Origin of the sequence: Stenotrophomonas sp. 2694, assembly GCF_040548715.1 — a bacterium.
Taxonomy (GTDB): domain Bacteria; phylum Pseudomonadota; class Gammaproteobacteria; order Xanthomonadales; family Xanthomonadaceae; genus Stenotrophomonas; species Stenotrophomonas indicatrix.
Genome location: NZ_JBEPSG010000009.1, coordinates 57,672 through 139,708 on the forward strand (window position 1 = coordinate 57,672; position 82,037 = coordinate 139,708).

The following is an 82,037-nucleotide window of genomic DNA, read 5'->3' on the forward strand; positions in this document are numbered from 1 at the left end:
CCCCGGCGCGGACCACCACATGCCGTGCTCGTAATCGCCGGCCACCAGCGCATCCACCGAAAGGATGCCCTGCTTCACTGCCTCCAGGGCAGGCACCGGCACGAACACCACCACGCGATACAGCGGCACGCGTTGCATCACGGTGCCTTACGGGTACAACAAGCGCTTGCTCCAGCGACCTTCGGCACCGGCTTCATAGCACCAGCGCTCGTGCAGGCGGAACTGCGCGCCGTACCAGAACTCGATGCGGTCAGGCACCACCCGCAGACCACTCCAACCGTCCGGACGCGGCACGTCCTTGCCCTCGAAGCGCGCCTCGACCTCGGCCACGCGCGCGTCGAACTCCTCGCGCGAGTTCAACGTCTTCGACTGCAGCGACGCCCACGCGCCGATCTGGCTCATGCGCGGACGGCTGGCGAAATAGGCATCGGCCTCGGCATCGGCCACCTGCTCAACGCGGCCCTCGATGCGCACCTGGATGCCGGCCTCGCGCAGGCTGCGCCACAGGAACAGCAGCGCCGCCTGCGGATTGGCCTGCAGCTCGTTACCCTTGTGGCTGTCCAGGTGGGTGTAGAACACGAAGCCGCGCTCATCGAACGCCTTCAACAGCACGGTGCGCGCCGATGGCCGGCCCTGCACATCGGCGGTCGCCACGGTCATCGCATTGGGCTCGACTTCGCGGCTCTGTTTCGCTTCTTCGAAAAGGGCAGCAAAGGTCGACAGGGCTTCGGCGTACAGGTCGCTCATGACAGCATTCTTCTCACACGGTTTGGGCTATTGTGGCGGCATGGTCGCCGCTGCGTACATGCCCCAGGTGAAAGGATTCCCCGAAACAGTGGTCGAGCAGGCGCTGGATGACGCGCTGGGCAGCAGCACAGCCGTTCCAGTATTGGCGATCAGCGGCCTGCAGGGGAGCGGCAAATCGACGCTGGCCGCGCAGGTGGTTGCCCGTGCCCAGGCGCGTGGCCTGAACGCCGCAACGCTGTCCATCGACGATGTCTACCTGACCCGCGCACAACGCCAGCGCCTGGCCCGGCAGGTGCATCCGTTGTTGATCACCCGTGGCCCACCTGGCACCCACGACCTGCCGCTGGCACATGCGGTACTGGACGCAGTGGCCGCACGACAGCCCCTGGCCCTGCCCCGCTTCGACAAGCTGGCCGACGAGCGCCTGCCCGAAGCGCAGTGGCCGCAGCTGCAAACGCCGCTGGACCTGCTGGTATTCGAGGGCTGGTTCCTGGGCACCCCGGCGCAGGACGATGCCGAACTGGATGTCCCGCTCAACGCCCTGGAGCGCGAGGCCGATGCCGATGGCCGTTGGCGGCGCTGGTGCAACCAGGCGCTGGCCCGCGACTATCCGGCGCTGTGGCAGCGTTGCGACCGCTTGTGGTTCCTGCAACCTCCTGATTTTTCGGTGGTGCCGCGTTGGCGCTGGCAGCAGGAGCAGAACCTGCAGGCGGCCCAGCCGGGGCGGCACGGCATGAACCGACCCCAGCTGGAGCGCTTCGTGCAGTACTACGAGCGGGTCAGCCGGCAGGCGTTGCGTGCGCTGCCGGCCATTGCCGACCGGGTAGTGGCGCTGGATGCCCAGCGCCAGGTGCAAGGGCTGCGCTGAGCAGCCTCACTCCACCAGGAAGGTGACCCGCAGGTTCACCCGCCATTCGGTGATCTCACCGTTGCCGTCGGTGACCACCTTGGTCTCGTTGATCCAGGCGCCCTGGATGCCCTTGACCGTCCCGGACACCTTCTTCAAACCGCTGCGCACTGCGTCCTCCACGCTCTTGGGCGAGGACGCATTGATTTCGATGACCTTGGCAACCGACATGGCAGGCACTCCATCAGGCGCGGGATACCCCGCAGGAACCTCCACCCTGACGTGAAGAACGTAAAGGCCAAGGCACGGAGGTGTTAGCATCAGAGGGCATGAATCCCGCTCCGAACCTGATCCTGATCGGCCCGATGGGTGCCGGTAAAACCTGCATCGGCCGCCGCCTCGCCGAGCGCTTCACGCTGGACTTCGTCGACGTCGACCAGGCCATCGTCGATGCGACCGGGGCCAGCATCCCCACGATCTTCGAGCATTCCGGCGAAGCCGGTTTCCGCGCCCATGAGCGCCAGGCGCTGGCGCAGGTGCTGGCCGGCCGTGGCCAGCTGGTGTCCACCGGCGGCGGTGCCGTGCTTGACCCGGACAATCGCGCCCTGATCGCCAAGCGAGGCTTTGTCGTCTACCTGCGGGTCAGCGTCGCAGCCCAGCTGGAGCGTCTGTCACGCGACAAGGCCCGGCCACTGCTGCAGCGGCCGGACCGCGAACAGGTGCTGCATGATCTGGCCGCGCATCGCGACCCGCTGTATCGCGACCTCGCCGATGTCACTCTTGATACCGACCCGTTTACCGCCGCCGATGCCACTGCCCAGCTTGTCGTCAAGCTGGCCACGCACTGGCAGCGACAGGACCCCACTGCATGACCTCCCCTGCCCTGCTGCAGGTCGCCGTTGGCGGCGACCGTCCCTATTCCATCACCATCGGTGCCGGCGCCCAGGCCGACGGCGCCGCATTGGCCAGCCATGTGCGTGGCCGCCATGTCTTGCTGGTCAGCGACAGCGAGGTTGCGCCACGCTATCTGGATGCCACCAAGCAGACCCTGCTGGCCGCACGCCCGGACCTGATCCTGGCTGAGCATGTGCTGGCCGCCGGCGAAGCCTCCAAGACCCTGGCCGAGTTCGGCTCGGTCATCGAAGCGCTGGCCGCGCTCGGCGCGACCCGCGATGCCTGCGTGTTCGCCCTCGGTGGTGGTGTGGTCGGCGATCTCGCCGGCTTTGCCGCGGCCTGCTGGATGCGCGGCATCGACTGCGTGCAGCTGCCGACCACGCTGCTGGCGATGGTCGACTCCTCGGTGGGCGGCAAGACCGCCGTGGATATCCCGGCCGGCAAGAACCTGGTCGGTGCGTTCCACCCGCCCCGTGCGGTGATCGCCGATACCCGCGTGCTGGCCACCCTGCCGCCGCGTGAACTGCGCGCAGGCCTGGCCGAAGTGGTCAAGTACGGCGCGCTGGGCGATGCGGTGTTCTTCGAGTGGCTGCAGCAGCATGCCGACGCACTGGTGGCCGGCGAAGATGCGGTCATCGCCGAGGCCATCGCCCGCAGCTGCCGGCACAAGGCCGCCATCGTCGAGCGCGATCCCTTCGAGAAGGGCGAGCGCGCCCTGCTCAACCTGGGACACACCTTCGGCCACGCGATCGAAACCGAACAGGGCTACTCCGCACCGGGGCGCGATGCGCTGAACCACGGTGAGGCCGTAGCGGTGGGCATGGTGCTGGCGGCCCGCCTCTCCACCCACCTGGGCCTGGCCGACGACGCCGACCGGGTGCGCCTGCAGGCGCTGCTTGAACAGCTTGGCCTGCCGGTGGCAATCCCCGCCGGGCTGGACCCGCAGGCCCTGCTCGGCCGCATGCGCCTGGACAAGAAGAACGTGGCCGGCCGCCTGCGCCTGGTGCTGTGGCGTGGCATGGGCCGCGCCGAAGTCGTACCGGACGTGGATGAAGCGGCGGTACTGAAGGTGCTGGGCGCAGGCTGACCGCTTCCGCGTTCGCCGGGCATGGCCCGGCGCTACCTGGGAGGTTTCATGAGGTTGCCGGCCAGCGGCCGGCATTACCGGATCAGCGTTGCGGCAGGGCTCACCTCGCCCCCGCTACAATCGGTGCCATGCACGTCCACCTGCAACAACCCGCCGACGGTGCCCAGGCACCGCGCTTCCTGCGCCTGACCCTGGTCCCGGACCTGTTCGGCGGCTGGGAACTGCTGCGTGAATCCGGCCGCGTCGGCGCCCGCTCGCAGCTGCGGCGCGAGCTGTACCTGACGGCCGACGAAGCCCGCCACGCCTACGACAAAGCCCGCGATGCCGAACTGCATCGGGGCTTCCAGATTCTTTCGCACGGCGACTGACTGCGCCGCTGCTCTTTTCGCCCAAGGAATGCCCACTGTGACCAGCCCTCTCCGCAACGATCGCCTGCTGCGCGCCCTGCGCCGCGAACCGGTGGACTGCACCCCTGTCTGGCTGATGCGCCAGGCCGGCCGCTACCTGCCGGAATATCGCGCCACCCGGGCCAAGGCCGGCAGCTTCCTGGCCATGGCCAAGAACCCGGAGATCGCCTGCGAAGTCACCCTGCAGCCGCTGCGCCGCTTCCCGCTGGACGCGGCCATCCTGTTCTCGGACATCCTCACCATTCCCGATGCCATGGGCCTGGAGCTGTACTTCGTCGAAGGCGAAGGCCCGAAGTTCCGCCACCCGGTACGCGATGAAGCGGCCATCGCCAGGCTGGCGGTGCCGGACATGGAGCAGGATCTGGGCTATGTGATGGACGCGGTGCGCCTGATCCGCCGCGAACTGGATGGCCAGGTGCCGCTGATCGGTTTCTCGGGCAGCCCGTGGACGTTGGCCTGCTACATGGTCGAAGGCGGCGGCAGCAAGGATTTCGCGCGCATCAAGGCGATGGCGCTGAACCATCCGCAGGCCCTGCACCGCTTGCTGGAGGTAACCACCGACGCGGTGATTGCCTACCTCGGCGCGCAGCGCGCGGCCGGTGCGCAGGCCCTGCAGGTGTTCGACACATGGGGCGGCGTGCTGTCGCCGGCAATGTACCGCGAGTTCTCGCTGCGCTATCTGCAGCGCATCGCCGAAGGCCTGGAGCGCGGCGAAGGCAGCGAGCGCACACCGCTGATCCTGTTCGGCAAGGGCACCGGCCTGCACCTGGAAGCGCTGTCGCAGACCGGCGCCGATGCGCTCGGCCTGGACTGGACGCTGGACCTGGACGAAGCGCTGCGCCGCACCGGTGGCCGCGTAGCGCTGCAGGGCAACCTGGATCCGACCACGTTGTATGCCTCGCCTGATGCGATCGCCGCGGCGGCCGCACGCGTGCTCGATACCTATGCCGCCGGCAACGGTGGTTCACGCGAGGGCCATGTGTTCAACCTCGGCCACGGCATGTCGCCGGACATGGACCCGGCCCATGTACAGGTGCTGGTCGACGCAGTGCACGCACACAGCCAACGCTGAGCATCGCGCAGGCAATCACGGCGCGATGTTGATCGCGCCGTGACCCGCAGTGCGCGATCATGGCGCCCCCACGTTGCACCGGCCACGCCCCATGTCCACAGCGCCATCGACCTACACCCGCCAGCGTCCCCTGCTGTGGCTGGTTTCGCTGGCGATCTTCATGCAGATGCTGGACTCGACCATCGTCAACACGGCCTTGCCGGCGATGGCGGCCAGCCTTGGCGAAAGCCCCCTGCAGATGCAGTCGGTGGTCTTCAGCTACGCGCTGGCAGTGGCCACCTTCATTCCCGCCTCCGGCTGGATCGCCGACCGCTACGGCACCCGACGCACCTTCCTGGTGGCGATCATCCTGTTCACCCTCGGCTCGCTGGCCTGCGCGATGGCGCAGCAGCTGCACCAGCTGGTGGCCGCGCGCGTACTGCAGGGCATCGGCGGCGCGATGCTGCTGCCGGTCGGGCGCCTGGCGGTGATGCGCTCGGTGCCACGCGAGGACTTCCTGCGTGCGATGAGCTTCATCGCCATTCCCGCACTGGTGGGTCCGCTGATCGGCCCCACGCTGGGTGGTTGGCTGGTCGAGATCGCCTCGTGGCACTGGGTGTTCCTGATCAACCTGCCGATCGGCGTCATCGGCTTCATCGCGGCGATGAAGATCATGCCCGACCACTACGCCAGCCACCGCACCCGGTTCGACCTTCGCGGCTACGCCATGCTGGCCTTTGCGATGGTGGTGCTGTCGCTGGCACTGGATGGGATTTCCGGGCTCGGTACACCTCACGCGCTGGTGATGCTGATGACCGTGGCCGGCCTGGCCGCGCTGGTCGGTTACTGGCTGCACGCGGCAAATTCAACGGCACCGCTGTTCTCCCTGGCACTGTTCCGCGTGCCCAGCTACCGCATCGGCATTCTCGGCAACCTGTTCTCGCGCATCGGCAGCAGTGCCATGCCGATGCTGATTCCGCTGCTGCTGCAGGTCGGCCTTGGCCTCGGGCCGATGAACGCCGGCCTGATGATGGTGCCCGTGGCCGCCGCAGGCATGGTGTCGAAGAAGCTGGCGGTGAAACTGGTTGAACGCTACGGCTATCGCCGCGTACTGATGACCAACACCGTGCTGGTCGGCCTGGCGATGGCCAGCTTCATCCTGATGACACCGGGCCAGCACCTTGCCGTGCGCCTGCTGCAGCTGGCGTTCTTCGGTGCGGTCAATTCGTTGCAGTTCACCGTGATGAACACCGTCACCCTGCGCGACCTCGACCGCGAGTTCGCCAGTTCCGGCAACAGCCTGCTGTCGATGGTGATGATGCTCGCCGCCGGCTTCGGTGCAGCCGCCGCAGGCAGCCTGCTGGCCGCATTCGGCACGCAGCTGGAAGGCCACGGCGCCACGGCTGCGCTGCACGCCACGTTCCTGTGCGTGGGCGCGATCACGCTCACGTCGACGCTGATCTTCTGGCAGTTGCCCGACACCAAGCCCGAGCCGCGCCAGGTAGAAGAAGTAGCGGAGTAGAGGGTTCGGCAGGGCTGCGCCCTGCACCTGCAGATGCCGAAGCAACGGCAACAGCCGAAGCAAAGCTGGCATTCCGTGGGATGGCGGGGCGGTGTCGGAGTGCGGGGACGCCGCAAGTACGTCCCTGTAGGCTTGGCCGCCGCTTGCTCGTGTGCGCTTTCCTGCGCACACGGCAAGACCGGGGTTGGGCGTCCTGCCCAACCCGCCCGAGGCATGCCTCGGGCCCATGCGGCTGACACCCCGCAATCCGACACCGCCCCACCTCCGACAGTTCCCCGCGATCTGCAGTAGATCCACGCCATGCGTGGATGAATCTCCATTGGAAATCGAATATCTCGAAAAGCATCCACGCGTGGCGTGGATCTACTGGTCGAGCAAGGTCGACACCTGCCAACAGCATCACAGAGCGCCGTCTCGACAGCTCGCGGAGATCTGTCGAAGGCGGGGTGGGTCCGGTTGCGGGGGCGTGAGCGCCATGGATGGCGCGACCGAGCTTACAGGGACGTACTTGCAGCGTCCCCCGCAACCGGACCCACCCCGCCATCCCACGGAATGCCAGCTTTTGCTTTTGCTTTTGCCGTTGCCGTTGATTCGGCGGGTGCAGGGCGCAGCCCTGCCGAACCCCTACCGCCCCAGCACGCGGGCGATCGCTTCCACCAGCAGCTCACCGGTCACCGGCTTGCGCAGGAAACCACCGATGCCGGCCGCTTCCACCTGCTGCTGCAGGTCCGGGTCGGTGCGTGCGGTCACCGCCAGCAGCGGCAACGTGTAACCCTGGTTGCGCAGATGCTGGGCCAGTTCGAAACCGCTCAGGCCCGGCAGATCCAGATCGAGCAGGCCGACATCGAAATCACCCGCGCTGATTTCACGCAGCGCGGCCAGCGCGTGGGCCGCGTGGACCACCTCATGGCCACGGGTGGTCAGCAGCCCACACATCACATCGGCCACGGTCGCATCGTCCTCCACCAGCAACACCCGCAGCGGCGGCATGTTGACCGCAGCAGCGGCGGCGTCACTGTCGGCACCTCCGTCGCTGGCCGCCCCCTGCTGCAGCGGCAACGGCAGGCTGACACCAAAGCAGGTACCGCTGCCCAGCTGGCTTTCCACCCGGATCCGGCCCTGCATGGCCAGTGCCAGCTCGCGGCAGATCGCCAGGCCCAGGCCGCTGCCGCCGTACTGCGCTGCGGTGCGAGCACCGTCGGCCTGCTCGAAGCGGCGGAACAACCGTTGCTGCTGCTCCTGGCTGATGCCCGGGCCGGTATCGCGCACCTCGAAATACAGCCCACGCGGCCCTTCCTCGCAACGCGCGTGCAGCGTGATGCTGCCGCGGCTGGTGAACTTGACCGCGTTGGACAGCAGGTTGAGCAGGATCTGCCGCACCCGCATCGCATCGCCGGTCGCCTGCAGCCCTGCCGGCAACTGGTTGTCGAGGATGAACCGCAGGCCCTTCTGTGCAGCCAGTGGCCCCATCAGCGCGGCCAGGTCCTGCAGCAGGCGATTGAGACCGAACGCGTTGGACTGCAGTTCCAGGCGCCCCGATTCGATCCGCGCCAGGTCCAGCGCATCGTTGACCAGGTGCAGCAGATGCTCGCCCGCATGCCGGATCGACTGGGTATAGCCGCGTTGCTGCGGATCCAGCGGCGAGGCCAGCAGCAGTTCACTCATGCCCAGCACCCCGGTCATCGGCGTGCGGATTTCATGGCCGAGATTGGCAAGGAAGCGCGTCTTGGCCGCCGATGCGTGCTCGGCCAGATCCTGCTTGTGCAGGGCGAGCTGGTAGGCGTGCTGGCGCTGCAGCCGGCGCCGGTACAACCAGGCGAACCAGCTGGTCAGCAGCAACCCGATCGAGGCCAGCACCAGCAGGCCGGACAAGCTGCGCCACCACGGCGGCTGCACATGGAATTCCAGGGTCTGCACCCGCGACCACACGTGGTCGGCCGAGCGCGCCTGCACTTCCAGCCGGTAGGCGCCGGGTGGCAGGCGCGAGAACAGGCGCTCGCCTGCCGGGCCCACCTCGACCCAATCCGGGTCGTAGCCGGCCAACCGGTAGCGGTAGGTGTTGGAAGCCGAATCGGCGAAGGACAACAGGCGCGCGACGATACGCAGGTCGCGGTCACCATCGGCGATCTGCAGCGGCGTGTCATGGGTCAGGTCCAGCAGCTGCTCGTTGCGGCGTACCTCCACCCGCTCGATCACCAGCGGCGCACGCCGGGTGGACGGTCGAACCTGTTCGGGATCGAACACCACCACACCGGCGGGGGTACCTGCCACCATGCGCCCCGCCGAGGAGGCGATCAGGGTGTGTTCGCGGAACTCCTGGCTGGGCAGCCCATCGTGCACCCCGTACAGGCGTACGCTCTCGCCATCGGCACTCACCCGCACCAGGCCGCGGGCGCTGGTGGCCCACGCCACGCCCTGCGCGTCGACCACCAGGCCGGTAGCGGAAATCGCCGGATAGCCCTGCTCGGCGCCCACTACCGCCTGCCGTTCCAGCCGGCCCTGGCTCCAGAGATACCGCGACAGGCGACCATCCTCGGACAACCAGACCTGGCCGTCCTTGCCCACGTGCAGGGCGTACACCGCAGTGGCCGGCGCACCGGGCACCGGCTGGAAGCGCTGCGCATCCGGTTGCCATTGCAGCAGGCCGCGGCTGCTGGCCAGCCAGATCCGGTCCTGCGGGCCGCATTCCACGTCAAGATTGAGCTGACCGGCCTGCAGACCGTCCTGGCCGTTTTCCAGCCGCCGGCGCACGTGCCCGTCCAGATCACGCTGCTGCAACCCCGATGACAGCATCAACCACAGGCTGTCGCCATCGCAGGTCATCATCGCCTCGATGTTGCCTTCCATGGTCGCGTCCGCGCCCGAGTCCCGCCCCCAGCGCCGCAGCTCGCCACGACGCGGGTCGTAGCGCATCAGGGCGTCGGTCGAGCCCACCCACACCTGGCCCTGCCGGTCTTCGCGCACCGAGGTCAGCCAGTGCATGCCGTTGACGAAGGTGCGGTGCTGCTCGATCACGCCCGTGCGCGGATTGAAGCGGTCCAGCGCGCCATGGCTGCCGACCGTCCACACCCCGCCATTGCTGGAGGGGCTGGTACCGAGCACATAGGAATTGCGCAGCGAGGACGGATCATCCTCCAGCCGCGAAAACACCGAGAACTGCCACCAGCGCGGAAGCAGGTGCCACAGGCCGGCATTGGTACTGGCCAGCCAGATGCCGCCTTCGCGGTCCTCATAGGCGCCGGTCCAGTTCGGCCGCACCAGGCCACGGGCGATGGCGCTGTACAGCGGCACGGTCTGGTAGCGGCCATCGATGCCCCGGCCCAGGCCGCTGCGCGTGTCCAGCCAGTGCCCGCCCTGCTCGTCGCGCAGCATCATGCCCAGCACCTGGTCGCCGGCCGGCAATGTCCAGGGAACGGATTCGAAACGGCCATCCGGGCGCCGCACCGTGGCCCCGGCCAGCGTGCTGATCCAGAGGCTGCCGTCGGGTTCTGCGGTCAGTCCATTGATCAGCAGGCTGGGCACCAGGTCGCCGCCGATGCGTTCGAAATCGGTACCGGTCCAGCGCGCCACGCCATGCTTGGTGCCGACCCACAGGCTGCCATCGGCAAGCGTGGCCAGGTAGGGCACCGACGCGGCCGGCAGACTGCGCGGGTTGTTCGCTTCGGGCAGGAACCGCTGCAGACGGTCATTGCTGTCCAGCCGGTACAGGCCGCCCTCGTGGGTGCCGAACCAGATCGCGCCATCCGGTGTCGCAGCCAGGCTCCAGACGGTGTTGCTGCCCATCAGCGGCTGGCTGCTGCGATCGTAGAAGCGCAGCTGGCGGCGATCGGCCGACATCCGCACCAGGCCGGCATTTTCAGTGCCGATCCACAGCTCGTTGCGGGCATCGACCAGCACGCTCCAGATGCGGTTGTCGCGCAGGCCGTCTTCGGAACGCCAGATGCGGTAGTTGCGCCCGTCGTAGCGGGCCAGGCCATCGTTGGTGGCAATCCACAGGTAGCCGTAGCGGTCCTCGGCCATGCGGTTGACGGTGTTGGACGGCAACCCATCGAACACGGTGACCTGGCGCGGCGAAGGTGGCACCGGCTGCGCGGCAGCGGGCACCAGGCAGCACAGCAGCAGCATCAGCAGCGTCACTGCCCGCAGATACACCACCGATGGCCTCCTCACGCTGCTGTTGATGATGCCCACGCCGTGGGCGTCGGCATGGTAAACCGAAAGCTGCGCGATTCACGCCGCAGGATGCCGTACTCAGCTGATGATCTGGCGTTTGCTGCGTGCCTGGGCAATGGCCGCCACCAGCAGATCGCCAGTCACCGGCTTGCGCAGGAAACCATCGAATCCGGCCGCAAGCACCTGCGTCTCGGCATAGGCATCCGAGCGCGCGGTAACGGCCACCAACGGCAGCTCGTAGCCCATCGCGCGCAGTTGGCGGGCGATGGCGGTGCCATCGAGTGCCGGCAGGTCGAGGTCGAGCAGGCCGACGTCGAACCCCTCGGTCGATATTTCCGACAGTGCGCCCAGGCCATGCAGCACGTGCACCACCTCATGGCCACGGCTGCGCAGCAGACCGGCGATGACCTCGGCAACGGTGGCATCGTCCTCGACCAGCAGGATGCGCAGTGCAGGCAGCATCGGCGACGCTGCCTCGCCAGGGCTGGAGGCCTGCTGCCGGCTCCACGGCAGCGGCAGCCGCACGGCGAAGCGTGCGCCACGCCCCGGCTGGCTGTCGACATCGATGCGGCCGCCCATCGCCACCGCCAGCTCCTGGCAGATCGCCAGGCCCAGCCCGCTGCCACCATAGCGCGAGGCAGTACGCGGGCCATCGGCCTGTTCGAAGCGGTGGAACAGGCGCTGCTGCTGCTCGGCATTGATGCCCGGCCCGCTGTCGCTGACCTCGAATGTCACCGCGCCGCCGTCGTCGTCCAGGCGCGCCGCCAGGCCGACATGGCCACGCTCGGTGAACTTGATCGCGTTGCCCAGCAGGTTCAGCAGGATCTGGCGGACGCGCATCTCATCGCCACTGACGCAGATCGGGCCTGGCAATGCCTCCCCGCGCTGGAACGCCAGCCTGCGCTGTTGTGCCATCGGCTGCATCAACGCCTGCACCTGGTCCAGCAGTCCGTCCAGGTCGAACGGGCGGATGTCCAGTTCAAGCCGGCCAGCCTCGATCCGGGCCAGGTCCAACGCATCGTTGACCAGGCGCAGCAGATGGCTGCCGGCCTGCTGGATCGAACCGGCATAGCTGCGCTGCACCGGGTCCAGTTCGGTGGACAGCAGCAGTTCGCTCATGCCCAGTACACCGGTCATCGGCGTGCGCACTTCGTGGCCCAGGGTCGCCAGGAAGCGGCTCTTGGCCTGCGATGCCTGCTCGGCGATCTGCTGCTTGTGCACCGTCAACTGCCACTGCTGGCGTCGCCGCAGCCGCCTGCGGATCGACCACAGCAGTGCCAACAGCAACAGCGAGCCCAGCATTGCATAGCCGAAAATCGCCATGCCGCTGCGCCACCAGGGGGGCAGTACCTTGATGTGCAACTGCTGCGAGGGCGTCCACGGACCACTGGCCGTCGCGGCCTGCACCTCGATGGCGTAGGTGCCGGGCGGCAGCCGCGACAACGTGCGTTGGCCGTCCCCGCCCTGTTCCACCCAGTTCTGGTCGTATCCCTGCACGCGGAACCGGTAGCGGTTGCCCTGCGGGTTGGCGTAGGACAGCAGGCGTGCATCGATCTGCAGGTCACGGTCGTCGGGCCCCAGCAACAGCAGGCCGGAGGTCGGCAAGGGCTGCCAGCCGCGCGCATCATCGCGACGGACGCGAACCTGCGCGATCACCAGCTGCGAGGGTGGCAGCTCGGCGTCGGCAGCATTCGGATCGAAGCCCACCATGCCGGTCTGGGTAACGGCCAGCACCCGGCCATCGGCATCGATTGCCGGTGGGCGTCCGGTGAACTCGGCATCAAGCAGGCCGTCGCGTTCATTGAAGATCTGCAGGCGACGCTGTTTCGGATCCCAGCGCAGCAGGCCGCGGGGCGTCGTCGCCCACAACTGACCGTTCCGGGCCAGGGCCAGCCCACCCATGCTGACCGGCGGCACGCCGGCACTGGCATCGACGCGCTGGATCAGGCGCAGGCTCAGGCCATCCCACTGGTAGCGCTCGAATGCGCCCTGGCGTGCGATCCACAACTGCCGGGGATCGATCCATACCAGATCGTAGATGGGCCCCCTGGAAACGCCGGGCACCGCTTCGAAGCGGTCTCCCTGCTCGCGCCAGATGCCCATTTCCCCGACCACCCAGGCGTGCCCACTGGCATCGAAGCGGATCTGCTCGACCGGCGCGTCGGTGCTGCCTCGCAGCGTAGCGCCGTCGAAACTGCGCAGCAGGCGGCCGTCGGCACTGCGCTGTTGCAGGCCCAGGTTCATCACCGATACCCAGACCGTGCCATCGGGGGCCTGCCGCATCAGATCGATCCGCTGCCGAAGGTCGGCGCCACCGCCAATGCGCCAGTCGCGCAGCACACCGGTGGCGGGGTCGTAGACGCTGATGCGCCCCGCGCGGCCGAGCCACAGCCTGCCGTCGGGACGTGGCAGTACCGACCACACCGCGCCGCTGCCCAGTTCGCGGTCGCTGACCAGCAGGCTCAACGTCCCCTGTGCATCGATCTGGTAGACGCCATGCGCAGAGCCGACGTAGTAGCTGCGACCGTCGCTGGCAGCACTCAACAGGTACTGGCTGTCCAGCGGCTTGCCATCGAACTGGTACCAGGTTGAAAAGCGTCGCCAGTCGGGCGGCAGGTAAGCCAGGCCCTGGGTCAGCAGTGCGACCCACAGCCCTCCCTCATGGTCCTGCATCAGGTCGAGCACGCCACTGTGGCCGGTCAGGAAACCACTGCCACGGTCGCCTTCCAGCCTGCGCAGCACCTGGCCGTCACCACGCAGCAGGCCATCGGAGGTTCCCGCCCAGTAGCCTCCGTGGCTGTCGGCCAGGACCAGTGCCGAGCGCAGGCGGGCACTGTCGGCCCAGGCCGGTCGCGTCACCCGATCCTGCGCATCGATGCGGTACAGGCCGTCGTTCTGCGTACCGACCCAGATCGCGCCATCGGCATCGCGGCTCAGCCGCAGCACGCTCACCGCCGCCAGTTCGCGCGGCGCCACGGCTTCGAAGGCGTGGCCGTTCCAGCGCGCCACACCGGCTTCGGTGCCCACCCACAGCCGTCCCTGCGCATCCACCAGACTGCTGAAGACGGTGTCACTCGGCAGACCGCCGGGCTGCGCCCGATCATGCTGGAAATGGCGCAGCGAGCCATCTTCGCCGACGCGGCAGACCCCATGGCTGCTGCTGCCGACCCATAGCGCATCCTCGGCGTAGGCCAGGGTCCAGAACTGTCCCTGGCATCCTTCAGTGACGGAATCGAAGGTCTTGAAGCGTTCGCGGTCGGCATCCAGCCGGGCCAGCCCCTTGCCGTTGATGCCAACCCATACCCGGTCGAGCGGGTCGACCAGCAGGGTTTCGATCTCGTTGCCGGGCAGCGAATCCGGTTGTGCCGGGTCGTGCTGCCAGACCCGCAGCTCACCGCCGTCATAGCGGGCCAGGCCGCCGTCGGTGGCGGCCCACACGCGGCCCTGTCGGTCTTCGGCCAGCGCCACCACCATGCGCGAGGGCAATCCCTCGGCCGCGCCGAAACGGCGCAGGCGCGGTGTTTCACCGGCCATGTCCAAGGTCGCCGCTGCAGCCGAAAGCGCCAACAGCACCAGACCTGCTCCTGCAATGCCTTGGCACCACCGGCGCCAGCCGCTCTTCATCCTGAACCCCCTGTCCTGTGCCGATTGTCACACAGGGCTGCAGCCATCGCTGCAACAGCCTGTTTCCGGCCACATCGGCACCACGAACTGTTGCAGCCGTGCACACAGCGTTGCGCGGGGGCTATGGGTATGATCGAACGGTCTTTTTCCCGGAGCCCCCCGCCGATGCGCCACTGCCTGGCCCTGCTGCCGATGCTGCTTGCCGTGGCCCCCGCCTGGGCAGGCAACGAGGCCTACCGCATCGATCCGGTGCACACCCGTGTGCTGTTTGCGATCGACCATGCCGGCTACTCGCAGGCGCTGGGTACGATCTCCGGAAGCCAGGGCCAGTTGCAGTTCGATAGCGACAACTGGCGCGATGCGACACTGGACGTCGAGATTCCTGTGTCGCGATTGGACCTTGGTGATTCCAAGTGGAACCAGGCAACCCTGGCGCGCAGCCTGCTCGATGGCGAACGCTTCCCCACCGCCCGCTTCGTCTCCCGCCATGTCGAACCGATCGATGCCCGCCATGCGCGCGTACTGGGCACCCTGACCCTGCGCGGGGTCAGCCAGGAAGTCGCGCTGGAGGTGACATTGAACCAGGTCAAACGCTATCCGCTGCCGCCGTTCCGGCGTACTGCAGGGTTCTCCGCCACCACCACGCTGAGCCGGCGTGCCTTCGGCATCACCGCATGGCCGGGCGTGATCGGTGATGCGGTGCAGGTGCGTATCGAGGCTGAAGCCACGCTCGACCGCAGCGATTCTCCGGGAACTCCCCCGCCCCAACCCCACTCCGACAGCCAGACGGCCACCAAGGACCCTTCATGACCGCCAAGAACACCCCTGCCGCCTGGGGGAGTGTCAGCCAGACCCTGCACTGGCTGATCGCACTGCTGATTCTCGCTCTGGGCATCGTCGGCCTGACCATGGGCGAGCTGCCGAAGACGCCCAAGTATTTCTGGGTCTATACCGCGCACAAGTCGATCGGCATCACCGTACTGGCACTGGTGGTGCTGCGCCTGGGCTGGCGCCTGTATGCCGGTGCCCCCAAGCCGGTACCCGGCGTGCCGGGCTGGCAGGAGCGCATCGCCAGCGCCACCCATGTGCTGCTGTATGTGCTGATGTTCGCCATCCCGTTGTCGGGCTGGCTGTACGACTCGGCCAGCGGCCTGCGTCCGTTCCGCTGGTTCGGTCTGGTCGATGTGCCCAAGCTGAGCGGACCGGATCCGCAGATCGTGGCGGTATCCCATGCCCTGCACGAATACGGCTTCTGGCTGTTGATCGCGGTGGTGCTGGCCCATGCCGGTGCCGCCTTCTACCACCACCTGTTCCAGCGCGATGCCACCCTGTCCCGGATGTTGCCGCGTGGCTGGCTCGCCTCTCCCCAGAAGGACTGACCGATGAACCTGAAACTGACCACTCCGGCCGCCGTGGCCGCCGCCCTTGCCGGCATGCTGGCCACCGCACCGGTGCTCGCCGCCGATTACGCCCAGGCGCCGGGTGCCGGTTCGTTCCTGGCCTTTGCCACCAAATACGACGGTGAAGTGTTCACCGGCAGCTTCCCGGGCTTTGCCACCAAGCTCAGCTTCGACCCGGCCAATCCGTCCGCAGGTTCGCTGGACGTGGTGATTCCGCTGGCCGGCGCCAAGAGCGGCAACAGCGACCGCGACTCCACCCTGCAGGGCGCGGATTTCTTCAACGTCGGCAAGTTCGCTACCGCACGCTACACCGCCAAGGGCTTCCGCGCGCTGGGCAACGACCAGTTCGCCGCCGACGGCACGCTGGAACTGCGCGGCGTGAGCAAGCCGGTCACCTTCACTTTCACCTGGAAGCCCGGCGCGCAGCCGGTGCTGACCGGCAAGGCCACGGTCAAGCGCCTGGACTTCGGTGTCGGTGGCGGCGACTGGGCGGATACCAAGACCATCCCGGACGAAACCGCGATCAGCACGATCGTGAAGTTCGACGCGAAATAAGACGCCTTCGTCCTGGTAGCGCCGGGCCATGCCCGGCGGCTTCCACCGCTGGCCGCGCTTCGCGCTCGCCAGGCATGGCCCGGCGCTACCTGCCTGCCAACAGCCAGGCCTGCACCGTGGCCGCATCGAACGGCCAGTCCAGCTCCCGCCCACCGCGCTCATCGCGCAGCACCGGCACCCGCGCCCCATAGCGCGCCTCCAGCGCCGGCTGGTCATCGAGGAACACCGATTCGAACTCGGGCGCCCGCGCCCTGGCCAGTTCGGCCAGGGCCATGTCACACAGATGGCAGTCGTCACGCTGGAACAGGGTCAACACCGGGGTTTGCTCCCTTGGCGGAAATGCTGCGCCGCAGTCATGGAAGTGCGGCGTGAACCGCTAGAATAGCGGTCTCTCCCGGTACCCGCAGTACGGCAACCATGGCTGTCAGCACGTTCGACGTTTTCAAGATCGGCATTGGCCCGAGCTCCTCGCACACCGTCGGGCCGATGAGGGCCGCCGAGCGCTTCATCCATCGGTGGCTGCTCGACCCGGGCAAGCTTGCGCAGGTCGCGCGCATCCGTGCCGACGTGTACGGCTCGCTGGCACTGACCGGTCGCGGCCACGGCACCGACAAGGCGATCCTGCTCGGCCTGGAAGGGCAGCGTCCGAACCTGATCGACCCGGACATCATTCCGTCCACGCTGGAGCGCATCCGCAGCAGCAAGCGGATCATGCTGATGGGCCAGCACGAGATCGCCTTCGACGAAAAGCGCGACCTCGGCCTGAACAAGCGGCAGAAGCTGCCCTACCACACCAACGGCATGCGCTTCACCGCGTACAACGCCGATGACGAAGTGCTGGCCACCCGCGATTATTACTCGGTCGGTGGTGGCTTCGTGGTCAACCAGGACGATGCGGCCGATGACCGTATCGTGCCTGACGAAACGCCGCTGCCCTACCCGTTCAAGAGCGGCGACGAGCTGCTGGCGCAGACCGCGCGCAGTGGCCTGAGCATCGCCCAGTTGATGTTCGAGAACGAGAAATGCTGGCGCAGCGAGGACGAGATCCGCGACAACCTGCGCGAGATCTGGAGCGCAATGCAGGCCTGCGTGGCACGCGGCATCCGCGAGGAAGGCGTGCTGCCGGGTGGCCTGAAAGTGGGCCGCCGCGCGCCGGCGCTGTACCGCGAGCTGTCGTCGAAGCCGGAAGCGGCGATGCGCGACCCGCTGACCACGCTGGACTGGGTCAACCTGTACGCACTGGCCGTGAACGAAGAGAACGCTGCCGGTGGCCGCGTGGTCACCGCACCCACCAACGGCGCGGCGGGTGTACTGCCGGCGGTGCTGCACTACTTCGACCGCTTCTGCCCGGGCGCGAACGAACAGCGGGTGTTCGACTTCCTGCTGACCTCGGCGGCGATCGGCATCCTGTACAAGGAAAACGCCTCGATCTCCGGTGCCGAAGTGGGCTGCCAGGGCGAGGTCGGCGTAGCCTGTTCGATGGCCGCCGGTGGCCTGGTCGCGGCGCTGGGTGGCAACCCGAGCCAGATCGAGAACGCGGCGGAAATCGGCATGGAGCACAACCTGGGCCTGACCTGCGATCCGATCGGTGGCCTGGTGCAGATCCCGTGCATCGAGCGCAACGCGATGGGTGCGGTGAAGGCGATCAACGCCTCGCGCATGGCCATGCGCGGCGACGGCAAGCACAAGGTGTCGCTGGACAAGGTCATCAAGACCATGCGCGATACCGGCCGCGACATGCAGGACAAGTACAAGGAAACCAGCCGCGGCGGGCTGGCGGTGAACGTCATCGAGTGCTGATGGTCTGCAGGGCCAGGCATGGCCTGGCTCTACTGCAGGACCGGGCATCGACCCGGCTCTGCAGTGCCGTTCTCGACCGGACAACACCGTCACCGTTTTCCGGTTAGGCTCGGGCATCCCCCTGCCCCGGAATGTCCCATGCGCGTGATCGCCACCGCCCTGCTTGCCTGCCTTCCGCTGTCCGCTCTCGCTGCGCCAACCTACGGGCCGCGGCTGGAGGGCTTCGACTACGGCTATCCAGTGAAGACCTTTGCACTGGAATCGCAGCGCCAGGCCTTGGAGATGGCCTATCTGGACGTTGCGCCGAAGAAGAAGCCGATCGGCGTGGTGGTGCTGCTGCATGGCAAGAACTTCTGCGCGGCAACCTGGAAGGAGACGATCAAGCCGCTGGTGGCGGCAGGCTACCGGGTGATCGCGCCGGACCAGGTGGGTTTCTGCAAATCCAGCAAGCCCGAGCGCTACCAGTATTCGTTCGGGCAGCTGGCCGACAATACCCATGCGCTGCTGCAGCAGCTGCAGCTGGGTGATGTACCGGTGCACGTGGTCGGCCATTCGATGGGCGGCATGCTGGCCATCCGTTATGCGCTGATGTATCCGCAGGACATGCGCAGTCTTTCGCTGGTCAATCCGATCGGGCTGGAAGACTGGAAGGCGCTGGGCGTGCCCTGGCGCAGCGTGGACGCGTGGTATGCCGGCGAAATGAACATCAGCTATGACAGCATCCGCCGCTACCAGCTGGATGTGTACTACGACGGCAAGTGGAAGCCGGCGTACGAACCGTGGGCGCGCATGCAGTCGGGCATGTACGAAGGCGCGGGCAAGCAGCAGGTGGCCTGGAGCCAGGCACTGACCTCGGACATGGTGTTCAACCAACCCGTCGTCTACGAACTGAAGAACCTGCAGGTGCCGACCACCTTGTTCATCGGCCAGAAGGACCGCACGGCGATCGGCCGTGACCAGGCATCGCCCGAACTGAAGGCGACGCTGGGCAACTACCCGGCACTGGGCAAAGCGGCAGCGGCGGCGATACCCGGCTCGACCCTGGTCGAGTTCGCGGCACTGGGCCATTCGCCGCAGGTGCAGGACCCGAAGCAGTTCAATGCCGCATTGTTGAAGGCACTCAAAGCGCGTTGAAGTTCCATAACCGCCGGGCATGGCCCGGCGCTACGAGGATCGGCGTGGGTAGCGCCGGGTCACGCCCTGCGAGCGCAGTAGCGGCTGGGCTCACCCCACGATCCGCAGCACGTCATCCAGCAGCGCCGCTGCGGTCACTTCCGCACCCGCGCCCGGCCCCTGGATCAACAGCGGCTGCGCGCGGTAGCGATCGCTGTGGATGGCCACGCGGTTGTCGGTGCCCGCGCCCTGCGCCAGCGGATGGTCGGCAGCCAGCTCACGCAGGCCCACCTGCGCACCCTCGCCATCGACGCGCCCGACAAAACGCAGCACCCGGCCGTTGTCGCGCGCCCGCTGCCAACTCGCCTGCAGCGGTGCATCCAGCTGCTCCAGCGCATTCACTGCATCTTCCAGCGGCAGCGCAGCCAGCGCATCCGGCACCAGTGAGTCGACCTGCACCTGCGACGCGTCCAGCGCCAATCCGCTGCTGCGGGCCAGGATCAACAGCTTGCGGCGCACATCCTCGCCGGAAAGATCCAGCCGCGGGTCCGGCTCGGTGTAGCCGGCCGCCAGCGCTTCACGCACCGCCGCCGAGAACGGCGACTGGCCGTCATAACGATTGAACAGCCACGCCAGCGAACCGGAAAGCACGCCCTCGATGGCATGGATGTGGTCGCCACCGGCAACCAGCGCGCGCAGGCTGCTGAGCAACGGCAGGCCGGCGCCGACGGTGGCGCTGTCGCCGTAACGCGCACCACTGTCGGCGCAACGATCGGCGATGGCCTGCGCGCGCGACAGCTGCGCACCGCGGCCAAGCTTGTTGGCGGTCACCACGTGCACACCGCGCGCCAACCACTGAACGTGGCGCGCCGCTACATCTTCGCTGGCGGTGGCATCGACCACCACGTCGCCACGCTCCAGCCCTTCAGCGCTGGCCCACGGCGGCGAACTCTGCCCATCACGCGGCGCACGCCGTGCCAGTTCCAGCGGCAACGCCAGATCGCGGTCGATCGCCAGCGCGGTGCGTGAATTGGCCAGCCACTGCACGCTGGGCAGTTCCAGCCCACGCGCCTGCAACGCCTGGTAGCGCTGCACGAAGGCCGAACCGACGGTGCCGGTTCCGAGCAGCGCCAGGCGGCCAGTACCCAGCAGCGGAATCTCGACAGGCAAAGCGCTCATGCGTCTGCCACCTGTTTGCCGCGCGCCACCGCATCGATCACCGCCTCGGCGCGCGCCAGAGCGCTGCCCAGATCGGCCAGCAGGTCGCGCTCGCCCTCGATACCGACCGACAGACGCAGCAGGCCTTCACTGATGCCCGCAGCCGCGCGTGCTTCGGCAGTCATTGCCGCGTGGGTCATGGTCGCCGGGTGTGCGATCAGGCTTTCCACGCCTCCCAGCGACTCGGCCAGCGTGAAGTAACGCAGGCCTTCGACAAACGCGCGAACAGCAGCATGCGGATCATCGCCGGCACAGCTGGCCAGTTCGAAGGACAGCATCGCGCCGAAACCACTCTGCTGACGCGCGGCAACGGCGTGGCCCGGATGATCGGCCAGGCCCGGGTAGTAGACCTTGGCCACCGCAGGATGCGCATCAAGCAGCGCCACGATCGCGGCGGTGTTTTCCTGGTGCGCGCGCAGGCGTGCATCCAGCGTACGCAGGCCGCGCAGGGTCAGGAACGCATCGAACGGCGAGCCGGTAAGGCCCAGGGCATTGCCCCACCACACCAGCTGTTCATGCACGGCGGGATCGCGGGCAATCACCGCACCACCGACCACGTCGCTGTGGCCGTTGATGTACTTGGTAGTGGAGTGCAGCACCAGATCCGCGCCGAACGACAGCGGTTGCTGCAATGCCGGTGACAGGAACGTGTTGTCGACCACCACCAGCGCACCGGCTTTGTGCGCCGCGTCGATCACGAAGCGCAGGTCGGTGATGCGCAGCAGCGGGTTTGACGGGGTTTCCACCAGCACCAGCTTCGGCTGCGTGGCCAGGGCCTGGGCCAGCGCGCGCGGGTCGGTCAGGTCGGCAGTGACGAGTTCGAAATGGCCTTTCTTCGCCAGCGCGTTGAACAGGCGCCAGCTGCCGCCGTACGCATCGTGTGGCACCACCAGGGTGTCGCCGGGCTGCAGCAGTGCGTTCAGCACCAGGTTGATCGCGCCCATGCCGGTGGCGGTGACCACGCCGCCGGCGCCGCCTTCCAGTTCGGCCAGCGCCTCACCAAGCAGGTCGCGCGTGGGATTGCCACTGCGGGTGTAGTCGTACTGGCGCTTGTTGCCGAAGCCTTCAAAGCTGAAGTTCGACGACAGCACGATCGGCGGCGTGACCGCGCCATGGGCGGTGTCGCGATCGATGCCGGCGCGGACGGCGGCGGTGGTGCGACAACAGGACGGTTCAGCGGCGTGCAGGCTCATGCGGACTCTCCAGAAGTGCGGAAGGCGGTGGCGAGGATCGCGTCGATGCGATCGGTTTCTTTCAGGAAGGCGTCGTGACCGTAGGGCGAGCGCAACACGCGCAGGCTGCCGCGTGGGCCCAGTCCCTCGACCAGGCCGACCAGGTCGGCAAGCGGAACCAGGCGGTCGCCTTCAACGGCAACCACCACGGTCGGCGGCAGGATCGCGCTCGGGTCCACGCGGTGCAGGTCGATCGACTCGGACAGGCGCAGGTAGGCATTGACCGGCGTGCGCGCGACGTACTGCGCACCAGCCGCGTCGAGATAGTCTTCGGCCGCGACACGGACGCGGCCATTGACCACCTCCGGTGCTGCATCGAAGCGTTCGCCGAATTCTTCCGGTGTGCGGTAGCTGAGCATGGCGAACTGGCGGGCCAGCGCCAGGCCGTGGTCTTCGCCACACTGCAGCTGGCCCAGCGCCACGGCACGGCGCTGCAGCGCACGCCACGCGGCGGCATACGGGTGCGGGCGGTGCGCACCGCTGGCCAGCACCAGCTGGCGTACCCGGGCACGGTGGCGGATCGCGAACTGCTGGCCGACCAGCGCGCCGTAGGAATAGCCGACGAATGCCTTCAATGCGCGGATGCCGAGGTGATCCAGCAGCAGCGCCAACGCATCGGCCTGGTCGGCGGTATCGATCGGCACATCCAACGCACCGTCGGCGCCGATGAAATCGAACGCGAGCACACGCAGCTGCTGCGGATCCAGTGCGCGGCCACTGCCGACCAGGCCTTCGGCCCAGCCCTTCTCGCTGAACTGCGCATTGGAGGCTACATGGCGGTGCGCGGAAATGCCGCCGGCCAGCACCACCACCGGTGCGTTGACCGGACCGACCCACTCATAGCGCAGGCGCACCGGGCAGGGGCCGGCATGACGCATCGACAGCACGGCGGCGAACTCGCCGCGCTCGGCGTGCACGCGGTCATCGACCGGCACGCTGACGGGGACAAAGGGTTCGGGGCGAAGCACGGTGCTGGTGGCGAAGCTCATGGCGGGTTCCGGTAGGGAAATCGGCCATCGAGCCTTCGCGGGGCTCGCGTTCGAAGTGCACGTTGGGTGCAGGTTCGAACCATCTTTCGGTGGACGCCACGGTCCCCGCAGGATTTGGCACCTACGCAGGCGCTTTCGCGTCTGCGGGCTGCCCCGGCTTCAAAGGGCCTGTCCCTCTGCCGGTCTCGATGGTGGAGCCACGATGCCAGTCCTTTCCGGGCATGTCAATCCCTTCATGCGGATAAAGAGATGGATGAATGCGAAGCCCCCACCCTTCCCCCGTCCCGACAGCTTGCGTAGAGTCCCGGCGGTCCATGTCGCTGGAGCCTTCTATGCGCCGCCTGCCCCTGCCCTGCCTCCTGCTGCCCCTGTTGGCGAGCGCCCCCGCGAACGCTGCCGACTGGCGCCAGGGCTGGGGACTGGTGCCACAGACGCCGGCCGCGCGCACGGCCGGCGCCACGCCGCACGCGGCGCCGATGGCCCGCCTGCGCCTGCAGTCGCTGGGCGACCAGTGGCAGGCGCGGATCGACAATCCACTGTCCGGCCCGGTGCAGATCGAGCTGCGCGCCGCCCCCGGCACACAGGTGGAGGGCCTGCCGCTGCAGTCACTGGTGCAGGCCACCGGCAGCCTGGTGGTGGGCCATCTTCCCTCTCCTGCCAACGGCAAGGCACTGGATCTTCGTCTGCAGTCGGTGCCGGGCAATCCGGCCGCGCGCGCCGAAGACGTCGCCTATCGCCTGCCGTTCCAGGCTGCCCAGCTGCGCGTGGATCAGGCCCCGCAGGGCCGGTTCAGCCACGATGACGAGGAGAACCGCGACGCCATCGACTTTGCTCTGCCCGAAGCAACGCAGGTCCTGGCCGCCCGCGAGGGTACGGTGATGCAGGTACAGGACGGTTTCCGCGGCAATGGCCTGGACCGTGAACGCGATGCTGGACGCGCCAACTTCGTTCGTATCCTGCACAGCGACGGCAGCATGGCGATGTACGCCCACCTGCAGGCCGGCGGCATGCGCGTGCGTCCCGGCCAGGCCGTGCAGGCCGGGCAGCCGATCGGCCTGTCCGGCAACAGTGGCTACAGCACCGCACCGCACCTGCACTTCGTGGTGCAGCTCAACCGGGGCATGGGGCTGCGTTCGGTGCCGGTGCGCATCCTCGCCCCGCAGGGCGAATTGCACTTCGCCCGTGAGGGCAGCGGGGACGCCAGCGCCGGGCGCTGACCCGCCGACGCCGGCAGGCCGGTATAATCGGGCGCTTATCTCTTTGAAAAGCGCCCCGTGCGGGCGCCACTGCCATGTCCGAAGTCGCCACCGAAGCGTCGCGTCGCCGCACGTTCGCCATCATTTCCCACCCTGACGCCGGCAAGACCACGCTGACCGAAAAGCTGCTGCTGTTCGGAGGCGCGATCCAGATGGCCGGCTCGGTGAAGGGCCGCAAGGCTGCCCGCCACGCCACCTCGGACTGGATGGCGCTGGAAAAGGAGCGCGGCATCTCCGTCACCTCCTCGGTGATGCAGTTCCCGTACGAAGGCAAGATCATCAACCTGCTCGACACCCCGGGCCACGCCGACTTCGGCGAGGACACCTACCGCGTGCTGACCGCGGTGGACTCGGCGCTGATGGTGATCGACGTGGCCAAGGGCGTGGAAGAGCGCACCATCAAGCTGATGGAAGTGTGCCGCCTGCGCGACACGCCGATCATGACCTTCATCAACAAGCTCGATCGCGAGGGCAAGGAGCCGATCGACCTGCTGGACGAGGTTGAAAGCGTGCTCGGCATCCAGTGCGCACCGGTCACCTGGCCGATCGGCATGGGCCAGCGCCTGAAGGGCGTGGTCCACCTGATCACCGGCGAAGTGCATCTGTACGAGCAGGGCCGCAACTTCACCCGTCAGGATTCGACCATCTTCCCCTCGATCGATTCGCCCGGGCTGGCCGAGAAGATCGGCGAGCGGATGCTGGCCGACCTGCGCGACGAACTGGAACTGGTGCAGGGTGCCAGCCACCCGTTCGACCTGCAGGCCTACCGGGCCGGCAAGCAGACCCCGGTGTTCTTCGGTTCGGGCGTGAACAACTTCGGCGTGCAGCCGCTGCTGGACTTCTTCGTCGAACACGCACCGTCGCCGCAGGCGCGCTCCACCACCGGTCGCGAAGTCGCCCCGCAGGAGCCGAAGCTGACCGGCTTCGTGTTCAAGATCCAGGCCAACATGGATCCGCAGCACCGTGACCGCGTGGCGTTCATGCGCGTCTGCTCGGGCCGGTTCACTGCCGGCATGAAGACCCTGCACGTGCGCACCGGCAAGGACATGAAGCTGGCCAATGCGCTGACCTTCATGGCCAGCGACCGTGAAATCGCCGCCGAGGCGTGGCCGGGCGATGTCATCGGCATCCACAACCACGGCACGATTTCCATCGGCGACACCTTCACCGAAGGCGAGGCGATCACCTTCACCGGCATCCCCAACTTCGCCCCGGAACTGTTCCGTCGCGCCCGCCTGCGCGATCCGCTCAAGCTCAAGCAGCTGCAGAAGGGCCTGGCACAGCTGTCCGAGGAGGGCGCGACCCAGTTCTTCCGTCCGCTGACCAGCAACGACCTGATCCTGGGTGCGGTGGGCGTGCTGCAGTTCGATGTAGCTGCCTACCGCCTGAAGGACGAATACGGCGTGGAAGCCACCTTCGAGCAGGTCAGCGTGACCACGGCGCGCTGGGTCCACTGCAGCAACGAGAAGAAGCTGGAGGAGTTCCGCGAGAAGAACGCGCTGAACCTGGCCCTCGACGCGGCCGGCCACCTGGTCTACCTGGCGCCGACCCGGGTCAACCTGCAGCTGGCGCAGGAACGTGCGCCGGACGTGCGTTTCTCGGCAACCCGTGAAGCCGCGCATACGGTCACCGGCAACTGATTCCAGCGACCATACGGTGGCGGGGGTGCACGCGCCCGCCATCGCGGCGATGATAGGGGGGTGCAGGTCCCCCTCCCTGCAGACGATGCCCATGCCATGTCCACGACTTCCGTTGATTCGATCCGCGAAGAAATTGCCAGCGCCCTGACCCACGGGCTGGGTGCGGTGCTTGCCCTGGCCGCCAGCGCGGTGTTGATCACCCTGGCCGCGATCTACGGCGATGGCTGGCAGCTGGCCAGTGCGATCGTGTTCGGCATCGCCCTGCTGCTGCTGTACACCGCCTCCACGCTGTACCACGCCATCCAGCACCCGCAGGCCAAGGGCCGCCTGAAGGTGTTCGACCATTGCGCGATCTATGTGCTGATCGCCGGTACCTATACCCCGTTCACCCTGATCGGCCTGCGCGGCCCCTGGGGCTGGGGCATGTTCACCGCGATCTGGGCGCTGGCGCTCGGCGGCGTGGTGTTCAAGCTGTTCTACACCGGCCGCTTCAAGCTGCTGTCCACGGTGATCTACATCGCCATGGGCTGGCTGGTGGTGGTGGCGATCAAGCCGATGTGGGCCTCGATCGATGGTGGCACCCTGGCTTGGCTGTTCGGCGGCGGCCTGTCCTATACGCTGGGCACGTACTTCTACCACCGCGAATCCATCCCCTATTCGCACGCGATCTGGCATCTGTTCGTGATCGGTGGCAGCGTCTGCCACTTCGTCGCCGTGACCCGACAGGTGCTGTGATCCCGTATTGAGGGTAACGCCAGGCCCCTGGCCGGCGAGCAGGCACCGGCTCTGCACACGATGCACATGATCGCTTCGCGCCCCGTCCACCCCGACGGGGCAACCATGGCGGTGTGAATGCTGCCTCTGCTCCTGCTGATTCCAAGGCGTCGCGCTGGCGTCTGCGTCGCCCCGGCCCACGCGGGCAGCGCTGGCTGGCTGTGCTGGTGTTCCTGCTAGCGGCACTGCTGGTCCTCATCGCCCTTTGGGATTGGAACTGGTTCAAGGGCCCGGTCGAACGTGCGGTACAGGCGCGCACCGGCCGCGCCCTGCACATCGGCAACCTGGATGTCGACCTCGGCCGCACCAGCACCGTGCGCGCCGATACCCTCACCTTTGCCAATGCGCCCTGGGCGAAGCAGCCCACCATGGTCAGCGCCGACCGGGTCGAGATCGACGTACGGGTGTGGCCGCTGCTGCGTGGCAGCGTGCAATTACCCGAAGTGCGCCTGACCCGCCCGGACGTACTGCTGGAAACCGCCCCGCGCAAAGGTGACCCCGGCAACTGGAACTTCCTCGGCGACAGCAAGGGCGGCACCACGCCGCAGCTCAAGCGCCTGCACATCGACGATGGTCGCCTGCAGTTCCTGGACGCACTCGGCCGCACCGACATCCTGGTGAACGTGCGCAGCGGGCAACCGAAACAGGCCGACGCCGCACCACCGTTGCTGGTGGCCGGCAAGGGCCGCTGGCAGGGCAATCCCTTTACCCTGAGCGGTGGGACCGAATCGCCGCTGGAACTGACTGACAGCGCACACCCCTTCCGCATCCATCTGGATGGCCGCGCCGGAGCCACCCATGCCGTTGCCAGCGGCACCTTGACCAACCCGTTCCAGCTGCAGGTGTTCGACCTGCAGTTCGCGCTGAGCGGTCAAGACCTGGCCGACCTGTATCCATTGCTGGGCATCGCCATTCCGCCTTCCCCGCCCTACGCACTGGATGGCCGCCTGAAGCGCGATCACCAGGTGTGGCGCTACGAGCGCTTCACCGGCAAAGTCGGCGACAGTGACCTGGGCGGCGATGTGCAGTTCGATGTCTCCAGGGAACGCCCACGGATGACCGCGAACCTGGTGTCGCGCCGCCTCGATTTCGATGACCTTGCCGGCTTCGTCGGTGCGCCCCCGAAGACCGGTGGCGGCGAGACCGCCAATGCAGAACAGCGGGCCGAGGCTGCGCGCGTGGCCGCCAGCGCCAAAGTGCTGCCGGCCACGCCGTACAACCTGGGCAAGCTGCGCGCGATGGATGCCGACGTGCGCTGGAAGGCCCAGCGCATCAATGCACCCAAGCTGCCGCTGGACGACATGGATGCACACCTGCTGCTGGACGATGGTGTACTGCGGCTGGACCCGCTGAACTTCGGCGTTGCCGGCGGCGACATCCGCAGCACGATCCGCATGGACGCACGTCGCCCGCAGATTGCAACCTCGTTGAAGGCCAGCGTGCGCGGCGTGCAGCTGGGCCAGTTGTTCCCCGACGCCAAGCTGGCCGAACAGGCCAAGGGGGGTATCAGCGGCGCCATTGACCTGACCGGCAACGGCAACTCGATCGCAGCGATGCTCGGCAGCAGCAGCGGCAACGTGGCGCTGGGCATGGGCCGCGGCCACGTCGGCAACCTGCTGATGGAAGTGGCGGGACTGGACATCACCGAGTCGTTGAAATTCCTGTTCACCGGCGACAAACAGATTCCGCTGCGATGCGCCTTCGCCGACTTCGGCGTGCGCGAGGGCCTGATGCATACCCGGTCGATGGCAGTGGACACCACCGATACGATCATCCTCGGCGAGGGCGATGTCAGCCTGCGCGATGAAACGCTGGACCTGCTGCTGAAGCCACGACCGAAGGACAGGAGCATCCTGGTGCTGCGCTCGCCGCTGCGCATCGGCGGCACCTTCAAGGACCCGTCGTTCCGCCCGGACTTCAAGGCGCTGGGTATCCGGGGTGCGGTCGCGTTGACGCTGGGCAGCATCGCGCCGCCGGCGGCACTGCTGGCCACCATCGAACTGGGGCCGGGCAAGGATGCCGACTGCGGTGGGCACTACGCGAAGTAGAGCGGGCGTTCGGCGCCCTACTGCAAATGGGACGAGGGTGACGGGTGGCCCAGGCAGGACACGCCGTGAACCCCTCTCCGCGGTCCGGCCCAGCCGCTGGCGGCTGTGCGTTCGGGCGCTTGCGAAGCAGTGCTTCGCAAGCAAAGCGCCCTCACCCATGGGGGCTCGATGGCGCCATCCATGGCGCCAACGGTCCTGCTTGGGCCACCCGTCACCCTCCCGACAGTTTCCTGCGCGCGCGAAACGAGAGCAGGAATTCAAGATCAAAAGAAGAAAGCAGAATCAAAAGCAGTGCCAACCAAGGTTGGCATCTACCAACGGCAGACAGTCAGGGTGAAGGCCGCCGCGCTCGCAGGAACGTGTCCTGAGGCGGAGGGCATGGCCGTGCAGGACCGTTGGCGCCATGGATGGCGCCATCGAGCCCCCATGGACGGGTTTACGGCGTGTCCTGCACGGCCATGCCCTCCGCCTCCCCGGCATGCCAGGCAGGCGCTGCCCTGGCTTTGGCTTTGGCAGTTGCTTGAAAAAGCGGGCCGGCGGGCCGCAGGCCCGCCAGCGACAGAACTCACCCCGCCACGATGTACTGCTGCAGCTGATCCAGCTCGCGCCGCTGCGCATCGATCACCGACTTCACCAGGTCACCGATGGAAATCACCCCCAGTACCTGCCCGCCCTCGACCACCGGCAGATGGCGGATGCGGTAATCGGTCACCAGCTGCAGGCAGTGTTCCACCTGCTCACCGGGACTCACCGTCACTACTTTCGCGGTCATGATTTCCGACACTGCGGTGTCACGCGACGAACGATCGTGGAGCACGATCTTGCGTGCGTAATCACGCTCGGAGAGGATCCCGACCAGCCGCGGGCCATCCATCACCAGCACCGCGCCGATGCCCTTCTGCGCCATCAACCGGATCGCATCGATCACCGCCGCGCCTGGCGCGACCGCATGCACTTCAGGGGACTTGCCGTCCAACAGTTGCCGTACCGACGTCATCTGCCTGCCCTCCCAGGGTGGGTTGCAGCTCCGAGTCTGCCACGGAAGGGGCCAACCATGCGTCAACCAGGTACAACGGCCGTTGCTTGGACTCCTCGTACAGGCGTCCCAGGTACTCGCCGATAAGCCCCAGCGCGATCAACTGCACGCCACCGAGGAACAGGATCACCGCCATCATGGTCGGCCACCCGGCCACCCGGTCGCCGTACAACGCCGCCTTCGCAATCACCCAGATGGCAAACACGAAGGCCACGCCTGCGGTGGCCAGCCCCATGTAGGTGGCCGCCCGCAGCGGGACCGTCGAGAAGCCGGTGATCCCTTCCAGTGCGAAGTTCCACAGCCGCCACAGGCTGAACTTGCTGCTGCCGGCCAAACGGGCATGCCGGTGATACGGCACCGCCACGCGGCGGAAACCGACCCAGCTGAAGAGCCCCTTCATGAACCGGTGCCGTTCGCGCATCTCGCGCAATGCGCTCAGCGCGCGCGGCGACAACAAGCGGAAATCGCCGGTATCGGCCGGAATGGGCGTGCGCGAGAGGCGACCAATCACCCGGTAGAACACCGATGCGGCAGCACGCTTGCTCCAGCTCTCACCGTCACGTACCAGGCGCGTGCCGTAGACGTTGTCGTAGCCCTGCCGCCAACGTTCGACAAAGTCCGGCACCAGTTCCGGCGGGTCCTGGCCATCAGCGTCGAGGATCATCGCCGCGCCTTCGCGCACATGGTCCAGGCCGGCGGTCAGCGCCGCCTCCTTGCCGAAGTTGCGCGACAGCTTCAGCGCCGATACCCGCGGGTCGGCCTGGGCCAGCGAGGCGATCAACGACCAGGTCGTGTCACTGCTGCCGTCATCCACGTACAGGATGTGACCATCGATTCCGGCCAGGCCGTCCAGTACCGCGCACAATCGCGGATGCAGCTGGGGCAGCACCAGCTCTTCGTTGTGTGCGGCGATGACGAAGGTAAGACGCTCACGAGTCATCGCCGGATTGTACGTCGTTGACGGGGATGCAGCCCGTCAGTCCAGCGTTCGAAATACCCGCTTCCCGCATCGGAAGGCACCACGGACATCTGGGGTCGTGGCCCCTCAGTCCTCCGCCAGGTACCCCGCTCCACCCAGCTGCCGTGCCTGCCGCTGGATCCACGCCGCACGACGCTGCACGTAGGGGCCTGGCTTGGCCGCGTTGTAGCGGCGCGGCGCCGGCAGCACTGCCGCCAGACGCGCGCTCTCGGCAGGGCTCAGCCGCGCGGCGTCCTTGCCCCAGAATGTCTGCGCCGCTGCCTGGGCGCCATACACACCGTCGCCGAACTCGGCGATGTTGGCGTACATCTCCAGGATCCGCTGCTTCGGCCAGAAGGCTTCGATCAGCACCGTGTACCAGACCTCCAGGCCCTTGCGGATCCAGCTGCGGCCCTGCCACAGGAACAGGTTCTTGGCCACCTGCTGGCTGATCGTGCTGGCCCCGCGCAGGCGCCCGCCCCGCGCGTTGTGGTCGCGCGCCTTTTCAATGGCCTGCAGGTCGAACCCGCTGTGGTCGGGGAAGCGCTGGTCTTCTGCGGCCACCAGCGAAATCGGCAGGCTCGGCGCCATCTGGTCAAGGTCCCGCCACTGGTAGTGCAGCCGGTAGGACCAGTCGCCTTCACCCAGTGCCTCACCGAAACGCCAGACCATCACCGTGGACAGCGGCGGATCGATGAAACGCAGCACCAGGACCTGCAGGCAGCTGAAGGCCACGAACAGCACCGGCAGCCACAGCAGCCGCTTCCAGCGCCAGCGCCTGCGCGGTGCCGCGTCGGCGGCGGCCACTACCTTGTCCTGCTCTCCCCCTGCCCCCATTACTGGTGCATCCTTCTTATGCCTGGTTGTCGGCGCATTATCCGGCAACCATCCCCGTTTCCGCGCGATGTGAGCCGATGACCGCCCAATCCGATTCCCTTATCCGTTTCCTGCTCCCCGACGCCGGTGTCCGTGGCGTCCACGTGCGCCTGCAGGCCACCTGGCAGGACATCCAGTCCCACGGCGAGTATCCGGACAGCGCCACCGAACTGCTCGGCGAAGCCTGCGTGGCATCGGCCCTGTTCACCGGCCACACCAAGGTGGACGGCCGCCTGTCGATCCAGCTGCGCAGCAATACCGCTCTGCGTACCCTGTTCGCCGAATGCACCGCCGCCGGCACCCTGCGCGGCATCGTCCAGATTGCCGAGGGCGGTGACGCCCCCCGTGACCTGACCGACCTGGGCCGGGACGCCCTGCTGGCCATCACCATCGAGAATCCCGGCCTGGACCCGCGCGAACCGCAGCGCTACCAGAGCCTGGTCGCACTGACCGCGCCGGAACTGGATGAAGCATTCGAAGACTACTTCCGCCAGTCCGAGCAGCTGCCGACGCGACTGCTGCTGGCCGCCGGCCGCGACGGCACTGCCGGCCTGCTGCTGCAGAAGCTGCCGGGCGACGAAGGCGACGACGATGGCTGGTCCCGCGCCAGCGCGCTGTTCGACACCCTGGGCAAGGCGGAGCTGCTGGCCACTCCGGCCGAGGAACTCCTGCACCGGTTGTTCCACGAGGAGAAGGCGGAGCTGGTGGGTGACAAGGCCCTGTCCTTCGCCTGCTCCTGCTCGCGTGAACGGGTCGCCTCGATGCTGTTCTCGCTGGGCGAGGAAGAGGCCCGTGCGGCTGCCGAAGACACCGGCGCCGTAGACGTACGTTGCGAATTCTGCGGACAGGAGTATCACTTTCCGTTGACGGAGTTCGGCATACTGTTCCACGGTGCCCAGGGGGCTGTACCGGCACCTGAACGACTTCAGTAATACCCAATGAGTCTTGTATCTGGGGAGGAACAAGGCTTGTTAAGAATTCATAAACACCCTAGGATCGAGTTCCCGCCCCAGCGGGAACTTTCACTGCCCGTCCCTGTCTGAACTGGTCCGATGCGTACCTTCCTGCGTCTACCGCTGGCCCTTCTGATCGCCCTTGGCGCGATCACGGGCGTGCACGCGCAGAGCAAGGACACCCGCACCGTCATTCCGGTCTGGAACAAGGGCAGTGGCAAGGTCGAGGCCCTGCTGTACCTGGAACCGACCGGCGAGCAGGCCGTGGGCGCACGCTGGCATTTCGGCCGCAATTCGCTCGATGCTGCGTTCGGCCTGTCTTCGGGCGACTCGCTCGGCCTGCTGTGCAACAGCAGCAGCGGCTCCAGCATCAGCGGACTGGCCAGCCATTGCATGCTGGCCAGCCTGGGCGACGACGATGATGCCATCGGCTCCAACCGGCGCCTGACCGGTACCGCCGCGCTCAACCGTGGCACCGGCCGCCTGGGAATCACTGCCGGCACTGGCCGCGAGACCCTGCCCGCCTGGCTGGCCACGCCCAGCAAGACCCCGTCGCTGCGCGCCGAACAGAATGACCTGACCGTGTTCGCGCAGAAGAACATCGGTCGCGAAGGCTTTGTCTCCATCGCCGGCACCTATGCCAAGGCACGCCTGGTACCCCTGGCTGACGCCTCACCGGCCATCGTTGACCGCTGGGACAGCAAGAGCCTGAGCCTGGGCGCCGGCTACGGCAATTTCAGCGGCAGCATCATCGGCCGCGTGGTTGACGTTCCCGGCAAGCCCGGCAAGTGGGAAGGCCTGGGCATCGGCCTGACCTGGCGCACCCCGTGGTCCGGCCAGCTCACCGTCGGCGCGGAAAACGTCATCAGCCGCGGCAAGAACCCGTTCTCCCCGCGCAACGAAAGCAACGATGACGGCACCGTGCCGTACGTGCGCTACGAGCAGGATCTGTAGTCGCTCATCGACCGCGAACAAGCTGTGTTGAACATCGGGCGCCCAGGGGCGCCCGAATTGTTTCTGGACACATCTGTCAAGTGCGAAAAGCACCTATCCGTTACAAACGGATACATCACGACATGCATCAACTGAAACTTTTTTGTGCGTCGAGGGCAGGCAGGCGCGGTTGCGTCCCTTCCCACATCCAGATAACTCATTGAAATAAAAGAAATCAAAGCGCATTCATGTGTAACCACAGCGTGAATTAACGCAGCTTTAATTTTTGGCTGGGGGCCGTTACTATCGATTCAGCCTCGCGATTTTGGAGCCTTCTTTTTTGGCACCGCCGCGCAGGCACTACCCCAGCCAAGATTTCTTGGAGAGAGAGAGCCAATGAATTTCCAGTCCAACAAGCTGCGTGACGCTGTCGTCGTCGCGCTGATCGCCGGTGCGGCGACGTCCGTAACGGCCCAGGCGCAGGAAGCGACCAACCTGGATCGCATCTCGGTGACCGGTTCGCGCATCAAGAGCACCGACATCGAAACCTCGCAGCCGGTCCTGAGCCTGACCCGCGCCGACATCGAAAAGCAGGGTGTGACCTCGGTCGCCGACATCCTGCAGCGCATCTCGGCCAACGGCGCTGCGCTGAACCGCACCTTCAACAACGGCGGTGATGGTTCGGCCGGCGTCAGCCTGCGCAACCTGGGTGCCGAACGCACGCTGGTGCTGGTCAATGGCCGTCGCTGGACCACCGGCCTGGACGGCAGCGTCGATCTGAACACCATCCCGACCGCGATGATCGAGCGCATCGACGTCCTGAAGGACGGCGCTTCGACCATCTATGGTTCGGACGCCATCGCCGGCGTGGTGAACATCATCACCAAGCAGAACTTCGACGGCGCCGAAGCGAACGTCTACAAGGGCCAGTACAGCCAGGGCGACGGCGAGCGTGAAGCCTATGACTTCAGCATCGGCACCACCACCGACCGCGCATCGCTGGTGCTGGGCGCGTCCTACGTGAAGGAAGGCAGCGTCATGGCCGGCGATCGCAAGATCTCCGCCGGTGGCCCGCCGTTCTTCGGCGGCCAGAGCGCTACCGGTATCCCGGGCTCCTACATCCGCAATGATGAGCAGTACGTCATCATCAATGGTCAGGAAACCGTCTTCGATTCTGACATCCACGGCTACAACACCTCGCCGGACAACTACCTGCTGACCCCGCAGGAACGTACCTCGCTGTTTGCGACCGGTTCGTACAATGTCACCGACAACGTCACCTTCCGTACCGAGGCGATGTACAACGAGCGCAAGTCCGAGCAGCTGCTCGCGGCGATGCCGGTGACCGGCCAGCGCCTGAGCGCCAACAGCATCTACAACCCGTACGGCGTTGACCTGACCAGCGTTGCGCGTCGCTTCAATGAAACCGGCGGCCGTTCGTTCAACCAGAACGTCAAGAACTGGCACTTCTACGGTGGCTTCGAAGGCTTCTTCGAATTTGCTGACCGCAACTTCGACTGGGACGTCGGCTACCGTTACGACAAGACCGATCAGAACGACCTGACCTATGGCCTGTTCAACCGGTCGCGTCTGGCCGAAGCCTATGGTCCGTCGGCAATTCGTGATGGCCAGGCTGTCTGCCTCAACGCTGCTGGCGCGGTCATCTCTGGCTGCGTGCCGATCAACCCGCTGGGTGGCCTGGGCTCGATCTCGCAGGAAGCCCTGGACTACGCCTCGTTCACGGCGCATGACTCGGCAAGCCTGGTTTCGCGTGGCTACTACGCCAACCTTTCCGGTGAAATCGTGCAGCTGCCGGCTGGCGCACTGGCCTTCGCCGCAGGTTACGAATACCGCAAGGAAAGCGGCCAGTTCGATCCGGACGCCTTCATCGCTGCAGGCCTGAGCACCGGCAACGGCGCTGCTCCGACCAAGGGCTCCTACGACCTGGACGAATTCTTCGTCGAATTGTCGATCCCGGTGCTGGCTGACCTGCCGGGCGCCAAGCTGCTCGACTTCAGCGTGGCTTCGCGCTACTCGAAGTACAGCAACTTCGGCAACACCACCAACAACAAGTTTGGTTTCCGCTGGAAGCCGATCGACGACCTGATGATCCGCGGTAACTACTCCGAGGGCTTCCGCGCGCCGAGCATCAACAACCTGTACCGCGGCGACACCGACTCCTTCGAAACCTACGCCGATCCGTGCTCTTCCGGCAATGGTCGTCGTACCGGTGCAGTTGCTGCCCAGTGCGCCGCTGAAGGCGTGCCGGCGGGCTTCCTGCAGCCGGGTGCCGGCAGCGGCGCCAACAAGCAGACTCCGGTCGCCTTCACCTGGAAGTCGAATCCGGATCTGAAGCCGGAAACCTCGACCAGCAAGACCCTGGGCGTGGTGTGGAGCCCGAGCTTCGTCAGCGGCCTGAACGTGACCCTGGACTGGTGGCAGATCGAGATTGAAGACGCGATCACCCGCCCGGCCATTCAGGACATCATGGATCGCTGCTACGGTGGTTCGCCGCAGGAACAGGCAGCCTACTGCGGCCTGATCACCCGCGACCCGAACTACGGCACCCCGACCCAGCGCTACACCATCACCAACGTCGACATGCCGCTGCAGAACCTGTCGTCGTACAAGGTGGAAGGCTGGGATCTGGGCGTCCTGTACAAGCTGCCGGAAACCTCGTTCGGCCAGTTCACCATCAGCTGGGACAGCACCTACCTGTCCAAGTGGAACACCAAGTCCACCGACGATGCTCCGCTGGATGGCCGCGCAGGTCGTTACCTCGATCAGGATCCGTACTGGCGCATCCGTTCCAACCTGTACGTCGACTGGTCCTACGGCGATTTCGGCGTGAACTACGGTCTGCGCTACAAGTCGGGCATGACCGAAGAATGCCCGTTCGATCCGGTGCGTGACGCCGACCTGGTGGGCTACTGCTCCGACGGCCAGAACGGCAAGAACCACATGGCCTCGACCACTTACCACGACATCCAGGTGCGCTACAACACCCCGTGGAAGGGCACGATCATGCTGGGTCTGAACAACGCATGGGACAAGCAGCCGCCGGTCTCGTACTCGACCTCGTACAACATGTTCGACCCGCAGTACGACCTGCCGGGCCGCTACATGTACATGCAGTACAAGCAGAAGTTCTGATCGCTCCACTGATCAGCTGATGCAGCAACGGCCCCGCAAGGGGCCGTTGTTTTTTGTACGTTCGCTGCTGGCATCAACACCAACGAAAAAGGCCGCGGCACTGCCGCGGCCTTTCTGCATCCAGCGATGAAGAACGCCTCAGCCGTTCGGAATCAGCGTGTCGATCAGATGCTCGACATACGCTTCAAAATCCTCGCGCGCCTGCTTGGGCTGCTGCAGCTGCAGCGACAACTGCAGGAAGCCGACATAGGCGGCGTAAGCCAGGCGTGCGCGATGGCGTGCATCGGTCGAGCTCAGGCCCGCCTGGCGGAACGAGGCGATCAGGTAATCGAGCCGTCGCTGCGACACGCGGTCGATCACCGGCCGCACCATCGGATGGTCCAGTGCCTTCAGCAACTCGCTGTAGATGATGTGCGGCTGCACTTCGTGCGCCACCATCTGGAACAGCTGACGCAGGCGCACGCGCGGATCCGGCACGTCTTCCAGGCTGCCGAACACCTGTTCCTGCTCGAACAGTTCCCAGCGTTCCAGTGCCGCCTGCAGCAGCGCATCACGCGAGGGGAAGTGCCAGTAGAAACTGCCCTTGGTCACGCCAAGGCGGCGCGCCAGCGGCTCCACCGCGACGGCGCTCACACCTTGCTCGGCAATCAGATCGAGGGCCGCCTGGGCCCAGTCTTCGGCACTCAGGCGGCTGTTGCGGCCGGCACGCGGTTCGCCGGCGGAAGCGTCAGGTTGATTCATGTGCTGATTTAACCATACGCCGGGGTTCGTTGCAGTACGCGGTTGCGGCCGAAACCGTCGGCAGCCGGGCCGAGAGGCATTCCCGCAGCGCACCATACCGTGCAGTATTGACATCCCGCCGAACCAATCCATACTAGCGAGTATGGTTATGTCCCCTACTCTCGCTGCATTCCATGACCTGCGCCTGGAGGCGGCCCACGGTGCCTCGCTGGCTGCAACCGCCAGCACCTCCGGCCGTCGCGGGCGCGTACTGTTCGCGCATGGATTTGGCCAGACCCGCCATGCCTGGACGACGACGGCCAAGGCGTTGTCGGCAGCCGGCCTGCAGACCCTGGCTTACGACGCCCGGGGTCACGGCGATTCCGACTGGAATGCGGCCGATCTGGCGTACCACGGCGAGCAGTTCGCCGATGACCTGATCGTGCTGGCCGGCGAACAACCGCGACCGCCGGTGCTGGTGGCTGCCTCGATGGGTGGCCTGTTCGGCCTGCTGGCCGAATCACGCTGGCCAGGCCTGTTCTCGGCCATGGTGCTGGTGGATATCACCCCGCGCTGGGATACCGCTGGCGTCGAGCGCATCCTCGCCTTCATGACCGCGCATCCGGAAGGATTCGCCTCGCTCTCCCAGGCTGCCGATGTGATTTCGGCCTATGTGCCGCATCGCCCGCGCAAATCCGAAGACTCACTGCGCGCGCTGCTGCGCGAAGATGGCCACGGTCGCTGGCGCTGGCACTGGGACCCGCGCCTGGTGGCCGAACTGGCCCGTGACAGCGAGCAGCACCAGGACGCACTGGCCGAAGCCGCGCGCCAGGTGAAGTGCCCCCTGCTGCTGGTCAGCGGTGGCCGCAGCGACCTGGTCACCCCGCAGACGGTGGCCGAATTCCTGGCATTGGCGCCACACGCACGCCACGTACAGTTGCCGCAGGCCACGCACATGGTCGCCGGTGATGACAACGACGCCTTTACCGCTACTGTGTTGGACTATCTGGACGTGTTGCCCGCAGCGGATGCTGCAGCTTCGTCCGCCATAAACGAGCACGTCACCGGAGCACGCTCATGAGCCTCGTCATTCCCTTCCTCGCCCTGCTGCTGGCAGGCGCGTTCGTCGCCTACCACCGCATGCGCCTGCTGACCTGGACGCTGATCAGCGTGGCCCTGCTGGTGGCCTGCTGGTTCATCCCCTACGTCAACCAGACCGCCACGATCGTCGCCGCCGCGATACTGGCCGTGATCGTCGTGCCGCTGCTGCTGCCGTTCATCCGCAAGCCGCTGCTGACCGGCCCGATGATGAAGGTGTTCCGCAAGGTGCTGCCGCCGCTGTCGCAGACCGAGCGCATCGCCCTGGAAACCGGCTCGGTCGGCTTCGAAGGCGAACTGTTCACCGGTGATCCGGACTGGAACATCCTGCTGAACTACCCCAAGCCGCAGCTGACCGCTGAAGAACAGGCCTTCCTCGATGGCCCGGTCGAACAGCTGTGCACGATGGTCAACGACTGGGAAATCACCCACGTCCATGCCGACCTGCCGCCGGAACTGTGGGCCTTCATCAAGAAGAACAAGTTCTTCGGCATGATCATTCCGAAGGAATACGGCGGCCTGGGCTTCTCCGCGCTGGCCCACCACAAGGTGATCCAGAAGCTGGCCTCGGTGTCTTCGGTGGTCAGTTCCACCGTCGGCGTGCCCAACTCGCTGGGCCCGGGTGAACTGCTGGTGCATTACGGCACCCAGGAACAGAAGGACCAGTACCTGCCGCGTCTGGCCGATGGCCGCGAAGTGCCCTGCTTCGGCCTGACCGGTCCGTTCGCCGGCTCCGATGCGACCTCCATTCCCGACTATGGCATCGTCTGCAAGGGCGAGTGGAACGGCGAGCAGGTGCTCGGCGTCAAGCTGACCTTCGACAAGCGCTACATCACCCTGGCGCCGGTCGCCTCGCTGATCGGCCTGGCCTTCCGCATGTACGATCCGGATGGCCTGATCGGCCAGACCCGCGATATCGGCATCACCCTGGGCCTGCTGCCGCGCGAGACCGCCGGCGTTGAAATCGGCCGTCGCCACTTCCCGCTGAACTCGACGTTCCAGAACGGCCCGATCCGCGGCAAGGACGTGTTCATTCCGCTGACCCAGCTGATCGGTGGCGCTGCGATGGCCGGCAAGGGCTGGAACATGCTCAACGAGTGCCTGGCCGTGGGTCGTTCGATCACCCTGCCTTCCACCGCCAGCGGCGGTGCCAAGGCCGGTGCAGCAGTCACCGGCGCCTATGCGCGCATCCGCAAGCAGTTCGGCCTGTCGGTCGGCCGCTTCGAAGGCGTGGAAGAAGCGCTGGCCCGCATCGGTGGCAAGGCGTACAAGATCAGCGCGCTGTCGCAGGCCACCGCTGCTGCTGTGGACCGCGGTGACGTGCCGTCGGTGCCGTCGGCGATCGCCAAGTACCACTGCACCAACATGAGCCGCGAAGTGATCTCGGACATGATGGACGTGATCGGCGGCAAGGGCATCATCCTGGGGCCACGCAACTTCGCCGGCCGCAGCTGGCAGGCCGCGCCGATCGCCATCACGGTGGAAGGCGCCAACATCATGACCCGCAGCCTGCTGATCTTCGGCCAGGGTGCGATCCTCTGCCACCCGTGGGTGTTGAAGGAAATGAAGGCCGCGCAGGACCCCGACACCCGTGCGGGCCTGCAGGACTTCGACCGCAGCCTGTTCGGCCACATCCGCTACGGCATCTCCAACGCCGTTCGTTCGTTCTGGTTCGGCCTGACCGGCGCACGCTTCGGCGCTGCCCCGGGCGACGCCTACACCCGCCGCTACTTCCGCAAGCTGGACCGTTACTCGGCCAACCTGGCGCTGATGGCCGACATCTCGATGATGACGCTCGGCGGCAAGCTGAAGTTCAAGGAATCGCTGTCCGGCCGCCTGGGCGACGTGCTGAGCCATGTGTACATGACCAGCGCCATGCTCAAGCGCTACCACGACGAAGGCGCGCCGCAGGCGGACCAGCCGCTGCTGGCCTGGGCCTTCCATGACAGCGTGCACAAGATCGAGGAATCGCTGTCGGCTGCCCTGCGCAACTTCCCGATCCGTCCGATCGGCTGGTTGATGTGGGCACTGATCTTCCCGCTGGGCCGTCGTGCCGAGGCCCCGGGCGACCGCCTGAGCCGTCGCGTGGCTGCGCTGCTGATGGCCCCGAACGAAGCCCGCGACCGCCTCGCCAGCGGCGTGTTCCTGACCCCCTGCGAGAACAACCCGGGTGGCCGCATCAACAGCTACCTGAGCAAGGCGATCATGGCCGAGCCGGTGGAGCGCAAGTTCCTGAAGGCGCTGAAGAGCAAGGGCATCGAGGCGCTGGACTTCAACAGCCAGCTCGACGAGGCCGTGGCCGAAGGCGTGATCACCCAGGACGAGCGCAGCCTGCTGGAAGAGCTGCGTACGCTGACCCTGGACACCATCACCGTGGACGACTTCGACACCCACGAACTGCGCGCGGCCAGCTACTACGACCGCCAGAACAAGGACCCGCACTCGCAGGCGGCCTGATCGCCCGCGACACGCGTTGCCTCGACGGCGGGCCTGGCCCGCCGTCGCTTTGTCCGCCGACCGGAAACCGCCATGTCCACGCCCCTGCTTTCGCTCTATCACCGCCTGCAGCGCTGGCCTGCCGGCACCTGGCTGTTCTCGCGCGCGGTGTGCTTCAAGGCGCCCTATTTCGCCAGCATCGCCCCGCGCATCACGCGCCTGGAGAACGGCCGCTGCGAGGGCACGCTGGCCGACCGCCGCAAGGTGCGCAACCACATCGGCACGGTGCACGCGATCGCAATGTGCAACCTGGCCGAACTGACCGCCGGGGTGATGGTCGATGCGTCGCTGCCCAAGGGCATGCGCTGGATCCCGAAGGGCATGCAGGTGCAGTACCTGGCCAAGGCGCGCGGCACGCTGCAGGCGACAGCATTGCCGGCGCAGCCGATCGTGGTGGCGACCGAAGGCTATGCGTTGCCGGTGACGGTGAGTGTCCGCGACCGCGCAGGGACGGAGGTGTTCAGCGTGGTCATCGACATGTGGGTGTCGCCGGCGAAGTGATGTTGCCGCGAACGGCACAGCCCCTCGTGGGTGGATGCTGAAAGCGGTTCATCGGTTGGGCCGGAGGGGTGGGATGCCCAGGGGGCGCCGTGAATACGTCCCTGTAGGCTCGGGCGCGCCATCCATGGCGCTTACGCCCCTGCGCATCCCACCCCTCCGGCCTCTGACAGATCGCTGCGGCGTCCACCCACGCAAGAGAAAAAGAAGAGCAAAAGCAAAAAAGCGGCCCGGCGGCCGCTTTTTTCATGCGCGCAGAACCCACGAGCGCAGCGACCCGCTGTTGCTCTTGATCTTCTTTTCTTCTCCGTGGGCTGGCCGCGCACGGAACCTGTCAGGGGTCGGGCGGGTTGGGTTCGCGGGGGTGTCCGCGGCATGGATGCCGCGGCCAAGCCTACAGGGACGTACTTGCGGCGTCCCCCGCGAACCCAACCCGCCCGACCAACCCCATGACAGCTCTACGCGACCAACCCACGAGGGGCTGTGCCGTTGGCCGGAAATCACGCCAGTGCGCGAAACACCAACGCCAGGATCGCCGGCACGGCCTGGATCATGAAGATGCGTCGGCTCACGCTGTAGGCGCCATAGCACCCCGCCACCACCACGCACACCAGCGAGAACGTCACCAGCACCGGCTGCGCCAGCACCAGCCCCACCACGATGCCCGCCGCCAGGAAGCCGTTGTACAGGCCCTGGTTGGCCGCCAGCACGCGCGTGGTCTCCGCCTTCTCCGGTGAATTGCGGAACGTCTTCAGGCCCAGCGGCCGGGTCCACAGGAACATCTCCAGCACCAGGAAATAAACGTGCAGCAGGGCGACCAGCAGGGTCAGGGCGAGCGCGATCCAGTACATGGGCAGTTCCTTGGACAGGGATGGAGAATGGGGTCAGATCCCTTTCCCTGCGGGAAAGGGATCCGACCCCGGAAAATCAACGGTCGCGCGGCAGCTTCTTCTCTTCGCGCAGCACACCGAACGCCGCCAGGGTCATCAAGCCGGCTACGGCTACACCACCGATGAACACCACGTGCGAACCGAACAGCGACAGCCCCTTGTGCAGCCAGGCGAAGGTCAGGTCGGCGCCGCGGTACACCACCGTGTCGATCGCCGCGCCGGCCTTGTAGCGCCACTGCCGGTCCACGCGGGTGTAGATGGTTTCGCGGGCCGGCTTGGCCAGGGCGAACTCGCTGGCGCGGGTCATCACCTGCACCACCGCCACCATCAGCGGCATCGGCGATGCGGCCAGCACCGAGAAGCCGATCAGGATCGCAAAACCGGGAATCAGCAACGCCGGGGCGATGCCGTGGCGCGACAGCAGCCAGCGGGTCAGCCCGAGCTGCATCAACAGCGCCAGCGCGTTCACCGCCAGGTCGATGCGCGAAAAGAAGGCTGTGGCAGCGCCTGCATCGTTGAACGAGGCACGCACGATGCTGGCCTGCTGGTTGTACAGCAAGGTGCCGACACCCACGCCGAACACCACCATGATCGCCAGCCAGCGCAGCAGGGGCTCGCGCACGATCAGCTTCAGGCCATCGAGCACGCTGCCGCCCATCGGCTGCTCACCCGACACCAGCTGCTGCTCACGCTCGCGCAGCACCGCCCAGTGGCGCAGGCGCCAGATGCACAACAGGCACACGACCAGGAAGCCGGCCGAAACCAGCATCAGGTTGGCGATGCCCACCCGCTGCACCAGCGCACTGGTGATGATCGGGCCGAGGAAGGCGCCAACAGTGCCGGCCGCACCGATGTAGCCGTAGTAGGCCCGCGCCTGCGCATTGGAGAACACATCGGCCATGAAGCTCCAGAACACCGCGACCGCAAACAGGTTGAACACGGTGATCCAGAAGAAGAACGCCATGCCCCGCCCGGGTACGCCGCTGTCGAACAGTGCGTAGAAGCCCAGCAGGGTGGCGATGAAGAAGCCGTACACCGCCGGCAGGAACACCCGCCGCGGGAAGCGGCTGACCAGCCAGCCATAGACCGGCTGCAGCACCAGCATGATCACGAACACGCAGGAGAACAGGAACTGCAGGACGAAGTCCTTCAGGGCGATGCCATGGCTGGCGAACCAGGCGATCAACGCCGCCGGGAACACCGTCTCCAGGTCGGCCGAAGCGGCCATCGCCTCGCGTACCGGCCGCAGCACGTAGTAGCCGCTGAGCAAGCAGAAGAAGTACAGGAACGACCACCACAGCGCCGGCGACTCGCGCAGCACGGCCAGCAGGCCCTTCAGTGCCCCGCTCTCCCGCGCCGCGCTCACGCGGCTCCCCTCGCCCGCAAACGGCGGTTGGACAGCGGCATGGCAGGCTCCGGGGGCAGTGAAGCGCGTACGTTATCCAATGCACTGCAACATCGCCAGCGCAGGCGGCGCCGATGGCTGCAACGCAGTGTCACGGACTGGCCCGGCGGACACCTTGTGATACACGCTTTTCTGGCGTCAAAAATCCAACTTTTTCAACGAGATGCGCATTCATCTTCGCTTTGTTTGTGCACAGGCGAAAAGCGGCGCTAGAATCATCCCCAGCAGTCGCGCACGGGTTCCAACCGATGAAAAAGAACAGCCTGCGTCGTCCGATCCGTTCGGCGGCCACCGGTTTGCTGGGCATGTTGATGCCCCTTGCCTTGTCCACCACCGCGCAGACCCCGCCGGCGTTGCCGCCGATGCCGACCAACATCGAAACGGCTGCCGGTGGCGCCGTCGCCCACACCCAGCCTGCGGCCTACCGCACCGGGCTGGTGCCGCAGGTGCAGTTGCCCGCTGCCGGTTTCAACGTCGCCAACATCGAATCGATGGCGCAGCAGCTCACCTATGGCGAGCGCGTGCCGGGCATGGCAGTAGCCATCGTGCAGGGCGGCCGCGTGCTCAGCGCGCGCGGCTACGGTGTCACCGACGTCAACAACCCGTTGCCGGTCGATGCCCACACCGTGTTCCGCCTGGCGTCGCTCTCCAAGGCCTTCGCCGGCACCATGGCCGGCCTGCTGGTCAACGACGGTACCCTGCGCTGGGACAGCAAGGTCACCGACTACGTGCCGGGCTTCCGCCTGAACTCGCCGGAGGCCACCGACCGCCTGACCGTGGCCGATGTACTCAGCCACCGCGTCGGCCTGCCGTACAACGCCTATGACCGCGACATCGAAGGCAATGCCGAGTACTACGCGCTGACCCAGAAGCTGGCCAACACCAGCCTGAAGTGCCTGCCGGGCGACTGCTACGCTTACCAGAACGTGGCCTTCAGCCTGATCGGCGACGTCGTGTATGCCGCCTCCGGCAGCTTCTACGAGCAGTCGGTCGAACGCCGCATCTTCAAGCCGCTCGGCATGAACGATGCCAGCCTCGGCCTGGCCGGCATACAGGCCAGCTCGCGCTGGGCGCGCCCGCACGTGCGCAGCCGCAATGGCTGGGTGTCGCTGACGCCGAAGCCGACCTATTACCGCGTCGCCCCTGCTGCCGGCGTCAACGCCAGTGCCAGTGACATGGCGCAGTGGCTGTTGGCCCATACCGGCCACCGTCCGGACGTGCTGCCGGCGCCGCTGCTGGCCACGCTGCACTCCAGCCTGATCAACACACCCGGCGAGATGCGTTCGGGCTGGCGCCGCGAACGCCTGCACTCGGCCGGCTACGCGCTGGGCTGGCGCACCTTCGACTACGCCGGTCACGATGTCGTGTTCCATGCCGGCGCGGTGCAGGGCTACCGCGGCCTTGTTGCACTGGTGCCCGAGCGCGACCTCGGCATCGCCATCATGTGGAACGGTGAAAGCGGCCTGCCCAGCGGCCTGCTGCCGACCGTGCTCGACGCAGCCCTCGGCCTGCCGTCGCAGCGTTGGCTGGACGTGGACACCGACTTCGGCAGCGACAACCTGATGGCCGAGGGCGCCACCCCGGCACAGCAGGACAAGCGCAAGGGCAAGGGTGCCTCAGGCAACCGCGCGGTGGCCTCGCCGCGCTGAGCTGGCGAGCTCAACGTTAAGCAGAAGGGCGGCCCTCGGGTCGCCCTTTTCGTTTGTTTACGCAGCGCTGAGCGTCCCTGCCTTCACCGTTTCGTAGAATCAGGCGCGCCCGGGATGCTAGTGGGCGAAGTAGTGCATTCCGCCATCCACCGGAATCACCGCCCCGGTGATGTACCCCGCCAACGGCGACGCCAGGAACGCAACCAGGTGCGCTACCTCCTCTGGTTCGCCGAAACGCCCCATCGGGATGTTGCGGGCGATGAACTCACGCCGGCTCTCTTCCGTGGGATGCAGCCGATCCAGGATCTGCGCGCTGTTGATCCGCCCCGGCGCGATCGAGTTGATGGTGATGCCCTCGCCCGCCACGTCGCAGGACAGCCCCTTGCTCCACAGATGCAGCGCCGCCTTCGCCGGGCTCGCGGCGTTCACCGCACGCGGCTCCATCGACCCGCTGAGGTTGATCACACGCCCCCAGCCATTGGCCCGCATCGACGGCAGCAACGCCTGCGTCAGCCGTCGTGCCGCCGAGAAGTTCAGTGCCATCGCCTCGTCCCACACCTCGTCTGCTGCGGCCACCCCGGCCAACCGTGCGCCACCGGCCGCGTTGACCAGGATGTCCACGTGCTGCAGCGCCTGCAGCGAAGCGCTGGCGATGCGCTGCACATCGTCGGCGTCGGTCAGATCGCCCACCAACACGACGGGTACCGGTCCACCCGCCGCCTCGATCGCGGCCGCCACCGATTGCAACGGCGCCTGCCGCCGCGCGGTGATCGCCACGCGCACACCCTGCCTCGCCAGTACCCGCGCAACACCTGCGCCGATGCCACTGCCTGCGCCGGTGACCAGCGCGGTACGTCCTTCAAGATCCAGTTTCATGTGTTGCCCTGCCAGGTTCTGCCGGCCCATCTGGCCGTGCGGACATGCTCTTTGAACACCCTCGATTGATAAACTCCGGCGAGGTTTCAACATTCAGAACCCGGGGTGTCAGATGAACCTGTTGGAGAGCATGCAGGTCTATGTGCTGGCCGTGGAAAAGGGCAGCCTCAGTGCCGCGGCATCGGCACTGGACATCTCTGCGACGATGGCCGGCAAGCACCTGCGCGCCCTGGAAGAACGGCTGGGCATGCAGCTGTTGAACCGCACGACCCGTCGGCAGCACATGACCGCTTTCGGTGAGGCCTACTACGGCCGCTGCAAAGAGATCCTGCGCCTGGTGGAGGAAACCGATGCGCAGGCCCAGCACCACCATCTGGCACCGGCGGGCACGCTGCGGATCAGTGCACCGGTGATCTTCGGCACGCATGCGCTGGTGCCGGCACTGTCGACCTACATGGACCGCTACCCCGAGGTCAGTGTCGAACTGGTCCTGACCGATCGCGTGGTCGAACTGGCCGATGAGGGATTCGAGGCCGCCATCCGCATCGGCACGCTGGCCGATGCCACACATCTGGTGGCGCGCCCGCTCAGCCCCTACCGGCTGACCCTGTGTGCGTCACCGGCCTATCTCGCACGGCATGGCACGCCGCACAACGCGCAGGAACTGCAGCAGCATCAATGCCTGTCGCTGGATCCGGCTGCGCTGTCGCACTGGCTGGGCAACGAAGTGGCATTGCCAGCGCCGCCTTCGGGACGGTTGCAGATCAACAACGGCGAAGCGTTGCGGCTGGCCGCGCTGCAGGGCCAGGGCATCATCCTGCAGTCGAGCCTGCTGCTGGCAGCAGACATCGATGCGGGTGGCCTGGTCCCGTTGCTGCCGGAACATGGCCGGCGCGGTCGGCCCATGCACGTGGTCTATCCGCACGACCGTTATCACTCAACCCGGCTGCGCAGCTTCGTGGATTTCCTGGTCGAGCGGTTTCCCTGTGAAGCAGCTGACCATCGCAGCTGGCCAGGCGCACACAGCCCATAAAAAAACCCCCTCCCCGCTGGGCAGTCGGGGAAGGGGTCTCAGGGTACGGCTATCGGGAAGTACTTAGATCAGCGGTGCCGGAGTTGCCGGAAGGGCCACCGGAGCGGCCTTCTTCTTGCGGGCGGCCGGCTTGCGCTTGGCAACCTTCTTGGCAGCCTTCTTCGGGGCAGCCTTCTTGGTCGCCTTCTTCGCAGTCTTCTTCACTGCCTTCTTGGCGGTCTTCTTTGTCGCCTTCTTCACTGCCTTCTTGGCGACCTTCTTGGCCGGCTTGCGGGCAGTGGTCTTCTTGGCGGCTTTCTTGGCAGTCTTCTTGGTGGCCTTCTTGGCTACCTTCTTGACGGCCTTCTTCGCGGTCTTCTTTACGGCCTTCTTGGCAGCGGACTTCTTGGCTACCTTCTTCGCAGCCTTCTTCACTGTCTTCTTCGCCGTGGCCTTCTTGGCGACCTTCTTGGCAGCCTTCTTCACTGCCTTCTTGGCGGTCGCCTTCTTCGCGACCTTCTTCACTGCCTTCTTGGCAGCGGCCTTCTTGGCGACCTTCTTCACCGCTTTCTTGGCGGCGGGCTTTTTCTTCGCAGCTTTCTTGGTTGCCATGGTGATGGCTCCTCGTCAGTGATAGGGAGTTGAAACGCCCAGGTGGATCAAACCCGCCCATGCTGCGTGCGGGGACCGCCGGCGCGTCGGGCGCGCCGTTACGGATGCGGTGATGCCCGCCACGATCGGCGGAGCAGGCATCGGAACAGGGGTCGCCTTGCATTTCTCCGGGGGAAGCGGAGCCATGTCCACCGTCTTGAGGATCGCGGTGGTCTTCGAGGGGCTGCTTCGCATCGGACGATTGATTCTGCGCACTCGGTTTGGCAGGCAAGGTCTGCTGAGGCGAAACCTAATCACGGTTTTTTTTACTGTCAACAACCCCCGCGAAAAATTTTCACATCCGCCGCGTCCCGGAAGCCCTTCCCGCGCCTGCCGATGTTCCTCCGCGAGCGCCGGCAAGCACTGCATCGCGCATCGTCGCTGCCATCACCTGCGCACGAACAGCGAAGAAAAAACACTTGAAATAAGCACTCTGCGTCATGTAGGAGCCTGAAGCGGAACGCCACGCGGCGACGCGGCCATGCATGGCAACGCACGCGCCAACGCCAGCACAACGGACCTGCAACAAGGCCAAAAACTTTTCACATCCGGGCGCGCCGCCGCGGGGGTGGAAACGCGGATTTGCGCAAAACTGCGCACGCCTTTTGCCCGCGCTCAACGCCGACTGATGCCATGGCGATGGCATGCGGCGAACCGGCCGGCATAAGTTCGAAGCCTCCTCCAAAACGAAAACGGCCACCCGAGGGTGGCCGTTTTCGTACCGGGGAAACGACGACTCAGTGCTCTTCGTCTTCCAGGCCTTCGGCGTACGCGTCCGGGTCCAGCAGCTCGTTGAGCTCGTCGCTGTTGGACACTTCGACGACGAACATCCAGCCATCGCCGTAGGCGTCTTCGTTGATGGTTTCCGGCTTGTCGGCCAGTGCCGAGTTGACCTCGACGATGGTGCCGCTGATCGGGCTGTAGACGTCGGAGGCGGCCTTCACCGACTCGACGACCGCGATCTGCTCGTTGGCCTTGGCGGTCGCGCCGACTTCGGGCAGCTCGACGTAGACCAGGTCACCCAGCAGGCCCTGGGCGTGGTCGGAAATACCGACGGTCACGCGGCCATTGCCTTCGACACGGGCCCACTCATGGGACTTGAGGAACTTGAGGTCGCCGGGGATCTCGCTCATGGGACTGCTCCAGAGATATGCAGGGGGTGGAAAAAACGGGGCTAGTGTAACCAACCGGCCGCCACTGCTGGCAGTGACGACCGGCATGTTTGGATCAGGCGTCGCCAAGCACGCCGGGCTGGGCCTGGCCTTCGCGCACGAACGGGAACTTGACCACCCGCACCGGCACCTGACGGCCGCGGATGTCGACGGTGACCTGACCGAGTTCACCGGCCGGCACGCGCGCGAATGCGATGCCCTTGGCCAGGGTCGGCGAGAAGGTGCCGGACAGGATCTCGCCCTGGCCGCCGGCAGTGGTGACCGCCTGGCCATGGCGCAGCACGCCCTTCTCATCCATCACCAGGCCGATCATCTGACGTGCGTTGCCAGCCGCCTTCTGCGCCTCCAGCACGTCGCGGCCGATGAAGTCGCGGCCCTCGTCCAGCGACACCGTCCAGGCCAGCGCCGCTTCGTAGGGGCTGATTGCTTCGTCCATGTCCTGGCCGTACAGATTCATGCCGGCTTCCAGGCGCAGGGTATCGCGCGCGCCAAGACCGGCCGGCTTCACGCCGGCAGCAAGCAGGCGGTTCCAGAAAGCGACCACGGCATCCTGCGGCAGCAGGATCTCGAAACCGTCTTCGCCGGTGTAGCCGGTGCGGGCAACGAACAGTTCAACGCCGTCGTCGGACTGCACCTGCAGCGCGGCGAAACGGGCGAGCTTGCCCAGCGACTCACGGTCGGCTTCGCGGGCCAGGCCGATGACGATGTCGCGCGCCTGCGGCCCCTGCACGGCGAGGATCGCCAGGTCCGGACGCTGTTCGACCGAGACGTTGAACGGCGCAGCCTGCTCGCGCAGCCACGCCAGATCCTTCTCGCGGGTGGAGGCGTTGACCACCATGCGGAAGAAGTCCTCGCCCAGGTAATAGACGATCAGGTCGTCGATGACGCCGCCCTGCGGATTCAGCATGCACGAGTACAACGCCTTGCCGGTGGCCTTGAGCTTGTCGACCGAGTTGGCCAGCAGGCGGCGCAGGAACGGCTTGACCTGGTCGCCGCGCAGGTCGACCACGGTCATGTGGCTGACGTCGAACACGCCCGACTCACGACGCACCAGGTGGTGCTCGTCCAGCTGCGAGCCGTAGTGGATGGGCATGTCCCAACCCCCGAAATCGACCATCTTGGCGCCAAGGGCGCGGTGGGTATCGTTGAGCAGCGTCTTCTGGGTCATGACCGGGTCCGGCAGCAGAGGAAACAAGAACGCGCATTATCCCAGATCGGTCGGCCGCAGGTCGCGCCGCAGCGCAGCGGGGGGATGTTGGCCGGCCTGCGGCCGGCGGGCGCTTTCTACAAGCCAGGCAACGGCAACGGCCAAAGCGTATCGGCTCGGCGACGTCTGTGGGCTGGTGGGGCGATGTGGGGTTGCGGGACGCGCCGCAAGTACGTCCGTGTAGGCTCGTAGGCGCCATCCATGGCGCCTGCGGTCCCTCCACCCCACACCGCCCCACCCCGACAGGTTCCCGATGACGGGACGGAAGGCAAGAGCGGTTGTGGATGTCGATACATATATGGAGAGAAGTGTCGAAGCCATTGCCTGCGGAAAGGGATCCGACCCCGGGCACACAGAGCGCAGCGACCGGCGGCGGTGTCCGCGGCATGGATGCCGCGGCCAAGCCTACAAGGACGTACTTGCGGCGCCCCCTGCACAGCCCACCCGCCCGACCCAACCCAGCATCTGCTTTCAGCGACCACCCACGAGGGGCTGCGCCGTTGGCTGGAAACCCTAGGCGACCGCCTCGACCACCAGCGCACTGCCCTGCACCGCCACCACCCGCACCAGCGTGCCGGCCGGCAGCTCCGGCCCACTCACCTGCCACGACGCGTCGTCGATGCTGACCCTGCCCTGCCCGGCAACGATGGCCTGCTGCAAGGGCACCACCCGCCCGACCAGTTGTTCAGCGCGGCGGTTCAGCAGCGGCGCGTCGCTCTGCCGCGCACGCGGCTTGCCCCAGTGCCGGTAGCACTGGATCGACAGCACGCTCAACACCACGAAAGCGACCACCTGCCACAGCACCGGGATATCGGCGAACACCGCTACCAACGCGAACACCGCCGCCGCACCGATGCCGATCCACAGCATGAACGCGCCGGGCGCCAGCGCTTCGGCGGCGAACAGCAGCAAGGCCAACGCACCCCAGGCAACGACTTCCCAGCGCATGTCAGCCTCCGATCGGTGGCGGCCGCTTTGCCGGCGGCCGGGTTTCCTGGTTGGACAGGGCCTGCTTGGCCAGCTCGGCCACGCCGGCGATCGAACCAATCACTCCGCTGGCCTCCATCGGCATCAGCACCAGCTTCTGGTTCGGCGACGTGGCCAGTTCCTTGAACGCTTCCACATACTTCTGGGCGATGAAGTAGTTGATGGCCTGGACGTCGCCGTCGGCGATCGCCGCCGACACCACCTGGGTCGCCTTGGCTTCGGCTTCGGCCAGGCGCTCGCGTGCTTCGGCGTCGCGGAATGCGGCCTCGCGCCGCCCCTCCGCCTCCAGCACCGTAGCCTGCTTCTCGCCTTCGGCACGCAGGATCTCGGACTGCCGCGAACCTTCCGCCTCGAGGATCTGCGCGCGCTTCTCGCGCTCGGCCTTCATCTGCCGTGCCATCGCATCGAGCAGGTCGCGCGGCGGCTGGATGTCGCGGATCTCGATGCGGTTGACCTTCACGCCCCACGGGTTGGTCGCATGATCGACCACGCTGAGCAGCTTGGCGTTGATCACCTCGCGCTGGCTGAGCGATTCATCCAGGTCCATCGAGCCGATCACGGTACGGATGTTGGTCTGCACCAGGGCGATCATCGCCACTTCCAGCACCGATACCTCGTAGGCGGCCTTGGCCGCGTCCAGTACCTGGAAGAACACCACGCCATCGACGCGCACGGCGGCGTTGTCCTTGGTGATCACTTCCTGGCCGGGCACGTCCAGCACCTGTTCCATCATGTTCACCTTGCGCCCCACCCCGTAGACGATCGGGATCAGGAAATGCAGGCCGGGCGACATGGTGTGGGTGTAACGGCCGAACCGCTCGACGGTCCATTCATAGCCCTGTGGCACCATCCGCACTGCCTTGAACAGGATGACCACGGCCACGAAGGCCAGCACCGCGCTGAAGAACATGGTCGGAAACATCGCGCTTTCCTTATGGGAGACGTCCGGAGCCCAGCATAGCGCGTGGATGCAGGCGGTGCGGGTACCGCACGTTCCAGCCGAAAGCAGCCGAGCGTGGCCCGGCGCTGCAGGATGAACCCGCTCAGATCCGGGTCGTGGCCAGGAAGCGCTCGCGGTCCTGCTGGGTCTGCCGGCGGATCTCGGCCAGCGCCTGGCTTTCGGTCGCCTCCAGCATCGCCTCGAACAGGCGCTGGAAGTGATGGCGCATCGCATTGCGTGCAGCGACGGGATCGCGCGCGCGCAGCCCCTCGAAGATCGCCATGTGCTCGTCGGCGCGGCTGGCACCATCGTCATGGCACACCCGTGCGTAGACCTCGGTCACCCGCGGCAGCTCGCTGCGCATGCGCCAGATCTGCTGCACCAAATACTCGACCACCGGATTGCCCGACAGGCGGGCGATGGCCAGGTGGAAGCGGCGGTCGTAGTCGCCGGCCTCTTCATCGGTGAGGTCACGCCGGCACAGCGCTTCAGCCAGCACCTGCAGCTCGGCGATGCCGGCCTCATCGATATTGCTTGCCGCCAGCGCTGCGGCTTCCGCTTCGAACACGGCACGCGCCGCGGTCAGGTCGAAGGCGCTGATATCGGGCAGCCCGCCGGCAGCCTGGGCCGGGCGCGGCTTCACATAGACGCCCGAACCGATACGGATCGCGATCCAGCCCTGCGCTTCCAGGGCGATTTCCGCCTCACGGATGGTGACCCGGCTGACGCCGAAGCGTTCGGCAAGTTCACGTTCGCCCGGCAGGCGCGAACCCGACGGATATTCGCCATCCTCGATCAGCTTGCGGAGCTTGGCGGCGATGGTCTGGTAGAGACGGTTGGCGGACATGCGGCTGACCCTTGGCGGTTCCCTCCGGGCCCGTCCCCGGCCACCGGGCACGGTGCGGGTCCGGTTGGAGCGACGGCGCGACCATTGGCCGCGCCGCCCTGTTCAGAACTTGTATCGTACACCGAAATACGCGCGCCGCCCGTAGCTCACCACCTCGCGGAAATTCCCGTAAAGCGGCTGGTACGCCACGCGTGGCTCGTCGGTCAGGTTCATCAGTTCCAGCGACAGCGACAGCTGCTTGTTCACCCGGTAACGCAGGCGCAGGTCGACGCTGGTGTTGTCATCGTAGTAGCGGTTCTGCTGCGCCGTGTTGCCGGTGAAGTCCTGGTAATAGTGCGAACGGAACTTGCCGATGGCCTGGATGTTGAAGCGGCCCACATCCCAGTAGAGGGAACCGGACAGCACATGCCGCGAGAAGCCGCTCAGGCCGGCCGGCGGAACGATGGCCGGAATGATCGATCCATCGGCGGCCAACTGCTCGCCCAACCGCGAATCCTGCGTCTGGTAGTCGGCGTCGGCATAGTTGTAGCTGACCTTGAAGCCGAGGCCATCGAACGGCTTGGGCAGGTACGAGAACCGGTGGGTAGCACTGAGCTCGATACCGGTCAGGGTGCTGTCTTCATCGGTGGTCACCTGCTGGCGCACCGGCACGGTCACCGTCTGTCCGTTGAGGGTGTAGGTCTCCGGCACCAGCGCGGTGGCGGTGCCGCCGTTGAACTGCTTCCAGTACACCGCACCGGCCAGCAGCGTGTCCGGGTTCGCATACCACTCAAGCGAGACATCGCCGTTCCAGGACATAAGCGGCTGCGCAGCCGGATTGCCGCTGGCACTGATGTCGTCCAGCGCGTCGGCCAGGCCGGTATAGGTGGCATCGCTGCTGACATTGATGGTTCGCCCGGCACCGAGTGCGGCGATATCCGGGCGTGACATCGCTCGGTACGCGCCAACCCGCAGCAACAGGTCCGGCTTCAGCTCGAACGCGGCATTCAGGCTTGGCAGCAGCTTGTCGTTGCCCGCCTTGAACACCTGGGTGGTGAAATCACCAGTGGGTTGCAGGCGGATCGTGCCGTCGCCGTTGTCGATGACCGCCAGGTCGGTGCGCACGCCTTCCGAACGCACGTCGGTCTTGACCCAGCGCAGGCCGACATTGCCGGTGACCGGCAGGCCGAACAGCGTGCTGCTGAATTCACCCATCAGGTACAGCGCGCGGGTTTTCTCGGTCACATCGACGTTGTTCGGGTCCTGGAAGTCCGGGTCCAGGCCACTGTCGCTGGTGCCGCGGAAGGATGCGTAGAGGCAGCTCGGATCGAAGTACGCCCACGAGGAGATCGTATTGCCGCTGGCCGCATCCATGAAATCGTCCTGCGGGAACGGTGCACGGCAGGCACGGTTGGCGGCAATGATCTTCGCCTTGTCGGCCGCTACGCGCTGGTCGTAGTCGGTCACCAGGGTGTTGTCGCGCAGGCGGTAGTCGGCCTGGCTGGCGCGCACGCCGCCCTTGATGCGGGTGAAGAAACCGGACTCGGGCATGAAGCTGGCATCGAAGCGGCCGGCCTTGATCTTGTGGTCGTTCTCGGTCGCGCTGGAGGTCACCCGCGCCGCGCCGGTGTAGGCATCCCAGTTGTTCGGGTCGAAGTTCGGCGCCAGCGCCACGCTCGGCACCTCGCCATGCCAGTCCCAGTCGTAGTCGACATAGCCGGTGGCGCCGCTGCTGATGCCCGGCACGATGGCATTGTTGACGTCGCGCTGGTTGGCGCGCAGCCGGGTCATGCGCTCGCTGTCCAGGCGGTTGGTATGCGAATAGGAAAGATCGGTGGACAGCTCCCAGGCCGGGCTGGGGCGCAGGATCAGATTGAGGCCACCGCCGGTGTATTCCTCGCCGCGCCAGTAGCGGTTGGAGGTCGAATCGATGGAAGTGCTGCCATGCAGGTGGCGGACGATGCCATCCTCGTCCACCTCGCGCTGGGTGATGCCGCGTCGTGCATTGGACAGGCTCAGGTCGCTGCGGTCCTCGTCCCAGTTGCGCTCGGTATGTTCGAAATCGAGGTTGACCTCGACCACGTCGTTGGGCCGCCATTGGATCGCCGCGAATTCGCTCTGGCGATCATTGCGCTCCTGCTTCAGGCGATAGATGCGGCTGCTTGGCACCAGATAGTACGGCGCGCCGTTGGCGATGGCCTGGGCGCTGACCTCATTGCAGTTGGCATTGGCCACGTTCTGCCTGCCATCGCAGGCATACCAGGTGGAGCCGCTGGTGATGCTCTCCTCCGGATCGGTGCCCTCCAGCCGCTGGATGCCCAGCGAGATGCCGAGCTTCTGGCCGTTGCCGAATTCGAACTGGTCGATGTAGCTGGCGGTACCGCGATAGCCGATGCCATCGTCGTCGCGGTACTTCTTGTCATACTCGGCCCAGCTGCCGCGCAGATCGATCTGCGCCGAGCGCTTGCCGTACTCCAGCGGCTTGACCGTCTCCAGCCCGATGGTCCCGGCGACACCGCCTTCGATGATGTCGGCACGCTGGGTCTTGTAGATCGCCACCGTATTGATCAGCTCGGCCGGGAACATGTTGAAGTTCACCGAGCGGTCGCCGCTGCCGTTGGTGATCTCGCGGCCGTTGAAATTGGTGCTGCTGAGGAAGGCGCCGAGACCACGGATCGAGATTTCCGATGCGCCGGTCTTGTCGCGGGTCGAGGCGGCCCCGGTCAGCGTTTCGATCGCATCGGCCAGTGATGGCGCGGGCAGGTCGCCGATGTCGTCGGCCGACAACACATCGGCGATCACCGTGTCGTCGCGCTTCTTGTTGATCGAGCTCTGCATCGATTCGCGGATGCCGGTGACCTGGACCTGGTCCAAGGTGGTGGCGTCCTGCCCGGAACCGCTGCCGGCAGACTGCGCCTGCACGGCCGGTGAAGCCGCCAGCGCAGCGAGCAGTGCCACGATCAGCGGTGTGGGTGACAACGGTGTACGACGTACAACTCCGGCTGGTTGCCGCATGGTTTTCCTCCTCCCAAAGGATCGCCCGGACGGTAGGCGTGGGACGCAGCTTCGACACGCCGACGCAAAAATGTCAACCAACTGGACTGGATTTTTCGTAATACCTTTGATTCAGACCGGTTGCCCGGCATTTCATGTGCTGATGCAGCATGACTTTGCGCGCAACGTGGCTTACAACACACCTACCAAGTGGTATGCACACCCACTCCGAAACCGCGGCATCGCCGTCTCTGGAAGGACTTCATGCGCATTCAACCGACTTCGCACCGCCTTTCGAAACCCACCCTTGGATATTGCCTGGCAATTGGACTGGCATCATGCCTGACCAGTTTGCCGGCGAATGCTGCGAGCTGGCTGGTCCATGATGCCGCCGAGTTCGCCACCGCCGCTGCCGCACTGCAACCCGGCGATGAAATCGTACTGGCCGATGGCACCTGGACCGATGCGCGCCTGCTGCTGAAGGGCCAGGGCACCGCCGCCGCGCCGATCGTGCTGCGCGCGCAGACGCCGGGCAAGGTGATCCTCAGCGGGGGGTCGGACCTGCGTCTGGCCGGCAGCTACCTGCAGGTCTCCAACCTGGTATTCCGCAACGGCTACACCCCGGGCGACGCCGTGGTGGCGTTCCGCGAGTCGAGCAAGGCAGTGGCCAGCCACAGCCGCGTCACCGGCCTGGTCATCGATGACTACAGCAACCCCGATGGCAGCGACCAGGACTACTGGGTGTCGCTGTACGGCAGCAACAACCGCCTCGACCACAGCCAGCTGCGCGGCAAGACCAACGCTGGCCCGACGGTGGTGGTGGTGCGCGATGCCACCCAGGGCCTGGACAACCAGCACCGCATCGACCACAACTGGTTCGGCCCGCGGCCAGCGCTGGGCGTCAATGGCGGAGAGACGATCCGTGTCGGCACCAGCGACACCTCGCTGAGCGATTCCAACAGCACGGTGGAGCACAACTGGTTCGAGGGCTGCGATGGCGAGACCGAGATCGTCTCCAACAAGTCCGGCGGCAATACCTTCCGCGGCAACGTGTTCTATCGTTCGGCCGGCGCGCTGACCCTGCGCCATGGCAACGGCAACCGGGTGGTCGACAACCTCTTCCTCGGCGACGACAAGGCCGGCACCGGCGGCGTGCGCATCATCAATGCCGACCAGACCGTCAGCAACAACTACTTCGAACGGCTGGCCGGCTCCAGCAACCGCTCGGCACTGGCGGTGATGGATGCACAGGCCAATCCGCCGTTGTCCGGCTACGCGCCGGTGGTCAACGCGACCATCAGCCGCAACACCTTCGTCGACGTGGCGAAGATCAGCTTCGGTGTGGGCCATGACGAAACCAAGGGCATCGTGGTCGCCGCCAGCAACAGCCACTTCAGCGGCAACCTGATCGTCAACCGGACCAGCAAAAATCCACCGAATGCGGCCAGTTCGCTGGCCGGCATCGCCTTCAGCAACAACGTGCAGTCGCCGCAGGCTAGCAGCGTATTCCCGGGCGGGGTGAGCAGCGCCAGCATCACCCTGCAGCAGGCCGCCAGCGGCCTGTGGGTGCCGGCAACGCCCCTGCCCACCCTCGGCGCCGATCCGGCGCTGGCAATGACCCCGCGCAAACAGACGGGGGTGGACTGGTATCCCAAGGTGGGCGAGGTTGCCCTGTCACGCACCAGCACCGGAGTTGATCGATGAGGTTGCAGCCGCTGTCCCTTTGTTCCCACCGTCTGGCGCTCGCCCTCGCCCTGGCCGCTCCCTTCACCCTGTTGCCGACGGCACCGCTGCATGCGGCACCTGCCGCAGCCGCGCGACAAGGCGATACCGCGCCGGTACTGGTGACCGCCGCGCAGTGGCAGCAGATGGCCAGCGAAGGCAGCCGCTATCCGTGGTTCGCCAAGGAACAGGCGCGTACGCAGAAATCGCTGCAGAAGATGATGAAGGCCGGCATCGACGTGCCGGTGCCGAAGGACAAGGGCGGCGGTCGCACCCATGAGCAGCACAAGCGCAACTACCAGGCACTGCTGGCCGCCGGCACCCTGTACCGGCTGACCGGCGACAAGGCCTATGTCGCCTATTCGCGCGACATGCTGCTGCAGTACGCCAAGCTCTACCCGACCCTCGGCCCGCATCCGGAAGGTCGCGGACAGATTCCCGGCCGGGTGTTCTGGCAGGTGCTCAACGATTCGGTCTGGCTGGTCAACGCCATCCAGGGCTACGACGCGATCCGCGATGCGCTGTCGCCGCAGGATCGGCAGACCATCGAATCGCAGGTGTTCCGGCCGATGGCCGAGTTCCTGGCCAGCGAGCCGAAGAACTACGACCAGATCCACAACCACGCGACTTGGGCCGTGGCCGCCACCGGCATGACCGGCTACGTGCTGCGTGATCGCGAACTGGTGGAGAAATCGCTGCGCGGCAGCCGCAAGGATGACCAGTTCGGTTTCCTGCGGCAGATCGACCTGCTGTTCTCGCCCGATGGGTATTACGAGGAAGGCCCCTACTACCAGCGCTATGCGCTGGCGCCGTTCCTGCTGTTTGCCAACGCGATCGAACGCAACGAGCCGCAGCGGAAGATCTTCGCGCGCCGCGACGGCGTGCTGCTGAAGGCGGTGGACGTGCTGGTGCAGACCAGCTACGACGGCCTGTTCTTCCCGATCAACGATGCGATCCTGGACAAGGGCATCGATACCGAAGAGCTGGTGGCTGGCATCGGCATCGCCTATGCGCAGGCCGGCGATGACCGTCTGCTGTCGGTCGCCCAGCAGCAGAAACGCCTGCTGCTGTCGCCGGAAGGGCTGCAGGTGGCGCAGGCGTTGGCAGCCAACAAAGCCAAACCGTTCGACTACCGGCCGATGCTGCTGCGCGACGGCCCGGACGGTGAACGCGGCGGCCTGGCGATCCTGCGCATGGGCGGCGAACGCGGCCAGGTGCTGGTGCAGAAGGACACCATGCAGGGCATGGGCCACGGCCACTTCGACAAGCTCAACTGGCTGTTCTACGACAATGGCAACGCCGTGGTGACCGACTACGGCGCGGCGCGCTTCCTCAACGTGGAAGCCAAGCGCGGTGGCATCTATCTTGCCGAGAACCGCAGCTGGGCCAAGCAGACCGTGGCCCACAACACGCTGGTGGTGAACGAGCAGAGCCACTTCAAGGGCGACTGGAAGCGCGGTGAGGAACTCGCCCCGCAGGTGCGCTTCTTCCAGGCCGACGCAGATACCCAAATCGCCTCGGCGACGATGCGCGATGCCTATCCGGGCGTGGTGTTCACCCGCACCCAGGCACTGCTGCGCCACCCCGAACTGGGCCTGCCGGTGGTGCTGGACCTGCTGCAGGTGCACGGCGACAAGGTTGCACGCTACGACCTGCCACTGCACTTCAACGGCCACATCGTCACCACCGGTTTCGAGGCCGAGCATTTCCCCGCCCAGCGCCCGGTGCTCGGCAGCGACAACGGCTACCAGCACCTGTGGCTGGACGCACGCAGCAGGGCCGGCAGTGAGCCGCGCACGCTGGCGTGGCTGCTCGACGGACGCTTCTACACCTACCGCTTCGGCAGCAGCGCGCCGGCGCAGGCGTTGCTGGTGGAGAGCGGTGCCAATGATCCCGAGTTCAACCTGCGCCGCGAACCGGCGCTGCTGCAGCGCGTGGAAGGACAGAAGGATGTGACCTTCTTCAGCGTGCTGGAGCCGCATGGCGAGTACAACGGCACCGCCGAGTACGTGCACGGTGCCGACAGCCGCATCAAGCAGATCATCCGCACCCGCGGCAATGATGCCGAGGTGCTCGAGCTGCGCCTGGCCAGCGGCGCCCGCATCGCACTCGGCGTGGCCGACGACAGCGACGCGAAGGGCGAACACAGCGTGACGGTGGATGGCCATGCCTACCGCTGGAGCGGCAGCCATGCGCGCATGGACCGCAGCAAGGGTGAGGCACGATGAACGGCCCCTCGGCCGTGGCCACGCTGCGCAAGGTGCCGGTGCGCTCGGCCGTGCGCTGGCTGATCGTCGGCCTGATCGCGGTGGCCACGGTGATCAACTACATCGACCGCAATGCACTGGCGGTGATGTGGCCGGAGATCGCCAGGGAAGTCGGCGCGACCAAGGACGATTACGCACTGCTGGTGACCGTGTTCATGCTGTTCTATGCCGCCGGCCAGTTCCTGTTCGGGCGCCTGTTCGACATGATCGGGACGCGGCTGGGGTTCGCGTTGTCGATCAGTGTGTGGTCGATCTCGATCGCGCTGCATTCGGTCACCCACTCCATGCTCTCCTTCAGCGTGGTGCGGGCGATGCTGGGCATCAGCGAAGCCGGTGCCTGGCCCGGCGCGGTGAAAGCCAATGCCGAGTGGTTCCCCGCGCGTGAGCGTGCCCTCGCACAGGGCATCTTCAACGCGGGCGCGTCCATCGGTGCCATCGTTTCGGCGCCGGCCATCGCCGGCCTGTACCTGTGGCTCGGCTGGCGCGGCACCTTCGTGCTGGTCGGTGCACTTGGCTTCCTGTGGCTGCTGCCATGGCTGTTCGTCTATCGCGCCGGCCCGGACAAGCATCCGTGGGTGAGTGACGCCGAGCGGCGCCTGATCATGGAAGACCAGGCTGGCCAGCAACGCGTGGATGCACCGAAGGTCAGCGTGCGTTCGCTGCTGGCCCACCGGCAGAGCTGGGGCATGCTCGCCTGCCGTTTCCTGCTGGATCCGATCTGGTGGCTGTTCGTGTCGTGGCTGCCGATCTATCTGGCCGAGACCTTCGGCTTCGACATCAAGCAGATCGGCCTGTTCGCCTGGGTGCCCTTCGTCGGCGCCATGCTCGGCAGCCTGAGCGGCGGCTGGCTGTCGGGGCGCCTGATCAATGCCGGCCAGAGCGTGGACCGTGCGCGCAAGCTGTCGATTTCGCTGGGCTGCGTGATCATGGCACCGGCCCTGCTGGGCGCGGTACTGGCCAACCAGCCGCTGTTTGCGGTGCTGGCGATTGCAGCAGTGCTGTTCGGTTTCCAGATCGCCATCGGCAACATCCAGACCCTGCCCGGCGATCTGTTCGACGGCCGCTCGGTGGGCACGCTGGCCGGTCTCGGCGGCCTGGCCGCCGTAGCCGGAACGTTGATCACCACCTGGCTGGTACCGGTGCTGACCCGCCATTCCTATGCACCGATCTTCATCCTCGTCGCCGCACTGGTGCCGCTGTCGCTGGCCGCACTGTGGTGGTGGACCGGGCCGATCCACAAGCTCGACCGCACCGACGGTTGAACCCCCATTCCCTCGCATTCCCCCGCAAACCAAGGAGTTTCCCGCATGTCGTTCCAGGACAAGGTGGCCATCGTCACCGGTGGTGGCCGTGATATCGGCCGTGCCGTCTCGATCAAGCTGGCTGCGGCCGGTGCACGCGTCTGCCTCAACTACGCCAACGACGAAGCCAGCGCGCAGGAAACGCTGGCGCTGATCAAGGCGGCCGGTGGCCAGGCCATCGCCCACCGCGCCGACGTCACCGATCCCGCCGCCGTGGCCGGCCTGGTCGCAGCAACGCAGGCTGCATTCGGCCAGCGCATCGACGTGCTGGTGAACGTGGCCGGCGGCATGGTCGAGCGTCGTCCGCTGGCCGACATCGACCCGGCGTTCTTCCACAAGGTCATCGACCTCAACCTGACCTCCACCTACCTGACCACCCACGCGGTGGTACCGCACATGGGCGAAGGCGCGGCGATCGTGAACTTCGCCTCGCAGGCCGGTCGTGATGGCGGAGGCCCTGGTGCGGCGATCTATGCCACTGCCAAGGCGGCTGTGATGACCTTCACCCGGGCCATGGCCAAGGAGCTGGGGCCGAAGGGTATCCGCGTCAACGCACTGTGCTGCGGCATGATCGCCACCCGCTTCCATGACGAATTCACCAAACCGGAAGTGCGTACGGCGGTGGCCGGCGCGACGCCGCTGCGTCGCCAGGGCCTGCCGGACGAAGCCGCCGATGCGGCGGTCTACCTGGCGTCGGCAGCGGCAGCGTTCATCACCGGTGCCAATCTGGACGTCAACGGCGGCACCTACTTCTCCTGACCGGACCGAAGCCCATGCAGCGCTGGATCACCCTGCTTTCCCTGGCCATCGGCACCGCCGTGGCCGCCCCCGTGGCGCTGGCCGCACCGGTCTGGGTCACCGCCTGGACCGCTTCGCCCGCGCCTGACCGCAAGGATGGCAGCGCTGACGCGCCCGTGCAGTTCGCAGCGCAGACCGTGCGCCAGGACATGCGCCTGGGTAGCAGGGGCGATGCGCTGCGGCTGCGCATCAGCAACGAACTGGGCACCTCGCCGCTGCGTGTGGAAGACGTACGGTTACGCCTGAAGGATGGCAAGGCGGCAGCGCTGCCGGTCACCGTCGATGGACGCACGTCCATCGACGTACCGGTGGGCGCAGCGCTGCTCAGTGATGCACTGCCCTTGCGGGTTGCCGCCCTGCAGGAGATCAGCGTGACCGCGTACTTCCCGCAGCCCACCCGCCCCGCGGTGCGCCGTACGGTGGTGCGGGTGGCCGACGGAAAGCAGGACGCGGTGGCCGACAGCGTGCGCGTGGGCTACCAGCAGAACGTGTTCTCTGCGGTACTGGTGCAGCGCGCGGACCGGCCGCAGGTGATCGTGGCCCTGGGTGATTCCATCACCGAGGGCGCGACGGCCTCGCGTGGCTCGTTCAACCAATGGCCCGAGCGCTTGGGCCAGCGCCTGCAGCAGGCGTGCCCGGACCGCTTCGTGGTGCTCAACCAGGGCATCAGCGGCAACAAGCTGCTGGACCATGGCCGCAGCCACAGCGCGCTGTCACGGCTGGATCGCGACGTGATCGCAGTGGCCGACGCCGACCAGGTGATCCTGTTCGAAGGCATCAATGACATCCGCCACGGTGGCGGCGCACAGCCGCTGCCGGGACGCAGCGCGGCAGACATGCTGCTGGGCTACCGCCAGGTCGCCGCCCGGCTGCATGCACATGGCATCCGCGCTCATCTCGGCACACTGACGCCCTTCGGCGATTCGGAGCGCTACGAACCGGTATCGGCCACCACCCGCACCGCGATCAACCAGTGGGCGCGTGGCCAGGACACCGGCTTTGATGGCGTGGTGGATTTCGACGCTGCCCTGCGTGATCCGAAACAGCCGGAATCATTGCCGGCGGACATCACCCGCGATCATCTGCACCCGAACGACGAGGGCTACCGGCGCATGGCCGACGCAATCAACCTGGCGGCGCTGGGCTGCAACGCGCGTTGAAAGAGCGCCGAGCCGGCTTACCCCGGTTGCCGCGGCCCGAACATGATCACCGCCATGCCGGCCAGGCAAAGCGCAGCCCCCAGCATGTCCCAACGGCTGGGACGGATGCCGTCGACCAGCCACAGCCAGAACAGCGCCGTGCCGATGTACACGCCACCGTAGGCTGCGTACACGCGTCCGCTGGCGGTCGGGTGCAGGGTCAGCAGCCAGGCGAACAACGCCAGGCTGGCCGCCGCCGGCAGCAGCAGCCAGATACTGCCACCCTTGCGCAGCCACAGCCACGGCAGGTAGCAGCCGATGATCTCGGCCAGCGCGGTCAGCAGGAACAGACCGAGCGTTTTCACGCTTTTTCGGTGGCCTTGGCGTGCTGCCAGAGCGCTTCCTGCGCATCCAGATCGAGTGCGGCCAGCGAATCCCCTTGTGCCTCGGCCTGCGCCTCCATCGAACGGAAGCGACGTTCGAACTTGTGGTTGGCCCCACGCAGCGCGGCACCCAGATCGATGTCCGCATGGCGCGCCAGGTTGGCGCACACGAACAGCAGGTCACCCAGTTCCTCCTGCAGGCGCGCCTTGTTGCCCACGATGTCACCGCGTTCGAACTCTTCGCGCAGTTCCTGCAGTTCCTCGGCCGCCTTGTCCAGTACCGGCAGCGGACCGGGCCAATCGAAACCCACCTTGGCCGCGCGCGACTGCAGCTTCACCGCCCGCTGCCATTCCGGCAGGCCACGGGAGATCCCGGCCAGCGCCGAGGTGTCCTGATCGCCCTTTGCCGCGCGCTCGGCACGCTTGATCGCGTCCCAGTTGCGCATCACGCCGTCGGCATCGTCGACGCTGACATCGGCAAACACATGCGGGTGCCGCCGCTGCATCTTGTCGCAGATCGCGCGCGCGACCTCGGCGAAGGCAAACGCACCCTGTTCTTCAGCCATGCGCGCATGGAACACGACCTGCAGCAGCAGGTCACCCAGTTCATCGCAGAGGTCGTCGAGGTCGCCCCGATCGATCGCGTCGGCCACTTCGTAGGCTTCTTCGATCGTATAGGGGGCGATGGTGGCGAAGTTCTGTTCCAGGTCCCAGGGACAGCCACCCTGCGGGTCGCGCAGGCGCGCCATGATGGCCAGCAGCCGCTCCAGCTCCGCGCTGGCGTTGCCGGTGGCAGGGGTTTCGTGCGTGCTCATGCGTTTCTCCTGGATCAATCGGACAACCAGTCCCGCCACGGCAGGCTGGTATCGCCCAGCGCCATGAAATCGCCGTTCAACAGCGTCGGCCGGCGGTTGTAGCGGAACGGCTTGCCGGTCCCGACCGAGAGCACCGCGCCACCGGCCGCGTGCAGCACGCACTGGCCAGCAGCGGTATCCCATTCGGAGGTCGGGCCCAGCCGCGGATAGACATCCAGTCCGCCTTCGGCGATCCGGCAGAATTTCAGCGAAGAGCCCTGCACCACGGTCTCGATGTCGCCCATGCGGGCCAGCAAGGCATTCGTCTCCGCTGAACGATGCGAGCGGCTGGCGGCGACGCGAAGGGGCGCAGTCGCGGGTGTACGGGTACGCAGCACGGTGTCATGCACACCCTGCCGGCGATACGCCAGCTCGCCTCGCATCGCGTGCCAGACAATGCCGGTGACCGGCGACTGGACCACGCCGAAGGCCGGCGCGCCCTGGTAGATCAGCGCGATGTTGACGCTGAACTCGCCATTGCGCTTGACGAAATCGCGGGTGCCATCAAGCGGGTCGACCAGCCAGTACGCGCCCCAGTGCTGACGCTGCTCCCAGGGCACCAGCGGCGACTCCTCCGACAGGATCGGCAGGTCCGGTGTCAGCTGGCGCAGCCCCTGCTGGATCACCCGGTCGGCGGCAAGGTCGGCAGCGGTGACCGGGCTGTCGTCGTCCTTGAGTGTCACATCGAAACCGTTGCTGTAGACCTGCATGATCGCCTGCCCGGCTTCCTGGGCGATGGCGATCGCGGTTTCGCGCAGTTCCGTGGTCAGCTTGATCATCGTGCTCCCTGCAGCCACTGGCGGGCGATGAACAGCGCCGCCAGCGAACGCCCTTCGGAAAAGTCCTCGCGCAGCATCAACTGGTCCAGATCAGCCAGCTTCCACGGCACCACTTCCAGTTCCTCCGGCTCGTCGCCGGCCAGCTTCTCCGGATACAGGTCGCGCGCGACCACCAGCCAGGACTGATGGCTCATGTAGGTCGGCGCCAGGGTCATCGCGCGCAGCACGTCGACCCGTCGAGCGCCATAGCCGGCCTCTTCCTTCAGCTCACGGTCGGCGGCCTGCTCCGGCGTTTCGCCGGCATCGATCCGGCCCTTCACCAGGCCAAGCTCGTAGCGGTGCATGCCGGCCGCGTATTCACGTACCAGCAGCACGGTTTCTTCATCCAGCATCGGCACCACCACCACCGCGCCATGGCCACGGCTGACCAGGCGTTCGAAGCGGCGGCGTTCGCCGTTGGAGAACTCCAGGTCCAGGTGCTGGCGCTGGAAGGGCCCGTTCTCCTCGTCGGTGATCCGATGGATGATCGGCAGAGGACGCCTTGCGCGGTCATCGTTCACGCGGAATCTCCGGGGCAGACGGCGCGTGCGCCGAGGCCGATAGAATGTGCAGGCAGCAACATGTTCATGAGCCCGAAATGCTAGCAGACCCAACCCCCTCTCCGCTGGTCCAGCACTGGCGGCAACGCGACCTCAAGGTCCTGTGGCACCCGTGCACGCAGATGCGCGAGCATCCGGACACGTTGCCGCTGGTGCCGATCGCCCGCGGCGAAGGCGCCTGGCTGATCGATCACGACGGCAACCGCTACCTGGATGCGGTCAGCAGCTGGTGGACCAACCTGTTCGGCCATGCCGAGCCGCGCATCGGCGCTGCCATCGCTGCCCAGGCCGGGCAGCTGGAACAGGTGATGCTGGCCGGGTTCGGCCACGAGCCCGCGATCACCCTGGCTGAGCGCCTGCTGGCCCTCGCGCCGCGCCAGCCCGGCCGCGCGCCACTGGCCAAGGTGTTCTACGCCGACAACGGTTCGGCCGGCGTCGAAGTGGCGCTGAAGATGGCCTTCCAGTATTTCCAGAACCGCGGTGAGACCCGGCGCACGCGCTTCGTCTCGCTGGAAAACGGCTACCACGGCGAGACGCTGGGCGCCCTCGCACTGGCCGACATTCCGCTGTACCGCCGGGTCTACGCGCCGCTGCTGGCCGAGGGCCTGTTTGCGCCCTCGCCCGACGCCTACCTGGCCGAGCCCGGGCAGAGTGCGGCCGACCGCGCACGCCAGGCCGCCGATGGCCTGGCCACGCTGTTCGACCAGCATCCGGGCGAGATCTGCGCGGTGATCCTGGAGCCACGGCTGCAGTGTGCCGGTGGCATGCGCATGCACGATCCGGCCTATCTGCAGCGCGTGCGTGAACTGTGTGACGCCCATGGTGCGTTCCTGATCGCCGACGAGATCGCCACCGGCTTCGGCCGCACCGGCACGATGTTCGCCTGCGAGCAGGCCGGGGTGATGCCGGACCTGCTGTGCCTGTCCAAGGGCCTGACCGGTGGTTTCCTGCCCTTGGCTGCGGTGCTCGCCACGCAGGCGCTGTACGACGCCTTCCTTGATGATTCGCGCGAACGTGCCTTCCTGCATTCGCACAGCTACACCGGCAATCCGCTGGCCTGCGCGGCGGCGCTGGCCACGCTGGACATCTTCGGCGAGGACGATGTGATCGCGCGCAATCGCGGCATCGCCTCGGTGATGGGCACCTTGGCCGCGCCGTTCGCCGACCATCCGCACGTGGCCGATGTGCGCCAGGCCGGGATGGTGGTGGCCTTCGAACTGACCCGCAACGGTGACAAGCGCACGCCCTTCGATCCGGCCCTGCGGCTGGGGCTGCACGCCTACAAGGCGGCGCTGAAGCGCGGCGTGGTGCTGCGCCCGCTGGGCAACGTGCTGTACTGGATGCCACCGTACTGCGTGGACGATGAACAACTGGAGCTGCTGGCGCATACCACGCTGGCGGCCATCGACGAGGCGATTGCATGCGCGTGACCCGCTGCCCCATCGACCTGGCGCTGCACAGCGGCCAGACCGTGACCCTGCCGGAAGAGACGGCCAACCACCTGGTGCGGGTGATGCGCCTGCGCGAGGGTGATACCTGCGTGCTGTTCAACGGCGATGGCCATGACTACACCGCGACGCTGACCATGGCCGGCAAACGCGAAGTACAGGTACGCATCGACGCGGTGCAGGTGATCGCCAACGAGTCGACGCTGACCATCACCCTGCTGCAGGGCATTGCACGCGGCGAAAAGATGGACCTGATCCTGCAGAAGGCCACCGAACTGGGGGTGAGTGCCATCGTGCCGGTGAATGCCGAGCGCACCGAAGTGAAGCTGGATGCAGCTCGCGCGGAAAAACGCGTGGCGCACTGGAACAACGTCGTGCAGTCGGCCTGCGGGCAGTCCGGTCGTGCGCGCATTCCGCAGGTAGGACCGCCGCAGTCGCTGGCACAGGCCAGCGCGGCACTGCCCGCCGATACGTTGCGGTTGACCCTGGACCCGCTGGGAGCGCACCGGCTGTCGACACTGCAGGCGGCACCAGCCGGCGGCGTGGTGATCGCCATCGGCCCGGAAGGCGGCTGGTCGCCGCGTGACCGTGAGCAACTCGCCGCCGCAGGCTTCCAGGGCCTGCAGTTGGGCCCTCGCATCCTGCGCACGGAAACCGCAGGCCTGGCCGCGATCGCGGCGTTGCAGGCAAGGCTGGGCGATCTGGGGTAAGGCTCCGGTCCGGTGGCCGCTGCGCTCGCCGGGCATGGCCCGGCGCTACCGGTCCGGTGGCCGCTCTGCTCGCCGGGCATGGCCCGGCGGATTCCGATCAGGCCGTCAGCGAATCCAGCGCAGCTTCCAGCGCGTCGAGATTTGGCAACAGCGCGCTCTGTTCGCCCAGCAGCACGCGCATGTGCACGATGTCAGGCAGGTTTTCCTCGGACGCGTCGGCCAGCAGGCCATCGCGCGGTACCGAAATCAGCTGCGGGAAGCTCTGCGTCAACAGCGCGTAGTAGGGGCGCTGCGGGTTGCCGTTGAGGGTCTTGAGCACCACCACCTTGTTGTGGCCGGCCACCGTCTCTTCGCCCAACCCGGAGAGCCGTGCGAACGACACCAGGGGCACCTGCCAGCCGTGCCAGCCGATCTCACCCACCAGCCAGCGCGGCGCGTCGGCGACCGCCTGCACCGGCACCCGCGACATCATCTCGGCCACGGTTGCATTGGGCAGCAGAACCCGTTCGGCACCGGCCGAGATCAGGACGCCACGGATCTCATCATTGCTGGCGTAGCTCATGCGGCATCTCCGTCGTCATCCAGGCCCCAGCGCGCGGCGATCACCTGCGCCAGTTCCTGCGGTTCACCGGCCACCATGCCGGCGGCGACCACCGCCGTCGCCGCAGCCGGGTCGTAGCAGCCTTCGCCCACCTGCCCGGCCACCCAGGCACCGGCGGCGGCGAGGTCCAAGGCCGGGCCCACATGGGCCAGATCGGCACCGCTGAGCAGCACCAGCGCGCTGTGCTCGGCCGACAACGCGGCAATCGAGATGCCCTGCGCTTCGCTCTGGAAATACAGGCCATCGGCAGCAGCGTGCACGCCGATGTCATCGGCCAGCACGTGCACTTCGCCAGCGGTGGCGCGCTGGCCGGCTTCGGCCAGCTGCACCGGCAGCGGCGATACGCGCGCCATCTGCTTGACCAGGTTGCCGTAGCGGCCGCCGTCCAGGCGCATGTGCACCAGCACCGGCACGGCCAGCCCGCTGGGCAGTGCAGCGAGCAGGCGACGCAATGCATCGGGACCGCCGATACCGGCCAGTACCAGCAGCGCGCCGGAGCGACTGCCTGCAGGCGCGGTAGCGTCCAGGTCGACCAGTGAAAGATGTCCGGTATCGAATGCAGGTTCCGCCGATTCGGTCGAGGTGGCAGCCGATGCAACTGCCGGCGCGTCGCTGGCCTCGTCAACCAGCGACCAGGCCGTGTGGTCGGTGAATACCGACGGCGCAGCTGCCGGTACCGGCGGCGGTTCCGGCGCGGCTTGCACAGGCCCTGCCGTTTCCGGCAGCACCGGCTGCAGCGCAGCCAGCGCCTGCTCCAGCGCGACGGGCTCGTGCAGGTGTGCCGGCGGCGAATAGAGGCCATCAGCCGGCACGTCGTCGGCCCACGAACGGGCCTGTTCCAGGTGCGTCTGCAGCGCGGTTTCCTTCGGCACCGGCGGCGTCGACGGCAGGCCCGGCTCCAGCTGCAATGCCGGTTCGTCCTCGGCGCCGGGCGGCAGCACCTGCTGGTGGCCGTGCAGCTTGGCGGCAAGGTGACGGCCCCAGCGCTGCGCTTCCCAACCATCGCGACGCGCGGCCAGTTCAGCCTCATCGAACACCAGGGTCAAGCCGGGCGCCGACAGCGCCGGTTCCAGGCGCTCCAGCGCGTCTTCAATGGCCGCTTCCAGCGCGATCACCACGAACTGCGGGCGCGCATCATGCAGCGCCTGCGGTTCCAGCGTCATGGGATCGTCTTCCAGCACGATCTGCACGTCGGCATGGGCCAACGCCTCGCGCAGGCGCTCACGCGCCGCACCCGGGCGGGCCAGCAGGGCTACGGCCGGAACCGGATCGAGGTCACTCACGGACACGGGCAATCCCCAGCAAGTCGTACACGTTACGCATCAGGTCCAGCTCCTGGTACGGCTTGCCCAGGTAGCGCTGCACACCGATTTCGAAGGCGCGCTGGCGATGCTTGTCGCCGCTGCGCGAGGTGATCATCACGATCGGCACGTCCTTGTAGCGCGGGTCAGCACGCATCGCGGTGGCCAGCTCGTAGCCGTCCATCCGCGGCATTTCGATGTCCAGCAGCATCAGGTCCGGCACGCGCTCTTCCAGCTGTTCCAAGGCTTCGACGCCATCGCGGGCGACGCTCACCTCGAAGTTGTGACGCTCCAGGATGCGGCCGGTGACCTTGCGCATGGTCAGCGAATCGTCCACCACCATCACCAACGGCACCTGCCGTTCCTGGCGGGGTGCGTTGACCAGCACCGGCGCGGTCGGGTTGGCCAGGAAACGACGCACCAGCGGGGCCACGTCCAGGATCACCACGACGCGGCCATCGCCGGTGATGGTGGCGCCGTAGATGCCCGGCACCGAGGCGATCTGCAGGCCCACCGGCTTGACCACGACTTCGCGGTTGCCCAGCACCTGATCGATCGCAACGGCGGCGCGCAGGTCGCCGGCGCGGACCAGCAGCAGCGGCACCTGGGCCTGGCCGTCAGCGCGTGCCGGGGCCTGGCCGACCAGACTGCCGAGGTCGTACAGCGGATAGTCTTCGCCACCGTACCGGTAGCTGCTGTCGGCTGCTTCGAAGCGCTCGTGCGACAGCCGGCCAATACCACTGACCGAGGCGACCGGCACCGCGAAGGTGGTTTCGCCGATCTGCACGAACACCGCCTGGGTGACCGCCAGCGTCTGCGGCAGGCGCAGGGTGAAACGCACGCCCTGGCCACGCACCGACTGGATGTCGACCGAGCCGCCGAGCTGGCGCACTTCGTTGCCGACCACGTCCATGCCGACGCCACGGCCCGCCAGCTGGCTGACCTGGTCGGCGGTGGAGAAGCCCGACGCGAAGATCAGGTTGTCCAGTTCCTGTTCGCTCGGCTGTGCATCGGCAGGCAGCAGGCCGCGGTCGATGGCGCGACGGCGGATCGCTTCACGATCCAGGCCAGCGCCATCATCGGCCACGTCCAGTACGATTTCCGAGCCCTCGCGGTGCAGGCGGATGGCGATTTCGCCTTCTTCCGGCTTGCCGGCGGCACGACGTTGTTCCGGCGCTTCCAGGCCATGGGCAACCGAGTTGCGCAGCATGTGCTCCAGCGGCGCGACCATGCGATCGAGCACGTTGCGGTCGAGTTCGCCGTGGGTGCCTTCCAGGGTCAGGTGAACCTGCTTGCCGGTATCCATGCCGGCCTGGCGGACCACACGGCGCAGGCGCGGCACCAGGCCGTCGAACGGCACCATGCGCGCGCGCATCAGGCCATCCTGCAGTTCCGAACTGACACGCGACTGCTGCTGCAGGAGCGAATCGTACTGGCGCGACAGATCATCCAGCACGCCCTGCAGGCCACCCAGATCGGCGGCCGACTCGTTCAGCGCGCGGCTGAGCTGCTGCAGGGTGGAGAAACGGTCCAGTTCCAGTGGATCGAACTTCTGGTCGGCCTGGTCCTGCTCGCGCTGGTAGCGGGCCACGATCTGCGCTTCGGTTTCCAGGTCCAGGCGACGCAGCTGGTCGCGCAGACGCGCATTGGTGCGTTCCAGTTCGCCCATCGCGCCACGGAAGGCGCCGAGCTGCTGTTCCAGGCGCGAACGATAGATCGCCACTTCACCGGCGTGGTTGACCAGGCGGTCGAGCAGGTCGGCGCGCACACGCACCTGTTCCTGCTGCGGACGGGCCAGCGGGTCTTCCTCGCTGGAACCTTCCACCGGCAACGGTGCCGACAACGGGGCATCGACCACGGCCGGAGCCGCCTGCGGGGCCTGCTCCGCCACGACGACAGCACTGGCTGCAGCTGCGCTGACAGCGGCAGTGATGTCGGTGGTGGTGCGTGCTTCAAAGGCGTCGAGCAGATCCTGTGCCGGCTCGACGATGCGATGTTCGCCGGTACGGGTCAGCAGCTGGTGCAGACGGTCGAAACCGCGTTCCAGCAACTGCACATCACGACGTTCGATCTCGGTGCGCCCGCCAGCGACAGCCTCCAGCAGCGATTCGATGCTGTGGCCGAGATCACCGATGGCATTGATGCCCGCCATGCGCGCGCCGCCCTTGAGCGTATGCAGATCGCGCTGCAGGCCGGCCAGGGCTTCGCGATCCTGCGGCGCTTCGCGCAGCTCGCTGATCAGCCCATCGCAATGATCCAGCAGGTCCTTGCCTTCCTCGACGAAGATGTCGACCAGCTCGCGATCATAGATGCTGAAGTCGAGCAGGTCGGCGCTGTCTTCGGATTCGGAGTCGGTCTGGGCTTCTTCGGTCTGGGCTTCGGGCAGGGGCGCATCCGCCGGTACCACCGCATCGACGCTGTCGAAGGCGACAGGTTCGACCTCGACCGCCGCAGCCTCTGCCGCAACCGGCACCACGTTCATGCCGCTGTCCGCCGCGGCAGCCTGGCCCGGAGCATCTTCCAGCTCGAAGAAACGCGAGGGCGAAATGGCGTCCTGCGCCGTCTCCGCGGCCCCGACGTCTTCCACCGTCGCCGGGGACGGCTGGTCGGTGCTCTCTCCTTCACCGACCGCCGCCTCCCCGCCGACGTCCGCATCCTCGGCAAAGGCTTCCGCCTCGCCAGGCGCGAGTTCGCTGGCCTGCAGGCCGAGCACGGGCCATTGCCCGTCTTCGTCCTGGCCCTGCTCCTCGTCGATCACGTGCAGGCCGGCCTCGAGCGCGGCTTCCAGCGTGACCGGGTCTGCGAAGCCCGGCACAGCCATTTCATCCTGCAGGCTGGACAGCTCGCTGTCGAGCGGCAGCGCAGCAGCGTCTTCATCCACCGCCGTTTCAGGTGTGGATGGCAGCGGCGTATTCAGGTCGTTTGCGACATCCAGGACATCCGGATCGCGGTCGTCAACCGGCAGCGCACTGGCATCCAGATACGGCGACAGATCATCCGCCGCAGTCAGCGCGGTGTCTTCCAATGCGGTGTCTTCCGATGTCGCCACCGCCTGTCCAGCTTCAATTTCCGTGGCAACGAGCGTGGAAGCAGCCACTTCCAGCGTCGACTCCGGCGCCGGGCCGTCCGGCATCGACGGCCACCCTGCATCGAAGTAGCGCGACAGATCATCGCTGCCGGTCAATTCGGCGGACTCCAGGCCCGCATCGCTCAACGCGTCCTCGCTGACCTGCAGCGCCTCCAGCACCTCGGCACCGGTGTCGCGTTCGACCTCCGGCTCGATCTCCACCGCATGCACCGGCTCGACCATGTCGGCGTCGGCGGCATCCGCTTCTGCGACCAGCGGAAGCAGCGGGTCTTCGTCTTCATCCTCGACGTCCAGCCCGGCCATCGGCCAGCGTGCTTCCGGCAGCTCGCCGGCCAGCGCCTGCAGGCGCTGCGCCAGTTCAGCCTGCGGCGCAATCCGCGGCTGCTCGGCCTGCAGCGCGTCCATGGTCGCGTTGATCGCCTGCGCGGTCTCGTCCAGGGCCGCCACGGCGTCATCACCCGGCACCACCTCGGCGGCCAGCGCGCGCTTGATGTACGACTCGGCGCCGCCAGTGACAGCGGTGATTTCCGGCACCTCGGTCATCGCGAAGGCACCGTTCATGGTGTGCACCGCGCGCAGCAACGCATCGCTGACCGGCTGTGGCGCCTGCTGCGCCGAGCGCAACCAGCCCTGCAGCGTGGCCTGGTGGAGTTCCACCTCGGCCTCCAGGATCTCACGCAGCACGCTGTCGATGTTGGCCGGGGTACCCGGCGCTTCGACAGCGCTCTGTGCGGGGGCATCGACATCCGGCACGGCGCTGTCCAGCGGCGCGGCAGCATCGGTCGGCGCCTCGGCCGTCGGCGCGGTGGCGCCCGGCAGCGCAACGTAGAACGTTTCTTCGCCTGCACCCACGCGATCGGCGATGGCCTGCATCGCCTGCAGGTCGACGCTGACCCGCTGGCCATCGCGCAGTGCCGCGTTCAACTGCGGCAGTGCCGTGTATGCGTGATCGACCATCGCCAGTACCGCCGGCGTGGGGGCACGGGTGCCATCGAGCACGCGGTTGAGCATGCCCTCGATCTTCCACGCGAACTCACCCAGGGTACGTGCGCCGACCAGGCGGCCACTGCCCTTCAGTGTGTGGAAAATGCGGCGGATCGGCCGCAGCCGGTCCATGTTGTCCGGTTGCATGCGCCATGCCGGCAGCAGCGTGCCGAGATTGCCCAGCTCGTCGTCGAATTCTTCCAGGAACACCTCGCGGATGTCCTGGTCGATGTTCTCGGCATCGTCGTCGAAACCCGCATCGAACCCGCCCTCGGCCACGACCGGCGGCACGGTTTCGGTCGGCACGACGGCGGCCGGCATGGCCTGGGGATTGAAGCCGGCGGCAGCGGCATTCAGCTCTGCGAAGAACTGCGCATCGGCTTCGCTGAAGTCGATCGGCGCGATGGTATCCACATCGACCAGTGCCACGGTCGGCGCAGCAGGCACTGCCGGCAGGTCTTCGGATGCGGGCAGATCAACGGCCGGTGCGACGTAGACTGCGGCATCGATCGCGGCGTCGCCGTCAACGGTGGAGTCGAGCCGTTCGGTGATGGCCAGGCCATCGTCGGCCTGCGCCACCGCACCTGCGTCAATGAACTCCAGCGTCGCAGGCGAGGCCTGCTCGTCGTCCAACGACAACGTTTCCATTGCCTCCAGCGACAACACGTCATCGGCGTTGTGCAGCAGGCTGCTGTCGAAACGGAACACCACATCGTCGCTCAGCGACGTCTGGCCGTCCTGCTCGGCGGCAACCGGATCGAAGGCCGGCGAAATGACCACGTCCAGCGACGCGGCAGACGACGCCTCGTCCAACGACGTCGCCAGGAAGGCGTCATCATTGCCGTCTACGGCGCTTGCCTGCGTGTCGCCCTCTTCCGGCACCGGAATCGCGGACAACGTCCAGGCAGCAGCGTCGGACTGTTCGGCTGACACAGGGTCGAAACTGACCGGATCGAAGCTGTCGAACGTCGGCGCACGCTCGTCGCGGCGTTCGGCAGCACTCCCTGCCGGCGCGTCGAATCCACCCAGTTCCCACTGCGGCACTTCCGGCGCGGGGGCGCTGGAGGCAGCGAACAACAGGGGCGGCGGGGTGCCGTGCGGTTCGGCCGACAACGCTGGCGTACCCAGCGATCCGAACATCAGGCCGTTGTCGGCGGGCGTAGCCTCCGGCAGCGGGTCGAAGGTGAAATCGGGCAGCGGCACCGGCACGCCACCCGGTGCCGGCGCGGAGGCCTGCACGTCGATATCCAGCGGTTCGATCTGCAGCGGCTCGGCTGGCACGACCACAGCTTCGCGCATGACCGGCTGCACGTCTTCGGCAGCGACCACGCCGCGCTCGGGCAGCGGCCAGTAGCGCAGCGCTTCCAGGCTGCTGCGGGTGATGTCGAGGATGTCCTCGCGACCCGGACGGCGGTCACGCAGGGCTTCCAGGTAGTACTCCAGGCTGGCCATGGCGTCGGCCAGAGTGTCCAGCTGGCGACCACTGGGCACCCGCTGACGACCGATCAGTTCGGCTTCGATGTACTGCTGCACGCCACGCAGATAGTCTGCCGCGGTGCCCAGGTCGAGCATGCGCAATGCGCCGGAGACATCGCCGAGCAGGCGTGGCACGTCCTGCAGTTCGGCGTGGTTCCAGCTGGTTTCGATGAAAGCGACGAAATGTTCGCGGGCGGCGGCGAAATTGGCGATCGCCTCGTGCGCCAGCACTTCCACCGTGCGCCGGTTCTCCACCGCGCTCGGATCATCCTGGCCACTGCCACTGGCACCGAGGTGTGCGACCTGGTCATCCAGCGATGCATCGACATAGAGCAGCGCACCGGCGATATCCAGCAGCATGTCTTCGTCGATCTGCTGGCGGCCCTCGACAACCCCGCGCAGCGCGTCGCGCTGCTGCACGACCACGCCCCGCGCAGCGCCCAGGCCGAGCATGCCCAGCGTATCGGCCACCGAACCCAGCTTGGTCACCTGCTCCTGCAGCTGCTGCGGCGAACCGTCGGTACGCAGGTGCAGGTCCAGCGCGTCCTTGACCTGCAGCAGTTCTTCCTTGACCGCGTTGCCAACGGTGTCCAGCAGCTCGCGGTTGCGGCCGCTGAGGCTGCCGCGTGCATGGTCCAGTTCCGCTTCGGTGGCGGTCACCGAATCGGGCGCGAACGCGAACAGCACGCTGTCGTTGATCAGCGCTTCGCCACGGGCGGCGCGGATCTCGTTGAGCAGCGGCTGCAGCACGATCGGGATGTCACGGTGTCCGTTCTGCAGGCGCTCCAGGTAATCGGGCAGCAGCACGCTGCCGCGCATCAGGGTGGCACAGGCCTCGTCGCGCTCGGCGACCTCGCCCTTGCCGACGGCGATGGCGAGCTGTTCCAGCTCCTCGGCCACCATCGCCGGTGCATACAGTTCGACCATGCGCAGCGTGCCCTGCACCTGGTGCAGGTAGCCGGCGCAGATGCGCATGCGGCTGCTGTCGGCCGGATCTTCGGCGAAGTACTCGACCTCGTTGCGCACCAGGCGCAGGGTCTCGTCCAGCTCGGGCTTGACCCAGCCCAGGGCTGCGTGGCTCATCGCATCGCGCAGGCTGCTCATGGATGCGCTCCGGTCGCCGCCGCGCGACGGTCGCGCGGATCCTGGCGTGGGGAATGGAAATGCTTCATCGACTGGTTCCTTGCTCGCCGCCCTGCCCGTGTCACGCCGGCAGCTTGAAGTCGGCGACCGAACGACGCAGGTCGGCCGCCAGCTGCGCCAGGTGGCCGATCGACTCGGCGGTCTGCCCGGCACCCTGCGAGGTCTGGCCGGTGATCTGGCGGATCACGCCCATCGTGCGGGTGATGTCCGACGCCGCCGACGACTGCTGCTGGGCGGCGATGGAGATGTTCTTGATGAGGGTATTGAGTGCGTTGGACACGCGCTCGATCTCGGTCAGCGCGGTGCCGGCGTCCTCGGCCAGGCGTGCACCGGACACCACTTCGGCGGTGGTCTGTTCCATCGAGGTGACCGCTTCGTTGGTGTCGGCCTGGATGGCCTGCACCAGGTTCTCGATACGTCGGGTCGCACCGGAGGTGCGTTCTGCCAGGCGCTGCACTTCGTCGGCCACGACCGCGAAACCACGACCGGCTTCACCGGCCGAAGCCGCCTGCACGGCCGCGTTCAATGCCAGGATGTTGGTCTGCTCGGAAATGTCGTTGATCAGTTCCACGATCGAGCCGATCTCCTGCGAAGATTCGCCCAGTCGCTTGATGCGCTTGGAGGTCTCCTGGATCTGGTCGCGGATCTGGTCCATGCCCTGGATGGTCTCGCGGACCACGCCGGCACCTTCGGCGGCGATCACCACCGAACGCTGCGCCACGTCGGCCGACTCGGCCGAGTTGCGCGATACCTGTTCGATGCTGGCGGCGATTTCGCCGATCCGGTCCGATGCCGAGGTGATCTGGTTGGCCTGGTGGCCGGCCGCTTCGGCCAGCTGCATCGCGGTGGCCTGCGTTTCCTGGGTCGACAGCGCGACCTTGGCCGAGGTGTCGTTGATGGTGGTCACCAGGTGTCGCAGTTCATCCACCGCGTAGTTGATGGCGTCCGCGATCGCGCCGGTCATGTCCTCGGTCACCGAGGCTTTCACGGTCAGATCGCCCTCACCGAGCGAGGAGATTTCATCGAGCAGCCGCATGATCGCCTGCTGGTTGCGGCTGTTGAACTCCACCTGGGTCTGGTAGCGCAGTTCCTGCTCGCGTGAGCGGCTGCGCACGTTGGTGGAGACGAAACCGATGATCGCGATCAGCGACAGCGCACCGGACACCACGCCGATCCAGAAATTCGGGAACAGGCGGGTGTCGGACACCGAACCGAACGAGGAGAAGGCTTCGAACAGCTTGCGGCTGTCGGTCAGCATCTTCGCCGAACCCTGGCCCAGTGCGGAGGCAGCGGACTGCGCGGCGAACAGCTGGCGCGAGCTGGCCAGGATCGCGTCGGCGTCCTGCTTCATCGCCTGCCACTTCTGCTGCGACTGCTCCAGCGCAGCGACGGCGGCAGCGCCGCGCACCGCGGTGATGCCCAGGTCCTCGTTGCCATTGCGCAGCGCATCGAGCACCTGCGAGAACACGGTGATGTCGCGGGCCAGCGCGTCACCGGCAGCGGCCGCAGCCGTGCCGCCGGCGCGGATCTCAGTCACGCGACGCGCCATCGAACCGGCCACCACCACCTGCTGCAGGGCACTGTAGACCTGCGACGACGGCGCGCCGGAGGCGGACATCGCACGCACCAGCTCGTTCAACTGGGCCTGCAGGCCCGGCACCGCACCGGAGAAGTTGTTGGCGTTGCCGGCCAGGGCCAGTACTGCCGGTTCACTGGCCACCAGCTGGCCAGCCTGCTTGCCCAGCGGCGCCCAGGTGTCGGCCAGGGTCGAGATCGCCCGGGAGACGCCCGGCTCGTTGCCGTAGCGGCCCTGCAGGGTCGACACGTTCTGCTCGATCGCGTTGCGGGTGGCCTTGAAGGCGGTGAAGGCCTGCGCGTTGCCGCCGACCGCGTCACGGCCCTGGTTGGCCAGCTGCTGCGACAGCACCTGCAGGTCCGCGGCCTTGGAACCGGCATCGGCCAGGCGGCTGCCCTGCCAGGTGGACACGCCGGTGTTCACACCGAACAGGATCATCGACAGGGCCAGCAGCGCCAGCCAGAGGTTGCTGCCGCCCAGCCGCAGCTTGCCGGACTTGGTGGCATCCGAAGCAGTACTCATCGTTCAACCTCGATTTTCAATGCAGGGGGCGATGCCCGGCCTCAGGCCGCGGCTTGCCGGAATTCAGGGGTACGCGACAGCAGCGAGAGCGAGAACACGCCCCAATCGTTGCCATCGGCATGGAAAGCGCGATCGACGAAGTGGCCGTAGCGTCCCTCGGCCAGTGAACCGGCCTCGATCTGCTGGGTCAGCTCGAAGCTGCGCTGGCCGAACAGTTCATCGATGGTCAGGGCGACGTCGCCACCGGCCTGGCGCATGATCAGCACGCGCTGGCCTTCCTGCTGGACAGTGCGCGCCCCTTCCAGGAAGTACTTCAGGTCGACCACCGGGAACAGGTTGCCGCGCAGGTTGCCCACGCCCAGCAGCCACGGCTGCGCGCATGGCACCGGGGTCACCGGCGGCATCGGCACGATCTCCACCACCTCGCGGAAATCGGACACCAGCCGACGCTGGCCAACACGGAAACCGACGCCACGCCACAGGTCCTGGGCGAACTGCCGCCCGGGCAGCTGCACCGCGTGGGCCAGGCTGCGCCGTTCGTAGGCTTCAAGAATGTCGAAGGGCGAGCGCATCAGGCCACCAGCTCGTTGATCCGGGCGATGAGTTCTTCCTCGCGCGGCGGCTTGACGATGTAATCGGCGGCGCCCTGGCGCAGCCCCCAGGCCTTGTCGGTTTCCATCGCCTTGGTGCTGACGATGATGACCGGGATGTGCTTGATCGCTGCGTCGCGGGCCATCGCCCGGGTCGCCTGGAAACCGCTCATGCCCGGCAGCACCACGTCCATCAGGACCAGCTGCGGCACCTGGTCGCGGACCAGCTGCAGGCCATCTTCGGCATTGTCCGCTTCCAGCACCTCATGGCCGGCACGGCGCAGCCATTGGGTGAACACCGCGCGGTCGGTCGGTGAATCCTCGATCAGGACGATACGAGCCATTGTGCCTTTCCCCCCTGGTCAGGCGTTGACGTACGTGCGGATGGCACCCAGCAGTTCTTCGCGCGTGAATGGCTTGGTCAGGTATTGCTCCGAGCCGACGATGCGCCCCCGCGCCTTGTCGAACAGACCATCCTTGGACGACAGCATGATCACCGGGGTCGCCTTGAACAGCTGGTTTCCCTTGATCAGTGCGCAGGTCTGGTAGCCATCCAGGCGCGGCATCATGATGTCGACGAAGATGATCTGCGGCTGCTGGTCGGCAATCTTGGCCAGGGCCTCGAAACCGTCCGTCGCGGTCACTACTTCGCAGCCTTCGCGCTTCAGCAGTGTTTCCGCAGTCCTGCGGATGGTCTTCGAGTCATCGATGACCATCACCCGGAGTCCTGCGAGCTCCCCGCCCGCAGTCGTGTTTTCAGTCATTGCCATTCCCCAAGCGCACGGCCCAATCTTTGGCGGGAGCCGCTGCGAAAGCGTATCTATATCGCACTTCCCGCGCCCGCTTCAAGGGCGGTCCGTGGCGCGGGGCGTGGCGCCGGGCTGAACGTGACCGGATTGGCAATCACTGCGCAGCCCGGCAAGGGACGCTGCGTTGCACATCGCCGGGGAGGCGCACGGCCGGCGTTGCCGCTACCATCAACGCCTTGCCTGACAGGTGCACCCATGCCGTTGAACGTCATCGTGGTGATGGACCCCATCGCCCACATCAAGATCGCCAAGGACACCACCTTCGCCATGCTGCTGGAAGCCCAGCGCCGCGGCCATGCCCTGCACTACGTGCGCCCGGGCGGGCTGGCGCTGGAAGGCGGGGTGGCCGTGGCCTGGACCGCCCCCCTGCAGGTGCGCGACGACCCGGCCGGCTGGTACGAGCTGGGCGCATTCAGGCGGACCGAATTCGGTCCCGGCCAGATCGTGCTGATGCGCAAGGACCCGCCGGTCGACGCCGAGTATGTCTACGACACCCAGGTGCTGGATGTCGCTGCCGCCGCCGGTGCATGCGTGGTCAACAACCCGCAGGGCCTGCGCGACTACAACGAGAAGCTGGCCGCGCTGCTGTTCCCGCAGTGCTGCCCACCGACCCTGGTCAGCCGCGACGCCAAGGCACTGAAGGCCTTCGCGCTGGAACACGGCCAGGCGGTACTGAAGCCGCTGGATGGCATGGGCGGACGCTCGATCTTCCGCAGCGGGCAGGGCGACCCCAACCTGAACGTGATCCTGGAAACGCTGACCGACGGTGGCCGCAAGCTCGCCCTGGCCCAGAAGTTCATTCCCGACATCACTGCCGGCGACAAGCGCATCCTGCTGGTCGATGGCGAGCCGGTCGATTACTGCCTGGCGCGCATTCCGCAGGGCGATGAGTTCCGCGGCAACCTGGCCGCCGGTGGCCGTGGCGAAGGCCGTCCGCTGAGCGAACGCGACCGCTGGATCGCCGCCCAGGTCGGCCCGGAAATGAAGCGTCGCGGCATGCGTTTCGTCGGCCTGGACGTCATCGGCGACTACCTGACCGAGGTCAACGTGACCAGCCCGACCTGCGTGCGCGAGCTGGACGCGCAGTACGGCCTGAACATCGCCGGGACCCTGTTCGACGCGATCGAGGCCGATCTGCGCTGATGGATGCCGCACCTGCCGTCCTCGCCCCGCCGCCGCGTGAAGCGCAGCGGCTGGGCGCCACCATCGCCCTGTCGGTGCTGGTGCACGCCCTGCTGATCCTCGGGGTCGGCTTTGCCGTGAAAGGCGACGCGCCCCTGGTGCCGACCCTGGAAGTGATTTTCAGCCAGACCCGCACCGCGCTGACCCCGAAGCAGGCCGATTTTCTGGCCGCCGCCAGCCAGGAAGGCGGTGGCGAACACGATCGTGCGCTGCGCCCCCGCGACAACCAGGCCGGCATCGTGCCGCAGGCCCAGGCCGGCATCAGTCCGGTACCCCAGCAGCAGCAGTCGGCAGCACCGGTACCGCCGCCGCAGGCGCGGGTGGTCAGCAGCCGCAATGGCCAGGACACCGTGGCCGTGGCGCAGTCGCGCCCTACCCCGCTGCAACCAACACCGGATGCACCGATGACCGCGCGCGAACAGCGCGATGCTGAAATGGCGCGGCTGGCGGCGGAAGTGCACCTGCGTTCGGCGCAGTACGCCAAGCGCCCGAACCGGAAATTCGTTTCGGCCAGCACGCGTGAATACGCCTACGCCAATTACCTGCGTGCGTGGGTGGACCGCGCCGAGCAGGTCGGCAACCTGAACTACCCCGACGAAGCGCGGCAGCGCCGGCTGGGGGGACAGGTGGTGATCAGCGTGGGGGTACGCCGCGACGGCAGCGTGGAAAGCAGCCGGGTGTTGAAGTCCAGCGGCACGCCGCTGCTGGACGAGGCCGCGCTGCGGGTGATCCAGCTGGCACAACCGTTCCCGCCGTTGCCCGACAGCGAAGACCAGATCGACATCCTGCAGGTCACGCGCACGTGGGTGTTCCTGCCCGGTGGCGAACTGCGCGACGACCGGTGAGGTTTTCCGCCCGGGCCTGCGGCCCGGGACCCGCTGCAAGCAACAGCAACGGCAACGGCAACTGCAACGGCAACTGCAACGTCAAGATCAAGAGCGGCGGTTGGGCTGTTCGGTTTGGCGGGGCGGTGTGGGCTTGCAGGACACGCCGTAAACCCATCCATGGGGGCTCGATGGCGCCATCCATGGCGCCAACGGTCCTGCAAGCCCACACCG

67 protein-coding genes and 1 riboswitch (1 of these 68 only partly in view) are annotated in these 82,037 nt (G+C 66.8%); of the genes, 33 read left to right on the forward strand and 34 right to left on the reverse strand.

Translation table 11 applies throughout. From position 1 onward, the window contains the following. A protein-coding gene (locus tag ABIA73_RS12825) for a YqfO family protein (RefSeq protein ID WP_354275882.1) crosses the window boundary here: on the reverse strand, positions 1 to 138 show its beginning. It extends 255 nt beyond the left edge of the window; 138 of the gene's 393 nt are visible here — the first part of the coding sequence; it begins with the start codon at positions 136 to 138; its stop codon lies off the left edge, out of view. Positions 139 to 147: 9 nt separating this feature from the next. Beyond that, the gene (gene pdxH, locus ABIA73_RS12830) at positions 148 to 747 is read right to left on the reverse strand and encodes a pyridoxamine 5'-phosphate oxidase (protein ID WP_033831770.1); all 600 of its coding nucleotides are present in this window, start codon (positions 745 to 747) and stop codon (positions 148 to 150) included. A 40-nt stretch (positions 748 to 787) separates the two neighbouring features. Between pdxH and ABIA73_RS12835 the strand changes: the two genes are divergently transcribed. After that, positions 788 to 1,615 (forward strand): kinase, encoded by an 828-nt coding sequence (locus tag ABIA73_RS12835; protein ID WP_099843325.1) that lies wholly within the window; start codon positions 788 to 790, stop codon positions 1,613 to 1,615. A gap of 6 nt (positions 1,616 to 1,621) precedes the next feature. On the opposite strand, the gene ABIA73_RS12840 is transcribed toward ABIA73_RS12835, so the two are convergent. Further along, a complete protein-coding gene (locus ABIA73_RS12840; protein WP_025876997.1) occupies positions 1,622 to 1,825 on the reverse strand; it encodes a dodecin family protein in 204 nt (67 codons plus the stop codon). A 98-nt stretch (positions 1,826 to 1,923) separates the two neighbouring features. Here ABIA73_RS12840 and ABIA73_RS12845 point away from each other — a divergent pair, with 98 nt between their 5' ends. The 5 genes from ABIA73_RS12845 (at position 1,924) to mdtD (ending at position 6,555) form a co-directional block, all read left to right on the forward strand. Next, complete coding sequence (locus tag ABIA73_RS12845) at positions 1,924 to 2,466, forward strand: shikimate kinase (RefSeq protein WP_032976596.1); 543 nt, start codon at positions 1,924 to 1,926, stop codon at positions 2,464 to 2,466. Beyond that, positions 2,463 to 3,575 carry a 3-dehydroquinate synthase gene (gene aroB / locus ABIA73_RS12850; RefSeq protein WP_059064823.1) on the forward strand — a complete coding sequence of 371 codons (1,113 nt, stop codon included), beginning with the start codon at positions 2,463 to 2,465 and terminating at the stop codon, positions 3,573 to 3,575. The genes ABIA73_RS12845 and aroB overlap by 4 nt, the downstream gene beginning before the upstream one ends. Before the next feature lie 128 nt (positions 3,576 to 3,703). Continuing rightward, positions 3,704 to 3,943, forward strand: a complete 240-nt coding sequence (locus ABIA73_RS12855; protein ID WP_025876992.1) for a WGR domain-containing protein — start codon at positions 3,704 to 3,706, stop codon at positions 3,941 to 3,943. Positions 3,944 to 3,971: 28 nt separating this feature from the next. Further along, positions 3,972 to 5,054: a uroporphyrinogen decarboxylase gene (gene hemE / locus ABIA73_RS12860; RefSeq protein WP_032951968.1), complete on the forward strand. Its 1,083-nt coding sequence runs from the start codon at positions 3,972 to 3,974 to the stop codon at positions 5,052 to 5,054. A 91-nt stretch (positions 5,055 to 5,145) separates the two neighbouring features. Beyond that, a complete protein-coding gene (gene mdtD / locus ABIA73_RS12865) occupies positions 5,146 to 6,555 on the forward strand; it encodes a multidrug transporter subunit MdtD (RefSeq protein WP_025876990.1) in 1,410 nt (469 codons plus the stop codon). 624 nt (positions 6,556 to 7,179) lie between these two features. Here mdtD and ABIA73_RS12870 read toward each other — a convergent pair. Next, on the reverse strand, positions 7,180 to 10,710 hold the full coding sequence (locus tag ABIA73_RS12870) for a hybrid sensor histidine kinase/response regulator (protein ID WP_218787847.1): 3,531 nt from the start codon (positions 10,708 to 10,710) through the stop codon (positions 7,180 to 7,182). Positions 10,711 to 10,806: 96 nt separating this feature from the next. Continuing rightward, on the reverse strand, positions 10,807 to 14,352 hold the full coding sequence (locus tag ABIA73_RS12875; protein ID WP_354275883.1) for a sensor histidine kinase: 3,546 nt from the start codon (positions 14,350 to 14,352) through the stop codon (positions 10,807 to 10,809). A gap of 165 nt (positions 14,353 to 14,517) precedes the next feature. On the opposite strand from ABIA73_RS12875, the gene ABIA73_RS12880 reads away from it, so the two are divergent. From ABIA73_RS12880 to ABIA73_RS12890, 3 genes are read left to right on the forward strand one after another with little or no spacing between them, the layout of a single operon-like run. After that, positions 14,518 to 15,162, forward strand: a complete 645-nt coding sequence (locus tag ABIA73_RS12880) for a YceI family protein (RefSeq protein ID WP_301864926.1) — start codon at positions 14,518 to 14,520, stop codon at positions 15,160 to 15,162. Continuing rightward, positions 15,159 to 15,731, forward strand: a complete 573-nt coding sequence (locus ABIA73_RS12885) for a cytochrome b (RefSeq protein ID WP_025877835.1) — start codon at positions 15,159 to 15,161, stop codon at positions 15,729 to 15,731. Before ABIA73_RS12880 ends, ABIA73_RS12885 begins: the two co-directional genes overlap by 4 nt. Before the next feature lie 3 nt (positions 15,732 to 15,734). Next, a complete protein-coding gene (locus ABIA73_RS12890) occupies positions 15,735 to 16,307 on the forward strand; it encodes a YceI family protein (protein WP_025877832.1) in 573 nt (190 codons plus the stop codon). An 85-nt stretch (positions 16,308 to 16,392) separates the two neighbouring features. Here the strand turns inward: ABIA73_RS12890 and ABIA73_RS12895 are convergent, their stop codons facing one another. Continuing rightward, positions 16,393 to 16,623 carry a glutaredoxin family protein gene (locus ABIA73_RS12895; protein ID WP_025877830.1) on the reverse strand — a complete coding sequence of 77 codons (231 nt, stop codon included), beginning with the start codon at positions 16,621 to 16,623 and terminating at the stop codon, positions 16,393 to 16,395. Between the two features lie 101 nt (positions 16,624 to 16,724). On the opposite strand from ABIA73_RS12895, the gene ABIA73_RS12900 reads away from it, so the two are divergent. Continuing rightward, positions 16,725 to 18,107: an L-serine ammonia-lyase gene (locus ABIA73_RS12900; protein ID WP_025877828.1), complete on the forward strand. Its 1,383-nt coding sequence runs from the start codon at positions 16,725 to 16,727 to the stop codon at positions 18,105 to 18,107. A gap of 138 nt (positions 18,108 to 18,245) precedes the next feature. Further along, the gene (locus tag ABIA73_RS12905; protein WP_025877826.1) at positions 18,246 to 19,241 is read left to right on the forward strand and encodes an alpha/beta fold hydrolase; all 996 of its coding nucleotides are present in this window, start codon (positions 18,246 to 18,248) and stop codon (positions 19,239 to 19,241) included. 90 nt (positions 19,242 to 19,331) lie between these two features. On the opposite strand, the gene ABIA73_RS12910 is transcribed toward ABIA73_RS12905, so the two are convergent. Genes ABIA73_RS12910 through metX form a run of 3 tightly spaced genes read right to left on the reverse strand, consistent with a single transcriptional unit; the run spans position 19,332 to position 22,659 of the window. Next, complete coding sequence (locus ABIA73_RS12910) at positions 19,332 to 20,399, reverse strand: homoserine dehydrogenase family protein (protein ID WP_354275884.1); 1,068 nt, start codon at positions 20,397 to 20,399, stop codon at positions 19,332 to 19,334. After that, the gene (locus ABIA73_RS12915) at positions 20,396 to 21,631 is read right to left on the reverse strand and encodes an O-succinylhomoserine (thiol)-lyase (protein WP_354275885.1); all 1,236 of its coding nucleotides are present in this window, start codon (positions 21,629 to 21,631) and stop codon (positions 20,396 to 20,398) included. The genes ABIA73_RS12910 and ABIA73_RS12915 overlap by 4 nt, the downstream gene beginning before the upstream one ends. Beyond that, a complete protein-coding gene (gene metX, locus ABIA73_RS12920; protein ID WP_025877822.1) occupies positions 21,628 to 22,659 on the reverse strand; it encodes a homoserine O-succinyltransferase MetX in 1,032 nt (343 codons plus the stop codon). The genes ABIA73_RS12915 and metX overlap by 4 nt, the downstream gene beginning before the upstream one ends. Positions 22,660 to 22,735: 76 nt before the next feature. Continuing rightward, a riboswitch (SAM riboswitch) is annotated at positions 22,736 to 22,854 on the reverse strand. Positions 22,855 to 22,991: 137 nt separating this feature from the next. Between metX and ABIA73_RS12925 the strand changes: the two genes are divergently transcribed. The 4 genes from ABIA73_RS12925 to ABIA73_RS12940 all read left to right on the forward strand — a co-directional run bounded on the left by ABIA73_RS12925 (position 22,992) and on the right by ABIA73_RS12940 (position 28,377). Continuing rightward, positions 22,992 to 23,876, forward strand: coding sequence for a M23 family metallopeptidase (locus ABIA73_RS12925; RefSeq protein ID WP_032976586.1), 885 nt, complete (start codon positions 22,992 to 22,994; stop codon positions 23,874 to 23,876). Between the two features lie 74 nt (positions 23,877 to 23,950). After that, positions 23,951 to 25,555, forward strand: a complete 1,605-nt coding sequence (locus tag ABIA73_RS12930) for a peptide chain release factor 3 (RefSeq protein ID WP_089236493.1) — start codon at positions 23,951 to 23,953, stop codon at positions 25,553 to 25,555. Between the two features lie 96 nt (positions 25,556 to 25,651). After that, positions 25,652 to 26,290: a PAQR family membrane homeostasis protein TrhA gene (gene trhA, locus ABIA73_RS12935; RefSeq protein WP_025877819.1), complete on the forward strand. Its 639-nt coding sequence runs from the start codon at positions 25,652 to 25,654 to the stop codon at positions 26,288 to 26,290. Positions 26,291 to 26,403: 113 nt separating this feature from the next. After that, positions 26,404 to 28,377: an AsmA family protein gene (locus ABIA73_RS12940; RefSeq protein ID WP_025877818.1), complete on the forward strand. Its 1,974-nt coding sequence runs from the start codon at positions 26,404 to 26,406 to the stop codon at positions 28,375 to 28,377. 565 nt (positions 28,378 to 28,942) lie between these two features. Here the strand turns inward: ABIA73_RS12940 and ABIA73_RS12945 are convergent. From ABIA73_RS12945 to mtgA, 3 genes are all read right to left on the reverse strand, one after another. Next, positions 28,943 to 29,374: a CBS domain-containing protein gene (locus ABIA73_RS12945; RefSeq protein ID WP_025877817.1), complete on the reverse strand. Its 432-nt coding sequence runs from the start codon at positions 29,372 to 29,374 to the stop codon at positions 28,943 to 28,945. Then, complete coding sequence (locus ABIA73_RS12950) at positions 29,334 to 30,353, reverse strand: glycosyltransferase family 2 protein (protein ID WP_354275886.1); 1,020 nt, start codon at positions 30,351 to 30,353, stop codon at positions 29,334 to 29,336. The genes ABIA73_RS12945 and ABIA73_RS12950 overlap by 41 nt, the downstream gene beginning before the upstream one ends. A 105-nt stretch (positions 30,354 to 30,458) precedes the next feature. Further along, positions 30,459 to 31,208: a monofunctional biosynthetic peptidoglycan transglycosylase gene (mtgA, locus tag ABIA73_RS12955; protein ID WP_025877813.1), complete on the reverse strand. Its 750-nt coding sequence runs from the start codon at positions 31,206 to 31,208 to the stop codon at positions 30,459 to 30,461. Between the two features lie 77 nt (positions 31,209 to 31,285). Between mtgA and hslO the strand changes: the two genes are divergently transcribed. From hslO to ABIA73_RS12970, 3 genes are all read left to right on the forward strand, one after another. Then, positions 31,286 to 32,179: an Hsp33 family molecular chaperone HslO gene (gene hslO, locus ABIA73_RS12960; protein WP_309911569.1), complete on the forward strand. Its 894-nt coding sequence runs from the start codon at positions 31,286 to 31,288 to the stop codon at positions 32,177 to 32,179. Between the two features lie 120 nt (positions 32,180 to 32,299). Then, positions 32,300 to 33,154, forward strand: a complete 855-nt coding sequence (locus ABIA73_RS12965; protein WP_032952038.1) for an XOO1806 family protein — start codon at positions 32,300 to 32,302, stop codon at positions 33,152 to 33,154. 375 nt (positions 33,155 to 33,529) lie between these two features. Continuing rightward, positions 33,530 to 36,286: a TonB-dependent receptor plug domain-containing protein gene (locus ABIA73_RS12970; RefSeq protein WP_080148256.1), complete on the forward strand. Its 2,757-nt coding sequence runs from the start codon at positions 33,530 to 33,532 to the stop codon at positions 36,284 to 36,286. A 138-nt stretch (positions 36,287 to 36,424) separates the two neighbouring features. On the opposite strand, the gene ABIA73_RS12975 is transcribed toward ABIA73_RS12970, so the two are convergent. Further along, on the reverse strand, positions 36,425 to 37,027 hold the full coding sequence (locus tag ABIA73_RS12975; protein WP_025877807.1) for a TetR/AcrR family transcriptional regulator: 603 nt from the start codon (positions 37,025 to 37,027) through the stop codon (positions 36,425 to 36,427). 142 nt (positions 37,028 to 37,169) lie between these two features. Between ABIA73_RS12975 and ABIA73_RS12980 the strand changes: the two genes are divergently transcribed. From ABIA73_RS12980 to ABIA73_RS12990, 3 genes are all read left to right on the forward strand, one after another. Further along, positions 37,170 to 38,087 carry an alpha/beta fold hydrolase gene (locus tag ABIA73_RS12980; protein ID WP_309911566.1) on the forward strand — a complete coding sequence of 306 codons (918 nt, stop codon included), beginning with the start codon at positions 37,170 to 37,172 and terminating at the stop codon, positions 38,085 to 38,087. Then, positions 38,084 to 40,561: an acyl-CoA dehydrogenase gene (locus ABIA73_RS12985; protein WP_025877803.1), complete on the forward strand. Its 2,478-nt coding sequence runs from the start codon at positions 38,084 to 38,086 to the stop codon at positions 40,559 to 40,561. The genes ABIA73_RS12980 and ABIA73_RS12985 overlap by 4 nt, the downstream gene beginning before the upstream one ends. Before the next feature lie 72 nt (positions 40,562 to 40,633). Next, positions 40,634 to 41,101, forward strand: a complete 468-nt coding sequence (locus ABIA73_RS12990; RefSeq protein ID WP_354275887.1) for a hotdog fold domain-containing protein — start codon at positions 40,634 to 40,636, stop codon at positions 41,099 to 41,101. A 497-nt stretch (positions 41,102 to 41,598) separates the two neighbouring features. On the opposite strand, the gene ABIA73_RS12995 is transcribed toward ABIA73_RS12990, so the two are convergent. Beyond that, positions 41,599 to 41,949 carry a DUF1304 domain-containing protein gene (locus ABIA73_RS12995; RefSeq protein ID WP_033831781.1) on the reverse strand — a complete coding sequence of 117 codons (351 nt, stop codon included), beginning with the start codon at positions 41,947 to 41,949 and terminating at the stop codon, positions 41,599 to 41,601. A 76-nt stretch (positions 41,950 to 42,025) separates the two neighbouring features. After that, positions 42,026 to 43,354 (reverse strand): NTP/NDP exchange transporter, encoded by a 1,329-nt coding sequence (locus tag ABIA73_RS13000; protein WP_354275888.1) that lies wholly within the window; start codon positions 43,352 to 43,354, stop codon positions 42,026 to 42,028. A gap of 287 nt (positions 43,355 to 43,641) precedes the next feature. On the opposite strand from ABIA73_RS13000, the gene ABIA73_RS13005 reads away from it, so the two are divergent. Continuing rightward, complete coding sequence (locus ABIA73_RS13005; protein WP_025877795.1) at positions 43,642 to 45,042, forward strand: serine hydrolase domain-containing protein; 1,401 nt, start codon at positions 43,642 to 43,644, stop codon at positions 45,040 to 45,042. A 117-nt stretch (positions 45,043 to 45,159) separates the two neighbouring features. On the opposite strand, the gene ABIA73_RS13010 is transcribed toward ABIA73_RS13005, so the two are convergent. Continuing rightward, positions 45,160 to 45,918: an SDR family NAD(P)-dependent oxidoreductase gene (locus ABIA73_RS13010; RefSeq protein ID WP_100436799.1), complete on the reverse strand. Its 759-nt coding sequence runs from the start codon at positions 45,916 to 45,918 to the stop codon at positions 45,160 to 45,162. A 112-nt stretch (positions 45,919 to 46,030) separates the two neighbouring features. Here ABIA73_RS13010 and ABIA73_RS13015 point away from each other — a divergent pair, with 112 nt between their 5' ends. Further along, a complete protein-coding gene (locus ABIA73_RS13015) occupies positions 46,031 to 46,951 on the forward strand; it encodes a LysR family transcriptional regulator (RefSeq protein WP_263930105.1) in 921 nt (306 codons plus the stop codon). Between the two features lie 63 nt (positions 46,952 to 47,014). Here the strand turns inward: ABIA73_RS13015 and ABIA73_RS13020 are convergent, their stop codons facing one another. Then, positions 47,015 to 47,542: a hypothetical protein gene (locus tag ABIA73_RS13020; protein ID WP_025877789.1), complete on the reverse strand. Its 528-nt coding sequence runs from the start codon at positions 47,540 to 47,542 to the stop codon at positions 47,015 to 47,017. Positions 47,543 to 47,654: 112 nt separating this feature from the next. Here ABIA73_RS13020 and ABIA73_RS13025 point away from each other — a divergent pair, with 112 nt between their 5' ends. After that, the gene (locus ABIA73_RS13025) at positions 47,655 to 48,035 is read left to right on the forward strand and encodes a hypothetical protein (RefSeq protein WP_263930104.1); all 381 of its coding nucleotides are present in this window, start codon (positions 47,655 to 47,657) and stop codon (positions 48,033 to 48,035) included. Positions 48,036 to 48,318: 283 nt separating this feature from the next. Here ABIA73_RS13025 and gcvH read toward each other — a convergent pair whose 3' ends face one another. The 6 genes from gcvH to ABIA73_RS13055 form a co-directional block, all read right to left on the reverse strand. Next, positions 48,319 to 48,714 (reverse strand): glycine cleavage system protein GcvH, encoded by a 396-nt coding sequence (gene gcvH / locus ABIA73_RS13030; protein WP_025877788.1) that lies wholly within the window; start codon positions 48,712 to 48,714, stop codon positions 48,319 to 48,321. A gap of 94 nt (positions 48,715 to 48,808) precedes the next feature. Beyond that, positions 48,809 to 49,921, reverse strand: a complete 1,113-nt coding sequence (gene gcvT, locus ABIA73_RS13035; protein ID WP_263930103.1) for a glycine cleavage system aminomethyltransferase GcvT — start codon at positions 49,919 to 49,921, stop codon at positions 48,809 to 48,811. Positions 49,922 to 50,473: 552 nt separating this feature from the next. Beyond that, positions 50,474 to 50,908 (reverse strand): NfeD family protein, encoded by a 435-nt coding sequence (locus ABIA73_RS13040; protein ID WP_025877784.1) that lies wholly within the window; start codon positions 50,906 to 50,908, stop codon positions 50,474 to 50,476. A gap of 1 nt (position 50,909) precedes the next feature. Beyond that, entirely contained in the window at positions 50,910 to 51,869 is a 960-nt protein-coding gene (locus tag ABIA73_RS13045) for an SPFH domain-containing protein (RefSeq protein WP_025877782.1), read from the reverse strand. Positions 51,870 to 51,990: 121 nt separating this feature from the next. Beyond that, complete coding sequence (locus ABIA73_RS13050; protein ID WP_132825125.1) at positions 51,991 to 52,734, reverse strand: FadR/GntR family transcriptional regulator; 744 nt, start codon at positions 52,732 to 52,734, stop codon at positions 51,991 to 51,993. A 102-nt stretch (positions 52,735 to 52,836) separates the two neighbouring features. Further along, the gene (locus ABIA73_RS13055) at positions 52,837 to 55,728 is read right to left on the reverse strand and encodes a TonB-dependent receptor (protein WP_025877778.1); all 2,892 of its coding nucleotides are present in this window, start codon (positions 55,726 to 55,728) and stop codon (positions 52,837 to 52,839) included. 330 nt (positions 55,729 to 56,058) lie between these two features. Between ABIA73_RS13055 and ABIA73_RS13060 the strand changes: the two genes are divergently transcribed. Genes ABIA73_RS13060 through ABIA73_RS13080 form a run of 5 tightly spaced genes read left to right on the forward strand, consistent with a single transcriptional unit; the run spans position 56,059 to position 62,955 of the window. Continuing rightward, entirely contained in the window at positions 56,059 to 57,411 is a 1,353-nt protein-coding gene (locus ABIA73_RS13060; RefSeq protein ID WP_354275889.1) for a polysaccharide lyase 6 family protein, read from the forward strand. Beyond that, positions 57,408 to 59,657: an oligoalginate lyase gene (locus ABIA73_RS13065; protein ID WP_354275890.1), complete on the forward strand. Its 2,250-nt coding sequence runs from the start codon at positions 57,408 to 57,410 to the stop codon at positions 59,655 to 59,657. Before ABIA73_RS13060 ends, ABIA73_RS13065 begins: the two co-directional genes overlap by 4 nt. Continuing rightward, positions 59,654 to 60,958 carry an MFS transporter gene (locus tag ABIA73_RS13070; protein WP_033831792.1) on the forward strand — a complete coding sequence of 435 codons (1,305 nt, stop codon included), beginning with the start codon at positions 59,654 to 59,656 and terminating at the stop codon, positions 60,956 to 60,958. The genes ABIA73_RS13065 and ABIA73_RS13070 overlap by 4 nt, the downstream gene beginning before the upstream one ends. A 45-nt stretch (positions 60,959 to 61,003) precedes the next feature. After that, entirely contained in the window at positions 61,004 to 61,756 is a 753-nt protein-coding gene (locus ABIA73_RS13075; protein WP_025877770.1) for an SDR family NAD(P)-dependent oxidoreductase, read from the forward strand. 14 nt (positions 61,757 to 61,770) lie between these two features. After that, complete coding sequence (locus tag ABIA73_RS13080) at positions 61,771 to 62,955, forward strand: GDSL-type esterase/lipase family protein (protein ID WP_279208396.1); 1,185 nt, start codon at positions 61,771 to 61,773, stop codon at positions 62,953 to 62,955. A gap of 17 nt (positions 62,956 to 62,972) precedes the next feature. Here ABIA73_RS13080 and ABIA73_RS13085 read toward each other — a convergent pair whose 3' ends face one another. The 4 genes from ABIA73_RS13085 to nudE are packed head-to-tail and all read right to left on the reverse strand — an operon-like array spanning position 62,973 to position 65,510. Further along, on the reverse strand, positions 62,973 to 63,299 hold the full coding sequence (locus ABIA73_RS13085; RefSeq protein WP_032974968.1) for a YnfA family protein: 327 nt from the start codon (positions 63,297 to 63,299) through the stop codon (positions 62,973 to 62,975). Beyond that, entirely contained in the window at positions 63,296 to 64,132 is an 837-nt protein-coding gene (gene mazG, locus ABIA73_RS13090; protein ID WP_279208395.1) for a nucleoside triphosphate pyrophosphohydrolase, read from the reverse strand. Before mazG ends, ABIA73_RS13085 begins: the two co-directional genes overlap by 4 nt. A 14-nt stretch (positions 64,133 to 64,146) precedes the next feature. Beyond that, positions 64,147 to 64,950, reverse strand: a complete 804-nt coding sequence (gene cysQ / locus ABIA73_RS13095; RefSeq protein WP_025877764.1) for a 3'(2'),5'-bisphosphate nucleotidase CysQ — start codon at positions 64,948 to 64,950, stop codon at positions 64,147 to 64,149. After that, positions 64,947 to 65,510 carry an ADP compounds hydrolase NudE gene (gene nudE, locus ABIA73_RS13100; protein ID WP_025877762.1) on the reverse strand — a complete coding sequence of 188 codons (564 nt, stop codon included), beginning with the start codon at positions 65,508 to 65,510 and terminating at the stop codon, positions 64,947 to 64,949. The genes cysQ and nudE overlap by 4 nt, the downstream gene beginning before the upstream one ends. Positions 65,511 to 65,587: 77 nt before the next feature. On the opposite strand from nudE, the gene bioA reads away from it, so the two are divergent. Together bioA and ABIA73_RS13110 are read left to right on the forward strand one after the other, a co-directional pair. Continuing rightward, positions 65,588 to 66,979, forward strand: coding sequence for an adenosylmethionine--8-amino-7-oxononanoate transaminase (gene bioA, locus ABIA73_RS13105; protein ID WP_032952037.1), 1,392 nt, complete (start codon positions 65,588 to 65,590; stop codon positions 66,977 to 66,979). Next, a complete protein-coding gene (locus tag ABIA73_RS13110) occupies positions 66,970 to 67,707 on the forward strand; it encodes a 16S rRNA (uracil(1498)-N(3))-methyltransferase (RefSeq protein ID WP_263930098.1) in 738 nt (245 codons plus the stop codon). Before bioA ends, ABIA73_RS13110 begins: the two co-directional genes overlap by 10 nt. A 97-nt stretch (positions 67,708 to 67,804) precedes the next feature. On the opposite strand, the gene ABIA73_RS13115 is transcribed toward ABIA73_RS13110, so the two are convergent. The 7 genes from ABIA73_RS13115 to pilG form a co-directional block, all read right to left on the reverse strand. Then, the gene (locus tag ABIA73_RS13115; RefSeq protein ID WP_025877758.1) at positions 67,805 to 68,269 is read right to left on the reverse strand and encodes a chemotaxis protein CheW; all 465 of its coding nucleotides are present in this window, start codon (positions 68,267 to 68,269) and stop codon (positions 67,805 to 67,807) included. After that, on the reverse strand, positions 68,266 to 69,597 hold the full coding sequence (locus ABIA73_RS13120) for a chemotaxis protein CheB (protein ID WP_354275891.1): 1,332 nt from the start codon (positions 69,595 to 69,597) through the stop codon (positions 68,266 to 68,268). Before ABIA73_RS13120 ends, ABIA73_RS13115 begins: the two co-directional genes overlap by 4 nt. Next, on the reverse strand, positions 69,584 to 76,261 hold the full coding sequence (locus ABIA73_RS13125) for an Hpt domain-containing protein (protein ID WP_354275892.1): 6,678 nt from the start codon (positions 76,259 to 76,261) through the stop codon (positions 69,584 to 69,586). The genes ABIA73_RS13120 and ABIA73_RS13125 overlap by 14 nt, the downstream gene beginning before the upstream one ends. 100 nt (positions 76,262 to 76,361) lie before the next feature. Continuing rightward, entirely contained in the window at positions 76,362 to 78,398 is a 2,037-nt protein-coding gene (locus ABIA73_RS13130) for a methyl-accepting chemotaxis protein (protein WP_032974974.1), read from the reverse strand. Between the two features lie 41 nt (positions 78,399 to 78,439). Further along, positions 78,440 to 78,970, reverse strand: a complete 531-nt coding sequence (locus ABIA73_RS13135) for a chemotaxis protein CheW (RefSeq protein ID WP_025877750.1) — start codon at positions 78,968 to 78,970, stop codon at positions 78,440 to 78,442. Continuing rightward, positions 78,970 to 79,332 carry a response regulator gene (locus ABIA73_RS13140; RefSeq protein WP_025877749.1) on the reverse strand — a complete coding sequence of 121 codons (363 nt, stop codon included), beginning with the start codon at positions 79,330 to 79,332 and terminating at the stop codon, positions 78,970 to 78,972. Before ABIA73_RS13140 ends, ABIA73_RS13135 begins: the two co-directional genes overlap by 1 nt. A gap of 18 nt (positions 79,333 to 79,350) precedes the next feature. Next, positions 79,351 to 79,752, reverse strand: a complete 402-nt coding sequence (gene pilG, locus ABIA73_RS13145; RefSeq protein ID WP_005418455.1) for a twitching motility response regulator PilG — start codon at positions 79,750 to 79,752, stop codon at positions 79,351 to 79,353. 240 nt (positions 79,753 to 79,992) lie between these two features. On the opposite strand from pilG, the gene gshB reads away from it, so the two are divergent. Then, positions 79,993 to 80,940, forward strand: a complete 948-nt coding sequence (gene gshB / locus ABIA73_RS13150) for a glutathione synthase (protein WP_025877747.1) — start codon at positions 79,993 to 79,995, stop codon at positions 80,938 to 80,940. Next, a complete protein-coding gene (locus tag ABIA73_RS13155) occupies positions 80,940 to 81,824 on the forward strand; it encodes an energy transducer TonB family protein (protein ID WP_059064856.1) in 885 nt (294 codons plus the stop codon). Before gshB ends, ABIA73_RS13155 begins: the two co-directional genes overlap by 1 nt. The last annotated feature ends 213 nt before the right edge of the window (positions 81,825 to 82,037 follow it).

Bases quoted from the DNA above. Each gene is read 5' to 3' on its own strand.
- pdxH (WP_033831770.1), bottom strand. From the start codon at position 747: ATGAGCGACCTGTACGCCGAAGCCCTGTCGACCTTTGCTGCCCTTTTC.
- ABIA73_RS12835 (WP_099843325.1), top strand. From the start codon at position 788: ATGGTCGCCGCTGCGTACATGCCCCAGGTGAAAGGATTCCCCGAAACA.
- ABIA73_RS12840 (WP_025876997.1), bottom strand. From the start codon at position 1,825: ATGTCGGTTGCCAAGGTCATCGAAATCAATGCGTCCTCGCCCAAGAGC.
- ABIA73_RS12845 (WP_032976596.1), top strand. From the start codon at position 1,924: ATGAATCCCGCTCCGAACCTGATCCTGATCGGCCCGATGGGTGCCGGT.
- aroB (WP_059064823.1), top strand. From the start codon at position 2,463: ATGACCTCCCCTGCCCTGCTGCAGGTCGCCGTTGGCGGCGACCGTCCC.
- ABIA73_RS12855 (WP_025876992.1), top strand. From the start codon at position 3,704: ATGCACGTCCACCTGCAACAACCCGCCGACGGTGCCCAGGCACCGCGC.
- hemE (WP_032951968.1), top strand. From the start codon at position 3,972: ATGCCCACTGTGACCAGCCCTCTCCGCAACGATCGCCTGCTGCGCGCC.
- mdtD (WP_025876990.1), top strand. From the start codon at position 5,146: ATGTCCACAGCGCCATCGACCTACACCCGCCAGCGTCCCCTGCTGTGG.
- ABIA73_RS12875 (WP_354275883.1), bottom strand. From the start codon at position 14,352: ATGAAGAGCGGCTGGCGCCGGTGGTGCCAAGGCATTGCAGGAGCAGGT.
- ABIA73_RS12880 (WP_301864926.1), top strand. From the start codon at position 14,518: ATGCGCCACTGCCTGGCCCTGCTGCCGATGCTGCTTGCCGTGGCCCCC.
- ABIA73_RS12885 (WP_025877835.1), top strand. From the start codon at position 15,159: ATGACCGCCAAGAACACCCCTGCCGCCTGGGGGAGTGTCAGCCAGACC.
- ABIA73_RS12890 (WP_025877832.1), top strand. From the start codon at position 15,735: ATGAACCTGAAACTGACCACTCCGGCCGCCGTGGCCGCCGCCCTTGCC.
- ABIA73_RS12900 (WP_025877828.1), top strand. From the start codon at position 16,725: ATGGCTGTCAGCACGTTCGACGTTTTCAAGATCGGCATTGGCCCGAGC.
- ABIA73_RS12905 (WP_025877826.1), top strand. From the start codon at position 18,246: ATGCGCGTGATCGCCACCGCCCTGCTTGCCTGCCTTCCGCTGTCCGCT.
- ABIA73_RS12910 (WP_354275884.1), bottom strand. From the start codon at position 20,399: ATGAGCGCTTTGCCTGTCGAGATTCCGCTGCTGGGTACTGGCCGCCTG.
- ABIA73_RS12915 (WP_354275885.1), bottom strand. From the start codon at position 21,631: ATGAGCCTGCACGCCGCTGAACCGTCCTGTTGTCGCACCACCGCCGCC.
- metX (WP_025877822.1), bottom strand. From the start codon at position 22,659: ATGAGCTTCGCCACCAGCACCGTGCTTCGCCCCGAACCCTTTGTCCCC.
- ABIA73_RS12925 (WP_032976586.1), top strand. From the start codon at position 22,992: ATGCGCCGCCTGCCCCTGCCCTGCCTCCTGCTGCCCCTGTTGGCGAGC.
- ABIA73_RS12930 (WP_089236493.1), top strand. From the start codon at position 23,951: ATGTCCGAAGTCGCCACCGAAGCGTCGCGTCGCCGCACGTTCGCCATC.
- trhA (WP_025877819.1), top strand. From the start codon at position 25,652: ATGTCCACGACTTCCGTTGATTCGATCCGCGAAGAAATTGCCAGCGCC.
- ABIA73_RS12945 (WP_025877817.1), bottom strand. From the start codon at position 29,374: ATGACGTCGGTACGGCAACTGTTGGACGGCAAGTCCCCTGAAGTGCAT.
- ABIA73_RS12950 (WP_354275886.1), bottom strand. From the start codon at position 30,353: ATGACTCGTGAGCGTCTTACCTTCGTCATCGCCGCACACAACGAAGAG.
- mtgA (WP_025877813.1), bottom strand. From the start codon at position 31,208: ATGGGGGCAGGGGGAGAGCAGGACAAGGTAGTGGCCGCCGCCGACGCG.
- hslO (WP_309911569.1), top strand. From the start codon at position 31,286: ATGACCGCCCAATCCGATTCCCTTATCCGTTTCCTGCTCCCCGACGCC.
- ABIA73_RS12965 (WP_032952038.1), top strand. From the start codon at position 32,300: ATGCGTACCTTCCTGCGTCTACCGCTGGCCCTTCTGATCGCCCTTGGC.
- ABIA73_RS12970 (WP_080148256.1), top strand. From the start codon at position 33,530: ATGAATTTCCAGTCCAACAAGCTGCGTGACGCTGTCGTCGTCGCGCTG.
- ABIA73_RS12975 (WP_025877807.1), bottom strand. From the start codon at position 37,027: ATGAATCAACCTGACGCTTCCGCCGGCGAACCGCGTGCCGGCCGCAAC.
- ABIA73_RS12980 (WP_309911566.1), top strand. From the start codon at position 37,170: ATGGTTATGTCCCCTACTCTCGCTGCATTCCATGACCTGCGCCTGGAG.
- ABIA73_RS12985 (WP_025877803.1), top strand. From the start codon at position 38,084: ATGAGCCTCGTCATTCCCTTCCTCGCCCTGCTGCTGGCAGGCGCGTTC.
- ABIA73_RS12990 (WP_354275887.1), top strand. From the start codon at position 40,634: ATGTCCACGCCCCTGCTTTCGCTCTATCACCGCCTGCAGCGCTGGCCT.
- ABIA73_RS12995 (WP_033831781.1), bottom strand. From the start codon at position 41,949: ATGTACTGGATCGCGCTCGCCCTGACCCTGCTGGTCGCCCTGCTGCAC.
- ABIA73_RS13005 (WP_025877795.1), top strand. From the start codon at position 43,642: ATGAAAAAGAACAGCCTGCGTCGTCCGATCCGTTCGGCGGCCACCGGT.
- ABIA73_RS13010 (WP_100436799.1), bottom strand. From the start codon at position 45,918: ATGAAACTGGATCTTGAAGGACGTACCGCGCTGGTCACCGGCGCAGGC.
- ABIA73_RS13015 (WP_263930105.1), top strand. From the start codon at position 46,031: ATGAACCTGTTGGAGAGCATGCAGGTCTATGTGCTGGCCGTGGAAAAG.
- ABIA73_RS13020 (WP_025877789.1), bottom strand. From the start codon at position 47,542: ATGGCAACCAAGAAAGCTGCGAAGAAAAAGCCCGCCGCCAAGAAAGCG.
- ABIA73_RS13025 (WP_263930104.1), top strand. From the start codon at position 47,655: ATGCCCGCCACGATCGGCGGAGCAGGCATCGGAACAGGGGTCGCCTTG.
- gcvH (WP_025877788.1), bottom strand. From the start codon at position 48,714: ATGAGCGAGATCCCCGGCGACCTCAAGTTCCTCAAGTCCCATGAGTGG.
- gcvT (WP_263930103.1), bottom strand. From the start codon at position 49,921: ATGACCCAGAAGACGCTGCTCAACGATACCCACCGCGCCCTTGGCGCC.
- ABIA73_RS13040 (WP_025877784.1), bottom strand. From the start codon at position 50,908: ATGCGCTGGGAAGTCGTTGCCTGGGGTGCGTTGGCCTTGCTGCTGTTC.
- ABIA73_RS13045 (WP_025877782.1), bottom strand. From the start codon at position 51,869: ATGTTTCCGACCATGTTCTTCAGCGCGGTGCTGGCCTTCGTGGCCGTG.
- ABIA73_RS13050 (WP_132825125.1), bottom strand. From the start codon at position 52,734: ATGTCCGCCAACCGTCTCTACCAGACCATCGCCGCCAAGCTCCGCAAG.
- ABIA73_RS13055 (WP_025877778.1), bottom strand. From the start codon at position 55,728: ATGCGGCAACCAGCCGGAGTTGTACGTCGTACACCGTTGTCACCCACA.
- ABIA73_RS13065 (WP_354275890.1), top strand. From the start codon at position 57,408: ATGAGGTTGCAGCCGCTGTCCCTTTGTTCCCACCGTCTGGCGCTCGCC.
- ABIA73_RS13070 (WP_033831792.1), top strand. From the start codon at position 59,654: ATGAACGGCCCCTCGGCCGTGGCCACGCTGCGCAAGGTGCCGGTGCGC.
- ABIA73_RS13075 (WP_025877770.1), top strand. From the start codon at position 61,004: ATGTCGTTCCAGGACAAGGTGGCCATCGTCACCGGTGGTGGCCGTGAT.
- ABIA73_RS13080 (WP_279208396.1), top strand. From the start codon at position 61,771: ATGCAGCGCTGGATCACCCTGCTTTCCCTGGCCATCGGCACCGCCGTG.
- mazG (WP_279208395.1), bottom strand. From the start codon at position 64,132: ATGAGCACGCACGAAACCCCTGCCACCGGCAACGCCAGCGCGGAGCTG.
- cysQ (WP_025877764.1), bottom strand. From the start codon at position 64,950: ATGATCAAGCTGACCACGGAACTGCGCGAAACCGCGATCGCCATCGCC.
- bioA (WP_032952037.1), top strand. From the start codon at position 65,588: ATGCTAGCAGACCCAACCCCCTCTCCGCTGGTCCAGCACTGGCGGCAA.
- ABIA73_RS13110 (WP_263930098.1), top strand. From the start codon at position 66,970: ATGCGCGTGACCCGCTGCCCCATCGACCTGGCGCTGCACAGCGGCCAG.
- ABIA73_RS13115 (WP_025877758.1), bottom strand. From the start codon at position 68,269: ATGAGCTACGCCAGCAATGATGAGATCCGTGGCGTCCTGATCTCGGCC.
- ABIA73_RS13125 (WP_354275892.1), bottom strand. From the start codon at position 76,261: ATGAGCAGCCTGCGCGATGCGATGAGCCACGCAGCCCTGGGCTGGGTC.
- ABIA73_RS13130 (WP_032974974.1), bottom strand. From the start codon at position 78,398: ATGAGTACTGCTTCGGATGCCACCAAGTCCGGCAAGCTGCGGCTGGGC.
- ABIA73_RS13135 (WP_025877750.1), bottom strand. From the start codon at position 78,970: ATGCGCTCGCCCTTCGACATTCTTGAAGCCTACGAACGGCGCAGCCTG.
- ABIA73_RS13140 (WP_025877749.1), bottom strand. From the start codon at position 79,332: ATGGCTCGTATCGTCCTGATCGAGGATTCACCGACCGACCGCGCGGTG.
- pilG (WP_005418455.1), bottom strand. From the start codon at position 79,752: ATGACTGAAAACACGACTGCGGGCGGGGAGCTCGCAGGACTCCGGGTG.
- gshB (WP_025877747.1), top strand. From the start codon at position 79,993: ATGCCGTTGAACGTCATCGTGGTGATGGACCCCATCGCCCACATCAAG.
- ABIA73_RS13155 (WP_059064856.1), top strand. From the start codon at position 80,940: ATGGATGCCGCACCTGCCGTCCTCGCCCCGCCGCCGCGTGAAGCGCAG.